Annotated in this window: 112 protein-coding genes (2 of these 112 running past the window's edge); 42 read left to right on the forward strand and 70 right to left on the reverse strand. The window is 72.2% G+C overall.

Going from position 1 to position 110,794, the window contains the following annotated elements:
• From AB0I16_RS00280 to AB0I16_RS00310, 7 genes are all read left to right on the forward strand, one after another.
• Positions 1-525 carry the 3' portion of a DeoR/GlpR family DNA-binding transcription regulator gene (locus tag AB0I16_RS00280; protein ID WP_363247025.1) on the forward strand. It extends 246 nt beyond the left edge of the window, so only the last 525 of its 771 coding nucleotides appear in the window; its start codon lies beyond the left edge, outside the window; the stop codon is at positions 523-525.
• A gap of 110 nt (positions 526-635) precedes the next feature.
• On the forward strand, positions 636-2,000 hold the full coding sequence (locus AB0I16_RS00285; RefSeq protein WP_363247026.1) for a sugar ABC transporter substrate-binding protein: 1,365 nt from the start codon (positions 636-638) through the stop codon (positions 1,998-2,000).
• A complete protein-coding gene (locus tag AB0I16_RS00290) occupies positions 1,997-2,947 on the forward strand; it encodes a sugar ABC transporter permease (protein WP_363247027.1) in 951 nt (316 codons plus the stop codon). Before AB0I16_RS00285 ends, AB0I16_RS00290 begins: the two co-directional genes overlap by 4 nt.
• Positions 2,947-3,810: a carbohydrate ABC transporter permease gene (locus AB0I16_RS00295; RefSeq protein ID WP_363247028.1), complete on the forward strand. Its 864-nt coding sequence runs from the start codon at positions 2,947-2,949 to the stop codon at positions 3,808-3,810. Before AB0I16_RS00290 ends, AB0I16_RS00295 begins: the two co-directional genes overlap by 1 nt.
• A complete protein-coding gene (locus AB0I16_RS00300) occupies positions 3,807-4,796 on the forward strand; it encodes a zinc-dependent alcohol dehydrogenase family protein (protein WP_363247029.1) in 990 nt (329 codons plus the stop codon). Before AB0I16_RS00295 ends, AB0I16_RS00300 begins: the two co-directional genes overlap by 4 nt.
• A gap of 42 nt (positions 4,797-4,838) precedes the next feature.
• The gene (locus AB0I16_RS00305; RefSeq protein ID WP_363247030.1) at positions 4,839-5,060 is read left to right on the forward strand and encodes a hypothetical protein; all 222 of its coding nucleotides are present in this window, start codon (positions 4,839-4,841) and stop codon (positions 5,058-5,060) included.
• A gap of 106 nt (positions 5,061-5,166) precedes the next feature.
• Positions 5,167-6,345: a TerD family protein gene (locus AB0I16_RS00310; protein WP_363247298.1), complete on the forward strand. Its 1,179-nt coding sequence runs from the start codon at positions 5,167-5,169 to the stop codon at positions 6,343-6,345.
• A gap of 79 nt (positions 6,346-6,424) precedes the next feature.
• Here the strand turns inward: AB0I16_RS00310 and AB0I16_RS00315 are convergent, their stop codons facing one another.
• Together AB0I16_RS00315 and AB0I16_RS00320 are read right to left on the reverse strand one after the other, a co-directional pair.
• The gene (locus AB0I16_RS00315) at positions 6,425-6,652 is read right to left on the reverse strand and encodes a CarD family transcriptional regulator (protein WP_062771760.1); all 228 of its coding nucleotides are present in this window, start codon (positions 6,650-6,652) and stop codon (positions 6,425-6,427) included.
• Between the two features lie 230 nt (positions 6,653-6,882).
• Positions 6,883-8,352, reverse strand: a complete 1,470-nt coding sequence (locus AB0I16_RS00320; RefSeq protein ID WP_363247031.1) for an alkaline phosphatase PhoX — start codon at positions 8,350-8,352, stop codon at positions 6,883-6,885.
• 226 nt (positions 8,353-8,578) lie between these two features.
• On the opposite strand from AB0I16_RS00320, the gene AB0I16_RS00325 reads away from it, so the two are divergent.
• The 3 genes from AB0I16_RS00325 to AB0I16_RS00335 all read left to right on the forward strand — a co-directional run bounded on the left by AB0I16_RS00325 (position 8,579) and on the right by AB0I16_RS00335 (position 10,526).
• A complete protein-coding gene (locus tag AB0I16_RS00325; RefSeq protein WP_363247032.1) occupies positions 8,579-8,818 on the forward strand; it encodes a hypothetical protein in 240 nt (79 codons plus the stop codon).
• 67 nt (positions 8,819-8,885) lie between these two features.
• On the forward strand, positions 8,886-10,052 hold the full coding sequence (locus AB0I16_RS00330) for a hypothetical protein (RefSeq protein ID WP_363247033.1): 1,167 nt from the start codon (positions 8,886-8,888) through the stop codon (positions 10,050-10,052).
• A 27-nt stretch (positions 10,053-10,079) separates the two neighbouring features.
• On the forward strand, positions 10,080-10,526 hold the full coding sequence (locus AB0I16_RS00335; RefSeq protein ID WP_363247034.1) for a hypothetical protein: 447 nt from the start codon (positions 10,080-10,082) through the stop codon (positions 10,524-10,526).
• Between the two features lie 63 nt (positions 10,527-10,589).
• On the opposite strand, the gene AB0I16_RS00340 is transcribed toward AB0I16_RS00335, so the two are convergent.
• Positions 10,590-12,041 carry a hypothetical protein gene (locus AB0I16_RS00340; protein WP_363247035.1) on the reverse strand — a complete coding sequence of 484 codons (1,452 nt, stop codon included), beginning with the start codon at positions 12,039-12,041 and terminating at the stop codon, positions 10,590-10,592.
• Positions 12,042-12,261: 220 nt separating this feature from the next.
• On the opposite strand from AB0I16_RS00340, the gene AB0I16_RS00345 reads away from it, so the two are divergent.
• On the forward strand, positions 12,262-14,112 hold the full coding sequence (locus AB0I16_RS00345) for an endonuclease/exonuclease/phosphatase family protein (protein WP_363247036.1): 1,851 nt from the start codon (positions 12,262-12,264) through the stop codon (positions 14,110-14,112).
• 22 nt (positions 14,113-14,134) lie between these two features.
• Here AB0I16_RS00345 and AB0I16_RS00350 read toward each other — a convergent pair whose 3' ends face one another.
• From AB0I16_RS00350 to AB0I16_RS00385, 8 genes are all read right to left on the reverse strand, one after another.
• Positions 14,135-14,893: an SRPBCC domain-containing protein gene (locus tag AB0I16_RS00350; RefSeq protein WP_363247037.1), complete on the reverse strand. Its 759-nt coding sequence runs from the start codon at positions 14,891-14,893 to the stop codon at positions 14,135-14,137.
• A 98-nt stretch (positions 14,894-14,991) separates the two neighbouring features.
• The gene (locus AB0I16_RS00355; protein ID WP_363247038.1) at positions 14,992-15,729 is read right to left on the reverse strand and encodes an antibiotic biosynthesis monooxygenase; all 738 of its coding nucleotides are present in this window, start codon (positions 15,727-15,729) and stop codon (positions 14,992-14,994) included.
• Between the two features lie 97 nt (positions 15,730-15,826).
• Positions 15,827-16,627 (reverse strand): SGNH/GDSL hydrolase family protein, encoded by an 801-nt coding sequence (locus tag AB0I16_RS00360; RefSeq protein WP_363247039.1) that lies wholly within the window; start codon positions 16,625-16,627, stop codon positions 15,827-15,829.
• A 131-nt stretch (positions 16,628-16,758) separates the two neighbouring features.
• Entirely contained in the window at positions 16,759-17,025 is a 267-nt protein-coding gene (locus tag AB0I16_RS00365) for a DUF4235 domain-containing protein (protein ID WP_363247040.1), read from the reverse strand.
• Complete coding sequence (locus AB0I16_RS00370; RefSeq protein ID WP_363247041.1) at positions 17,022-17,645, reverse strand: DUF3618 domain-containing protein; 624 nt, start codon at positions 17,643-17,645, stop codon at positions 17,022-17,024. Before AB0I16_RS00370 ends, AB0I16_RS00365 begins: the two co-directional genes overlap by 4 nt.
• Positions 17,642-18,064 carry a phage holin family protein gene (locus AB0I16_RS00375; protein ID WP_363247042.1) on the reverse strand — a complete coding sequence of 141 codons (423 nt, stop codon included), beginning with the start codon at positions 18,062-18,064 and terminating at the stop codon, positions 17,642-17,644. Before AB0I16_RS00375 ends, AB0I16_RS00370 begins: the two co-directional genes overlap by 4 nt.
• 56 nt (positions 18,065-18,120) lie before the next feature.
• Positions 18,121-18,804 (reverse strand): hypothetical protein, encoded by a 684-nt coding sequence (locus AB0I16_RS00380; protein ID WP_363247043.1) that lies wholly within the window; start codon positions 18,802-18,804, stop codon positions 18,121-18,123.
• On the reverse strand, positions 18,801-18,971 hold the full coding sequence (locus AB0I16_RS00385; protein ID WP_363247044.1) for a hypothetical protein: 171 nt from the start codon (positions 18,969-18,971) through the stop codon (positions 18,801-18,803). Before AB0I16_RS00385 ends, AB0I16_RS00380 begins: the two co-directional genes overlap by 4 nt.
• Before the next feature lie 183 nt (positions 18,972-19,154).
• Between AB0I16_RS00385 and dapA the strand changes: the two genes are divergently transcribed.
• On the forward strand, positions 19,155-20,096 hold the full coding sequence (gene dapA / locus AB0I16_RS00390; protein WP_363247045.1) for a 4-hydroxy-tetrahydrodipicolinate synthase: 942 nt from the start codon (positions 19,155-19,157) through the stop codon (positions 20,094-20,096).
• Here the strand turns inward: dapA and AB0I16_RS00395 are convergent.
• The 13 genes from AB0I16_RS00395 to AB0I16_RS00455 form a co-directional block, all read right to left on the reverse strand.
• On the reverse strand, positions 20,036-21,265 hold the full coding sequence (locus AB0I16_RS00395; RefSeq protein ID WP_363247046.1) for a WD40 repeat domain-containing protein: 1,230 nt from the start codon (positions 21,263-21,265) through the stop codon (positions 20,036-20,038). The two genes, dapA and AB0I16_RS00395, sit on opposite strands and share 61 nt — an antisense overlap.
• Positions 21,266-21,267: 2 nt before the next feature.
• The gene (locus AB0I16_RS00400) at positions 21,268-21,822 is read right to left on the reverse strand and encodes a SigE family RNA polymerase sigma factor (protein ID WP_363247047.1); all 555 of its coding nucleotides are present in this window, start codon (positions 21,820-21,822) and stop codon (positions 21,268-21,270) included.
• Between the two features lie 192 nt (positions 21,823-22,014).
• Positions 22,015-23,004 (reverse strand): 2,3,4,5-tetrahydropyridine-2,6-dicarboxylate N-succinyltransferase, encoded by a 990-nt coding sequence (gene dapD / locus AB0I16_RS00405; protein WP_363247048.1) that lies wholly within the window; start codon positions 23,002-23,004, stop codon positions 22,015-22,017.
• A gap of 442 nt (positions 23,005-23,446) precedes the next feature.
• Positions 23,447-23,992 carry a TetR family transcriptional regulator gene (locus AB0I16_RS00410; RefSeq protein ID WP_363247049.1) on the reverse strand — a complete coding sequence of 182 codons (546 nt, stop codon included), beginning with the start codon at positions 23,990-23,992 and terminating at the stop codon, positions 23,447-23,449.
• Positions 23,992-24,333, reverse strand: coding sequence for a multidrug efflux SMR transporter (locus AB0I16_RS00415; RefSeq protein WP_363247050.1), 342 nt, complete (start codon positions 24,331-24,333; stop codon positions 23,992-23,994). Before AB0I16_RS00415 ends, AB0I16_RS00410 begins: the two co-directional genes overlap by 1 nt.
• Before the next feature lie 114 nt (positions 24,334-24,447).
• A complete protein-coding gene (locus tag AB0I16_RS00420; RefSeq protein WP_363247051.1) occupies positions 24,448-24,795 on the reverse strand; it encodes a metal-sulfur cluster assembly factor in 348 nt (115 codons plus the stop codon).
• Entirely contained in the window at positions 24,792-25,265 is a 474-nt protein-coding gene (gene sufU, locus AB0I16_RS00425) for a Fe-S cluster assembly sulfur transfer protein SufU (protein ID WP_363247052.1), read from the reverse strand. Before sufU ends, AB0I16_RS00420 begins: the two co-directional genes overlap by 4 nt.
• Positions 25,266-25,280: 15 nt before the next feature.
• Positions 25,281-26,549: a cysteine desulfurase gene (locus AB0I16_RS00430; RefSeq protein ID WP_363247053.1), complete on the reverse strand. Its 1,269-nt coding sequence runs from the start codon at positions 26,547-26,549 to the stop codon at positions 25,281-25,283.
• Entirely contained in the window at positions 26,546-27,310 is a 765-nt protein-coding gene (sufC, locus tag AB0I16_RS00435; protein WP_055566802.1) for a Fe-S cluster assembly ATPase SufC, read from the reverse strand. Before sufC ends, AB0I16_RS00430 begins: the two co-directional genes overlap by 4 nt.
• A gap of 7 nt (positions 27,311-27,317) precedes the next feature.
• A complete protein-coding gene (locus AB0I16_RS00440) occupies positions 27,318-27,635 on the reverse strand; it encodes a bifunctional 3-phenylpropionate/cinnamic acid dioxygenase ferredoxin subunit (RefSeq protein WP_363247054.1) in 318 nt (105 codons plus the stop codon).
• Positions 27,632-28,852 (reverse strand): Fe-S cluster assembly protein SufD, encoded by a 1,221-nt coding sequence (sufD, locus tag AB0I16_RS00445; RefSeq protein WP_363247055.1) that lies wholly within the window; start codon positions 28,850-28,852, stop codon positions 27,632-27,634. Before sufD ends, AB0I16_RS00440 begins: the two co-directional genes overlap by 4 nt.
• Before the next feature lie 61 nt (positions 28,853-28,913).
• Positions 28,914-30,335 carry a Fe-S cluster assembly protein SufB gene (gene sufB / locus AB0I16_RS00450; protein WP_363247056.1) on the reverse strand — a complete coding sequence of 474 codons (1,422 nt, stop codon included), beginning with the start codon at positions 30,333-30,335 and terminating at the stop codon, positions 28,914-28,916.
• Complete coding sequence (locus tag AB0I16_RS00455) at positions 30,332-31,081, reverse strand: metalloregulator ArsR/SmtB family transcription factor (protein WP_363247057.1); 750 nt, start codon at positions 31,079-31,081, stop codon at positions 30,332-30,334. Before AB0I16_RS00455 ends, sufB begins: the two co-directional genes overlap by 4 nt.
• A gap of 239 nt (positions 31,082-31,320) precedes the next feature.
• On the opposite strand from AB0I16_RS00455, the gene AB0I16_RS00460 reads away from it, so the two are divergent.
• From AB0I16_RS00460 to AB0I16_RS00470, 3 genes are all read left to right on the forward strand, one after another.
• Entirely contained in the window at positions 31,321-32,244 is a 924-nt protein-coding gene (locus AB0I16_RS00460; protein WP_363247058.1) for an ABC transporter ATP-binding protein, read from the forward strand.
• Positions 32,241-33,011 (forward strand): ABC transporter permease, encoded by a 771-nt coding sequence (locus AB0I16_RS00465; RefSeq protein ID WP_363247059.1) that lies wholly within the window; start codon positions 32,241-32,243, stop codon positions 33,009-33,011. The genes AB0I16_RS00460 and AB0I16_RS00465 overlap by 4 nt, the downstream gene beginning before the upstream one ends.
• Before the next feature lie 87 nt (positions 33,012-33,098).
• The gene (locus AB0I16_RS00470) at positions 33,099-34,121 is read left to right on the forward strand and encodes a COX15/CtaA family protein (protein ID WP_363247060.1); all 1,023 of its coding nucleotides are present in this window, start codon (positions 33,099-33,101) and stop codon (positions 34,119-34,121) included.
• On the opposite strand, the gene AB0I16_RS00475 is transcribed toward AB0I16_RS00470, so the two are convergent.
• The 3 genes from AB0I16_RS00475 to AB0I16_RS00485 all read right to left on the reverse strand — a co-directional run bounded on the left by AB0I16_RS00475 (position 34,101) and on the right by AB0I16_RS00485 (position 36,779).
• Positions 34,101-35,216 (reverse strand): amidohydrolase family protein, encoded by a 1,116-nt coding sequence (locus AB0I16_RS00475; RefSeq protein WP_363247061.1) that lies wholly within the window; start codon positions 35,214-35,216, stop codon positions 34,101-34,103. The two genes, AB0I16_RS00470 and AB0I16_RS00475, sit on opposite strands and share 21 nt — an antisense overlap.
• 155 nt (positions 35,217-35,371) lie before the next feature.
• The gene (locus tag AB0I16_RS00480; RefSeq protein WP_363247062.1) at positions 35,372-35,719 is read right to left on the reverse strand and encodes a hypothetical protein; all 348 of its coding nucleotides are present in this window, start codon (positions 35,717-35,719) and stop codon (positions 35,372-35,374) included.
• Positions 35,720-35,825: 106 nt separating this feature from the next.
• A complete protein-coding gene (locus AB0I16_RS00485) occupies positions 35,826-36,779 on the reverse strand; it encodes a heme o synthase (protein WP_363247299.1) in 954 nt (317 codons plus the stop codon).
• 417 nt (positions 36,780-37,196) lie between these two features.
• Here AB0I16_RS00485 and tkt point away from each other — a divergent pair, with 417 nt between their 5' ends.
• The 5 genes from tkt to pgl are packed head-to-tail and all read left to right on the forward strand — an operon-like array spanning position 37,197 to position 43,775.
• Positions 37,197-39,284, forward strand: coding sequence for a transketolase (gene tkt / locus AB0I16_RS00490; RefSeq protein ID WP_363247063.1), 2,088 nt, complete (start codon positions 37,197-37,199; stop codon positions 39,282-39,284).
• Positions 39,285-39,319: 35 nt separating this feature from the next.
• A complete protein-coding gene (gene tal, locus AB0I16_RS00495) occupies positions 39,320-40,438 on the forward strand; it encodes a transaldolase (protein ID WP_062776852.1) in 1,119 nt (372 codons plus the stop codon).
• Between the two features lie 6 nt (positions 40,439-40,444).
• Complete coding sequence (gene zwf, locus AB0I16_RS00500) at positions 40,445-41,968, forward strand: glucose-6-phosphate dehydrogenase (RefSeq protein ID WP_363247064.1); 1,524 nt, start codon at positions 40,445-40,447, stop codon at positions 41,966-41,968.
• Entirely contained in the window at positions 41,965-43,017 is a 1,053-nt protein-coding gene (gene opcA, locus AB0I16_RS00505) for a glucose-6-phosphate dehydrogenase assembly protein OpcA (protein WP_363247065.1), read from the forward strand. Before zwf ends, opcA begins: the two co-directional genes overlap by 4 nt.
• A complete protein-coding gene (pgl, locus tag AB0I16_RS00510) occupies positions 43,014-43,775 on the forward strand; it encodes a 6-phosphogluconolactonase (RefSeq protein WP_363247066.1) in 762 nt (253 codons plus the stop codon). The genes opcA and pgl overlap by 4 nt, the downstream gene beginning before the upstream one ends.
• A gap of 48 nt (positions 43,776-43,823) precedes the next feature.
• Here pgl and AB0I16_RS00515 read toward each other — a convergent pair whose 3' ends face one another.
• The 14 genes from AB0I16_RS00515 to AB0I16_RS00580 all read right to left on the reverse strand — a co-directional run bounded on the left by AB0I16_RS00515 (position 43,824) and on the right by AB0I16_RS00580 (position 60,328).
• Positions 43,824-44,108, reverse strand: a complete 285-nt coding sequence (locus tag AB0I16_RS00515) for a DUF2087 domain-containing protein (RefSeq protein WP_363247300.1) — start codon at positions 44,106-44,108, stop codon at positions 43,824-43,826.
• A 293-nt stretch (positions 44,109-44,401) separates the two neighbouring features.
• On the reverse strand, positions 44,402-46,054 hold the full coding sequence (gene pgi / locus AB0I16_RS00520) for a glucose-6-phosphate isomerase (RefSeq protein ID WP_363247067.1): 1,653 nt from the start codon (positions 46,052-46,054) through the stop codon (positions 44,402-44,404).
• Between the two features lie 168 nt (positions 46,055-46,222).
• Positions 46,223-46,558 (reverse strand): RNA polymerase-binding protein RbpA, encoded by a 336-nt coding sequence (locus AB0I16_RS00525; RefSeq protein WP_003957010.1) that lies wholly within the window; start codon positions 46,556-46,558, stop codon positions 46,223-46,225.
• Positions 46,559-46,717: 159 nt separating this feature from the next.
• Positions 46,718-46,948, reverse strand: a complete 231-nt coding sequence (secG, locus tag AB0I16_RS00530) for a preprotein translocase subunit SecG (RefSeq protein ID WP_030784160.1) — start codon at positions 46,946-46,948, stop codon at positions 46,718-46,720.
• 141 nt (positions 46,949-47,089) lie between these two features.
• Positions 47,090-47,866: a triose-phosphate isomerase gene (gene tpiA / locus AB0I16_RS00535; RefSeq protein ID WP_363247068.1), complete on the reverse strand. Its 777-nt coding sequence runs from the start codon at positions 47,864-47,866 to the stop codon at positions 47,090-47,092.
• A 6-nt stretch (positions 47,867-47,872) separates the two neighbouring features.
• Positions 47,873-49,084, reverse strand: coding sequence for a phosphoglycerate kinase (locus AB0I16_RS00540; RefSeq protein WP_363247069.1), 1,212 nt, complete (start codon positions 49,082-49,084; stop codon positions 47,873-47,875).
• Positions 49,085-49,193: 109 nt separating this feature from the next.
• Positions 49,194-50,204: a type I glyceraldehyde-3-phosphate dehydrogenase gene (gap, locus tag AB0I16_RS00545; RefSeq protein WP_062776840.1), complete on the reverse strand. Its 1,011-nt coding sequence runs from the start codon at positions 50,202-50,204 to the stop codon at positions 49,194-49,196.
• A gap of 189 nt (positions 50,205-50,393) precedes the next feature.
• A complete protein-coding gene (locus AB0I16_RS00550) occupies positions 50,394-53,354 on the reverse strand; it encodes a M14 family zinc carboxypeptidase (protein WP_363247070.1) in 2,961 nt (986 codons plus the stop codon).
• 183 nt (positions 53,355-53,537) lie between these two features.
• Positions 53,538-54,527: a DNA-binding protein WhiA gene (whiA, locus tag AB0I16_RS00555; protein ID WP_062776836.1), complete on the reverse strand. Its 990-nt coding sequence runs from the start codon at positions 54,525-54,527 to the stop codon at positions 53,538-53,540.
• Positions 54,518-55,540, reverse strand: coding sequence for a uridine diphosphate-N-acetylglucosamine-binding protein YvcK (yvcK, locus tag AB0I16_RS00560; protein WP_363247071.1), 1,023 nt, complete (start codon positions 55,538-55,540; stop codon positions 54,518-54,520). Before yvcK ends, whiA begins: the two co-directional genes overlap by 10 nt.
• Entirely contained in the window at positions 55,537-56,472 is a 936-nt protein-coding gene (gene rapZ, locus AB0I16_RS00565; RefSeq protein WP_363247072.1) for an RNase adapter RapZ, read from the reverse strand. Before rapZ ends, yvcK begins: the two co-directional genes overlap by 4 nt.
• Positions 56,469-58,712 (reverse strand): excinuclease ABC subunit UvrC, encoded by a 2,244-nt coding sequence (gene uvrC, locus AB0I16_RS00570; protein WP_363247073.1) that lies wholly within the window; start codon positions 58,710-58,712, stop codon positions 56,469-56,471. The genes rapZ and uvrC overlap by 4 nt, the downstream gene beginning before the upstream one ends.
• Before the next feature lie 72 nt (positions 58,713-58,784).
• Positions 58,785-59,642 carry a hypothetical protein gene (locus tag AB0I16_RS00575; protein ID WP_363247301.1) on the reverse strand — a complete coding sequence of 286 codons (858 nt, stop codon included), beginning with the start codon at positions 59,640-59,642 and terminating at the stop codon, positions 58,785-58,787.
• A 5-nt stretch (positions 59,643-59,647) separates the two neighbouring features.
• Positions 59,648-60,328, reverse strand: a complete 681-nt coding sequence (locus AB0I16_RS00580; RefSeq protein ID WP_363247074.1) for a papain-like cysteine protease family protein — start codon at positions 60,326-60,328, stop codon at positions 59,648-59,650.
• 319 nt (positions 60,329-60,647) lie between these two features.
• On the opposite strand from AB0I16_RS00580, the gene AB0I16_RS00585 reads away from it, so the two are divergent.
• Positions 60,648-61,541, forward strand: coding sequence for a hypothetical protein (locus AB0I16_RS00585; RefSeq protein ID WP_363247302.1), 894 nt, complete (start codon positions 60,648-60,650; stop codon positions 61,539-61,541).
• Between the two features lie 80 nt (positions 61,542-61,621).
• Here AB0I16_RS00585 and AB0I16_RS00590 read toward each other — a convergent pair whose 3' ends face one another.
• A complete protein-coding gene (locus AB0I16_RS00590) occupies positions 61,622-62,044 on the reverse strand; it encodes a Rieske (2Fe-2S) protein (protein WP_363247075.1) in 423 nt (140 codons plus the stop codon).
• 201 nt (positions 62,045-62,245) lie between these two features.
• Here AB0I16_RS00590 and AB0I16_RS00595 point away from each other — a divergent pair, with 201 nt between their 5' ends.
• Positions 62,246-63,172, forward strand: a complete 927-nt coding sequence (locus AB0I16_RS00595; RefSeq protein ID WP_363247076.1) for a carbohydrate kinase — start codon at positions 62,246-62,248, stop codon at positions 63,170-63,172.
• A gap of 24 nt (positions 63,173-63,196) precedes the next feature.
• On the opposite strand, the gene AB0I16_RS00600 is transcribed toward AB0I16_RS00595, so the two are convergent.
• Positions 63,197-63,964 (reverse strand): crotonase/enoyl-CoA hydratase family protein, encoded by a 768-nt coding sequence (locus AB0I16_RS00600; protein WP_363247077.1) that lies wholly within the window; start codon positions 63,962-63,964, stop codon positions 63,197-63,199.
• Positions 63,965-64,221: 257 nt separating this feature from the next.
• The gene (gene uvrA / locus AB0I16_RS00605) at positions 64,222-67,284 is read right to left on the reverse strand and encodes an excinuclease ABC subunit UvrA (RefSeq protein ID WP_363247078.1); all 3,063 of its coding nucleotides are present in this window, start codon (positions 67,282-67,284) and stop codon (positions 64,222-64,224) included.
• A gap of 227 nt (positions 67,285-67,511) precedes the next feature.
• Here uvrA and AB0I16_RS00610 point away from each other — a divergent pair, with 227 nt between their 5' ends.
• Both AB0I16_RS00610 and AB0I16_RS00615 read left to right on the forward strand, forming a co-directional pair.
• Complete coding sequence (locus tag AB0I16_RS00610; protein ID WP_363247079.1) at positions 67,512-68,195, forward strand: maleylpyruvate isomerase family mycothiol-dependent enzyme; 684 nt, start codon at positions 67,512-67,514, stop codon at positions 68,193-68,195.
• A 10-nt stretch (positions 68,196-68,205) separates the two neighbouring features.
• Complete coding sequence (locus AB0I16_RS00615) at positions 68,206-68,862, forward strand: MBL fold metallo-hydrolase (RefSeq protein WP_363247080.1); 657 nt, start codon at positions 68,206-68,208, stop codon at positions 68,860-68,862.
• 34 nt (positions 68,863-68,896) lie between these two features.
• Here the strand turns inward: AB0I16_RS00615 and aroQ are convergent, their stop codons facing one another.
• Positions 68,897-69,370, reverse strand: coding sequence for a type II 3-dehydroquinate dehydratase (gene aroQ / locus AB0I16_RS00620; protein ID WP_363247081.1), 474 nt, complete (start codon positions 69,368-69,370; stop codon positions 68,897-68,899).
• A 76-nt stretch (positions 69,371-69,446) separates the two neighbouring features.
• Here aroQ and AB0I16_RS00625 point away from each other — a divergent pair, with 76 nt between their 5' ends.
• Complete coding sequence (locus AB0I16_RS00625; RefSeq protein WP_363247082.1) at positions 69,447-70,505, forward strand: S66 peptidase family protein; 1,059 nt, start codon at positions 69,447-69,449, stop codon at positions 70,503-70,505.
• Between the two features lie 11 nt (positions 70,506-70,516).
• On the opposite strand, the gene AB0I16_RS00630 is transcribed toward AB0I16_RS00625, so the two are convergent.
• The 6 genes from AB0I16_RS00630 to AB0I16_RS00655 form a co-directional block, all read right to left on the reverse strand.
• Positions 70,517-71,617, reverse strand: coding sequence for an ionic transporter y4hA (locus AB0I16_RS00630; protein WP_363247083.1), 1,101 nt, complete (start codon positions 71,615-71,617; stop codon positions 70,517-70,519).
• A gap of 45 nt (positions 71,618-71,662) precedes the next feature.
• Positions 71,663-72,670 (reverse strand): TerC/Alx family metal homeostasis membrane protein, encoded by a 1,008-nt coding sequence (locus tag AB0I16_RS00635; protein ID WP_363247084.1) that lies wholly within the window; start codon positions 72,668-72,670, stop codon positions 71,663-71,665.
• Positions 72,671-72,966: 296 nt separating this feature from the next.
• Complete coding sequence (locus AB0I16_RS00640) at positions 72,967-74,928, reverse strand: TerD family protein (protein ID WP_363247085.1); 1,962 nt, start codon at positions 74,926-74,928, stop codon at positions 72,967-72,969.
• Positions 74,929-75,065: 137 nt separating this feature from the next.
• Positions 75,066-75,644, reverse strand: coding sequence for a TerD family protein (locus AB0I16_RS00645; protein WP_076686818.1), 579 nt, complete (start codon positions 75,642-75,644; stop codon positions 75,066-75,068).
• 164 nt (positions 75,645-75,808) lie between these two features.
• Positions 75,809-77,962 carry an excinuclease ABC subunit UvrB gene (gene uvrB / locus AB0I16_RS00650; RefSeq protein ID WP_363247086.1) on the reverse strand — a complete coding sequence of 718 codons (2,154 nt, stop codon included), beginning with the start codon at positions 77,960-77,962 and terminating at the stop codon, positions 75,809-75,811.
• Positions 77,963-78,058: 96 nt separating this feature from the next.
• Positions 78,059-78,928, reverse strand: a complete 870-nt coding sequence (locus tag AB0I16_RS00655; protein WP_363247087.1) for an MHYT domain-containing protein — start codon at positions 78,926-78,928, stop codon at positions 78,059-78,061.
• Positions 78,929-79,202: 274 nt separating this feature from the next.
• Between AB0I16_RS00655 and AB0I16_RS00660 the strand changes: the two genes are divergently transcribed.
• From AB0I16_RS00660 to AB0I16_RS00670, 3 genes are all read left to right on the forward strand, one after another.
• Positions 79,203-80,096 carry a glycerophosphodiester phosphodiesterase family protein gene (locus AB0I16_RS00660; RefSeq protein ID WP_363247089.1) on the forward strand — a complete coding sequence of 298 codons (894 nt, stop codon included), beginning with the start codon at positions 79,203-79,205 and terminating at the stop codon, positions 80,094-80,096.
• Between the two features lie 74 nt (positions 80,097-80,170).
• Positions 80,171-80,725 carry a methylated-DNA--[protein]-cysteine S-methyltransferase gene (locus AB0I16_RS00665; protein ID WP_363247090.1) on the forward strand — a complete coding sequence of 185 codons (555 nt, stop codon included), beginning with the start codon at positions 80,171-80,173 and terminating at the stop codon, positions 80,723-80,725.
• An 88-nt stretch (positions 80,726-80,813) separates the two neighbouring features.
• Positions 80,814-82,085, forward strand: coding sequence for an MFS transporter (locus AB0I16_RS00670; RefSeq protein ID WP_363247091.1), 1,272 nt, complete (start codon positions 80,814-80,816; stop codon positions 82,083-82,085).
• A gap of 3 nt (positions 82,086-82,088) precedes the next feature.
• Here the strand turns inward: AB0I16_RS00670 and AB0I16_RS00675 are convergent, their stop codons facing one another.
• A complete protein-coding gene (locus tag AB0I16_RS00675) occupies positions 82,089-82,454 on the reverse strand; it encodes a cupin domain-containing protein (protein ID WP_363247093.1) in 366 nt (121 codons plus the stop codon).
• A gap of 187 nt (positions 82,455-82,641) precedes the next feature.
• On the opposite strand from AB0I16_RS00675, the gene AB0I16_RS00680 reads away from it, so the two are divergent.
• Positions 82,642-83,787: a magnesium and cobalt transport protein CorA gene (locus tag AB0I16_RS00680; RefSeq protein ID WP_363247094.1), complete on the forward strand. Its 1,146-nt coding sequence runs from the start codon at positions 82,642-82,644 to the stop codon at positions 83,785-83,787.
• Between the two features lie 34 nt (positions 83,788-83,821).
• Here AB0I16_RS00680 and AB0I16_RS00685 read toward each other — a convergent pair whose 3' ends face one another.
• Positions 83,822-84,454: a uridine kinase gene (locus AB0I16_RS00685; protein WP_363247095.1), complete on the reverse strand. Its 633-nt coding sequence runs from the start codon at positions 84,452-84,454 to the stop codon at positions 83,822-83,824.
• 72 nt (positions 84,455-84,526) lie between these two features.
• On the opposite strand from AB0I16_RS00685, the gene AB0I16_RS00690 reads away from it, so the two are divergent.
• Positions 84,527-85,228, forward strand: a complete 702-nt coding sequence (locus tag AB0I16_RS00690) for a DUF2293 domain-containing protein (RefSeq protein ID WP_363247096.1) — start codon at positions 84,527-84,529, stop codon at positions 85,226-85,228.
• A gap of 286 nt (positions 85,229-85,514) precedes the next feature.
• Positions 85,515-85,994, forward strand: coding sequence for an anthrone oxygenase family protein (locus tag AB0I16_RS00695; RefSeq protein ID WP_363247097.1), 480 nt, complete (start codon positions 85,515-85,517; stop codon positions 85,992-85,994).
• Positions 85,995-86,039: 45 nt separating this feature from the next.
• Here AB0I16_RS00695 and AB0I16_RS00700 read toward each other — a convergent pair whose 3' ends face one another.
• The 3 genes from AB0I16_RS00700 to AB0I16_RS00710 form a co-directional block, all read right to left on the reverse strand.
• Positions 86,040-86,837 (reverse strand): SAM-dependent methyltransferase, encoded by a 798-nt coding sequence (locus AB0I16_RS00700; protein ID WP_363247098.1) that lies wholly within the window; start codon positions 86,835-86,837, stop codon positions 86,040-86,042.
• A gap of 35 nt (positions 86,838-86,872) precedes the next feature.
• Positions 86,873-87,088 (reverse strand): DUF397 domain-containing protein, encoded by a 216-nt coding sequence (locus tag AB0I16_RS00705; RefSeq protein WP_363247303.1) that lies wholly within the window; start codon positions 87,086-87,088, stop codon positions 86,873-86,875.
• A 108-nt stretch (positions 87,089-87,196) separates the two neighbouring features.
• Complete coding sequence (locus tag AB0I16_RS00710) at positions 87,197-88,057, reverse strand: helix-turn-helix transcriptional regulator (protein ID WP_363247099.1); 861 nt, start codon at positions 88,055-88,057, stop codon at positions 87,197-87,199.
• 158 nt (positions 88,058-88,215) lie between these two features.
• On the opposite strand from AB0I16_RS00710, the gene AB0I16_RS00715 reads away from it, so the two are divergent.
• Both AB0I16_RS00715 and AB0I16_RS00720 read left to right on the forward strand, forming a co-directional pair.
• On the forward strand, positions 88,216-88,713 hold the full coding sequence (locus AB0I16_RS00715; RefSeq protein WP_363247100.1) for an ATP-binding protein: 498 nt from the start codon (positions 88,216-88,218) through the stop codon (positions 88,711-88,713).
• Positions 88,714-88,798: 85 nt separating this feature from the next.
• The gene (locus AB0I16_RS00720) at positions 88,799-89,248 is read left to right on the forward strand and encodes a hypothetical protein (protein ID WP_363247101.1); all 450 of its coding nucleotides are present in this window, start codon (positions 88,799-88,801) and stop codon (positions 89,246-89,248) included.
• A gap of 71 nt (positions 89,249-89,319) precedes the next feature.
• Here AB0I16_RS00720 and AB0I16_RS00725 read toward each other — a convergent pair whose 3' ends face one another.
• From AB0I16_RS00725 to AB0I16_RS00735, 3 genes are all read right to left on the reverse strand, one after another.
• The gene (locus AB0I16_RS00725) at positions 89,320-89,502 is read right to left on the reverse strand and encodes a hypothetical protein (protein WP_363247102.1); all 183 of its coding nucleotides are present in this window, start codon (positions 89,500-89,502) and stop codon (positions 89,320-89,322) included.
• A 197-nt stretch (positions 89,503-89,699) separates the two neighbouring features.
• Complete coding sequence (locus AB0I16_RS00730; protein ID WP_363247103.1) at positions 89,700-90,383, reverse strand: DUF899 domain-containing protein; 684 nt, start codon at positions 90,381-90,383, stop codon at positions 89,700-89,702.
• 158 nt (positions 90,384-90,541) lie between these two features.
• Entirely contained in the window at positions 90,542-91,972 is a 1,431-nt protein-coding gene (locus tag AB0I16_RS00735) for an amidohydrolase (protein ID WP_363247104.1), read from the reverse strand.
• Positions 91,973-92,087: 115 nt separating this feature from the next.
• Between AB0I16_RS00735 and AB0I16_RS00740 the strand changes: the two genes are divergently transcribed.
• Positions 92,088-93,089: an endonuclease/exonuclease/phosphatase family protein gene (locus AB0I16_RS00740; protein ID WP_363247105.1), complete on the forward strand. Its 1,002-nt coding sequence runs from the start codon at positions 92,088-92,090 to the stop codon at positions 93,087-93,089.
• A gap of 28 nt (positions 93,090-93,117) precedes the next feature.
• Here AB0I16_RS00740 and AB0I16_RS00745 read toward each other — a convergent pair whose 3' ends face one another.
• Positions 93,118-94,191 (reverse strand): phosphatidylinositol-specific phospholipase C domain-containing protein, encoded by a 1,074-nt coding sequence (locus AB0I16_RS00745; RefSeq protein ID WP_363247106.1) that lies wholly within the window; start codon positions 94,189-94,191, stop codon positions 93,118-93,120.
• 229 nt (positions 94,192-94,420) lie between these two features.
• Here AB0I16_RS00745 and AB0I16_RS00750 point away from each other — a divergent pair, with 229 nt between their 5' ends.
• The 3 genes from AB0I16_RS00750 to AB0I16_RS00760 all read left to right on the forward strand — a co-directional run bounded on the left by AB0I16_RS00750 (position 94,421) and on the right by AB0I16_RS00760 (position 96,648).
• Positions 94,421-95,101, forward strand: a complete 681-nt coding sequence (locus AB0I16_RS00750; protein ID WP_363247107.1) for a 2'-5' RNA ligase family protein — start codon at positions 94,421-94,423, stop codon at positions 95,099-95,101.
• Between the two features lie 146 nt (positions 95,102-95,247).
• A complete protein-coding gene (locus AB0I16_RS00755; protein ID WP_363247108.1) occupies positions 95,248-95,724 on the forward strand; it encodes a DUF3574 domain-containing protein in 477 nt (158 codons plus the stop codon).
• Between the two features lie 267 nt (positions 95,725-95,991).
• A complete protein-coding gene (locus AB0I16_RS00760) occupies positions 95,992-96,648 on the forward strand; it encodes a DUF4291 domain-containing protein (protein WP_363247109.1) in 657 nt (218 codons plus the stop codon).
• 37 nt (positions 96,649-96,685) lie between these two features.
• Here AB0I16_RS00760 and AB0I16_RS00765 read toward each other — a convergent pair whose 3' ends face one another.
• Entirely contained in the window at positions 96,686-98,089 is a 1,404-nt protein-coding gene (locus AB0I16_RS00765; RefSeq protein ID WP_363247110.1) for an SWIM zinc finger family protein, read from the reverse strand.
• A gap of 32 nt (positions 98,090-98,121) precedes the next feature.
• Positions 98,122-101,040, reverse strand: a complete 2,919-nt coding sequence (locus tag AB0I16_RS00770) for a DEAD/DEAH box helicase (RefSeq protein WP_363247304.1) — start codon at positions 101,038-101,040, stop codon at positions 98,122-98,124.
• Positions 101,041-101,291: 251 nt separating this feature from the next.
• Here AB0I16_RS00770 and AB0I16_RS00775 point away from each other — a divergent pair, with 251 nt between their 5' ends.
• Complete coding sequence (locus AB0I16_RS00775) at positions 101,292-101,729, forward strand: RidA family protein (RefSeq protein ID WP_363247111.1); 438 nt, start codon at positions 101,292-101,294, stop codon at positions 101,727-101,729.
• On the forward strand, positions 101,726-102,199 hold the full coding sequence (locus AB0I16_RS00780) for a GNAT family N-acetyltransferase (protein WP_363247112.1): 474 nt from the start codon (positions 101,726-101,728) through the stop codon (positions 102,197-102,199). The genes AB0I16_RS00775 and AB0I16_RS00780 overlap by 4 nt, the downstream gene beginning before the upstream one ends.
• Here the strand turns inward: AB0I16_RS00780 and AB0I16_RS00785 are convergent.
• The 3 genes from AB0I16_RS00785 to AB0I16_RS00795 all read right to left on the reverse strand — a co-directional run bounded on the left by AB0I16_RS00785 (position 102,181) and on the right by AB0I16_RS00795 (position 105,471).
• Complete coding sequence (locus AB0I16_RS00785; protein ID WP_363247113.1) at positions 102,181-103,245, reverse strand: glycoside hydrolase family 6 protein; 1,065 nt, start codon at positions 103,243-103,245, stop codon at positions 102,181-102,183. The two genes, AB0I16_RS00780 and AB0I16_RS00785, sit on opposite strands and share 19 nt — an antisense overlap.
• A gap of 210 nt (positions 103,246-103,455) precedes the next feature.
• Positions 103,456-104,589: an MFS transporter gene (locus tag AB0I16_RS00790; protein WP_363247305.1), complete on the reverse strand. Its 1,134-nt coding sequence runs from the start codon at positions 104,587-104,589 to the stop codon at positions 103,456-103,458.
• A 135-nt stretch (positions 104,590-104,724) separates the two neighbouring features.
• A complete protein-coding gene (locus AB0I16_RS00795) occupies positions 104,725-105,471 on the reverse strand; it encodes a uracil-DNA glycosylase (RefSeq protein WP_363247114.1) in 747 nt (248 codons plus the stop codon).
• 125 nt (positions 105,472-105,596) lie between these two features.
• On the opposite strand from AB0I16_RS00795, the gene AB0I16_RS00800 reads away from it, so the two are divergent.
• The gene (locus tag AB0I16_RS00800) at positions 105,597-106,031 is read left to right on the forward strand and encodes an RNA-binding S4 domain-containing protein (RefSeq protein ID WP_363247115.1); all 435 of its coding nucleotides are present in this window, start codon (positions 105,597-105,599) and stop codon (positions 106,029-106,031) included.
• A gap of 113 nt (positions 106,032-106,144) precedes the next feature.
• On the opposite strand, the gene AB0I16_RS00805 is transcribed toward AB0I16_RS00800, so the two are convergent.
• Together AB0I16_RS00805 and AB0I16_RS00810 are read right to left on the reverse strand one after the other, a co-directional pair.
• Complete coding sequence (locus AB0I16_RS00805) at positions 106,145-106,588, reverse strand: DoxX family protein (protein ID WP_363247116.1); 444 nt, start codon at positions 106,586-106,588, stop codon at positions 106,145-106,147.
• A gap of 140 nt (positions 106,589-106,728) precedes the next feature.
• On the reverse strand, positions 106,729-107,715 hold the full coding sequence (locus AB0I16_RS00810; protein WP_363247117.1) for an acyltransferase domain-containing protein: 987 nt from the start codon (positions 107,713-107,715) through the stop codon (positions 106,729-106,731).
• 42 nt (positions 107,716-107,757) lie between these two features.
• Here AB0I16_RS00810 and AB0I16_RS00815 point away from each other — a divergent pair, with 42 nt between their 5' ends.
• Positions 107,758-108,060, forward strand: a complete 303-nt coding sequence (locus AB0I16_RS00815) for a DUF6343 family protein (protein WP_363247118.1) — start codon at positions 107,758-107,760, stop codon at positions 108,058-108,060.
• A 58-nt stretch (positions 108,061-108,118) separates the two neighbouring features.
• Here AB0I16_RS00815 and AB0I16_RS00820 read toward each other — a convergent pair whose 3' ends face one another.
• From AB0I16_RS00820 to AB0I16_RS00830, 3 genes are all read right to left on the reverse strand, one after another.
• The gene (locus AB0I16_RS00820) at positions 108,119-108,487 is read right to left on the reverse strand and encodes a tetratricopeptide repeat protein (protein ID WP_363247119.1); all 369 of its coding nucleotides are present in this window, start codon (positions 108,485-108,487) and stop codon (positions 108,119-108,121) included.
• A 76-nt stretch (positions 108,488-108,563) separates the two neighbouring features.
• Positions 108,564-109,163, reverse strand: a complete 600-nt coding sequence (coaE, locus tag AB0I16_RS00825; RefSeq protein ID WP_363247120.1) for a dephospho-CoA kinase — start codon at positions 109,161-109,163, stop codon at positions 108,564-108,566.
• Between the two features lie 49 nt (positions 109,164-109,212).
• Positions 109,213-110,151 carry a PAC2 family protein gene (locus tag AB0I16_RS00830; RefSeq protein ID WP_363247121.1) on the reverse strand — a complete coding sequence of 313 codons (939 nt, stop codon included), beginning with the start codon at positions 110,149-110,151 and terminating at the stop codon, positions 109,213-109,215.
• A 250-nt stretch (positions 110,152-110,401) separates the two neighbouring features.
• Here AB0I16_RS00830 and AB0I16_RS00835 point away from each other — a divergent pair, with 250 nt between their 5' ends.
• Positions 110,402-110,794, forward strand: the beginning of a protein-coding gene (locus AB0I16_RS00835; RefSeq protein WP_363247122.1) for a right-handed parallel beta-helix repeat-containing protein. 579 nt of this gene lie beyond the right edge of the window; 393 of the gene's 972 nt are visible here — the first part of the coding sequence; the start codon lies at positions 110,402-110,404; the stop codon falls past the right edge of the window.

Raw genomic sequence — 110,794 nt, forward strand, 5'->3', positions numbered from 1 at the left:
GCCGCCGCCGCGGCCGAGCTGCTCGGGGACGCCGAGACCGTCTTCGTGGACGAGGGCTTCACCCCCCAGCTCATCGCCGAGGCCCTGCCCCAGGTGGCGGGCGGGCGCCCGCTGACCGTGGTCACCGCCTCCCTGGCCACGGCGGGCGTCCTCGCCGAGGCCGAGAACATCACCGTGCTGCTGCTCGGCGGCCGGGTCAGGCCGGGCACCCTCGCCACCGTCGACCACTGGACGACGCGCATGCTGGCCGGCTTCGTCATCGACCTGGCCTACATCGGCGCCAACGGCATCTCCCGCGAGCACGGCCTGACGACGCCCGACCCCGCCGTGAGCGAGGTGAAGGCGCAGGCCATGAGGGCGTCCAGGCGCACCGTCTTCCCGGGCGTGCACACCAAGTTCGGGGCGACGAGCTTCTGCCGGTTCGCCGGCATCGGCGAACTGGAGACGATCGTCACCAGCACCCGCCTGCCCGCCTCCGAAGCCCACCGCTACTCCCTCCTCGGACCGCAGGTCCTGCGCGTCTGACGGCCGCTCACCCCCTCCCCCGCTCCACCCCGTACGGCCGCCCCGGGTCCCCGCACGCCCCGACGCGCCCCGATCACCCCGATATGACCCCTCTACGTCCAGGAGCACTCATGCGAACCCGGAGCCGACGGAGGCCGCGCGCGCTCGCCGCTGCCGCCGCAGGGACGCTGCTCGCCCCACTGCTCACCGGCTGCTGGGCCGGCGCCGGCGGGACCGGTTCAGGCGACTCCCTCAACGTCCTGATGGTGAACAACCCGCAGATGGTGGAGTTGCGCAAGCTCACCGCCGCCCACTTCACGAAGGAGACGGGCATCAAGGTGAACTTCACCGTCCTGCCCGAGAACGACGTCCGCGACAAGATCAGCCAGGACTTCGCCAACCAGGCGGGCCAGTACGACATCGCCACCCTCAGCAACTACGAGATACCCATCTACGCCAAGAACGGCTGGCTCCACGAGGTCGGTTCCTACGCGCGCAAGGACACCGCGTACGACGAGAAGGACATCCTGCCGCCGATGCGCCAGTCCCTCACCGGAGAGGACGGCAAGCTCTACGGGCAGCCCTTCTACGGCGAGTCGTCCTTCCTGATGTACCGCAAGGACGTCTTCGAGAAGGCCGGCCTGACGATGCCGGAGCACCCCACCTGGCAGCAGGTCGCCGGCCTCGCCGCGAAGGTGGACGGCGCGGAGAAGGGGATGAAGGGCATCTGCCTGCGCGGCCTGCCCGGCTGGGGCGAGGTGATGGCGCCCCTGACCACCGTCGTGAACACCTTCGGCGGCACCTGGTTCGACAAGGACTGGAACGCCCGCCTCGACTCCCCCGAGTTCGAGAAGGCGACCCGGTTCTACGTGGACCTCGTGCGCGAGCACGGCGAGTCCGGCGCCGCCCAGTCCGGGTACGCCGAGTGCCTGAACAACCTCACCCAGGGCAAGACCGCCATGTGGTACGACGCGACGGCCGCCGCCGGCTCGCTCGAATCCGCCAAGTCCCCGGTCAAGGGCAAGATCGGCTACGTCTCCGCCCCGGTGGCGAGGACGGAGAACTCCGGCTGGCTCTACACCTGGGCCTGGGGCATGCAGAAGGCCTCCCGCAACCCCGACAAGGCGTGGGAGTTCATCTCCTGGGCCTCGGGCAAGGAGTACGAGCGGCTCGTCGGCGAGAAGATCGGCTGGTCGAACGTCCCCGCGGGCAAGCGCGCCTCGACCTACGCCAACCCCGCCTACCGCAAGGAGGCCGCCGCCTTCCAGGACGTCACCCGCGCCGCCATCGAGGGAGCGAGGCCCCGTGACCCCGGCGTACAGCCGCGGCCCGCGCCCGGCATCCAGTTCGTCGGCATCCCCGAGTTCACCGACCTCGGCACCAAGGTCTCCCAGGAGATCAGCGCCGCCATCGCGGGACGCCAGTCCGTCGCCTCGGCCCTGGACAAGGCACAGGACCTCGCCGAGAAGATCTCCGAGGAGTACGAGGGACGATGACCGCCACCGCGAGCACCACCACCGTGCGGCACACGCGCGTGCCCGCCGCGAAGACACCCCCGTCGGGCCGGCTGCGCGCCTGGGCCACCAGGGCGCCCCTGCTCCCCGCCCTCATCTTCATGATCGCCGTGACCCAGCTGCCCTTCGTGGCGACCCTGGTGATCTCCTTCTTCGACTGGAACGCCCTCTACCCCGACGCCCGCAGCTTCGCCGGGTTCGAGAACTACACCGAGGTCCTCACCGACCCCGACCTGCGCAAGTCGGTGCTGACCACGATCCTGCTCACCGCGTCCGTCGTCCTCGCGAGCCTGGTCATCGGCCTCGGCCTCGCCCTGCTCCTGGACCGGAGCTTCCCGGGGCGCGGGCTCGTCCGTACGCTGCTCATCGCGCCGTTCCTGCTGGTGCCCGTGGCCGCCGCGCTGCTGTGGAAGCACGTGCTCTACAACCCCGAGTACGGCCTCTTCAACGGCCTGCTGCACTGGGTGGGCGGGGACTCGGCAGCACAGCCCGACTGGATCTCCGACACCCCGCTGCTCGCCATCGAGGCCTCCCTGGTGTGGCAGTGGACGCCCTTCATGATGCTGATCATCCTCGCCGGGCTGCAGAGCCGTGACAGCGAGCTGATCGAGGCGGCCCGCATGGACGGCGCGGGCGACTGGCAGGTCTTCCGCCATCTGACGCTGCCGCACCTGCGCCGCTACCTGGAACTGGGCGCGCTCCTCGGCTCGATCTACATCGTGCAGAACTTCGACGCCGTCTTCACCATCACCTCGGGCGGTCTCGGCACCGCCAATCTGCCCTACACCGTCTACCAGAGCTTCTACCAGGCGCACGAGAACGGCCTGGCCTCCGCCGCCGGTGTGCTCGTCGTCATCGGCTCGCTGATCATCGCGACCTTCGCCCTGCGGGTCGTCTCGTCCCTGTTCCGTGAGGAGGCGTCCCGCTGATGGCCGCATCCACCGACACGGCGAAAGCCGTGAAGACCCGTCCACGCGCGCGTGGGTCCCTGGTCGGCCTCGCCGCCTGGCTCGCCGGCATCCTGTTCTTCCTGCCCATCGCCTGGATGGCGCTGACCTCCTTCCACTCGGAGGAGGACGCCGCCACCAACCCGCCCTCGCTCGCCGCCTCGCTCACCCTGGACGGCTACCGCGAATTCTTCGGGTCGGGCGGCGGCGCGAGCCCCTGGCCCTCGCTCATCAACTCCACGGTGGCCTCGCTCGCCTCGACGCTGCTCGTGCTCGTGCTCGCCCTGCCCGCCGCGTACGCCCTGTCGATCAGGCCCGTGAAGAAGTGGACGGACGTCCTGTTCTTCTTCCTCTCCACCAAGATGCTGCCGGTCGTGGCGGGGCTCCTGCCGATCTACCTGTTCGCCAAGAACACCGCCCTCCTCGACAACATCTGGCTGCTCGTCATCCTCTACACCTCGATGAACCTGCCGATCGCGGTGTGGATGATGCAGTCCTTCCTCGCCGAGGTGCCGAAGGCCGTCATCGAGGCCGCGCAGATCGACGGGGCGCGGCTGCCCACCATCCTCGCGCGCGTGGTGGCGCCCATCGCACTGCCCGGCATCGCCGCGACCTCACTGATCTGCTTCATCTTCAGCTGGAACGAACTGCTGTTCGCACGGGTGCTGACGGGCGTCGTCGCCCAGACCGCGCCCGTCTTCCTCACCGGCTTCATCACCAGCCAGGGCCTGTTCCTGGCGAAGGTGTGCGCCGCGTCGCTCGTCATCTCCCTGCCGGTGCTCGCCGCGGGGTTCGCCGCCCAGGACAAGCTGGTCCAGGGCCTTTCGTTGGGAGCCGTGAAATGAAGGCCGCGATCGTCGAGTCGGTGGGCAAGGTCGTCGTCGGCGAGGTGCCCGACCCGACGCCCGGCCCCCGCGAGGTCGTCGTGGAGGTCGCCGCGTGCGGCCTCTGCGGCACCGACCTGCACATCCGCCAGGGCGAGTTCGCCCCGACCCTGCCCGTGGTGCCCGGCCACGAGTTCGCGGGCACCGTCGTCGCCCTCGGCGGCGAGGTGCGCGCGCTCGCCGTCGGCGACCGCGTCGCGGTGGACCCCTCGCTGCACTGCCACGAGTGCCGCTTCTGCCGCGTGGGGCGCGGCAACATGTGCGAACGCTGGGCCGCGATCGGGGTCACCACGGCGGGCGGCGCCGCCCAGTACGCCAAGGCGCCCGCCGCCAACTGCGTGCGCCTGCCCGACCACGTGCGCACCCAGGACGCCGCCCTCATCGAGCCGCTGTCGTGCGCGGTGCGCGGCTACGACGTGCTGCGCTCGCGGCTCGCCTCGCACGTGCTGATCTACGGCTCGGGCACGATGGGCCTGATGATGCTGGAACTGGCCAAGCGGACCGGCGCGGCCCGCGTCGACGTGGTCGACCTCAACCCCGAGCGCCTCGCGACGGCGCGGCGGCTCGGCGTCTCGGCGTCGGCGGCCGGGGCCGACGAGCTCGACCGGCCCGAGGGCTGGGACGTGGTGATCGACGCGACGGGCAACGCGGCCGCCATCCAGGACGGCCTGGGCCGGGTCGCGAAGGCGGGCACGTTCCTCCAGTTCGGTGTCGCGGACTACGCCACGCGCGTGGAGATCGACCCGTACCGCATCTACAACCAGGAGATCACCATCACCGGGTCGATGGCGGTCCTGCACAGCTACGAGCGGGCGGCCGAGCTGTTCGCGGCGGGCGTCCTCGACCCGGAGGTGTTCATCAGCGACCGGGTGCCGCTCGACGACTACCCCCGGGCGCTGGACCAGTTCGCCTCCGGGGTCGGGCGGAAGATCGTCGTCGTGCCGTAAACCGGTACCGGCGCGGCATGGCCGGGTCATACGCTTCCGGCCATGCCGCGACCCCATGGATTCAGCTACGCCCTGCGCCCCGACGGGAGCGTCACGATCACCCACGGCGAGCGCGCCGCGGGGACGCTGCGCGGCGCCCGCGCCGAACGGTTCCTCGCCGAGGTCGAGGGCGAGGACCCGCAGCTCGTGATGGCCCGCTGGACGGGCGACTACAAGCGCGGCAACGAAGGGACCGCGCGGAACCACCCGCGCAACCGCCGCTGAGCCCCCGCGGCGCCGCCGAACGGGCGGAATCCGGCGGTGCCGAAAAACCCGGCGCGGGTAAGGGAACGGTAAAGCGGGGTCATTCGTTACCCCTGGCATGACAGCTATGACCCCCGGCTCGAACATCCCTCTGACCGCCGCCCGCGTGGCGGTGGACGTCGCCGCCCCGGTGCGGCTCGACGTATCGGGCCTGCTGCTCACCGCCGACGGCAAGGTGCGCTCCGACGACGACTTCATCTTCTTCAACCAGCCCTCGGGCCCCGGCGTGACCTACCAGTCGGGCGGCGGCTCCACACCCGACAAGATCACCGTGGACACGGCGGCCGTGCCGCCCGGCATCGAGAAGATCGTCGTGACCGCGAGCCCGGACGCGGCGGGCCAGACCTTCCAGGGCATCGAGCCCACCGCCACCATCCGCGACGCGGACAACGGCTCCGTGCTCGCCACGTTCACCCCGCCGCAGCTCGGCGCGGAGACGGCCCTGGTGATCGTGGAGGTCTACCTCCGCAACGGCGCGTGGAAGGCCCGCGCCGTCGGCCAGGGGTACTCCAACGGCCTCGCGGGCATCGCGACGGACTTCGGCGTCTCGGTCGAGGAGCCCGCGCCCGCCGCCGCGCCGGCGCCCACCCCCGCTCCGGCGCCCGCCGCGGCCCCGATGGCCCCGCCCCCGCCGGCCGCCGCGCCGGCCGCGCCCGCGCCGGGCGCCGGGAAGATCAACCTCGACAAGGGGCGGGTCAGCCTCCAGAAGAACCAGACGGTGTCCCTGGTCAAGGGCGGCAGGCCGCTGCTCTCGCAGGTCAAGATGGGCCTGGGCTGGGAGCCCGCGTTCCGCGGCAAGGACATCGACCTCGACGCCTCCGTCATCGCGTACGGCCCGCAGCGCAACCACGTCGACAGCTGCTACTTCGGCAAGCTGTCGATCGTGAACGGCGCGATCAAGCACTCCGGCGACAACCTCACGGGCGAGGGCGGCGGTGACGACGAGGTGATCGTCGTGGACCTCGGCCGTCTCCCGCAGGACGTCACGGGCCTGGTCTTCACGGTGAACTCGTTCTCGGGCCAGAAGTTCACCGAGGTCGCCAAGGCGTACTGCCGCCTGATCGACGCGGCCTCCGGCGAGGAGCTGGTCCGCTTCGACCTGACCAACGCCGAGGCGCAGACCGGCGTCATGATGGCGAAGCTGATCAAGCAGTTCAGCGGCGAGTGGGAGATGACCGCGATGGGGCAGTTCGTGAAGTCGCGCACGGTCCGCGGCATGGTGAAGCCCGCGGCGCAGGCGCTCTGAGCGAGCGGGCGAAAGGGGCGGCGGGCCGCGATGCGCGGCCCGCCGCCCCTATCGGCGTGTCAGGAGTGATGTCGGCCGATCAGAGCTTGGCCAGCTTGGGATAGGGGCTCAGGAACCGTCCCTGGCGGCCTGCGAAGTCGATGACGACCGCTTCCTCCCCCTCGACACCGACGATCCTCCCGAGGCCGTACTGGTCGTGGGAGACGCGGTCTCCCACGGCGAACTGCTCTACGGGTGGGGCGGGCGGGGCGGGCACGTTGAAGGGACTGTTCGGCAGGTGGCGGCGCGAGCCGGCGGGCCTCGTCATGTTCGCAGTATGCGCCCACGGACACCCGCCGCACCATGCTGCGACCTCACACCGCCCTCACATCGGTATGGAACAGACACACAAACCGCAGCCGGAACGCCACGCCCAGCCGTATCGAATTTCACCCCAAAGGGGGACCGGCGTGGACGTTCCGACCGAGGGTGTCGACGTGCCGCGACCGCCGCGTCACGCAGGGTCAACCGGCGTCGGACCGTCGGGTTTCCGCCGCTTCAGCGCCGCTGCCGCTTCCACGGACCCGTGATGGCCAGCAGGATGCCGGGGGTCTGGATGCAGGCGTAGAGCGTCCTGCCGTCGGGCGAGAACGTGACGCCCGTGAACTCGCTGTACGACGGGTCGTCCTCGGTCCCCGCGTTGAGTTCGTTGCGCGCGATCGGGTACGTGCGCCCGTGCTCCGTCGCGCCGAAGAGGTGCTGGACGCCGTCGCCGTCCTCGGCGATGACCAGGCCACCGTACGGCGAGACGGTGATGTTGTCGGGGCCGTCGAAGGCACCGTCCTCGTCCGGGTCGGGGTTCACGCCGAGCAGCACCTTCAGGGTGAGGGTGCGGCGCCCGGGGTGGTAGAACCACACCTGTCCGTCGTGCTGGACGGGGCTCTCGCCGCGGGCGAAGGAGGCGACGATGTAGACACCGCCGTCGCCCCACCACATGCCTTCGAGCTTGCGGGCGCGCGTGACGTCACCGTCGTCGAACTGCTCGCGCACGGGCACGGTCCGCGCGTCGCGGTCCGGCACCTCCACCCAGTCCACGCCGTACACCGTGCCGGTCCTCGTGGCGCGCGAGAGGTCGTCGACGAAACGGCCGCCGGAGTCGTAGCACTTGGGTGCCTTCAGGACACCCGCGTCGTCGGCGAGGCCGCGCAGCCTGCCCCTGCCGTGCTCGAAGCCGTGCGGCGGCGTCCAGCGGTAGAACAGGCCGTTCGGACCGGAGGCGTCCTCGGTGAGGTAGGCGTGGCCGCGCTTCGGGTCGATGACGACGGCCTCGTGGGCGTAGCGGCCGAAGGCCTTGATCGGCTTGGGGTGGCGTCCGGCGCGCACGTCCTGCGGGTCGACCTCGAAGACGTAGCCGTGGTCCTTGGTCATGCCGTTCTGGCCGGCCTTGTCCTCGGTCTCCTCGCAGGTCAGCCAGGTGCCCCAGGGCGTGGAGCCGCCCGCGCAGTTCGTGGCGGTGCCCGCGATGCCCACCCACTCGGCCACGCGGCCGTCTCGCCGGACCTCGACGACCGTGCAGCCGCCGGCCGCCGCCGGGTCGTAGACGAGCCCCTCGGCGAGCGGGACGGGGTGCTTCCACTTGGTACGGGGGCCGCCGAGCTCGTGGTTGTTGACGAGGTAGGTGGTGCCGCGCGGGCCGCGGAAGGCGGCCGTGCCGTCGTGGTGGGACGGCGTGAACTCACCGCTCTCCAGCTTGGTGCGCCCGCTGTACGTGAGCACGCGGTACGAGAACCCGGCGGGCAGGGCGAGCAGCCCCTCGGGGTCGGGGACGAGCGGGCCGTAGCCGGGGCCGCGGTGCCCATGGCCGCGGGCGCCGTCCGCCCCGTCCTCGCCCGCGGCGCCGGCCTCCTCGGTCTCGGAGGCGGCGAGCGCGCCGGGCGCGGTGGCCAGCGCGCCCACGCTGCCGGCCAGGGCGACCCCCGCTCCGGTGATCGCGGAGCGTCTGGCGAAATCCCTGCGGGTGAGCGACATGGTTACTCCTCGGGGCAGGCGCGAAGCGCGAGGGGCCTGGCTGCTTTCGGCGAAACGGTCGCGCCCGCTCCTGAACGGCGGTTGAACGGCACACGACGGCCGAACACATCCTTCCGTGAACCTGGGCGGGGCCAACAATCGACGCGGCAGACCTTGACCCGCGCAGTCCCTGGCAATAGACAGCACGTACGTGCAACCGCAGCACCCACGCGGGGAGGCGGGCCGAGTGGACGCACATCAGGCGCGCAGCCTCCATGAGGGCCGGCTCATGCGGCTGGCCAATGTCACCGGCGTCGGCACAGGACGGGACGAGCACTCGGGCCAGGACGTGATCGTCGTCTTTGTCACCCACCGGGTGCCCTGTGAGCGGCTCCGCGACGAAGACGTGGTTCCGGACGTGCTGGAAGGCGTCCCCGTACGCGTGCTCGCCATCGGCGAAGTCGACGCGCAGAGCGGCGGGACGTAGCGGGAGCGGCGCCGCGGCGCGCCCCCGGGACCCTCACCCTGCATCCATGGTGAAGAGGTGGTCTGGCGTGGAGAGCCAGCCCGAACTGATGCGAGGACCCACCGGCGGTCAGCTGAGCGACAGCTCCCGTCAGCAGGCGGTCTCCGACTTCCTGCGGCCCCAGCAGCCGCTCGCCAACGTCGTCGGCTTCGGCCACGGTGTGAAGTGGACGGGCGGCAGGCCCACCGGCGAACCAGCCGTCCTGGTCTTCGTGACCCAGAAGGTCCCGGACTCCATGCTGCCCGAGCGGGACGTCGTGCCGGGCGTGATGGACGACGGCACCCCGACCGACGTCGTCGCGGTCGGCCACATCGCGGCTCAGCGGCGGCAGAGCAGGCCGGGCGGCCGCAGGGCCGAGGACCGCGCCCCGGTGGCGTACGGTCCCGACGGCAGCGTCAGCGAGCAGCTCGCGGCGCTCGGGCAGCCGCAGCTGGAGGACCTCGCGGGGCTCGGCGCGTTCGAACCGCAGCTCCTCAAGCGCCGGATGCGCCCCTGCCCGTCCGGCTTCTCGGTCGGCAACGTCCGGGTGACCGCGGGCACCCTCGGCAGCGTGGTCTACGACTTCCTGCCCGGCGCGTCCGTCGATCCGCCGGCCTCCGGACTCGGCGTCCCGGCGAAGTTCTACATCCTCTCCAACAACCACGTGCTGGCCGACTCCAACCGGGCACAGCTCGGCAGCGCGATCGTGCAGCCCGGCGTCTTCGACGGCGGCCAGGACCCGGCGGACCGCATCGCCACCCTGGAGCGGTTCATCACCATCCAGTTCGCCCCGCAGATCCCGCTGGAGCGGCACAACAACGTCGTCGACGCGGCGCTCGGCGCGGTCGACTTCCAGGACGCGACGCGCGAGCAGTACTTCAGCGGTGCGCCGCGCGCCTGGCGGCGCAAGGCGAACGTGGCCGTCGGCGACCTGGTGAAGAAGACCGGGCGTACGACGAACATCAGCTTCGGCCGGATCATGGCGGTCGACGCGACCATCGACGTCAACTACGGCACGGCGGGCACGGCCCGCTTCAAGGACCAGATCCTGACGACGAACATCTCCGCGGGCGGCGACTCCGGTTCGCTGGTCGCCTCGCAGGACGACGTCGCGGTGGGCCTGCTCTTCGCCGGTTCGTCGACCGTGACCGTGGCCAACCACATCGAGAACGTCCGCGCGCTGCTGCGCGTGGAGATCGCCGAGCTGCTGGCCTGACGGTCAGGAACGGAAGGAGGGTTTCCCATGACCACCCAGGCACGCGGGGAGAAGGGCCTGCGGACGGAGCACCGCTTCCACAATCCGCAGGGCGCCGAGGTCAAGACGCGCGACGAGGCGTTCGCCGCGCAGCAGGCCGACGTGTCGGCCCAGGACCTGTCGACGGGGTGCAAGCTGACGCTCCACAGCGGCCAGGTCACGTTCGCCATCGAGGTGACGTACAACCCGAACACCTATCCGCACGTGGTGAACGGCGGTCAGATCACCGCCGGCATCTGCGGCGCACCGTGGGACATCACGGGCGGCACGATCGGTGAGACGCTCCGCCTGGACGCGAAGCGGGCGGGGCAGGGCAGCTGCGCCTCGACGATCACCATCGTGGGCGAGTACCAGAATCCTCCGGCCTACCGGGGGACCTACGGGTTCAACGGGGCCACGTCGTCCTTCAAGCACACCACGCGCTACGAGTGCTGACGCCTCCGCCGCGGTGAGCGGACGCCGGGCGGGCCCCGTGTGCGGGGCCCGCCCGGTCCGCCGTCACTGCCCCTGCTGCGACCTGGCCTTGAAGGCCGCCTTGCGGGCCTCCTTGGCGACCTTCTTGTCCGGGTGCAGGCGGCCCATCGCCTCCAGGACGTCCGCCGTGGCGGGGTGCTCGACGCGCCACGCCGCGGCGAAGAAGCCGCTGTGCTGCTGCGCGAGACCCTCGACCAGGCCCTGGAGCTCGTCGGAGTTGCCCTCGGCGGCGAGCTGCGCGGCCAGGGTGTCGATGGTGAGCCAGAAGATCAGCGCCTCCGACGGCGCGGGCACGTCCGCGGCCCCGCGCTCGGTCAGCCACACCCGGGCGAGCCCGCCGAGTTCGGCGTCGTCGAGCACCTCGCGCAGCGCGGGCTCGGCCTCGCCGCCGACCAGGGAGAGTGCCTGCTGGCAGCGGAGCCGCCGCAGCGGCGCGTTCTCGTCGCCGCCGCGGGCCGCGGCGAGCAGCTCCCGGGCCGCGGCGAGCGGTTCGTGCCGGGTGAGCCACTGCTCGATCTCCGCCTGCGCGGCGGCCTGGGGGAAGCCCGCGGTGCCTTCGAGGAGCGCGTCGGCGCCCTTGTCCGCGAGGTCGCCGACGGCGGGCGCGTCGACGCCGGCCTCCAGCATGCGGGCCCTGACGCCGTACAGGCCGAGCGGGGTGAGCCTGACCATGCCGTAGCGGGTGACGTCCTCGTCGGCGAAGGGCGCGGGCTCCTCGGTGTCGTCGATCTCGGCCATCAGGGCCTCGTCGACCGGCTGGTACTCGACGAGGCCGAGCGGCTCGAAGAGCCGGAACTGGTCGTCGAGCTTCATCATGGCGTCCGACACCTGCTCCAGGACGTCGTCCGTGGGCTCGCCCATGTCGTCGGGGACGATCATCGAGGCGGCGAGGGCGGGCAGCGGCACCGGGCCGTCCCCGGCCGCGGAGTCGCCCACGGTGAGGAGGTAGAGGTTGCCGAGGACCCCGTCGAGGAAGTCGGCCTCGGCCTGCGGGTCCCAGCCGAGCTCGGCGAAGTCGACCTCGCCCTTCTCCTCCAGGACGTCGAGGAGGTTGTCCATGTCGGGCACGGTGGCGTCGGCGTACACGGTGTCCAGGGCGCCGAGCCAGACGGCGAGGACGTCCTGCGGGCTGCCGCCGGAGAGCACCGCGAGGTCCTCGCCCTGGGTGACGGTGCCCTCCGCGCCCTCCTCGTCGGCGTCCGTGACGTCGATCAGGCCGGTGTCGACGGCGACGCGCCAGGCCTCGCTGGCGTACGCGGCGGCGTCCGGGTCGTCCGCCGCGAGGCCGAGCTCGGCTGCGGCGGCGGGGAGCTGGGCGTCGACGAGCTCGCCGCCCGCGCCGACCCGGGTGCCGGGCCCCGCCCAGCGGGCCAGCCGCACGGCGCGGGAGAGCAGCGGGGAGGCGAGCGCGGCCCGCGCGAGCTCCGCTTCGGAGTGCAGCAGCACCGGCGGCAGGGTGGCGGGGCTTACGGACATCGGCTGGTTCTCCTCCGGAGGTACGGGCTCTGCAGTGCGCAAGCCTAGACGGATTTGGCACCATGCCGCCCGGTTCATGTACCCGTCAGGAAACGTACAGCGCGGGAACACCCGTACAACCTTGACAACTCCCCTGGTCAGGCAAGAGATTGACGCGCGTAGAGCGCCCGTGCGGGCCTGTGCCGCAGCTTCGTTCCCCACCCTCACCCGGAGTCCCGAGATGTCTCACATACCGACGCCCCGCCTTCCGAGATCCGCCGCCGTCAGCGCCGTGGCCGCCACCGCCCTGGCGGCGGGTCTGCTCGTCGCCGGCTCCCCCGCGGCCTCCGCCGACGAGGTCCGCATCCACGACATCCAGGGCACCACCCGCACCTCGCCCCTGCTGGGGCAGCAGGTCGCCGACGTGGCCGGCATCGTCACCGGGGTGCGCGGCTACGGCTCCAGGGGCTTCTGGCTCCAGTCCCCCGACGGCACGGCGGACGGCGACGCGGCCACCAGCGAGGGCGTCTTCGTCTTCACCGGTTCGGCGCCCACGGTGAAGGCCGGCGACGCCGTACGGGTCTCCGGGACGGTCGGGGAGTACGTGCCCGGCGGCACCGGCTCGGGCAACCAGTCCCTGACGCAGCTCACCAGGCCGACGGTGACCGTGGAGTCCTCGGGCAACGCCCTGCCCGAGCCGGTCGCGGTCACCGCGAAGTCCGTGCCCGACCGCTACGCGCCCGCCGGTGACCCGGCGCGGGACGGCAGCATCGACGCGCTGCCGCTGCGGCCCCACGCGTACGCCCTCGACCGGTACGAGTCCCTGGAGGGCATGAACGTACGGATCGGCAGTTCGCGCGTGGTCGGCGCGACCGACCCGTACAACGAGCTGTGGGTGACGGTGAAGCCGCACGAGAACGCCAACCGGCGCGGTGGCACCGTCTACGGCTCCTACGCCGCGCAGAACGGCGGCCGGCTCCAGGTCCAGCAGCTCGCCCCGGTCTCGGAGCAGCCCTTCCCGAAGGCGGACGTGGGGGACGTCCTGCGCGGCACGACCGAGGGTCCGCTGGACTTCAACCAGTACGGCGGCTACACCCTGGTCGCCCGTGAGCTGGGCGACGTCCGGGGCAAGGGCCTTGAGCGGGAGCGGACGCGCAAGCAGGGCAAGGGCGAGCTGGCCGTCGCCACGTACAACGTCGAGAACCTCGACCCGGGTGACCCGCAGGCGAAGTTCGACGCGCTCGCGGGGGCCGTCGTCGAGAACCTCGCGTCGCCCGACATCGTCGCCCTGGAGGAGATCCAGGACGACAACGGCGCCAAGAACGACGGCACGGTGTCGGCGGAGACGACCCTGCGGAAGTTCACGGACGCGATCGTCGCCGCGGGCGGGCCGCGCTACGCCTGGCGCTCCATCGACCCGGAGAACAACAAGGACGGCGGTGAGCCCGGCGGCAACATCCGCCAGGTCTTCCTCTACAACCCCGGGCGGGTCTCGTTCACCGAGCGGCCGGGCGGCGACGCGACGACGCCCACCGAGGCCGTGCGGATCAAGGGCCGGGCCGCGCTGACCCGCTCCCCCGGCCGTGTCGACCCGGGGAACGCGGCGTGGACGAACAGCCGCAAGCCGCTGGCCGGCGAGTTCGTCTTCCGCGGCCGGACGGTCTTCGTGATCGCCAACCACTTCGCGTCCAAGGGCGGCGACGAGGGCCTCACCTCGCACCGCCAGCCGCCGCGCCGCTCGTCGGAGGAGCAGCGGCTGCGCCAGGCGCAGGCCGTGAACGGCTTCGTGAAGGACATCCGCGAGGCGCAGCGCAACGCGGACGTCGTCGTGCTCGGCGACATCAACGACTTCGAGTTCTCGGGCACCACCGAGGCCCTCACCGACGGGGGCGCGCTGCGCGCGGCCGTCACGTCGCTGCCGAGGAGCGAGCGCTACTCCTACGTCTACCAGGGCAACTCGCAGGTCCTCGACCAGATCCTGACCAGCCCCGGGGTCGGGCACCGCTTCTCCTACGACAGCGTGCACATCAACGCGGAGTTCGCCGAGCAGAACAGCGACCACGACCCGCAGGTGCTGCGCTTCCGCCCGTAGGGCCGCTCCTGGCGGGGCGGGCTCAGCCGTAGAGGTGGTGCAGCCAGTCCTGCCAGGCCAGTTCGGTGCGCTTGGCGTCGGCGTGCGCCCCGAAGTCGTGGACGCTCAGCGCGACGGGCGCGCCGAAGTGGTTGCGGCCGTAGAAGCGGTGCAGGGTGTCGTCCGTCCGCAGCCCGACGAAGTACCGGCTGCGGAAGTCGATCACGCAGTTCAGCTCCTCGCCCGGCCCCTCGGCGCGGACCCGGGCGCCTTCGGAGGCGTCGTCGGGGATGCCGAGCGCCCGGGTGAGGCGGACGAAGGCGTCGGCGGCCCGTGACCTGGGCGGGCCGTTGAGGCCGGAGTAGACGGCGGGGCGGTCCGCGAAGTGCGCCAGGTACTGGGCCAGGGTGTGCAGGTGGAAGTCGGTGTGCTGGGTGGCGGCCTCGTACTGGCTCTCCCAGTCCCCGGTGAAGACGCCGCTGTGCACGTGGCGCAGCCAGGAGCGGCGGCCGCCGTCGCGGGGCTCGACGGTGTGGTCGAGCTGGTCCATGCTCTGGCCGGGCACCGCGTCCGGGTCCTCGACGCGGGCGACCAGGCGGTGGGGCGGGTCCCAGCGGACGACGGTCCCGCCGTGCGGGGCGCTGCCGCCCTCGCGGGGTTCGTAGAGCAGGGGCCTGAACCAGCCGCCGGTACCGGTGGTGAGCGCGGCCCAGACCTGGGCGGGAGAGCCCTCGACCTCGAACTCGCGGGCGATCTCGAACTCCTTGCCCGTGCCGGCCCTGCCGATTCCGCTGCCGCTCATGCCGACTCCCTGGGATGGAGCCTCCACCGTCCCGCCGCCGCCGGGGCCTGTCCAGGCGGGCATGGCGTTCGGCGGCGGGGCGACCGGGGAAACTACGCTCAGCGCGGTAGGAAGCCGTAGGCGAACCGGTACCGCGCGACCGCGTCGTCCTGGACGACGCCGGGGAACTCCCGCACCCTCTGCCACTCGGGCGTCGGCGATCCGATCCCCGCGCCCGCCGCGGCGAGCGCGTCGACGTGGGCGTCCTCGCTCTCCCACTCGGCGTAGTTGACGACCCGCGATCCGTCGGTACTGACGTGGAAGTGGGCGGAGAGCAGTCCCGTCTTCCCGGCCGGGTCGCCGTCCAGGGCGGTGAGCACGCCGTCCACCCAGGCGCGTGCGCGGCCGGTGTCGGGGGCGTCGAAGTCGACCCGCACGATCACGACCGCGCCGGGCTCGCGCCGCTCCCCGGAGCCACCGGTCCAGCTGCGGTACAGCCGTGTCCTGGTGAGTCCCAGGCGCTCGATGCCCGGCACGGCCGCGTCGATGTCGCCGTTCCGCGCGTCCCTGCCGTTCCCGGCCCGCGCGAAGAACTCCTGGTAGGACTCCTCGTCACGCCACTGCGAGAAGTGCAGGACCGTGGAGCCGTCCGAGCCCGCGTACACGTTGTACGACAGGAGTCCCGGGTGCGGCCACGGGCGGCTCTCCCAGGCCCGCGCGACGGCGATCAGCGTGTCCCGCTGCCGCTCGGGCGAGCCGGTGGCCCAGGTGCTGACGAAGGTGAGGCCCACGTCGGCGCGGGCCGGGTCGGGGTGGGTGCCGGTGCTGAGGGTCTCGGGTTCGCTGGTGGCAGACATGGCGGCCGTCCGTCCGTAGGTCGGGTGGGCACGGGTGCCGGTCCTCGCGGACCGGTGCCGTGTACGCACCACGTTCCGACCTCAAGTGCGCTTCAGGTCAAGCCCTCTCGTGATCCGGCGCGCGGACCTCCGCGAGGGCGGGGCGCTTGGGCTCCCTGCCGTCCCCGGACGAGCGGCCGCGCAGGCGCCGCCACAGCCACGGGCCCATGAACCCCGCGAGCCAGCGCGCCTCGCCCGTCACCGCGCCGAGTACGGAGGCCGGGGGCAGCGGCGGCAGCGTGCCGCACCAGCCCTCGTGCCCCGGCAGGCCGAGCGCGTCCGCCATCCCCGCGGCGATGCGGGCGTGGCCCAGCGGGCTCGCGTGCAGGCGGTCGCCGCTCCAGAGCCGGGGGTCGGTGGTGACGCGGTGCGGGAACGTGTCGAGCACGACGACACCGTGCCGGTCGGCGGCCGCCCTGATCCGCGCGTTCAGTTCGAGGACGCGGGGCAGCGCCCGGCGCGCGAGGGGCACGATCCGCCCGATGTCGGGGAAGGTGACGGTGGCGACGCGCGCGCCCGCCCCGGTCAGCTCGGTGAACATCTCCTCGATGTCGGCGGCGATCCGCGCGGCGTCGAAGCCGGGGCGCACCAGGTCGTTCATGCCCGCCATGACGGTGACCAGGTCCGGTTTGAGCGCGAGGGCGGGCCCGAGCTGCTCCGCCTTGATGCGCGCCGTCAGCCGGCCGCGCACGGCGAGGTTGGCGTAGCCGAGGTCGGGCCGTCCCTCGGCCAGGATCTCGGCGAGCCGGTCGGCCCAGCCCCGGTACCCCCGGGTCTCGTCACCGTCCCCGACGCCCTCGGTCTGGCTGTCGCCGATCGCCACGTAGCGCGCGTAGGAATGCGGGGCCGCAAGACTCATGGCCCGAGCTTCCTCCGGGCCACCCGGCCCCGTCAACGCGGCCCCGCGCACAGTGCGGACGGCCGCGCCCCCGCCCGGGGGCACGGCCGTCCGACGGCTTCGGCGGGGCTCCCGGCCCCGGCCGCTCGCGCTCAGCCGGGCCAGCGGCCCGTGACGCGCCGCACGCCGATCGCGCCGCCGCGGTCCACCGCCGCCTTGACCACGGCGAAGATCGCGCCCTGGAGGGCCGCCGCGGCCAGGATCTCGCCCCAGGCACGGTCCTCGTCGTGGGCGTCGGGGGCGTCGTCCTGGCCGGCCACCGCCTTCCAGGTGCGGTTGAACAGGGCGCTCGCGAGCAGGCCGCCGAGCATGCCGAAGCCCATGCCGAGCGGCTTGTAGAGAATGCTGGTCCTGCTCATCGGCGGCCCGCCTTCCCGCGGCGGCGCAGCGCCAGCCAGAGGATCAGCACCCCCGCGCCCGCCGCGGCGAACTTCCCGGGGTGGCGGCTTCCGGTACGGGCGACGGTGTCCGCGGCGTTCCTGACCGGCTCGGGTGCCTTCTCCTGGACCCGGCGCGCGGTCTCGGCGACCTTCTGCTCGGCCTGCGCCACGGCGGGGATCTCCTCGGCCCGCGCCTTGACCCCGAGCACGGCCTCCTTCGCCCGCGCGGCGCCCTCGGCGGCCTTCTCCTTGGCCAGAGCGGCGCTCTCGACGGCCTTCTCCTTGGCCAGGGCGGCGCTCTCCGCGGCCTTGCCCTTCGCCAGGGCGGCGCCCTCGGCGGCCTGACCCGTCTCGTCCGACGCCTTGTCCTTCACGCGCGCCGCCTGCTCAGTGACCTTCTCCCGCACCTGTGCCGCCGTTCCTCGTACTTGTCCCTTGACCACTTCCGCCCGGTGCCGGGCGCGGGCCTTCACATCCGTCTTCGCGACCAGTTCCTCGACGGTCTCGCCGAGCTGTCCGCGGGTCTCCTCTATCTGCCGGCGCAGCTCGTCCGGTCCCTTCGCACCCGTCTCTGCCGGGTCCTCGGGCGTCTTCGTCATCGGTGCGCCCTCTCCTTGATCTCCTCGACGTCCGCCTTGACGCTGTCCATCGCCTCCTGGGGCGTGGGCGGGACCGCGCGGGCCAACTGGCCGCGCCCCAGCGCCGCGAGCACCCCGGCCACGGCGAAGAGGACGCCGGTGACGATCAGGGCCGAGGCCCAGACGGGCAGCGCGAGCGAGAGCGCCGCGATGCCCGTGGCCGCGAGCGCCATGAGCCCGATGTACGAGACCGCGCCCGCGGCCCCCAGGAGCCCGCCGCCGCGCCCCGCGCGCTTGCCCTTCTCCACCATCTCCCGCCCGGCGAGCCGCATCTCCTGGCGCACGAGGTCCGAAAGCTGTGTGGTGGCCCGCTCGATGAGTTCGCCCACCGAGTGCTGTGCCTGCTCGTGCGCCGGCCGCTCGTCCATGGTCCCGGTCACGGTGCCGCCTCCCTTCTGATCCGGCTGGGAGGCCCGGGTACCCGCGCCGCGCCGGGCTATCCGCGCTGCTCCCCGGTGAACCGGGCCAGCTCCGACTGGAACCAGTCCAGGCGCGCCTGCAACAGTGCGGCCTCGGCCACCAGTTCGGGCACCCCGAGGCCCTGCGCCGCCCCGAGCCCCGGCGGCGGGCCTGCGCCGCTGGTGGCGGGCGCGGCGACCATGCGCAGCCCCTCCCCCGCGAGACGCTCGAACTCCGCGGCGGACACCGCCCGCCGCCCGGCCCCGCACCGCCCGCAGACGGCCTCGGCCACCCACCAACCGGGCCTGCCCCGGCCCGCGTCGGCGAGCAGCGAGGCCGCGGCTCCGCAGCCGCACGGCGGCACCGTGGCGCGGCGCACCCGCTGCCTCGCGTACCGGAAGCCCTGTTCGAAGCGGATGTAGGCGCCGAGCACGCTCACTTCGAGCACCACGGCGCCGCGGTGCTCCGCGGTGCACAGCAGCGCCTCCGCGGTGGAGCGGTCGTGCACGCAGTGGAAGCCGCAGTCGCAGCGGCGGTGCGGGGCGCTGTGGCGTCTGCCGTAGACGCAGCGCGCCTCGTCGAGCACGCCGTACGGCAGGCCGGCGCCGAGGGAGACACCGGTGAACCCGGCCCGGGTGCCGTCGTGGGACAGCACCGGGCGGGCGATCTTGTATCCGGTCGGCGGCTCCTTCGGGCGTTCCTCGGGGAGCCGCAGCCTCATCGTGCCGCCGCGACCCCGGCGGGCCGGGGCTCCGGGGCCGCCGCGCCGGGCCCGGGTGCCGCGGCCCCGTCCTCCCGTACCGGCTCACTCTCCTCGGGCAGGTGTTCGGCCGACGGCCGGGGGTGCTCTTCGGCGATTCCGGTGGACAGTGCCTTGCCGAGCCTCATGACGCCTCCTAGGGACCGACTGTCCGGCCATGGTGGCGCACACGGGGGCGAGTTGGCACCCGTGCCCGCGGTGTCCAGTCCCGAACCAGCCCCTCCGCCGGGCCGCACCGTGTAGCACTGCTGTCGGTCACCTCGTAGAAGAATTAAGTAGATCTTCACCATGCACGGCCCGAGACTGACCGCATGAACCCGGTGACCGCCCGTGCCCCCGCCCCCTTCGGCCGCGTCCTCTGCGCGATGATCACGCCCTTCACCCAGGACGGCGCCCTCGACCTGGACGGCGCCCGGCGGCTGGCAGCGCACCTGGTGGCCGAGGGCTGCGAGGGCCTCGTCCTGTCCGGCACGACCGGCGAGGCGCCGACCACGACCCCCGCCGAGAAGTCCGCCCTGATCCGCGCGGTGGCCGAGGCGGTCGGCGACCGCGCCCGGATCGTGGCGGGCGTCGGCAGCAACGACACACGGCAGACCGTGGAGCAGGCCGAGGCGGCCGAGAAGGCGGGCGCGCACGGCCTGCTGGTGGTCACGCCGTACTACAGCAAGCCCCCGCAGGACGCCGTGGCGGCGCACTTCCGCACGGTCGCGGACGCCTGCGGGCTGCCGGTCCTGCTCTACGACATCCCCGGCCGCACCGGCACCCGCGTCGAGCCCGAGACGGTCATCGCCCTCGCGGACCACCCCCGCATCGTCGGCGTGAAGGACTGCGCGTACGACCTCCTCGGCAGCCAGAAGGTCATCGCCCGCACGGGCCTGGCGTACTACGCGGGCTGCGACGAGTACAGCCTGGCGCTGTACGCGGTGGGCGGGGCGGGGTGCGTCAGCACGGTGGCCAACGCCGTCCCCGCACAGGTCCGTGCGGTCCTCGACGCGTACGACGCGGGCGACACGGCCGCCGCGCGCCGAGGCCAGCTCGCGGTCACCCCGCTCATCGAGCTGATGATGGCCGCGGGCCTGCCCGGCACGGTCACCGCGAAGGCCCTGCTCGCCGGACTCGGCCTGCCGGCGGGCCCGGTGCGGCCCCCGCTGCTGCCCGCGTCCCGCGCGGTGGCCGAGGGGCTGCTCGGCGCCTACCGGTCGGCGAAGACCGGGTGCCAGCGCCCCGTCGACTTCAGGGAGTCCGTGCGGTAGCCGCTGAGCGGGACGGTCTTCTTGCTCCCGATGGTGACGAGGACGAGGCGCTGCCGGTACTCGCTGCCGCCGGACGCGATGTCCCAGGCGATGAGCCGCCTGTCGTCGGCCCAGGCGAGGAGCATCTGGCCGGGCACCTTCCGGACGGTCCTGCCGGTGGCGGGGTCGAGGACCGCGGTGGCCGTGGTCTTGGCCCCCCCGGCGAAGCCGCCGTCGAGGAGCTTCCCGCTCGGCGAGAGCCCCGCCTCGTTCATCCAGTGCCGGTGCTTCTCCTTCGCGGGAGTGCTCGCCCTGCGCCCGGTCAGGTCGTAGTACCGCATGGGGTGCTTCCCCGAGGTGAGGCCCGAGTAGACCAGCGAGCCGTCCTCGCTGAAGCCGAAGTCCTGCCGGGTGTTGATGCTCGGCAGGCCCATCTCGACGGACTCCGTCTCCACCGCGTTCCAGTCGGAGTCGCCCGACGCCACGTCGATCACGTAGAAGCCGGTCCTGCTGGGGGCGGCGGGGCCGGGCTCCGTGGTCTTGCCGTCGGACATCGGATGCTCCATGTCGAACCGGTCAGGGCTCTCCTCGTACGTCGTCACGACCAGCTTCCCGCCGTCCGGCGAGAACTCGACGCCGCCGGCGCCGCGCGGCGTCCCGATCCACCGCTCGACCTCGCCGGTGACCATGTCGAGCAGCCCGATCCGCCGGGCGGGCAGCTTCCGTTCGAGGACGGCCGCGGTGCGCATGCCCGGCGCGACGGCCAGCACGGACCACCGGGCGTCCTTCTTGTAGGTGCCGGTCCTCTGGTCGAGCAGCCGGTAGGTACGGGTGCCGATCTCGACGCCCTTGCCCCGCGGGACGCGTTCCTGCGTGTAGTAGGCGGCGAGCGCCGTCCCGCCCGCCGCGATCAGATCGCGCGGCGGCGTCTGGCCGGGGTGCGCGACGACGTCGCCGTCCCGCAGCTCACTGGCGGTGCGCGTCTCCTGCCGTCCGGAGTCCCCGTCGAGGCCGGGCACCGCCACCGCCAGGACGGTGGCCGCCGCGACGGCGAGCGAGGCGCCCGCGATCGTACGGTTCCTGCGGCGGCGCCGCGCGGCGAGCACCCGGTCGGCGAAGTCCCCCGGCACGGGCCCGCCCTGCTCGGCCTGCTCCCGCAGCGACTCGCGCACCAGCTCTTCCACGTTCATGGTCATGCCTCCATGGGCGAGAGGTCGGTGGACTGCGGACGGGCGCCGGTGTCGGGGCCGTCCAGCCGCGCCAGTTCGGGGGCGAGGCTCCTGAGCCGGGCGAGGGAGCGATGCGTGGTGCTGCGCACGGTGCCGACGGTGCATCCGAGGAGCCGGGCGACCTCCGCCTCCGGCAGGTCCTCGAAGTAGCGCAGGACCAGCACGGTCCGCTGGCGCGCGGTGAGCTTGGCGAGCGCCCCGCGCAGCACGATCCGCAGCTCGGCGGCGGACGCCGCGTCATCGGCCCGCGCGCCCTCCGGCGGCTCGGCGACGGCCAGTTCGCGCCGGGGCCACTTCAGCCGCCACCGGCTCACCTGCTGGCGGTACAGGATTCGCCGTACGTACGCCTCCGGCTCGTCGATCCGCTGCCACCGCCCCGCCGCCCTGACGAGCGCTCCCTGCAGCAGGTCCTCCGCCGCGTGCCGGTCGCCGCCGCTGAGCAGCACGGCGGTCTTCAGCAGAGCCGACGATCTGCTCTCCACGAACTTCCGGAAGCTGTCCTGCGCTTCGGCATCCATCGTCACCTTCGCTCCCTGGTGGGCCTGTTGCCCTCCCGCACAGAGCAGGACGGGTCCGGACGCTCCCCGCTATGCCTGCCCGGGCGAGATTCTCCGCCGGACGAGCGAAGGAGCGGCCACCCCTGGGGGCGGCCGCTCCGGTCCGGCGGGTCGGCGCGCGCCGCGGGGCATCCCCGGGGCGGGCCGTGTACGTCAGTTGTGGCTGTGCAGAATCTCGTTCAGGCCGCCCCAGACCGCGTTGTTCGGGCGGGCCTCGACCGTGCCCGTGACCGAGTTGCGGCGGAAGAGGATGTTCGAGGCGCCGGAGAGTTCGCGGGCCTTGACGATCTGGCCGTCGGGCATCGTCACGCGGGTGCCCGCCGTGACGTACAGGCCGGCCTCGACGACGCACTCGTCGCCCAGCGCGATGCCGACGCCCGCCTCCGCGCCGATCAGGCAGCGCTCGCCGATGACGATGCGGACGTTGCCGCCGCCGGAGAGGGTGCCCATGGTGGAGGCGCCGCCGCCGATGTCGGAGCCGTCGCCGATGACGACGCCCGCGGAGATGCGGCCCTCGACCATCGAGGTGCCGAGGGTGCCCGCGTTGAAGTTCACGAAGCCCTCGTGCATGACCGTGGTGCCCTCGGCGAGGTGCGCGCCGAGGCGGACGCGGTCGGCGTCGGCGATGCGGACGCCCTTCGGCGCGACGTAGTCCGTCATGCGGGGGAACTTGTCGACCGAGGTCACGGCGAGGTGCAGGCCCTCGGCGCGGGCGTTGAGCCGCACCTTCTCGACGTCGTCCACGGCGACCGGGCCGAGCGAGGTCCAGGCGACGTTGGCGAGGAAGCCGAACTGCCCGTCGAGGTTCACGCCGTGCGGCTTGACGAGGCGGTGGCTGAGCAGGTGCAGGCGCAGGTAGACGTCGTGGGCGTCCAGCGGCTTGTCGTCCAGGGACGCGATGACCGTACGGACGGCGACGACCTCCACGCCGCGGCGGGCGTCGGGGCCCATGGCCTTGGCGGCGCCCTCGCCGAGCAGTTCGACGGCGCGCTCGGCGGTCAGCCGCTCGCTGCCCGCGGGGCCGGCCTCGGCGACGAGTTCGGGCGCGGGGTACCAGGTGTCGAGGACGGTGCCGTCGGCGGTGACGGTGGCAAGGCCTGCGGCGACGGCGCCGGTGGTGCGAGTAGCAGTCGTATCGGTCATGGGTGAAACCTAACCGGAGCGGGGGCGCGGGGGCTAACCGGTCTCAGGGGCCGAGCGGGGGCTGGCCCCTGGGCCTGACGGTTGCCGTGCCGCTGCCCTCGCGCCGGCGGGGCCGCCGGGCGTGGGCCGCGGGCCGGTCGCGGGTCCTCGCGCCGTTCCCCGTGCGCCCTGCGGGGCCAACTAGCGGTGCCCAATCCGGGCCGTCCGTGGTTCCCCGCGCCGTTCCCCGCGCCCCTCACGGGGCCACCCGCCGGCGCCCAAGCCGCGGGCCGTTCGTGGATGCTCGCGCCGTTCCCCGCGCCCCCCACGGGGCCACCCGTCAGCGCCCAAACCGCAGGCCGTCCGTGGATGCTCGCGCCGTTCCCCGCGCCCCTCACGGGGCCACCCGCCGACACCCAAGCCGCCGGTCGTTCGTGGTTGCTCGCGCCGTTCCCCGCGCCCCTTACGGGGCCCCCGCCGCCAGGCGGTTCAGCATTTGTCGTGTGAAGGTCTCGTCGTACGGCGTGTCCGTCAGGAGTACCTGGAGGCAGATGCCGTCCATCAGCGCGACGAGTGCCCTCGCCGTGACCGGGTCGGTGCGTGCGGCCAGGAGGCCGGTGAGGCCCTGGCACCACTCCGCCGCCACCGGCCGCAGCGCGGGCCTGCGCAGTGCGGCGAGGTAGAGCTCGTACTCCAGCTCGACCCCCGTGCGCTCCCCCGCCAGCCATGCGCCGAGCATCGCGGCGAGCTCCCCCGCCAGCTCGGCCCGCGGGTCCTCGAACGCGCCGCTCGCGGCCACCGCCTTCGCGAAGCCCTCGTTCGCCTGCCGGAGCGCGGCGACGAGGAGTTCGTCGAGCGTCTTGAAGTGGTACGTCGTCGAGCCCAGCGGCACGTCGGCCTCGGCGGCGGCCGAGCGGTGGCTGAGTCCGGCGATGCCCTTCTCGCCGACCACCCGGATCGCGGCGTCGATGATCCGCTGCCGTCGCTCGGGGTCGTAGCGGCGGGGCATCAGTGGGCCCCGCCGAGGTTCAGCACGACGACACCCAGGATCACGAGCACGATGCCCGCGATCTTGAGAGGGCCGGCCGACTCCCCGAGGAACAGCATGCCGATCGCGGCGACCGCCGCCGTCCCGACGCCCGCCCAGATCGCGTACGCGGTCCCCACGGACACCGTCTTCAGCGTCTGCGCGAGCAGCGTGAACGCGAGCAGGTACCCCGCGACCGTGAACAGTGACGGCCACAGTCTGCTGAACCCCTCGCTGTACTTCATGGCCGTGGTGCCGGCCACCTCCGCCGCGATCGCCGCGGCCAGCAGTGCGTATCCCATGCGTACGAGTGTACATATCATTGCGTACGGGCGTACACAATGGCGGTACAGGACAGGACTACCGGTACGGCTCCCGGCCGCGGAGAACAGCGAAGCCCCCCGGACACCGTCCGGGGGGCTTCGAAGCCAGAGGGATCAGACGTTGAACCCGAGCGCGCGAAGCTGCTCGCGGCCGTCGTCCGTGATCTTGTCCGGACCCCACGGCGGCATCCAGACCCAGTTGATCCTGAGTTCGTTGACGATGCCTTCCGTGGCGGACTTCGCCTGGTCCTCGATGACGTCCGTCAGCGGACAGGCCGCCGACGTCAGCGTCATGTCGATCGTCGCGATGTTCGCGTCGTCGATGTGCACGCCGTAGATCAGGCCGAGGTTCACGACGTCGATGCCCAGCTCGGGGTCGACGACGTCGTACAGCGCCTCGCGGACCTCTTCCTCCGAAGCGGGCTTCGTCGTCAGGGTCTCCTGCGTACCGTTCTCGCTCATGCCGTCTTCCTTTCAGCGGCCCCGTCGGTCTCGCCAAGGGCCTGGGCGGTCGCGTCCTTCCAGGCCATCCAGCTCAGCAGGGCGCACTTCACCCGGGCCGGGTACTTCGAGACCCCGGCGAACGCGACGGCGTCCTCCAGGACCTCCTCCATCGCGTCGTCCGGCTCCAGCTTGCCCTTGGACTGCATCAGCTCCAGGAACACGCCCTGGATCTTCTGCGCCTCGCCGAGCTCCTTGCCGACCAGGAGGTCGTTCAGGACGGACGCGCTGGCCTGGCTGATGGAGCAGCCCTGCCCTTCGTACGACACGTCGGCGATCGTCGATCCGTCGTACTTCACGCGCAGGGTGATCTCGTCACCGCAGGTCGGATTGACATGGTGCACCTCGGCGTCGCCATCGCGCAGACCACGCCCGTGCGGGTTCTTGTAGTGGTCCAGGATGACTTCCTGGTACATCGAATCAAGCTTCACGTCCCAGCCAGCCCCTCAGCCGAAGAAGTTCCGTACGTGCTCCAGGCCGTCGACGAGCGCGTCGATCTCGCCGGGCGTGGAGTACAGATAGAACGACGCTCGCGTGGTCGCAGGAATTCCGTACCGCAGGCAGACGGGGCGTGCGCAGTGGTGTCCCACGCGGACCGCGATGCCTTCCTCGTCGAGCACCTGGCCCACGTCGTGCGGGTGGATGTCGCCGAGCGTGAAGGAGATCGCGGCGCCGCGCTCCTCGGCCGTGGTCGGGCCGATGATGCGGAGGTCGGGGACCTCCAGGAGGCGCTTGACCGCGTACTCGGTGATCGCGTGCTCGTGCGCGGCGATCTTGTCCATGCCGATGGCCGAGAGGTAGTCCACGGCCGCGCCCAGGCCCACGGCCTGGGAGACCGGCGGCGTGCCGGCCTCGAACTTGTGCGGCGCGGGCGCGTACGTCGAGGAGTTCATCGACACGGTCTCGATCATCTCGCCGCCGCCGAGGAACGGGGGCAGGTCCTCCAGGAGCTCCTGGCGGCCCCACAGCACGCCGATGCCCGTCGGGCCGCACATCTTGTGGCCGGTGAAGGCCACGAAGTCGGCCTGGAGCGCCTGCACGTCCAGCGGCATGTGCGGGGCGGCCTGCGAGGCGTCGATGAGGACGAGCGCGCCGACCTCCTGGGCGCGGCGCACGATGGCCTCGACCGGGTTCTGGGTGCCCAGGATGTTGGAGACGAGCACGAAGGAGACGATCTTCGTCTTCTCCGTGATGACCTCCTCGATGTTCGAGAGGTCGAGGCGGCCGTCGTCGGTGAGGCCGAACCACTTCAGCTTCGCGCCGGTGCGCTGCGAGAGCAGCTGCCACGGGACGATGTTGGAGTGGTGCTCCATCTCCGTGATGACGATCTCGGTCTCGTGGTCCACGCGGTAGGGCTCGTCGGCCCAGCCGAGCATGTTCGCCACGAGGTTGAGCGACTCCGAGGCGTTCTTGGTGAAGATCACCTCGTCGCGGCTCGGCGCGTTGATGAACGCCGCGACCTTGTCGCGGGCGCCCTCGTACAGCGCCGTGGCCTCCTCGGCGAGGACGTGCACGCCGCGGTGGACGTTGGCGTTGTGCTGCTCGTAGTACTCGTTGAGCACGTCGAGCACCTGGCGCGGCGTCTGCGAGGTCGCCGCGTTGTCCAGGTACACGAGCTTCTTGCCGTCGTGGATCGTGCGATCCAGGATCGGGAAGTCCTTGCGGATCGCCTCGGTGTCGAGGAGGCCGGAAAGCCCCTGGTGGGCCACTGTCACGCGGATGCGCCACCCTTCGTGTAGGCCTCGTAGCCCTCGGCCTCCAGCTTGTCGGCGAGCTCGGCGCCGCCGGACTCGGCGATGCGGCCGTTCGCGAAGACGTGCACGAAGTCGGGCTTGATGTAGCGCAGGATGCGCGTGTAGTGCGTGATCAGCAGGGTGCCGACCTCGCCGGTCTCGCGAACGCGGTTGACGCCGTCCGAGACCTGGCGCAGGGCGTCGACGTCCAGGCCGGAGTCCGTCTCGTCGAGGATCGCGATCTTCGGCTTGAGGAGCTCCATCTGGAGGATCTCGTGGCGCTTCTTCTCACCGCCGGAGAAGCCCTCGTTCACGTTGCGCTCGGCGAAGGCCGGGTCCATCTGGAGCTGCTCCATCGCGGACTTGACCTCCTTCACCCAGGTGCGCAGCTTCGGGGCCTCGCCGCGGATCGCCGTCGCCGACGTACGCAGGAAGTTGGAGACCGAGACGCCGGGGACCTCGACCGGGTACTGCATGGCGAGGAACATGCCGGCGCGGGCGCGCTCGTCGACGGACATCTCCAGGACGTCCTCGCCGTCGAGGGTCACGCTGCCCTGGGTGATCGTGTACTTGGGGTGACCCGCGACGGAGTAGGCGAGAGTCGACTTGCCGGAGCCGTTCGGGCCCATGATGGCGTGGGTCTCGCCCTGCTTCACGGTCAGGTCGACGCCCTTGAGGATCTCCTTCGTGGCGTTGTCGGCCTCGACGGTGACGTGCAGGTCCTTGATTTCAAGCGTTGCCATGGGTGCCTCAGGACTCCTGGGAGAGGGAGACGAGCACGTCGTCCCCTTCGATCTTTACGGGGTATACGGGGACAGGGCGCGTCGCGGGAAGGCCGGACGGCTTGCCGGTGCGGAGGTCGAACGCGGAGCCGTGCAGCCAGCACTCGATCTGGCAGTCCTCCACCTCGCCCTCGGAGAGGGAGACGTTCGCGTGCGAGCAGATGTCGTGGATCGCGAACACCTCGCCCTCGGTGTGGACGACCGAGACCGGCGTGCCGTCGAGTTCCACCCGCTTGGGGGTGTCCTCGGTCAGCTCGCTCAGGCCGCAGGCGCGTACGAAGGTCATGCGACCGTCGCCTCCAGCTCCTCTTCGATCTTCGCGATGAGGCGCTCCTCGACGTCCGGCAGGCCGATCTGCTGGACCAGCTCGGCGAAGAAGCCGCGGACGACCAGGCGGCGGGCCTCGTCCTCCGGGATGCCGCGCGACTGCAGGTAGAAGAGCTGCTCGTCGTCGAAGCGGCCGGTCGCCGAGGCGTGGCCGGCGCCGACGATCTCGCCGGTCTCGATCTCCAGGTTCGGCACCGAGTCGACCCGGGCGCCGTCGGTCAGCACCAGGTTGCGGTTCATCTCGTACGTGTCCGTGCCCTCGGCGGCGGCCTCGATGAGGACGTCGCCGATCCACACGGCGTGCGCCTCGTCGCCCTGGAGCGCGCCCTTGTAGACGACGTTGGACTTGCAGTGCGGGGTGTTGTGGTCGACCAGGAGGCGGTGCTCCTGGTGCTGGCCCGCGTCGGTGACGTACAGGCCGAACAGCTCGGCCTCGCCGCCGGTGCCCGCGTAGTTCACGCGCGGGTGGAGGCGGACCAGGTCGCCGCCGAAGGTGACGACCACGGACTTGAAGGAGGCGTCGCGGCCGACCAGCGCGTTGTGCTGGGCGACGTGCACCGCCGTGTCGTCCCAGTCCTGGACGGAGACGACGGTGAGCTTGGCGCCGTCGCCGACGACGAAGTCGACGTTGGCGGCGAGCACGGCGTCACCGGTGTGGTCGATGACGACCAGGGCCTCGGCGAAGGCTCCCAGCTCGATCACCTGGTGCGCGAAGGCGGTGCCGCCCTCGCCGTGCACGGTGATGCGGATGGGCTCGGTGAGCACCGTCTCCTTGGGGACGGTCACGACCGAGGCCTTCTCGAAGGACGAGTAGGCCTGGGCGGCGACGCGGTCGACGGGCTTGCCCGCCTTGCCGACGCGCGCGTCGTCGCGGCCGACGGTCTCCTGGGTGACGCCCTCGGGGGCGCTCACCTCGACGCGGATGCCGCCGCTCGCCGCCGCGGTGCCGTCGTGCAGACCGCGCAGCCGCTCCAGCGGCGTGAACCGCCACTCCTCCTCGCGGCCGTGGGGGACCGGGAAGTCCGCCACGTCGTAGGACGGGGGCGCGCTCATGCGGGTGGCGACGGTGGACTCGGCGGCCACCGCGATGGACCCGGCGGTCGTCGACCCCAACGGTGGGGGTCCCCCCTGCCCGAGCGAAGTCGAGGACTTGGGGGAGTTCTGAGCCTCAGCCATGGCTGTCGTCGTGCTCTCTCTCTGCGTAAGAAGTCAGTCGCTGCGGGGACGGTGTCCGGTCTTAACCGACCGAACCCTCCATCTGCAGCTCGATCAGCCGGTTCAGCTCCAGGGCGTACTCCATGGGGAGCTCCTTGGCGATCGGCTCGACGAAGCCGCGCACGATCATCGCCATGGCCTCGAACTCCGTCATGCCGCGGCTCATCAGGTAGAAGAGCTGGTCGTCGGAGACCTTGGAGACGGTGGCCTCGTGTCCCATGGAGACGTCGTCCTCACGGACGTCGACGTAGGGGTAGGTGTCCGAGCGGGAGACCGTGTCGACGAGCAGCGCGTCGCAGAGCACGTTCGACTTCGATCCGGCGGCGCCCTCGCCGATCTCGACGAGACCGCGGTAGGACGTGCGGCCGCCACCGCGCGCCACGGACTTCGAGACGATGTTCGAGGACGTGTTCGGCGCCATGTGGACCATCTTGGAGCCGGCGTCCTGGTGCTGGCCCTCGCCCGCGAAGGCGATGGACAGGGTCTCGCCCTTGGCGTGCTCACCCATGAGGTAGACGGCGGGGTACTTCATCGTCACCTTGGAGCCGATGTTGCCGTCGATCCACTCCATGGTCGCGCCCTCGTACGCCACGGCGCGCTTGGTGACCAGGTTGTAGACGTTGTTCGACCAGTTCTGGATCGTCGTGTAGCGGCAGCGGCCGCCCTTCTTGACGATGATCTCGACGACGGCGGAGTGCAGCGAGTCCGACTTGTAGATCGGCGCGGTGCAGCCCTCGACGTAGTGGACGTAGGCGTCCTCGTCCACGATGATCAGCGTCCGCTCGAACTGGCCCATGTTCTCCGTGTTGATGCGGAAGTAGGCCTGGAGCGGGATCTCGACGTGCACGCCCTTGGGGACGTAGATGAACGAGCCGCCGGACCACACGGCGGAGTTCAGCGACGCGAACTTGTTGTCACCGACCGGGATGACCGTGCCGAAGTACTCCTTGAACAGCTCCGGGTGCTCCTTGAGCGCGGTGTCGGTGTCCAGGAAGATGACGCCCTGCTCCTCCAGGTCCTCGCGGATCTGGTGGTAGACGACCTCCGACTCGTACTGCGCGGCGACACCGGCGACGAGGCGCTGCTTCTCCGCCTCGGGGATGCCGAGCTTGTCGTACGTGTTCTTGATGTCCTCGGGCAGGTCCTCCCAGGACTCCGCCTGGCGCTCCGTGGAGCGCACGAAGTACTTGATGTTGTCGAAGTCGATGCCGGAGAGGTCCGAGCCCCAGTTCGGCATGGGCTTCTTGTCGAAGAGGCGCAGGCCCTTGAGGCGGAGCTTGGTCATCCACTCCGGCTCGTTCTTCTTCGCGGAGATGTCGCGGACGACGTCCTCGTTGATGCCGCGCTTGGCAGAGGCACCGGCGACGTCGGAGTCGGCCCAGCCGTATTCGTAGTTGCCCAGGCCCTCGAGTTCGGGGTGGGCAGTCTCCGTGGGGAGCGTCATGCGGGGTTCCTCCCGGCCGTGCGTGCTGATGCTGAATGGGTGATCTGTGCTGTCTGCGCTGCCTGAGGGTCGCTGCCGCCGCCGCGCGGGACGAACGTCGTGCAGACACCGTCGCCGTGGGCGATGGTGGCGAGGCGCTGCACGTGCGTGCCGAGGAGTTCGGAGAACATCTCCGTCTCCGCCTCGCACAGCTGCGGGAACTGCTCGGCGACATGGGCGACCGGGCAGTGGTGCTGGCAGAGCTGCTCGCCGACCGGCGCGCTACGCGCCGTAGCAGCGTACCCGTCGGCGGTCAATGCCTTCGCCAGAGCCTCGGTGCGCCGCTCGGCGGGGGCGGCCTCGACGGTCTTCCTGTACGTCTCGGCCTGGGCTGCGATGCGCGCCTTGGCGAACGCGACGACCGCTTCCTCGCCGTGGTGCTCGGTGATCCACCGCAGCGCGTCCGCGGCCAGTTTGTCGTACGACTGGTCGAAGGCGTCGCGGCCGCAGTCGGTCAGGGCGAAGACCTTGGCGGGCCTGCCGCGGGTCCGCGCGCCGTAGACACGCTGCTCGCGGGGTTCCACGACGTTCTCGTGGACGAGGGCGTCGAGGTGCCTGCGGACGGCCGCCTGGGTGAGGCCGAGGCGCTTGGCGAGGTCGGCGACGGTGGAGGGGCCGTGGTCCAGGATGGACCGCGCGACGCGGTTGCGCGTGGAGCGCTCCCCGGTCGCGAGTTCCTCCTGCGGAGCCTCGCCAACGTTTTTCACAACGCCATTGTTGCGTAATTCCTCAGAGCCTGACAACCCGCGCCGCGATCACCGACCGGTGCGCTGCGTCACTTAGGTTCACCTAAGCTGACCTGCGGAAACGATCACTGATCGATCAAGCGTGCGGGGCGCGCGAAGCGCCCCCGACAGCCCCCCGCACCCCCGTGGCACCCCCTCCGACCGGCCCTTCGTCGCCCCGCCCGCCCACCGGCGCCGCCGCGTCCCTAGACTGGACCACCATGCGAAACGAGCCCGTCGTCCAGATCCAGGGTCTGGTCAAGCGGTACGGAACGAAGACCGCGGTCGACGGTCTCGACCTGACGGCCGGGGCGGGCATCACCGCCGTCCTCGGCCCCAACGGCGCCGGCAAGACCACCACCATCGAGACCTGCGAGGGCTACCGGAGGCCGGACGCCGGCACCGTCCGCGTCCTGGGCCTCGACCCGGTCCGCGAGGCGGGCGCGCTGCGGCCCCGCATCGGCGTGATGCTCCAGTCCGGCGGCGTCTACTCCGGCGCCCGCGCCGACGAGATGCTGCGCCACGTCGCCAGACTCCATGCCGATCCGCTCGACGTCACCGACCTCATCGAGCGCCTCGGCCTCGGGAGCTGCGGGCGCACCGCCTACCGGCGGCTCTCCGGCGGCCAGCAGCAGCGCCTCGCGCTCGCCATGGCCGTGGTCGGCAGGCCCGACCTGGTCTTCCTCGACGAGCCGACCGCGGGCCTCGACCCGCAGGCCCGCCGCGCCACCTGGGACCTCGTACGCGATCTGCGCCGCGACGGCGTGGGCGTCATCCTCACCACGCACCACATGGACGAGGCCGAGGAACTGGCCGACGACGTCGCGATCATCGACGCGGGCAAGGTCATCGCCCAGGGCAGCCCCGACGAGCTGTGCCGCGGCGGCGCCGAGAACACCCTGCGCTTCACCGGCCGCCCAGGACTCGACGTCGCCTCGCTGCTCAAGGCGCTGCCACCGGACTCGGCGGCGGCGGAGCCGACCCCCGGCGCCTACCGCGTCAGCGGCACGGTCGACCCGCAGCTCCTGGCCACCGTCACGTCGTGGTGCGCCCAGCACGGGGTCATGCCGGACCGCATCTCGGTCGAGCGCCACACCCTGGAAGACGTCTTCTTGGAACTCACGGGCAAGGAGCTGCGCGGATGAGCGCCGCCGGTATGTACACACCGAAGCCGGGCGCCGCCCCGCTCCCCCGCATGATCGCCGCCCAGGCCGCGCTGGAGACGAGGATGCTGCTCCGCAACGGCGAGCAGCTGCTCCTCACGGTCGTCATCCCCACGCTCCTGCTCGTGCTCTTCAGCGCGGTCGACATCGTCGACACGGGCGAGGGCGAGGCCGTGGACTTCCTCGCGCCCGGCGTCCTCGCGCTCGCCGTGATGTCCACCGCGTTCACGGGGCAGGCCATCGCGACGGGGTTCGAGCGCCGCTACGGCGTCCTCAAGCGGCTCGGCGCCTCGCCGCTGCCCCGCTGGGGCCTGATGGCGGCGAAGACCCTGTCGGTCCTGGTCACCGAGGTCCTGCAGATCGTGCTGCTCACGGTCATCGCGCTCGCCCTCGGCTGGTCGCCGCACGGCAACCCCGTCTCCGTGCTCCTGCTCCTGGTGCTCGGCACCGCGGCCTTCTCCGGGCTCGGCCTGCTGATGGCGGGCACCCTCAAGGCCGAGGCGACGCTGGCCGCGGCGAACCTCGTGTTCCTGCTGCTGCTGGTCGGCGGCGGCGTCATCGTGCCGCTGGACAAGTTCCCCGACGCGGCGCAGACGCTGCTCGGGCTGCTGCCCATCGCGGCGCTCTCGGACGGGCTGCGTGACGTCCTGCGGCACGGCGCGGGCCTGCCCTGGGCCGACCTCGGCATCCTCGCGGCGTGGGCGGTGCTCGGGCTCGGCGCCGCGGCGAAGTACTTCCGCTGGGAGTAGGCGCCCTTCGCCGGTACGGCGTAAGCCGCGTCACAGATGCGCCGCTCGCGCCACCCTCGTGAAGCCGTGCACAAGCGGGCCCCTACGATGGGACGCGTGCCCAACGTGACCCGAGCCGACGTCGCTCAAGCCGTGCGGAACCCGCTCGCCTACATCGCCGAGCGCTGGACGCCCACCCAGCGGACCGTCCAGCGGGCGGCCCTCATCTCGCTCGCCATGACGGTCGTGATCGTGGTGACGGGCGGCGCCGTCCGCCTGACCGGGTCGGGGCTCGGCTGCCCGACCTGGCCCAAGTGCACGGAGGACTCCCTGACGGCCACCCACGAGATGGGTTTCCACGGGGTCATCGAGTTCGGCAACCGCCTGCTGACGTACGTGCTGTGCGCGGCCGTCGGCTGGGCGATCATCGCGGCCCGCTCCCAGAAGCCGATGCGGCGCAGCCTCACCCGGCTCGGCTGGATCCAGTTCTGGCTCGTGATGGGCAACGCGGTGCTCGGCGGCATCGTCGTCCTCGTCGGCCTGAACCCCTACACCGTCGCCGCGCACTTCCTGCTCTCCACCGCCCTGATCGCGGTCGCCGTCACGATGTGGCAGCGCAGCCGCGAGGGCGACGGCGAGCCGCGCCCGCTGGTCGGCAAGGCCGTGGCACAGCTCGTCTGGTTCCTCGTCGCGGCCTCGGTGCTGCTGATCGCGGTGGGCACGGTCGTGACCGGCGCGGGACCGCACGCCGGTGACTCCAGCGACGTGCCCCGGATGAACCTGGCGCCGATCGGCCTGGACTGGGAGGGCGTCACCAAGCTGCACGCGGTCCTCGCCTGGATCGTGGTGACGCTGGCGTTCGCCCTCTGGTTCGTCCTCAAGGCGGTCGACGCGCCGCCCGGCCCGCTGGCCCGCACCCGCGACCTGTTCCTGATCCTCCTCGCGCAGGGCGCCATCGGCTACGTCCAGTACTTCACGGACCTGCCCGAGGTCCTGGTCGGCCTGCACATGTTCGGTTCCTGCCTGGTGTGGATCGCCGTGATGCGCGTGCTCCTCGCCCTGCGGGAGCGGCCGGCCGCCACGTCCGGCGTCCCCGTCCGGGCGGACGACTCACAGCTCTCGGCGGTCTGACGGCTGCCGGGCCTCCGGCAGCCCGTAGACGCGGCGGGCGTTGCCCGCCGCGAGCAGTCCCGCCACCCGCCGGGCGTCGGCGAGCGACCAGGCGCCCTCCTCGACCCAGGCCCCGAGGACCCGCTCCAGCGCCTCCCTGAACAGGTGCGCCCCCACCACGTGCAGCTCGGGCAGGCCGTGCGCGCCGCTGGAGAACAGCAGCTTGCCGAAGGGCGCGAGCTCCAGGATCTCCGCCAGTACGGCCGCCGCCCGCGCCCCCGTGCGGACCAGCGCGGGGCCGAGGTCCGCGTGGACGTGCGGGAAGACCGCGGCCAGGTGCGCGGCGCTGCGGTGGTACGGATAGCCGTGCAGCAGGACGAGGTCGGTGCCGAGCCCCTCGGTGGCCCGCGCGAAGTCCCCGAAGTGCGCCTGCGGGTCCCCCGCCCCCGTGTGCAGCTGGAGCGGCAGCCCCGAGGCCACCGCGACCCAGAGCAGATGCCGCAGCAGCACGGGGTCGGCGAGGTGCCCGCCCACCCGGCGGTCCCCGAGCCACCGCCGCGCCGCGCCCCGCACCTCGCCGAGGCCCGGCGGACGCGCCGCCAGGGCGAGCGGGTGGCGCACCCCCGCGACCGAGGCGAACGCGACGGCGCCCGCGGCCGCCGTGTGCACGGACTCGGCGAGGTTGGCGAGGAAGGCGTCGGGGGTGCCCGAGGTGTCCGCGACCTGCTCGGCGAGGAGTTCGAGGCGGACGATCTCGCGGGCCTCCGCGTCACCGGCGGCGGCCAGCTCGCCGGGCCCCGTCAGATCGCCGGGCAGTCCGGTGTCCACGAGGTACGTGGTGATGCCGCTGCCGCGCAGCAGGCGCCGCCCCGACTCGATGACGCCGAGGTCGCGGCGCCTGGCGAGATAGCGGGCCGGCGGGCAGTGCGGGTCGAGGCCGAGCAGCGGCGGGCACAGGCGGCGCACCGCGAAGCCCGTCTGGGTGTCGAAGAACGTGGTGCCGGGCGCGGGCGGTCCGCCGCCCCGGCCGAGCTGGGTCTCGAAGGTGCCGAGCCCCAGCTCCGTACGGAAGACGCCATGGCAGTACTGGTCCACCAGGGACGGCGTTTCGATCATTGCGGACCCCCGCGGACTCCCGCTCGACGGACCTGGCTCCTACCGGTCCTAACGGGTGACGCGGCGTCTGGTGCCGCCCGCATCCGGCCATGGCGTGCCGAACAGAGGAGCGAGACACTCTCCCGGGGGCCGCTTCGGCCGTCCGGGGCACGGCCTCACTTGTTCTTCGGGCCGCCCACCTGGATGCCGGCCATGCGCGACCACTCGTAGGGGCCGGTCTCCACCTTCGCGGCGAATTCCCCGTCGAAGTCCTCGTGGACGGTGATCCCTGCCTTCTCCACGGCGCTCTGCGCCACGGCGTACGTCGGTGCCACCAGGTCGCCCCAGCCGCCGTCCTCGCCGACGAGGACGATGCGGGTGCCCTCGTGCCCGATGTAGGCGAGCTGCCCCTCGGCCCCGCCGTGCGCCTGTGCGAAGGCGCCGATCTCCTTGGCGAGCTTGGCCGCCCGGCGCTCGGCCCTCGCCGCCTTCTTGCTGTCCTCAACCTGCTCGGTCTCTGCCATGAGCAGGATGCTACCGACGGGTAGATCAACGCGCGACGGGCGGGGCGCGTGGTGTACGACACCACGCGCCCCGCCCGTCGGGAAGAGCGAGGAGGGAGCCGGGGGCTCAGCGCAGGAAGGGGTCCACGGCGACCGCCACGAAGAGCAGCGACACATAGGTGATGGACCAGTGGAAGAGCCGCATCTCCTTGAGCTTGCCGCCCGTGGCCTCCGCCTTGGCGCGGTTCTGCAGGCCGTGCGCCTCCCACAGCCACCAGCCGCCGGTCACCAGCGCCACCGCGGTGTAGAACCAGCCGGTGTAGCCGAGGGGCTGGAGCAGCAGGGAGACGGCGACCATGACCCAGCTGTAGAGGACGATCTGCCGGGCGACCACCTTGTTCGAGGCGATGACCGGGAGCATCGGCACGCCGACGCGGGCGTAGTCGTCCTTCACCTTCATGGACAGCGGCCAGTAGTGCGGCGGCGTCCAGAAGAACATGACCATGAAGAGGACGATCGGCGCCCACGACATGGAGTTGGTGACCGAGGACCAGCCGATGAGGACCGGCAGACAGCCGGCGATGCCGCCCCAGACGATGTTCTGCGAGGTGCGCCGCTTGAGGATCATCGTGTAGACGACCACGTAGAAGAGCAGCGCGCCGAGCGAGAGCCAGGCGGAGAGCCAGTTCACGGCGAGGCCGAAGAGCAGCGTGGAGACGACCGCGAGAGTGATGCCGAAGACGAGGCACTCGCGCGGGCTCACCATGCCGGTGACCAGTGGCCGCTGCGACGTCCGGTCCATCAGGGCGTCGATGTCGCGGTCGATGTACATGTTCAGCGCGTTGGCGCCGCCCGCCGAGAGGTACCCGCCCACGCAGGTCACGAGGACCAGCCACAGGTCGGGCACGCCCTGCTCGGCGAGGAACATCACCGGAACGGTGGTGATGAGCAGCAGTTCGATGATCCGCGGCTTGGTCAGCGCCACGAACGCCTTGACACGGGCCCCGAACGGCCGATGGCTCGGGCTAAGTTCCGTCCCGGAAACCCCCGCTGGACGGGATTCAACGGCCGTCACGCACACCCCTGACAGAGACATCCCAGCGAGCCGACCAGCACTTCCGACATGAAGATCCGGTAAAGACTCGCGCGTACCACGCCACTGTAGACGTTGCCCATACCTCGCTCTTCGCGGGGGTGGGGTCGTGTTGACCGCCGGGCCGTGGGTACGGGATGTCCGCCGGGGCGCCCTCTGAGCGGTATCGGCCGTTCTTTGAGCGGACACATGAGCGATACGGAGAGCCCTTTGAGCGGTCACATGAGCGCTTGTGTATTCACATGGGGAATCGACGCTTATTCCTTTCAGGAGGCGGATACCCGGTTGTCCCGGCAGTCTGGAATGAGTCGAAAAAATGCACGCCTTAGCAGCGGTAGGCTCGACTACGGCCGGTGAGATCGACATCGCCGGCATTCGACATGTGGAGAGGAGCCCTGACTCAGGGTGAGCACCAAGCCGACCACCACAGACCTCGAGTGGACCGAACTGGACCAGCGAGCCGTTGACACCGCTCGCGTCCTGGCCATGGATTCCGTACAGAAGGTCGGCAACGGCCATCCCGGTACGGCCATGAGCCTCGCGCCCGCCGCGTACACCCTTTTCCAGAAGGTGATGCGGCACGACCCGGCGGATGCCGACTGGACCGGCCGCGACCGGTTCGTCCTCTCCGCGGGCCACTCGTCCCTGACCCTCTACACCCAGCTCTACCTGGCCGGCTTCGGCCTGGAGCTGGACGACCTCAAGGCGTTCCGCACCTGGGGCTCGAAGACGCCGGGCCACCCGGAGTACGGGCACACGACGGGTGTGGAGACGACGACGGGCCCGCTGGGCCAGGGCGTCGCCAACGCCGTGGGCATGGCGATGGCCGCCCGCTACGAGCGCGGTCTCTTCGACCCGGAGGCGGCCCCCGGCTCCTCCCCGTTCGACCACTTCGTCTACGCCATCGCCGGCGACGGCTGCCTCCAGGAGGGCATCTCCGCGGAGGCGTCCTCGATGGCCGGGCACCAGAAGCTCGGCAACCTGATCCTGCTGTGGGACGACAACCACATCTCGATCGAGGGCGACACGGAGACCGCGGTCTCCGAGGACACCGTCAAGCGCTACGAGGCCTACGGCTGGCACGTCCAGCGCGTGGAGCCCAAGGAGAACGGCGACCTCGACCCGGCCGCCCTGTACGCCGCGATCCAGGCCGCCAAGGCCGAGACCGAGCGGCCCTCCTTCATCGCGATGCGCTCGATCATCGCCTGGCCCGCCCCGAACGCGCAGAACACCGAGGCCGCCCACGGCTCGGCGCTCGGCGACGAGGAGGTGGCCGCCACCAAGCGCGTCCTGGGCTTCGACCCGGAGCGGACCTTCGAGGTCTCCGACGAGGTCATCGCGCACACGCGCAAGGCCCTCGACCGCGGCGCCGAGGCCAAGAAGGAGTGGGAGAAGTCCTTCGCCGACTGGCGCTCCGCCAACGCCGGGCGCGCCGCCGAGTTCGACCGCATCGCCAAGGGCGAGCTGCCCGAGGGCTGGCAGGAGAAGCTGCCGGAGTTCGAGACCGGCAAGGCGGTCGCCACCCGCGCCGCGTCCGGCAAGATCCTCCAGGCGCTCGGCGGGGTCATCCCCGAGCTGTGGGGCGGCTCCGCCGACCTCGCGGGCTCGAACAACACGACGATCGACAAGACGTCGTCGTTCCTCCCGTCCGGCAACCCGCTGCCCGGCGCCGACCCGTACGGCCGTACGGTGCACTTCGGCATCCGCGAGCACTCGATGGCCGCGGAGATGAACGGCATCGCGCTGCACGGCAACACCCGCATCTACGGCGGCACCTTCCTGGTGTTCTCCGACTACATGCGCAACGCCGTCCGCCTGTCCGCGCTGATGCACCTGCCGGTGACGTACGTGTGGACGCACGACTCCATCGGTCTCGGCGAGGACGGCCCGACGCACCAGCCGGTCGAGCACCTGGCCTCGCTGCGCGCCATCCCGGGCCTGAACGTGGTCCGTCCGGCCGACGCCAACGAGACCGTCATCGCCTGGCGCGAGATCCTGCGGCGCTACACCAAGGAGTTCGGCGTGGGCGCCCCGCACGGCCTCGCGCTGACCCGCCAGGGCGTGCCGACGTACGAGCGCAACGAGGACGCCGCCAAGGGCGGCTACGTCCTGTTCGAGGCCGAGGGCGGCACGCCGGAGGTCATCCTCATCGGCACCGGCTCCGAGGTGCAGCTCGCCGTCGAGGCGCGTGAGCAGCTCCAGGCCGCGGGCGTCCCGACGCGGGTCGTCTCGATGCCGTCGGTCGAGTGGTTCGACGAGCAGGACCAGGAGTACCGCGACAGCGTGCTGCCGCCCTCGGTGAAGGCGCGCGTGGCGGTCGAGGCCGGCATCGGCCTGACCTGGCACCGCTTCGTCGGCGACGCGGGCCGCATCGTCTCCCTGGAGCACTTCGGTGCGTCGGCGGACGCGAAGGTGCTGTTCCGCGAGTTCGGCTTCACCGCCGACAAGGTGGCCGAGGCGGCCCGGGAATCGATCGCCGCCGCTCAGCGCTGACGCCCATATACGACCAAGTAGGAGATGTAATTTCCATGACAGACGCACTCAAGCGCCTCTCCGAAGAAGGCGTCGCGATCTGGCTGGACGACCTGTCGCGCAAGCGGATCACGTCCGGCAACCTCGCCGAGCTGATCGACCAGCAGCACGTCGTGGGCGTCACCACCAACCCCTCGATCTTCCAGAAGGCCATCTCGCAGGGCGACGGTTACGACCAGCAGCTCTCCGACCTCGCGGCCCGTGAGGTCACCGTCGAGGAGGCCATCCGGATGATCACGACGGCGGACGTCCGTGACGCCGCCGACATCCTGCGCCCCGTGTTCGACGCGACGGGCGGCCAGGACGGCCGCGTGTCGATCGAGGTCGACCCGCGCCTGGCGCACAACACCAAGGCCACGACCGCCGAGGCCAAGCAGCTCGCCTGGCTGGTGGACCGGCCGAACGCGCTCATCAAGATCCCGGCCACCGAGGCGGGCATCCCGGCGATCACCGAGGTCATCGGCCTCGGCATCAGCGTCAACGTCACGCTGATCTTCTCGCTGGAGCGCTACCGCAAGGTCATGGACGCGTACCTGGCGGGCCTGGAGAAGGCCAAGGAGCGCGGCCTGGACCTCTCCAAGATCCACTCGGTGGCGTCCTTCTTCGTGTCCCGCGTGGACACCGAGATCGACAAGCGCCTCGACGGCATCGGCACGGACGAGGCCAAGGCCCTCAAGGGCAAGGCCGCGCTCGCCAACGCCCGTCTGGCCTACGAGGCGTACGAGGAGGTCTTCTCCTCCGACCGCTGGGCCGCGCTCGACAAGGCGCAGGCCAACAAGCAGCGTCCGCTGTGGGCCTCGACCGGCGTGAAGGACCCGGCGTACAAGGACACCCTGTACGTCGACGAGCTGGTCGCGCCCAACACGGTGAACACCATGCCGGAGGCGACCCTGGAAGCCACCGGCGACCACGGGAACATCACCGGCAACACCATCGCGGGCACCTACGACCAGGCGCGCGCCGAGATCGCCGCGGTGGAGAAGCTCGGCATCTCGTACGACGAGGTCGTGCAGTTGCTCGAAGACGAGGGCGTCGAGAAGTTCGAGGCCTCCTGGACCGACCTGCTCAAGTCGACCGAGGCCGAGCTGAAGCGCCTCGCTCCTTCGAAGGGCTGACCCACTTTGTCAAGCAGCAATCCGCTGCGTGACGCCGCAGACCGACGGCTCCCGCGTATCGCGGGGCCGTCGGGCCTGGTCATTTTTGGCGTCACGGGCGATTTGTCCCGTAAAAAGTTGATGCCCGCTGTCTACGACCTCGCCAACCGTGGTCTGCTGCCGCCGGGCTTCTCGCTCATCGGCTTCGCCCGCCGCGACTGGGAGGACGAGGACTTCGCCCAGGTCGTCCACGACGCGGTCAAGCAGCACTCGCGTACGCCGTTCCGCGAGGAGGTCTGGCAGCAGCTCATCCAGGGGATGCGCTTCGTCCAGGGCAACTTCGACGACGACGAGGCGTTCGAGCAGCTCAAGGCCACCATCCAGGAGCTGGACAAGGCGCAGGGCACGGGCGGCAACTTCGCCTTCTACCTCTCGGTGCCCCCGAAGTTCTTCCCGCAGGTCGTCCAGCAGCTCAAGAAGCACGACCTCGCCGACGCGCCGCAGGGCGCCTGGCGCCGCGCGGTCATCGAGAAGCCGTTCGGCCACGACCTGGCCTCCGCCCGTGAGCTGAACGCGATCGTGCACGAGGTGTTCGCCCCGGACCAGGTGTTCCGGATCGACCACTACCTCGGCAAGGAGACCGTCCAGAACATCCTGGCGCTCCGCTTCGCCAACCAGATGTTCGAGCCGATCTGGAACCGGTCGTACGTGGACCACATCCAGATCACGATGGCCGAGGACATCGGCATCGGTGGCCGCGCCGGCTACTACGACGGCATCGGCGCCGCCCGCGACGTCATCCAGAACCACCTGCTCCAGCTCATGGCGCTGACCGCGATGGAGGAGCCCGCCTCCTTCGACGCGGACGCCCTGGTCGCCGAGAAGGCGAAGGTCCTCGGCGCCGTCCGGCTGCCCAAGGACCTCGGCAGGGACACGGTCCGCGGCCAGTACGCGGCCGGGTGGCAGGGCGGCGAGAAGGCCGTCGGCTACCTCCAGGAAGAGGGCATCGACCCCAAGTCGAAGACCGACACCTACGCGGCCGTCAAGCTGGAGGTGGACAACCGCCGCTGGGCGGGCGTCCCCTTCTACCTGCGCACGGGCAAGCGCCTCGGCCGACGCGTCACCGAGATCGCGGTCGTCTTCCAGCGCGCCCCCCACTCCCCCTTCGACCACACGGCGACCGAGGAGCTCGGGCACAACGCGATCGTCATCCGCGTCCAGCCCGACGAGGGCATCACGGTCCGCTTCGGCTCCAAGGTGCCCGGCACCTCCATGGAGATCCGGGACGTGTCGATGGACTTCGCGTACGGCGAGTCCTTCACCGAGTCGAGCCCCGAGGCGTACGAGCGCCTGATCCTGGACGTCCTGCTCGGCGACGCCAACCTCTTCCCGCGCACGGAGGAGGTCGAGCTGTCCTGGAACATCCTCGACCCGATCGAGGAGTACTGGGACAAGCACGGCAAGCCCGCGCAGTACCCGGCAGGCACCTGGGGCCCGACCGAGGCGGACGAAATGCTCGCACGAGACGGACGGAGCTGGCGTCGGCCATGAAGATCGACCTTACGGACACCACGTCCAGCAAGATCAACAAGGCGCTCGTGCAGGGCCGCCGCGCGATCGGCACACCGGCCGTCGGCATGGTCCTCACCCTCGTCATCGTCACCGACGAGGAGAACGCCTACGACTCCCTGAAGGCCGCCAACGACGCGTCGCGCGAGCACCCCTCGCGGACCCTCGTGGTCATCAAGCGCGCCGCGCGCTCGCCCCGGGACCGCACCACCTCGCGCCTGGACGCCGAGGTCCGCGTCGGCGTCGAGGCGGGCACCGGCGAGACGGTGGTCCTGCGGCTCTACGGCGAGGTCATCGACCACGCCCAGTCGGTCGTGCTGCCGCTGCTCCTTCCCGACGCCCCCGTGGTCGTCTGGTGGCCGGTGAACGCCCCGCTCGACCCCGCCAAGGACCCGCTCGGCGCCCTGGCGCAGCGGCGCGTCACGGACACCTACGCCGCCGAGGACCCCATCGCGGAGCTGACCGCGCGCGCCGCGGCCTACCACCCCGGCGACACGGACCTGTCCTGGACCCGCATCACGCCGTGGCGCTCGATGCTGGCCGCCGCCCTGGACCAGATCGCCTGCAAGGTGCAGTCGGTGCAGGTCGACGGCGAGGAGTTCAACCCGAGCTGCGAGCTGCTCGCCATGTGGCTCGCGGACCGTCTCGACGTCCCCGTGAAGCGCGCGCTCTCGCCGGGCCCCGGCCTGACCGGGGTGCGGATGGAGACCGACTGCGGTCCGATCGTGCTCGACCGGGCCGACGGCTCGCTCGCCACGCTCCACATCGAGGGCCAGCCCAACCGCGCGGTGGCGCTCAAGCGCCGGGAGACGGCCGAGCTGATCGCCGAGGAGCTGCGCCGCCTCGACCCGGACGACACCTACGCCTCCGCGCTGAGGTACGGCGTGGAGCGCCTCGGCGAGCCGGCGGCGCCCGTGACGGAGACGGCGCCGGACAAGGGCGCCGCGCCGGAGCAGGACGCCGACCAGGCGGCCGGGGAGAAGAAGGCCCCGGCGAAGAAGGCCGCCGCCAAGAAGGCGGCGGCCAAGTGAGCGCTCCGCGGCTCGTCGTCCACCGCGACAAGGAGCTGATGGCCGCCGCCACCGCGGCCCGTCTCCTCACGAGGATCGTCGACGCGCAGTCCGCCAGGGGCCACGCGTCGGTGGTCCTCACCGGTGGCCGCAACGGCAACGGCCTGCTCGCGGCCCTCGGTTCGTCCCCCGCGCGGGACGCCGTCGACTGGTCGCGGCTCGACCTGTGGTGGGGCGACGAGCGGTTCCTGCCCGACGGCGACCCGGAGCGCAACCACACCCAGGCGCGCGAGGCCCTGCTCGACGCGGTGCCACTCGACCCGGCCCGGGTGCACCCGATGCCGGCGTCCGACGGCCCCTACGAGGCGGATGCCGCGGCCGAGGTCTACGCCGCGGAGCTCGCCGCGGCGGCGGGCCCCGACGACCACGGTTCGGTGCCGACCTTCGACGTCCTGATGCTCGGCGTCGGCCCCGACACCCACGTCGCCTCGCTCTTCCCCGGGCTCCCCGCGGTGCGTGAGACGGAGCGCATGGTCGTCGGCGTGCACGACGCGCCGAAGCCCCCGCCGACCCGCATCTCGCTCACGCTCCCGGCGATCCGGGCCGCGCGCGAGGTGTGGCTGCTCGCGGCGGGCGAGGACAAGGCGGAGGCCGCGGCCACCGCCCTGTCCGGGGCGGACGAGGTGCGGGCCCCCGCGGCCGGCGCCCGCGGCCGTTCGGCCACGCTGTGGCTGCTCGACGAGGCGGCGGCCTCGAAGCTCCCGGACGGGCTGCGCTAGCCGTCCCCTGCATACGAGAAGGGCCCCGCACCGGTCGGTGCGGGGCCCTTACGCGTGGGCGAGAGCGGCTCGGCGGTAGCTGCTGCCGTCCTGTTCGCGGAGGAGGAGACCGGCGATGACGCAGTACCTCCGCAGTGCGGCGGTGTCGTCGTGCACCGTACGGAAGGCGTCGTTGACCTCGCCCTCGCTGTAGACGCGGTCGGAGTCGAAGAGGGTGTCCGTGAGGTGGACGAGGAGTTCGTGGCGTACGACGGGGCGCACGGGGATGGCGGTCAGGCGGCCGTGCGAGAAGAAGCCGGTCAGGCGGCGCGGCACGGTGGGGTGGGCGTCCACGGGGCCGGGCACGCGCCGGAAGACGGCGGGGTCGGCCCGCAGCGACCCGTCCGGCAGGCGCTCCACGAGCCCGGTGGCGAGGAGCCTGCCCAGGTGCTTGCGGGCCGCGGGGGAATCCGCCTCGCGCGGCGGAAGGTCGTCCAGGACGATGCGCGCGTACAGCCTCAGTCTCTCGGGGTCGGCGAGTGCGGCGTGCAGCTGGTCCATGCGGGGTCCCTCCCGGCGGGTGACAGAGCTGAAGCAGTGTCACCCGCCGGGCCGGACGCCCGCATCCCATTAACAGCCGATCCGGCTCAACGGCCCCGCAGGTCGCGGTACTTGGCGACCAGGGCCGTGGTCGAGCCGTCCAGGTCCGGCACCTCGGCGCCCTCGGTCAGCGCGGGCTCGACGCGCTTGGCGAGGACCTTGCCGAGCTCGACGCCCCACTGGTCGAAGGAGTCGATGTTCCACACGGCGCCCTGGACGAAGACCTTGTGCTCGTAGAGCGCGATGAGCTGGCCGAGGACCGAGGGGGTCAGCTCCTTGGCGAGGATCGTCGTGGTCGGGTGGTTGCCCTTGAACGTCTTGTGCGGGACCAGCTCCTCGGCCACGCCCTCGGCGCGCACCTCGTCGGGGGTCTTGCCGAACGCCAGCGCCTGGGTCTGCGCGAAGAAGTTGGCCATCAGCAGGTCGTGCTGGGCGGCGAGGCCGGGGGCCAGCTCGGCGACCGGCTGCGCGAAGCCGATGAAGTCCGCGGGGATCAGCTTCGTGCCCTGGTGGATGAGCTGGTAGTAGGCGTGCTGGCCGTTGGTCCCCGGGGTGCCCCAGACGACCGGGCCCGTCTGCCAGTCGACCTCCTTGCCGTCGCGCCCGACGTACTTGCCGTTGGACTCCATGTCCAGCTGCTGGAGGTAGGCGGTGAACTTGGAGAGGTAGTGCGAGTACGGCAGGACCGCGTGCGACTGCGCGTCGTGGAAGTTGCCGTACCAGACGCCGAGGAGGCCGAGCAGGAGCGGCACGTTGGACTCGGGGGGCGCCGCGCGGAAGTGCTTGTCGACGAGGTGGAAGCCGTCGAGCATCTCGCGGAAGCGGTCGGGGCCGATGGCGATCATCAGCGAGAGGCCGATCGCCGAGTCGAAGGAGTAGCGCCCGCCGACCCAGTCCCAGAACTCGAACATGTTGTCCGTGTCGATGCCGAAGTCCGCGACCTTCCCGGCATTGGTCGACAGGGCGACGAAGTGCTTGGCGACGGCGTCCGGCGAGGCCTTCAGCTCGCCGAGCAGCCACTCGCGCGCGGAGGTGGCGTTGGTGATCGTCTCGATGGTCGTGAACGTCTTCGAGGCGATGATGAACAGCGTCTCGGCGGCGTCCAGGTCCCGCACGGCCTCGTGCAGGTCCGCGCCGTCCACGTTCGACACGAAGCGGACGGTGAGGTCGCGGTCGGTGAAGGAGCGCAGCGCCTCGTACGCCATGGCGGGGCCGAGGTCGGAGCCGCCGATGCCGACGTTGACGATGTTCTTGATGCGCTTGCCGGTGTGGCCGGTCCACTCCCCCGAGCGGATCTTCTCCGAGAAGGCGCTCATCTTGTCGAGGACGGCGTGCACCTCGGGCACCACGTTCTCGCCGTCGACGCGGACGACCGTGTCGCTCGGGGCCCGCAGCGCGGTGTGCAGGACGGCGCGGTCCTCGGTGGTGTTGATCTTCTCGCCGCGGAACATGGCGTCCCGAAGCCCGAAGACGTCCGTGGCGGCGGCCAGCTCGCGCAGCAGGCGCAGCGTCTCGTCGGTGACGAGGTGCTTGGAGTAGTCGATGTGCAGGTCGCCGACCTGGAGCGTGTACGACGTGCCGCGCGCCGGATCGGCGGCGAACAGCTCACGCAGCTGCACCTCCCCGAGCTGCTCGCGGTGGGCGGCGAGCGCCGTCCACTCGGGCGTCTGATTGAGCCTGGCGCGGCTTTCTGCGTTCATCTCGGACTTCAGCCTTCTCTCGTACCTGCGTACGTACCTTGCCCCGCTGCGTTTCCCAACCTAATCGATCAGCGGGCGGTTTGAGATATCTGAAGCCGTCTGTCCGCACACGTACCGAAACAGGAAACCGGCCGGACACCTTTCCGGTGCCCGGCCGGCCGCCAAGTCTCAGATCTCGCCCCGCAGTTTGGCGAGCGCCTCCGCGAGGATCGCCTCGCCGTCCGCGTCGCTGCGCCGCTCACGCACATACGCCAGATGCGTCTTGTACGGCTCGGTGCGCGGCGGGTCCGGCGGGTTGTCCCGGTCCTGGCCCGCCGGGAAGCCGCAGCGGGGGCAGTCCCAGGTGTCGGGGACCTGCGCGTCGCTGGCGAAGCTGGGCTGTGTCTCGTGTCCGTTGGAGCACCAGAAGGAGATGCGCAGTCGCGGCGCGGACTCACCGCGCTCGGCCTCGCCCATCGGCCCCGCCCCGACCCGACTTCCTCGGATCGCGTTGCCACTTGCCACGGTCGTAACTCCCTGCGTGATGGTGCTGCTGCGGGCGCCTCAGTTTACGTAAGGCCCAACGCGCGTCCAGTGTGCGGAGTTACACCCCCACCCCCGACGCAAGCCCCATGATAAGCCGCGTGGGCGGGCGTGCACCGGACAAGCGAGCAGTGCCTGGCGTCAGTTGTTCGCCTTCATCAGCAGACCCAGCGCGACAATGCACGCGAACCACAGCAGACCGACCACGACCGTGATGCGGTCGAGGTTGCGCTCGGCGACGGAGGAGCCGCCGACGGACGACTGCATGCCGCCGCCGAACATGTCGGAGAGACCGCCGCCCTTGCCCTTGTGCATCAGCACGAGCAGCATCATCAGAGCGCTGAAGACGATCAGGGCGATCGAGAACCCCATAACCACGGCTGGACCAACTTCCTCGGTCTGAATCGACTCTGTGTCCCTGAATCGACTCTCTGTCGACGACGGGGGCCGGCGCCTCGTATGCGAAGCCGCCCGGCCCCCGCAAGGGTACGACGTATTGCCGCTACGGCATACTCACTGCTCGCCGAAGCGGACGATCTTGACGAACTCCTCCGGGTCCAGCGCCGCTCCGCCCACCAGGGCACCGTCGACGTCGGGCTGCGCCATGATGTCGGCGACGTTCTTCGCCTTGACGGAGCCGCCGTACTGGATGCGCACCTTGTCGGCGAGCTCCTGCGAGTACAGCTCGGCGAGTCGGCCGCGGATCGCGCCGCAGACCTCCTGCGCGTCCTCGGGGGTGGCGACCTCGCCGGTGCCGATCGCCCAGACGGGCTCGTAGGCGATGACGATGGTCTCGGCCTGCTCGGCGGGGACGTCCTTCAGGCCGCCGTCGAGCTGGTTCAGCGTGTACTGGACCTGCTGCCCGGCCTTGCGGATGTCCAGGCCCTCGCCGACGCAGAGGATCGGGGTGAGGCCGTGCTTGAACGCGGCCTTGACCTTGGCGTTGCAGACCTCGTCGGTCTCGTTGTGGTACTGGCGGCGCTCGGAGTGGCCCACGGCGACGTAGGTGCACTTCAGCTTGGCCAGCATCGGGCCCGAGATCTCGCCGGTGTAGGCGCCGGAGTCCTGCGCCGAGATGTCCTGGGCGCCGTACTTGATCTTGAGCTTGTCGCCGTCGACCAGCGTCTGCACGGAGCGCAGGTCGGTGAAGGGCGGCAGGACGGCGACCTCGCAGGCCTCGTAGTCCTTGTCCGCCAGGGCGAAGGCGAGCTTCTGCACGTGGGCGATGGCCTCAAGGTGGTTGAGGTTCATCTTCCAGTTGCCCGCCATCAGCGGGGTGCGCGTAGTCATCAGGTGTCAGTTCTCCAGTGCCGCGAGGCCGGGGAGCGTCTTGCCCTCCAGGTATTCGAGGGAGGCGCCACCACCGGTGGAAATGTGGCCGAATGCGTTCTCGTCGAAGCCCAGCGTCCGCACGGCCGCGGCGCTGTCGCCGCCGCCGACGACCGTGAAGGCCGGGGAGTCGAGGAGCGCCTGGGCGACCGCCTTGGTGCCCTCGGCGTAGTCGGGGTGCTCGAAGACGCCCATCGGGCCGTTCCAGAAGACGGTGGCCGCGTCGGAGAGCTTCGAGGCGTAGAGCTTACGGGTCTCGGGGCCGATGTCGAGACCCTCCTGGTCGGCCGGGATGGCGTCCGCGGCGACCGTCGTGGGGTTGGCCGGCGCCTTGGTCTTCAGGTCGGGGAAGTCCGGCGAGACCAGGACGTCGACGGGGAGGACGAACTCGACGCCCTTGTCCTCGGCGCGCTTGAGGTACTCCTTCACCGCCGGGATCTGGTCCTCCTGGAGGAGGGAGATGCCGACCTCGTGGCCCTGGGCCTTGAGGAAGGTGTACGCCATGCCGCCGCCGATGAGGATGCGGTCGGCACGCTCCAGGAGGTGGTCGATCACGCCGAGCTTGTCGGAGACCTTGGCGCCGCCGAGCGCCACGGCGTAGGGCCGCTTGACGTCGTCGGTGAGCTTCTTCAGGACGCCGACCTCGGTGGCAATGAGGTACCCGGCGTAGTGCGGCAGGCGGGCCGGCAGGTCGAAGACGGAGGCGTGCTTGCGGTGCACGGCGCCGAAGCCGTCGCCCACGTAGACGTCGGCGAGGGCGGCGAGCCGGTCGGCGAACTCGCCGCGCTCGGCGTCGTCCTTGGCGGTCTCGCCCGCGTTGAAGCGGAGGTTCTCGATGACGGCGACCTGGCCGGGCTGGAGCCCGTCCACCGCGTCGTGCGCGGCCGGGCCGACGGTGTCCTGCGCGAAGGCGACCGGCGCGCCGAGGAGTTCGCCGAGCCGCTCGGCGGCGGGCAGCAGCGAGAAGGCGGGGTCCGGGGCGCCCTTGGGGCGGCCGAGGTGCGAGGCCACGACGACCTTGGCGCCCGCGTCGGCGAGGGCCTTGACCGTCGGCAGGACGGCGCGGATGCGGCCGTCGTCGGTGATGGTGCCGTCGGCGAGCGGCACGTTGAGGTCGGCGCGGACGAAGACCCGCTTGCCTTCGACCCCTTCGGCGAGAAGTGCGTCGATCGTCTTCACTACTGTGGACTCCTTGGGAGGGCTGACGGCTGACGTGCAACAGGGCCCGTCCTGCGCATCATCGCGCGGGACGAACCCTGTGCTCACATCGAGGTGCCTGCTCTGGCTGTCAGAGCTGACCGCCGACGAAGACCGTGAGGTCGACCAGGCGGTTGGAGTAGCCCCATTCGTTGTCGTACCAGCCGAGGATCTTCACCGACGTACCCTCCTGGACCATGGTCATCAGGGAGTCGAAGGTGCAGGATGCCGGGTCGCTGACGATGTCCGAGGACACGATCGGGTCCTCGGTGTAGTACAGGATGCCCTTGAGGTCGCCGTCCTCGGCGGCCTTCTTGAACGCGGCGTTGACCTCGTCCTTGGTGACCTCGCGGGAGACCTCGACGACCAGGTCGGTGGCGGAACCGGTCGGGACCGGGACGCGCATCGAGACGCCGTCGAGCTTGCCCTTGAGCTGCGGCAGGACCAGGGCGGTGGCCTTCGCGGCACCCGTCGTGGTGGGGATGATGTTCTCGGCGGCGGCACGCGCGCGACGCAGGTCCTTGTGCGGGAAGTCAAGGATGCGCTGGTCGTTGGTGTACGCGTGAATGGTCGTCATCAGGCCCTTGACGACGCCGAAGTTCTCGTCGAGAACCTTCGCCATCGGCGCCACGCAGTTGGTGGTGCAGGACGCGTTGGAGATGACGTGGTGGTTCGCCGGGTCGTACTTGTCCTGGTTGACGCCCATCACGATGGTGATGTCCTCGTCCTTGGCCGGAGCCGAGATGAGGACCTTCTTGGCGCCGCCGGCGATGTGCTTCTCGGCGTCCGCCTTCTTCGTGAAGATGCCCGTGGACTCGATCACGATGTCGACGCCCAGCTCGCCCCACGGGATGTCGGCGGGGTTGCGCTCGGACAGCACCTTGATGGTGTGGCCGTCGACGGTGATGGTGTCCTCGGTGTGCGACACCTCGGCCTTGAGGCGGCCCAGGATGGTGTCGTACTTGAGCAGGTGCGCGGTGGTCGCGGTGTCACCCAGGTCGTTGACAGCCACGACTTCGATGTCCGCACCCTGCTGGAGCAGCGCGCGGAAGTAGTTGCGACCGATGCGGCCAAAGCCGTTGATGCCTACGCGGATCGTCACGAAACCGATCTCCTCGTTGGTACGCCGGTTTTAGACGCCGGCGAGTTGTATGGGATGTCCCCGACCGCCTCCGACCCTACCTCTCGGAAGCCTCTGAGGTGACATCGAGAGGGGCTGTAAGCGGCACAGAAGCCCGTACCCCTGAGTAGGGGTACGGGCCACTGGGTCCTTGGTCCCGATTACGGAGCGTCAGCCGCGCAGATGTGCCAGGGCAGCGCCCATAAGAGCGGCCCTGTCGGCCTTTCCGGGTACGTGCTCGAACCCGAAGCCGAGCAGCACGCTGTCACGCGCTGTGACGGCCGCGTGGGGCCGGTAGAGCTCCCCGGTGCGCGCCCAGTCGCCTGTGATATTGGGGCTCCCGGCCGGGGCGGGCGCGACGGTCCAGGAGCCGAGCGAGGACTCGAACCCCTCCGTCTCGGTGGCGGTGCCGCCGACGACCAGTCGGGCGTTGTCCGCGAAGAGGCCGCGGCCACCGGACGAGGGGTCGGTGACGGCGCTCAGGGAGACCTCGACCTTCTTGCCCGCGTAGGCGCTCAGGTCGAAGGCGACGGGCTTGAATCCGTTGGAGGAGCCCGTGAAGCTGTTCCACTGCCCGCTGGTCCCGGAGGCCGTGCACGCGTCGGCGCCCTGGGTCAGGTAGTGGCGCAGGAACGGGTGGAGGCTGAGCAGGAACCCGGCATCGCACTCGGCGGGCACGGCCGCCGAGGAGTTGCCGTTCTTGTCGGGCAGCGTGGTCCAGTCGTCGCCGCCCGCGGTGCGCGCTTCGAGCACCCCGTGGTCGTACCCGCTCTCCAGGTTCCAGTTGAGGGCGAACCGCAGCTCGGGCGCGTCGGCGGCCGTGACGCCGGTCAGGTCGAGGGTGCGGGTGAGCCGCTTGTAGTCCTGGTCGGCGTGGGTCGCGGAGGCCATGCCCTGGCCCTCGAAGGGCGCGTACGGGTTGGTCAGCCCGGGGTAGGAGCCGGCCGCGGCGCTCCTGAACTGCGGGAACTCCTTGACCGGCAGGTTGTCGGAGGTGACGGTGAAGCGGCCTGCCTTGTCGAGCGGGTTGCCCTCGGCCGCCGCGAGCGGGGTCTTCGCCCCGGCGAGCGCGCCCGCGCCGTCGAAGCCGCTCACACCGGGCGCGGAGAGCCGCTCGTACGCCCCGAGGTAGTACTGCGCGAAGTCGTCGGTGAGCGCTTCGCCCAGGTCGACGTTGCCGCCGGTGCGCTCACCGGACTCGATGAGCTTGCCGCCCTCGTTGAGGTAGGAGCGCAGGGCGAGCTGGGTGGGCGCGCCGGGGACGGGGTCGCCGGTGTAGTGGACGACGGCGGAGAAGTGCGACAGGACGCCGAGCGGGTGCGGGACCCCCTGCTTCGCGACGTCCCAGACGGCGGCCGAGCGGCCGGCCGCCCTCACCGCGTCGACGTACTTCTGCGTCTGTGTGGCCGTCGCGCCCTCCTCGGCGACGACGAGCGTGTTCGCCTTCGGGCGTTCGGCGACGGTGTACGTGTAGTGCTCGCTCTGGGTGCGGCCCTTCTTGGTGCGGCCGGTGAACCAGACCTCCACCTTGTCGCCGACGCGCGCGTCCTCGATCTCGGCGCGGTACTCGTCGAAGTGGAGGTTGTCCTCGCCGCCGTACGTCTCGCCGCCCTTCCAGGCCCGGAGGTCCTCGTCGTGCGTCCGGCCGCCGTTGATCCGGTAGTTCAGCTCCTTGTCGCGCACCGACTTGCGGGCGGTGACGGCGACCTCCTGGTCGCCTCCGCGCGCGTACGACGTGGTGAAGGAGTCGGCGGTGAAGTCCGGGGCCTCGATGCCGGTGACGGAGACCGGCCGGTCGGGATGGAGCGCCGTCTCGGCGACGGCGAGCGCGAACGGGACGTTCTTGGCGAACTCCTGCTGGATCAGCTTCTCGTCGTCCGGGAAGGTGAAGATCGAGGCGCAGTCCTCGGGCTTCCACGCGTCACCGGGGTCCACGTTCGACGCGGTCTGGCAGGTGGACATCTCCGGGGTGAACATCGACATGCCGTTGATGTTGCCCGCGTGGCCGTTGGCCTCGCCGTTGGTGGTGTACAGCTCGGAGGAGACCTGCGGGTGGTAGCCGGGGACCGCGGGCTTCTCCGGGGTGCCGTTCAGCGCCCGGTAGAGCACGTCGTCCGGGGTCGGCGTGGCGACCTGCCAGCCCACTCCGTAGAGGAGCAGTTCGGCCGCGGAGTGGTAGTTGATGCCGTACGTGAAGCCGATGCGCTTCTGGAAGCGGTCGAGCGCCTTGGTCTCGGGCTCGGACATCGGGCCCGCGCCGCGGTAGGTCTCGGAGGAGGGCTCCGGGGACGAGCCCTCGTTGTCGTAGCCCCACTTGTAGGCGAAGTTCCTGTTGAGGTCGACGCCGTCGCCGGGGGCGGTCCTGCCGTCGCCGTTGATGTCCCGCAGGTTCTTGCGCCACTGGCGGTTCCCGGCGGCGGCGTGGGTGTAGTCGTAGCCGTCGGGGTTGGCGGAGAGCACGAACCACAGCTCGGTGGAGTTCACGAGCTTGGTGATGCGCTTGTCCTTGCCGTAGTTGTCCAGGTAGTGGTGCAGCAGGCGGCGGGTCATCTCGGGGGTGATCCACTCGCGCGCGTGCTGGTTGGACATGTAGAGCGTGGACGGCTTGGAGCCGTCCTCGGACTTCCTGGCGTTCTTGGTGAGCTTCAGGGCGAGGATGTCCTTGCCCTGGAGGGTCTTGCCGATGGAGACGACCTTGGTGATGCCGGGGTGGGCCTGCCCGGTCCTGACGATCTCCTCCTTGAGGCCGCCCTTGCCGCTGTAGGGGCGGTAGACGCCGTCCCCCGCGGCCCTGACCCGCTTCTCGGCCGCCGCGGAGACCTGGTGCTCCCTGAGTTCGACGCCTCGGCGCTCGACGGCCTCGGCCTGGGCCTCGGTCAGGTACAGCTCGACGCGTCCCGTGCCCTTGTCGGGTGCCTGTCCGGCGAGTTCGTGGGCGTCCTGGCCCGCCTCGACGAGGATCGGGATCTGCTTCTTGGTGACGTCTGCCCGGTAGACCTTGACGGCCGCCGGGTCGTCGGCGTCCGCGGTCGCGGCGGGTCCGCTCGCCTGGGCCTGCGGTGCGGCGGCGAGACCGCCTATGAGCAGTGCGCTCGCGGCGAGGATCGATCTCGCGCTCGCTCTTCGTCTCATGAGCCCCCCTTGCGGTTGTCCGGCACCGGTGTGCCGGATGCCAGGCTCGTGACAGTGCATGATCAAGTCAATACAGCGGGTGAAGGCGAGTGGCACGGGAAACGGAAGCCGCCGGTGCACTCATGGGGCACCGGCGGCTTCCGTGTCCTGCGGGGCACAGGGGGCGGGAGCCGGCCGGGCGGCTCAGACCGCCATGTTGTCGGCGAGGTCGTCGGCCAGGTTGGACTCCGTGCCCGGGATGCCCAGGTCCTGGGCCCGCTTGTCGGCCATCGCGAGCAGCCGGCGGATACGGCCCGCCACGGCGTCCTTGGTCAGCGGCGGGTCGGCGAGCGCGCCGAGCTCCTCCAGGGAGGCCTGCTTGTGCTCCATGCGCAGCCGGCCCGCGGCGGCCAGGTGCTCGGGCACCTCGTCGGCGAGGATCTCCAGGGCGCGCTGCACCCGGGCGCCCGCGGCGACGGCCGCGCGGGCCGAGCGGCGCAGGTTCGCGTCGTCGAAGTTGGCCAGGCGGTTGGCGGTGGCGCGCACCTCGCGCCGCATCCGCCGCTCCTCCCAGGCGAGGACCGACTCGTGCGCCCCGAGGCGGGTGAGCAGCGCGCCGATCGCGTCCCCGTCCCGCACGACGACCCGGTCCACGCCCCGCACCTCGCGCGCCTTGCCGGCGATCTGGAGTCTGCGCGCCGCGCCGACCAGGGCGAGGGCGGCCTCCGGACCCGGGCACGTCACCTCCAGGGAGGAGGAGCGTCCGGGCTCGGTGAGCGAGCCGTGCGCGAGGAACGCCCCGCGCCAGGCCGCCTCGGCGTCGCAGGTGGCCCCCGAGACCACCTGTGGCGGCAGCCCCCGGATCGGCCGGCCGCGGCCGTCCACGAGACCCGTCTGGCGGGCGAGCTGATCGCCGCCCGCGACCACCCGGACGACGTAACGCGAACCGCGCCGCAGACCGCCGGGGGCCATCACGATCAGTTCCGAGCTGTGTCCGAAGATCTCCAGGATGTCCCGCTTCAGGCGTCGTGCCGCCATCGCGGTGTCCAGCTCCGCCTCGATCACGATGCGGCCGCTCACCAGGTGCAGGCCGCCCGCGAACCGCAGGATCGCCGAGACCTCCGCCTTCCTGCAGCAGGTCCGGGTGACGGGGAGCCGGGAGATCTCGTCCTTCACCGCTGCCGTCATCGCCATGGGCCGATCCTTCCATGCATCCGAAAAATACGGTCGTACGCGGCTGCCAGGAGCTCCGGATCGTGCCTCGGAGTTCCGTCGGGCCGGGCCACCGGCGCCAGCTCGACCGTGGCGCCGAACCGCTTCGCGGCATCGGTGAGTGACTCACGGTCGGGCACGGCGGCCTCGTCGGCCAGCACCACGTCCAGGGCGAGTTTAGGGGCGTGTCGGGCCAAAACCTCCAAATGACGCTGCGGAGAGAACCCATCGGTTTCTCCCGGTTGCGGCGCGAGGTTGAGCGAGAGGACCCTGCGGGCCTTCGTCTCGGTGAGCGCGTCGAGCAGTTCGGGCACCAGGAGGTGCGGGATCACCGAGGAGAACCAGGAGCCGGGGCCGAGCACCACCCAGTCCGCGTCGAGGACGGCGGCGACCGCCTCGGGGACGGCCGGCGGGTCGTGCGGGACCACGTGCACGGACTGGACCTCGCCCGGGGTCAGCGCCACCGTGGCCTGGCCGCGGACGGTGTCCACGTCCTCGGGGCACGCCGGATCGTGGCCCTTGACCAGGGCCTGGAGCTCCAGCGGCACGGCCGACATGGGCAGGACGCGGCCCTGCGCGCCGAGCAGCCGGCCGACCAGGTCCAGGGCCTGGACGTGGTCGCCGAGCTGCTCCCACAGGGCGACGATCAGGAGGTTTCCGACCGCGTGTTCGTGCAGGTCGCCCTTGGACTGGAAGCGGTGCTGGATGACACGGGCCCAGGTCTGGCCCCAGTCGTCGTCGCCGCACAGCGCGGCGAGCGCCTTGCGCAGGTCACCGGGGGGCAGCACGCCCAGCTCGTCGCGGAGGCGGCCGCTGGAGCCGCCGTCGTCGGCGACCGTGACGACGGCGGTGAGGTCCCCGGCGCCGGTGATGCGGCGCAGCGCGGCGAGCGAGGCGGACAGGCCCATGCCCCCGCCGAGCGCGACCACCTTCGGCTGGGTGCCCCGCTTGCGGCCCAGACGGCTCAGGCGGACGGTCCGGCGGGTCGGCTTCACTCGCGCCCCATGTCCCGGTGGACGATGACGGTCTCCACGCCCTCGGACGCCAGGCGCGCCGCGAGCTTCTCCGACATGGCGACGGAGCGGTGCTTGCCGCCCGTGCAGCCGACCGCGATCGTCACGTACCGCTTGCCCTCGCGGCGGTAGCCCGCGGCGATGAGCTGGAGCATTTCCGCGTACCTGTCGAGGAACTCCTTGGCACCCGGCTGGTTGAAGACGTACGCAGCGACCTCTTCGTTCAGCCCGGTGTACTGCCGCAGCTCCGGGACCCAGTGGGGGTTGGGCAGGAAGCGCATGTCCACGACCAGGTCGGCGTCGACCGGCAGGCCGTACTTGAAGCCGAAGGACATCACGGTGGCCCGCAGCTCGGGCTCCTCCTCGCCCGCGAACGAGGCGTCCATCTTGGCGCGCAGCTCGTGCACGTTCAGGCTGGAGGTGTCGATGACCAGGTCGGCGTCGCCGCGCAGCTCGCGCAGCAGGTCGCGCTCGGCCGCGATGCCGTCGACGATGCGGCCGTCGCCCTGGAGGGGGTGCGGGCGGCGGACCGACTCGAAGCGGCGGACCAGGGCGTCGTCGGAGGACTCCAGGAAGACGATGCGCCGCGTGACGTTCTTGGACTCCAGCTCGGCCAGGGATTCGCGCAGGTTGTCGAAGAAGCGCCTGCCGCGGACGTCGACGACCACCGCGATGCGGGCCACGTTGCCCTGGGAGCGGGCGCCGAGCTCCACCATCGTGGGGATCAGCGCGGGCGGCAGGTTGTCGACGACGAACCAGCCGAGGTCCTCCAGGCACTTGGCCGCCGTGCTGCGCCCCGCGCCCGACATGCCGGAGATGATCACCAGCTCGGGGATCGCCGCTTCGGGCACTCCTGGCGTCTCGATGGGCGTTGCCGCGCTCACTTGCTCTCCACCTTCGTCGTGCTCGCTCATGTCGTGTGCCCCCGTCGATCCTCCGGGGAGCCCGTGGTCACGGGGGCCCCGCTGTCTTCGCTGTCTTCGCTGTGTTCGCTGTGTTCGCTGTGTTCGCTGTGTTCGCTGTGTTCAACGCTGGCCTGCCCGCCGGGCATGCCCTCGGCGGGGAGAACCTGATTCTCGGCCACCGGGGCGGCTTCCGCCGGCAGCTCCGTGGTCTCCGCGGGCTCCTCGTCCTCCAGGATCTCGCCGGTCGTCATGTTGACCGCGGGGGCCGGGGGCGCCGCCTGGGCGAGGGCCACCGCGATGGCCTCGGCGGTCTTGCGGCCCACGCCCGGGACCTCGCAGATCTGGTCGATCGTCGCCGCGCGGAGCCGCTTCACGGAGCCGAAGTGCTTGATCACCGTCCGCTTGCGGGCGTCGCCCAGGCCCCGCACCTCGTCCAGCGGTCCCGCCTTGAAGCGCTTGGCCCGCTTGGACCGCTGGTAGGTGATGGCGAAGCGGTGCGCCTCGTCGCGTACGCGCTGCAGGAGATAGAGCCCCTCGCTGGTGCGCGGCAGGATCACCGGGTCGTCCTCGTCCGGGACCCAGACCTCCTCCAGGCGCTTGGCGAGGCCGCAGACCGCGATGTCGTCGATGCCCAGCTCGTCGAGGGCCCGCTGGGCCGCGGCGACCTGCGGCCGGCCGCCGTCGACCACGACGAGCTGCGGCGGATACGCGAACCGCTTGGGCCGCCCGTCCTCCTCGGTCAGGCCCGGCACGGGGCCGTTCCCGCCGGCCGCTGCGTCCTCGGGGGTTCCGGCTGTTCCAGCGGTCCCGGCGGCATCCGCGTCCTCGGGGGACCACTCCCCCGTGCGCTCCTTGTCCGAGAGGTAGCGCTTGAAGCGGCGGGTGATCACCTCGTGCATGGAGCGGACGTCGTCCTGCCCCTCGAAGCCCTTGATCTGGAAGCGGCGGTACTCGCTCTTCCTGGCCAGGCCGTCCTCGAAGACCACCATCGACGCCACGACGTCGTCGCCCTGGAGGTGCGAGATGTCGTAGCACTCGATGCGCAGCGGGGCGCTGTCCAGCTCCAGGGCGGCGGCGATCTCCTCCAGGGCGCGGGAGCGGGTGGTGAGGTCGGAGGCGCGCTTGGTCTTGTGCAGGACGAGGGACTGCTGCGCGTTCCTCGCGACGGTCTCCATCAGGGCCTTCTTGTCGCCGCGCTGCGGGATGCGCAGCGAGACGTTGGCCCCGCGGCGCTCCGTGAGCCACTCCTGCACCGGCTCCACGGGGTCGGGCAGGGCGGGGACGAGCACCTCCTTGGGCACGCTGTCCCCGCTCTCCTCGCCGTAGAGCTGCTGGAGGGCGTGCTCGACGAGGTCGCCGCTGGTGACCGCCTCCACCTTGTCGGTGACCCAGCCGCGCTGGCCGCGCACCCGGCCGCCGCGGACGTGGAAGATCTGGACGGCCGCCTCAAGCTCGTCCTCGGCGAGGGCGATGAGGTCGGCGTCGGTGGCGTCGGCGAGGACGACGGCGCTCTTCTCCATCGCCTTCTTGAGCGCCTCTATGTCGTCGCGCAGCCGCGCCGCCTTCTCGTACTCCATGTCCTCCGCGGCGTCCGCCATCTGCCGTTCGAGGCGGCGGATGTACGTGCCGGTGCGGCCCGCCATGAAGTCGCAGAAGTCCTCGGCCAGCTCCCTGTGGGCCTCGGGGGTGACGCGCTCCACGCAGGGCGCCGAGCACTTGCCGATGTACCCGAGGAGGCAGGGGCGGCCGGTGCGGGCGGCGTTCTTGAACACCCCCGCGGAGCAGGTGCGGACCGGGAAGGCGCGCAGGAGCAGGTCCACGGTGTCGCGGATCGCCCAGGCGTGGCTGTACGGGCCGAAGTACCGCACGCCCTTCTTCTTGTGGCCGCGCATCACCTGCACGCGCGGGAACTGTTCGTTCAGCGTCACCGCGAGGTAGGGGTAGCTCTTGTCGTCGCGGTACTTGACGTTGAACCGGGGGTCGAACTCCTTGATCCAGGAGTACTCCAGCTGGAGCGCCTCGACCTCGTTGTTGACCACGGTCCACTCGACGGAGGCCGCCGTCGTGACCATGGAGCGCGTACGCGGATGGAGGCCCGCGAGGTCCTGGAAGTAGTTCGCCAGGCGCTGGCGCAGGCTCTTGGCCTTCCCGACATAGATCACCCTGCGGTGCTCGTCGCGGAATTTGTAGACCCCCGGGGCGTCGGGGATCTGTCCCGGCTGGGGGCGGTAGCTGGAAGGGTCGGCCATGACGGACAGCCTACTTGCGGGCACCGACAGTCCGGCCGCCCCGGGCCGCGGGCCGGGGCGGCCGGAGGCCCGTCAGCCGCGCTGCCGTCCCCGGCGCCGCAGGACCGCCGCGGCCGAGACGCCGAGCACGAGCAGCACCCCTGCCCCGGCCGCCGAGGAGGCCGCCGTCATGGGCTCCCCGGAGGGTGCGGAGGCCCGCTCGCTGCCGTCCGGCCGGCCGGCCTTCTCCTCGTGGCCGCCCGCCTTCTCCTCATAGCCGCCGGCCTTGCCCGACTTCGCGTACGCCGAGCCGGGCAGCTTGTCGCCGTACGCCTCGTGGACGCGTTCACGGTAGGCGGCGAGCGAGGTGCCCTCGGCGCCCACGGCACGTCTCGCGTCCTTGTCGAGCGGCAGCACGCGCGCGTGGCCCCGTACGTCGCCCTGGACGTACCAGGCGTTGATCTGCGGCTCGTGGAAGACGGTGCCTCCGGGGAGCTTCCGGGCGCCCACGCGCGCGTAGTGCGTCTCGTCGTCGCCCGTGGCGATGTTCACCACCTGCCACGAACGGCCGCGCTCGACGGTCCAGAGGGAGGCCTCCTGGCCGTCGGAGGAGACCGCCTTGCTGGCGAGGAACTCCAGGCGGGCGACCGGGGCCCCCTTCTCCCCGGCGACGAACGCCGGGGAGAGGTAGTGGACGGGCACGGCCTTGCCCTCGATCCTGGGGTCGGCCGCCGCCCTGGAGACCGCCCCTTCGCGGGCGAAGAACCGGGAGAGCGTGTCGAGGGTGCCGGGCGCCTCGGCGGCCCGGTGCGCGGCGGCGCGGGAGGCCGCGGAGGGAGCGGCGGGGCCGGGGTCGGCGGAGGCCGCGGGGGCGGCGAGGCCGAGCAGCAGCGTGGCGGCCGAACCGGCGAGCGCGGCCCTGGTCAGGTGGCGCGGGAGGTGGCGGGTCATCGCGGTCACGCCCCGATCTGGTAGAGCGAGTGGGTCCAGGAGAAGGTGTTGTTGTCGACATACCAGGCGTGCGACGCCCAGTTGTAGCGGTCGCTGGAGGGCCAGGGGTCGCCCCAGTAGACCCAGCTGTTGGCGTCGTCGTAGCCGTAGACGACGTGCATGTGGCCGCCGCCGTTGGACCACTGGATGCGGGTCTCGATCGGGCGCCCCGCGTCGACCTCGCTCCGCACGGTCGCGTAGCGGAGCCAGCCGGTGACGTACGAGCCGGGGTTGATGCCCGCCCAGCGCAGGCCGGTCTGCACGTTGCCGAGGGTGGCCTGGTTGTTGGGGCACTCGGTGTTCTGGCTCCGGCCGAAGGCGGCGTTGCAGAACTGGTTCTGGCTGTGGTCGCGGCCCATGTAGGCCGCGATGGTGTTGCCGCCCGCGGCCCAGCACCAGTTGCTCTTCTGCTGTGCCTGCATGGTGATGTTCAGGCGCCTTGCGGCCAGGGCGGACGAGCCGGCGGCCGCGGTGTCGCGTGCCTGGCCCGCGGCGGGGGCGACGGAGCCGGCGGGGGTGACGGTGGTCGGGGCGGGGGCCGCCGTGGCGGTGGCCGTGGGGGCGGTGAACAGGGCCGCCGCGGCGAGGGCGAGGGCGATCCTGCCCCTGCGTCTGCCGCTGCTGCTCCTGCTATGGGGTGGGCGCATCGCGTTCCTCCCGGGTGGGGATGTGAGGTGTGGAGGAGCGCGTCCGGACGCTGCGATTGAGCATCGAGTGTTGTCCGGTGCAGGTCAACACGCTTCAATGCGGAATCACCTGGGCCGTGAACGGCGGGCGAACGGGTGTGAACGCGGACCGCACACCGGCCTGCTGGCCCGCTCCGACCGGCGCGAACGCCCGGGCGGCAGGTGTGAACGTTCACAGAAGGAGCCCGGTGTGCGGCAGGGAACACGGCTCGCGGAGAGCGCGTCCGCGACGGACACGGCACGGACGCCGGACGGCGACCCGGCGGACCTCGCGGCCGCCTTGCGCACCGGCCCCTTCCACACCGCGCTGCGTGCCGCGATCGCCGCGCGCAGACTGCCGTTGCAGCGCGTACGGCACCATCTGGCGCAGCAGGGCGTCACCGTCGGGGTGACCAGCCTGAGCTACTGGCAGCAGGGCGCCCGCCGTCCGCGGCGCGCCGAGTCGCTGCGCGCCGTACGCGCCCTGGAGGAGATCCTCCAGCTCCCCGACGAGTCACTGATCAGACTGCTGGCGCGGCCGTCCGGGCACGGCGGCGGGGAACGGCCCGCCGCCCGTTCGTACCGCTCCCTGGTGGAGGCGTCCGACGTGCTGCGCACGCTCCTCGCCGAGCTGGGCTGCCCGTCGGACGGCGGGCTGCACACCATCGGCCACCACGAGCGGGTGCGGATCGGCGCGCACCGCGAGATGACGGGGCGGGAGTCGCAGCACATCGTGCGCGCCCACAGGGACGGCGTCGACCGCTATGTGGCCATCTACCACGGCGACCCGGGCTGCGCCCCCGACCAGGTCCGCGTGCACGCCCTGGAGAACTGCCGCACGGGCCGGGTGCGCTGGCACGAGGACACCGGTGTCCTCGTCGCGGAGCTGCTGTTCGACGCGCGGCTGCGGACGGGCGACACGCATCTGTTCGGCTACGGGTTCGAGGACGGCACGGCGGGCCCGGCCGCCGAGTACTTCCGGGGCTTCCCCTTCGCGGACGGCCAGTACGCGCTGCAGATCCGCTTCGACGACCGGGCCCTGCCCGTACGCTGCCACCGCTTCACCCAGCACTCGGCCGCCGCCCCGCGCGGCGGCCGGCAGGAACTGACGCTGAGCGGCAGCCACCGGTCGGTCCACCTGGTGGAACCACGGGTGCGGGCGGGGCTCCTGGGGATCGCCTGGGACTGGGAGTGACCGGGGCCGGGGCCGGGGCCGGCAGGGGCCGGAAGGGGCCGGGGCGTCCGGCGGTGTGCGGGCGGGGCCGATGGCGGAGGCTATGCCTCCGGGCCCGCGACGAGCCTGCCGTTCTCCACCTTCACCGACAGCTCGGGCAGCGGGGTGACGGCGGGCTCGTGCAGCACCTTGCCGTTGGTGGCGTCGAACTGGCTGCCGTGGCACTGGCAGATCAGCTTGTGCCCCTCCAGCTTGTCGATGGGACACCGCGCGTGCGTGCAGATCGAGCTGTACGCCTTGTACTCGTCGTCGGAGATCCGGCTGACGACCACGTTCTTGTCCGTGTACAGCTTCGACGCGCCCACCTTCACGTCGTCGGACGCGCCCAGGTCCACCGGCGCGGTCGGCGCCGAGCGGTTCGATCCGCCGTCACCGGACGAGCAGGCGGTGAGCCCGAGCCCGACGGCCGGGGCGAGTGCGGCGGCCCGCAGCACGGTGCGACGGGCGGGGGGCGTGCCGGACATGGCGTCTCCACAGGTCAGGGGCATCGGTGACGGATCAGACCATACCGGTGGCGGACGCCGCGACCGGGTCGGACGCGGGCGTGCCCGAGTCCTGCCCGCTTGCCGTCGCCGCGCCGCGCACCGCCTAGCCTGTGCGCAACGCCGGGCCCGCGTGCCGCGCGGCCCGAGCCGAACCAAGGCAGCGCCCGGAAGGAACCGCCCGTGATCGTCGTCGCCGGAGAGGCCCTGATCGACCTCGTACCGCGGGAGGCGAGCCGCGCCCCCGACGGCCGCGCCGCCCTGCCCGACCTCGCGCCGCGCCTCGGCGGCGGCCCGTACAACACCGCGGTGGCGCTCGGCCGCCTCGGCTCCCCGGTCGCGTTCTGCTCCCGCGTCTCGCGGGACGCCTTCGGCGAGGCGCTGCTCGACGGGCTGCGGGCGGCCGGGGTCGGCCTCTCGCAGGTGCAGCGCGGCCCCGAGCCGACGACGCTCGCCGTCGCCTCGATCGGCGAGGACGGCTCGGCCGGGTACTCCTTCTACGTGGAGGGCACGGCCGACCGGCTGTTCACCGCCCCCGAGCGGCTCCCCGACGGCGTACGGGCCATGTCGTTCGGCACCTGCTCGCTGGTCCTCGAACCGGGCGCGAGCGCGTACGAGGAGCTGCTGCGGCGCGCGGCGGCGAGCGGGGTGTTCACGGCGCTCGACCCCAACGTACGCGCCGCGCTCATCCCCGACGCCGACGCCTACCGCGCGCGGTTCACGAGCTGGCTGCCCTCGGTCACCCTGCTCAAGCTGTCGCAGGAGGACGCCGCATGGCTGGGCGGCACCCCGCGGGAGTGGCTGTCCCACGGGCCCGCGGCCGTGGTGGTCACGCGCGGCGGCGACGGCCTCTCCCTGTACACACGGGACGGCTCCGAGCTGCGCGTGCCCGGCGAGCGGGTCGACGTGGTGGACACGATCGGCGCGGGCGACACGGTCAACGCGGCGCTCCTGCACGGCCTCGCGGAACGGGGCGCGCTCTCGGCGGACGCCCTGCGCGGCCTGGACGCCGGGGGCTGGGAGGCCGTCCTGCGCCTCGCGGCCCGCGCGGCGGCGATCACCTGCTCACGGGCGGGCGCGGAGCCGCCGTACGCGACGGAACTCGGCTGATCCCTCAGAGCCGTGCCCCGCGGCTCAGCCCGGTTCCGTGAACGCCCCGTGCCGGCCCGCCCCCGCGGCGAACCGGGCCGCGCCCTCCGCCGCCCCGGCCAGGGAGCGCAGGCCGTGGCGGAACTCCCCGGCCATGGCGTCGCGTTCGCTCAGGCCGCCCTGCTCCAGGGCCGAGAGCCGGTCGTGGCGCAGACAGGTCCGCGGGAACGCGGCGATCTCGGCGGCGAGCCGCTCCGCCGCCGCGCGCGCGGTGCCGGGCGGGACGGTGCGGTTGACCAGGCCCATGCCGAGCGCTTCCGCCGCGCCGACGGGGCGGCCGGTGAGGATCAGGTCCATGGCGCGGCTCTCGCCGATGAGGCGGGGCAGCCGTACGGTCCCGCCGTCGACGAGCGGGACGCCCCAGCGGCGGCAGAACACACCCAGTACGGCGTCCTCCTCGGCGACGCGCAGGTCGCACCAGAGGGCGAGTTCGAGGCCGCCCGCCACCGCGTGTCCCGAGACCGCGGCGATCACCGGCTTGGACAGCCGCATCCGCGTGGGCCCCATGGGGCCGTCGCCGTCCTCCGTCACGTCGTTGCCGTCGGGGGTGCCGATGGCCTTGAGGTCCGCGCCCGCGCAGAAGGTGCCGCCCTCGCCCCACAGCACGGCGACGGCGGCCCCGGGGTCGGCGTCGAAGTCGCGGAAGGCGTCGGCGAGGGCCCGGGCGGTGGGGCCGTCGACGGCGTTCCGCACGGCGGGCCGGGAGAGCACCACGGTGGTGACGGGGCCTTCGCGTTCGATGCGTACCGGCATGGGCCCAGCGGACCACGGCCGGGGGCGACGGACAAGGGGAACTGGAGAACGCGGGGCACCCACGAGAAATGCGTCCCGCCCCCGACGGTGCGCCGTGGGGGCGGGACGCTTCGGACAAGCGCTGGACGCGGCGCTTCGGCGCGCGCGAGGCAGACCTGACGGCCTGAACCACGCGGCCTGCGACTCGCTCGCCAGGGGCGAACCCAACGGCGGACCGGGCCCGAACGGCTTCGGGCCGGGTCCGCCCGAGCCACCGGCTAGGCCTTGCGGGCCCGCGTCGTCTTCTTCGGGGCGGCGGCCTTCTTGCCGGTCGCCGCCGCCTTCTTCTTCGGAGCCGCCGCCTTCTTGGCGGCGCCCGTCCTGGCCGTGGCCGTCTTCTTGGCCGTGGCCGTCGCGGCGGCCGCCACCTTCTTCGCGGTGGTCTTCCTCGCCTTCGCGGCGGGCTTGCGGCCCTGCGACGGCACCGCGTCGCTGATGCGGTCGGCCGAGAGGATCTCGCGCAGGAACTTGCCGGTGTGGCTGGCCGGTACCCCCGCGACCTCCTCCGGCGTGCCCTCGGCGACGACCAGGCCGCCGCCGCTGCCGCCCTCGGGACCCATGTCGACGACCCAGTCCGCGGTCTTGATGACGTCGAGGTTGTGCTCGATGACGATGACCGTGTTGCCCTTGTCGACCAGGCCGGAGAGGACCTTGATCAGCTTGCTGATGTCCTCGAAGTGCAGACCGGTCGTCGGCTCGTCGAGGACGTAGACCGTACGGCCCGTCGAGCGCTTCTGCAGCTCGGAGGCGAGCTTCACGCGCTGGGCCTCGCCTCCGGAGAGGGTGGGCGCCGACTGGCCGAGGCGGACGTACCCGAGGCCGACCTCGTGGAGCGTCCTCAGGTGCCGGGCGATGGCGGGCACGGCCTCGAAGAAGTCGAGCGCCTCCTCGATCGGCATGTCGAGGACCTCGGCGATGGACTTGCCCTTGTAGTGCACGTCCAGCGTCTCGCGGTTGTAGCGCGCGCCGTGGCAGACCTCGCACGGGACGTAGACGTCCGGCAGGAAGTTCATCTCGATCTTGATGGTGCCGTCGCCGGAGCAGTTCTCGCAGCGCCCGCCCTTGACGTTGAAGGAGAAGCGGCCGGGGAGGTAGCCCCGGACCTTCGCCTCCGTCGTCTCCGCGAAGAGCCTGCGGACGTGGTCGAAGACCCCGGTGTACGTCGCCGGGTTCGACCGCGGGGTGCGGCCGATGGGCGACTGGTCGACGTGCACGACCTTGTCGACGAGGTCGTCGCCCGCCACGCGCGTGTGGCGGCCGGGGACGGACCTCGCGCCGTTCAGCTCGCGGGCCAGGTGGGTGTACAGGATGTCGTTGACCAGCGTCGACTTGCCGGAGCCCGAGACGCCCGTGACGGCCGTGAGGACGCCGAGCGGGAAGGAGACGTCGATGTCCTGGAGGTTGTTCTCCCGGGCGCCGTGCACCGTGAGCTGCCGGCCGGGGTCGGCCGGACGGCGCAGGTCGGGCACCGGGATGGCCTTCTTGCCGGACAGGTACTGCCCGGTGACCGACTTGTCGTTGGCGAGCAGTTCCTTCATGGAGCCGCTGTGCACGACCTTGCCGCCGTGCTCGCCCGCGCCGGGGCCGATGTCGACGACCCAGTCGGCCACCTTGATCGTGTCCTCGTCGTGCTCGACGACGATGAGCGTGTTGCCCATGTCGCGCAGGCGCACGAGGGTCTCGATGAGCCGGTGGTTGTCGCGCTGGTGGAGGCCGATGGACGGCTCGTCGAGGACGTAGAGCACGCCGACGAGGCCGGAGCCGATCTGGGTGGCCAGGCGGATGCGCTGGGCCTCGCCTCCGGAGAGGGTGCCCGCGGCGCGGTTCAGCGAGAGGTAGTCGAGGCCGACGTCGACCAGGAAGCGCAGCCGTTCGTTGACCTCCTTCAGGACGCGCTCGGCGATCTTCTTGTCGCGGGCGCCCAGCTTCAGCTCGGCGAGGAAGTCCGCGCAGTCGCTGATGGACATCGCGGAGACCTCGGCGATGGACTTCCCCATGACCGAGACGGCGAGGACGATCGGCTTGAGTCGTGTGCCCTCACAGGTGGGGCAGGGCACCTCGCGCATGTAGCCCTCGAAGCGCTCGCGGCTGGAGTCGCTCTCGGCCTCGCTGTGGCGGCGCTTGACGAAGGGGACGGCCCCTTCGAAGGCGGTGGTGTAGACCCGCTCGCGGCCGTACCTGTTGCGGTAGCGCACCTCGATCTGGGTCTTGTGGCCGTAGAGCAGGGCCTTCTTCGCGCGCTGCGGGAGTCCGGCCCAGGGCATGTCGGTGGCGAAGCCGAGGGCGTCGGAGAGGGCGTTCACCAGGCGGGCGAAGTAGTCCTTGGTGTGGCCGTGCGACCAGGGGTGGATGGCGCCCTCGTCGAGCGACTTGTCCTCGTCGGGGACGATCAGCTCGGGGTCGACCTCCATGCGCGTGCCGATGCCCGTGCAGTCGGGGCAGGCGCCGAAGGGCGAGTTGAAGGAGAAGGAGCGGGGCTCCAGCTCCTCGAAGGACAGGTCGTCGTACGGGCAGTAGAGGTGCTCCGAGTACATCCGCTCGCGCTCGGGGTCGTCCTCGGGGAGGTCGACGAAGTCGAGCACGACCATGCCCGAGGAGAGGCCGAGGGCGGTCTCCACGGAGTCGGTCAGGCGGCGCTTGGCGGAGTCCTTCACCGTGAGGCGGTCGATGACGACCTCGATGGTGTGCTTCTCCTGCTTCTTCAGGACGGGCGGCTCGGAGAGCTGGATCGTCTGTCCGTCGACCCGCGCGCGGGAGTACCCCTTGGTCTGGAGGTCGGCGAAGAGGTCGACGAACTCGCCCTTGCGCTCGCGCACCAGCGGCGAGAGGACCTGGAAGCGGCTGCCCTCGGGCAGCTCCAGGACCTTGTCGACGATGGCCTGCGGCGACTGCCGGGAGATCGGCCGGCCGCACTCGGGACAGTGCGGCTTGCCGATGCGCGCGAAGAGCAGGCGCAGGTAGTCGTAGACCTCGGTGATGGTGCCGACCGTCGAGCGCGGGTTGCGCGAGGTCGACTTCTGGTCGATGGAGACCGCCGGGGACAGACCCTCGATGAAGTCGACGTCGGGCTTGTCCATCTGGCCGAGGAACTGCCGGGCGTACGAGGAGAGGGACTCGACGTACCGCCGCTGGCCCTCGGCGAAGATCGTGTCGAACGCGAGGGAGGACTTGCCCGACCCCGAGAGTCCGGTGAACACGATGAGGGAGTCACGCGGGAGGTCGAGCGAGACGTTCTTGAGATTGTGCTCGCGCGCGCCACGGACGATGAGACGGTCGGCCACGCCGGTCCGCACCTTTCTTGAGAGAAGTGACAGGGGCTGAACCCCGTCTTTCACAGAGTAGGGCGAGCCACTGACAACGCCGGGCTGCTTCCCTGGTTCCACGTACACAACAAACCGGGACCCTGAAGAATGCCCGATGCCACCCTCGACCATATAGCACGTACATTCGATTAGCGCTGTATCCAGGAGCCTTCACCCGGACGTGTGACCCAGCTATCGTCGGGCGCATGATTGATCATGTGCGCGACCTGGCGTCTGTACGTGACGCGACCGACCGGCTGCTCAGCGCAGCGTCCAAACTGAACGACGATGCGATCGCCGAGCCGTCACGGCTCCCCGGCTGGACCCGCGGCCACGTCCTCGCCCACCTGGCACGGAACGCGGACGCCCTGGTCAACGTCCTCGCCGGCCGGCCCATGTACGAGAGCGCACGCCAGCGCGACGACGACATCGAGCGCGACGCCCCGCGGCCGCTCACCGAGCAGCTCGACGACGTCCGCGAGTCCATGGCCCGCTTCGAGGCACAGGCCGCGCTCCCCGCGGACTGGTCCCGCACCATCACGATGCGCAACGGAGTCACCGACTCCGCCTCCCGGGTCCCGTTCCGCCGCTGGGTGGAGGTGGAGCTGCACCACGTGGACCTCGGCATCGGCTACGAGCTCGAAGACCTGCCGGCGGAGTTCGTGCGGCGCGAGAGCGCCTTCCTCGCCGCGCGCTTCTCGGGGAACCCCGACGTGCCGCCCACCCGTGTCACGGACGGCACGCACGCGTGGAGCACGGGCAGGGCCGGAGAACCCGAAGTCACCGTCTCGGGGGCCGCGCCCGACGTGGTCGGCTGGCTCGCGGGCCGCCGCGACGGCTCCGGGCTGACGGCCGAAGGGGGCCTCCTGCCCTCCCTTCCGCCGCTATAGGGTGACGCACATGACGTACAGCGGAGCGGTGAAGGTCGGCGGACCCGCGGATGTGCACGAGCTGCCGGACCTCATGATCTCGAAGGTCGCGGTCGGGCCGATGGACAACAACGCCTATCTGCTGCGGTGCCGGGCCACCGGCGAGCAGCTCCTGATCGACGCGGCGAACGACGCCGAGACGTTGCTGACCCTCATCGGTGACGACGGCATCGCGTCCGTCGTCACCACGCACCAGCACGGCGACCACTGGCAGGCGCTGGCCGCCGTCGTCGCGGCGACCGGCGCGCGGACGTACGCGGGCCGCGCGGACGCCGCGGGCATCCCGGTGCCCACGGACGTCCCCGTCGACGACGGCGACACCATCCGCGTGGGCCGGGTCGAGCTCACCGCCCGCCACCTGGTGGGCCACACGCCGGGCTCGATCGCGCTGGTCTACGACGACCCGCACGGCCACGCGCACGTCTTCACCGGCGACTGCCTCTTCCCCGGCGGCGTCGGCAACACCCGCAACGACCCCGCGGCCTTCGCGAGTCTCCTCGGCGACGTCGAGACGAAGATCTTCGGGACGCTGTCCGACGAGACCTGGGTCTATCCCGGCCACGGCAGCGACACGACGCTGGGCGCCGAGCGGCCGCACCTCGGCGAATGGCGCGCCCGCGGCTGGTGAGCCGGGGCGGCGCCGGTCGGCGCGGAGGCGGGCCTCACGCCTTCGCGGAGACCAGCGCCGCCACCCGCTGCACCGCGAACACGTACCCCTGGACACCGCAGCCCGCGATGACCCCGTCGGCGCGCTTCGACACGTAGCTGTGGTGCCGGAAGGCCTCGCGCTGGTGGATGTTGGAGATGTGCACCTCCACCACGGGCAGGCCGTCGCAGGTGTTGAGCGCGTCCAGGATCGCCACCGAGGTGTGGGAGTAGGCCGCGGGGTTGATGACGATCCCCGCGTGGTGCTCGCGCGCCTCGTGGACCCAGTCGACCAGCTCGCCCTCGTGGTTGCTCTGCCGCAGGTCCACGCTGCCGCCGTGCGCCGCGGCCGCCTCGGCGCACAGGGCCTCGACGTCCGCGAGGGTGTCGGTGCCGTAGATCTCGGGCTGCCTGCGCCCGAGGAGGTTCAGGTTCGGACCGTTGAGGACCATGATCGGCGCGGTGGCGAGGCTGCGGGTACTGAGGGTCATGCAGGAGGTCTATCACGCCTCCCTCGCGCCTGAACTCGGGTGTCCCTGACACCGGTCGGGCCCTACGCTGCTCGCCATGATCTCCGAATCCGTCGAACCCGTGTACCCGCCCAAGCCCTCCCCGGGTGATCGCGTCGCCGTGATCTCTCCGTCCAGCGGTCTCCCCGGTCTCTTCCCGCTCCCCCACGAACTGGGCCTGCGGCGCCTCAAGGAGGACTTCGGCCTCGACCCCGTCGAGTACCCCGCGACGCGGAAGATGGGCTCAACGCCCCGGGAGCGGGCCGACGACATCCACGCGGCGTTCGCCGATCCGGCCGTCAAGGCCGTCATCGCCAGCATCGGCGGCGACGACCAGATCACCGTACTGCCGTACCTGGACCGGGAGTTGATCCGCGCCAACCCGAAGCCGTTCTTCGGGTACAGCGACAACACCAGCCTGCTCGCCTTCCTCTGGCAGTGCGGCGTGGTCGGGTACCACGGCTCGTCCGTCATGTGCGAGCTCGGCCGCCCCGGCGCGATGGCGCCCCTGACCGCCGACTCCCTGCGCGCCGCGCTCTTCACCTCCGGGCCCTACGAGCTGCGCCCCGCCGACCGCTTCCGCGATGTCGACCTGCCCTGGGACGACCCCGAGTCCTTCGCCGGGGAGCCGCCCACCGAACCGGCCGGGGGCTGGTACTGGCACCGTCCCGAGCGCGTCGTCGAGGGCCGCTCCTGGGGCGGTGAGCTGGAGATCCTGTCCTGGCACCTGATGGCGGACCGGGAGATCGCCGCGGCCCCGTCGGCGTACGACGGCTGCGTGCTGTTCCTGGAGACCAGCGAAGAGCTCATGGGCGCCGAACACGTCTTCCGTATTCTGCGCACCATGGGCGAGCGCGGGCTGCTGCGCCGCTTCCCCGCGCTGCTCATGGGGCGCCCCAAGACCTGGTCCTTCGCCCGCCCGCTGGACGCGGAGGCGAAGGCGGCACACGCGCGTGCGCAGCGCGAGGCGGTCCTGCGGGCGCTTAAGGCGTACGCGCCGGAGACCATGGCGGTCTTCGACGTGGACCTCGGGCACACCGACCCGCAGGTGGTGATCCCTTACGGGGGCACCGTACGGGTCGACGGTCCCGCGCGGCGCGTCACGGTCACCTACTGACGCGCGCGACCCTACGGGGTGATCGCCAGCTCCAGGTACGCGGCGAACAGCACCAGGTGGACGCCGCCCTGCAGCGGTGTGGCCCGTCCCGGGACGACGGTGAGCGTGCCGACGATCACGGTGAGGACGAGCAGGATCATGTGGGTCGCGCTCAGGCCGAGCACCAGGGGCCCGGAGAGCCACACGGAGGCGACGGCGACGGCGGGGATGGTCAGCCCGATGCTGGCCATCGCCGAGCCGAGGGCGAGGTTCAGGCTGGTCTGCACGCGGTCCCCGCGGGTGGCGCGCACGGCCGCGATGGTCTCGGGGAGCAGGACGAGCAGGGCGATGATCACGCCGACCACGGCGTGCGGCATGCCGGCGCTCTCCACCCCTGACTCGATCGTCGGCGAGACGCCCTTGGCGAGGCCCACCACGCCGATCAGGGCCAGCGCGAGCAGCCCGAGGCTTGTGAGGGCCGCCCGGGTGGACGGACCCTCGGCGTGGCTGTCGGTGTCGATGACCTCGCCCCGCTTGGTGAGCGGCAGGAAGTAGTCGCGGTGGCGCACGGTCTGGGTCGAGACGAACAGTCCGTACAGGACGAGCGCGGCGATCGCGGCGAAGGTGAGCTGGCTGGTCGAGAACTCCGGGCCGCGCTTGGTGGTGGTGAACGCCGGCAGGACCAGGCAGAGCGTGGCCAGGGTGGCGACGGTCGCGAGGGCGGCGCCGGTCCCCTCGGGGTTGAAGACGGCGACGCGGTGGCGGAGCGCGCCGACCAGGAGGCAGAGCCCGACGATGCCGTTGCAGGTGATCATCACCGCGGCGAAGACGGTGTCGCGGGCCAGGGTGGAGCTCTTGTCGCCGCCGTCGGCCATGAGGGTGACGATCAGCGCCACCTCGATGACGGTCACCGCGATGGCGAGGACCAGTGAACCGAAGGGTTCACCGACGCGGTGGGCGATCACCTCGGCGTGGTGGACGGCGGAGAGCACCGCTCCCGCGAGGACCAGCGTCACCACGGCGACGACGATGCCGGGCAGGTCGCGGCCCCAGGTGAGGACGAGGAGCACGACGGCGAGGAGCGGGACCACCGTCGTCCACTGCATGCCGAGCGCCCGGAGCCGAGTGACCATGACTCGATGCTGCCCCGGGCGCTTGGGTGCCGCTACTTGGTGGCGCTACTTGCTCCCGGCCGTCGTGGACTCGGCCGGCTCCTCCGCCGCCTGCTCCTCGGCGGCCTTGGCCGCCTGCTTCTTGGAGGCGATGAGGCTGGTGATCGTGGTGACCACCAGGACACCGCAGATCACCGAGAGCGAGAGCGGGATGGAGATCTCGGGGACGTGCACCCCGGACTCGTGCAGGGCGTGCAGCACGAGCTTCACGCCGATGAAGCCGAGGATCACCGAGAGGCCGTAGCTCAGGTGGACCAGCTTCTTGAGTAGTCCGCCGATGAGGAAGTAGAGCTGCCGCAGACCCATGAGGGCGAAGGCGTTGGCCGTGAAGACGATGTACGGGTCCTGGGTGAGGCCGAAGATCGCGGGGATGGAGTCCATCGCGAAGAGCACGTCGGTGGTGCCGATGGCGAGCATGACGACCATGAGGGGCGTCATGATCTTCTTGCCGTTCTTCTTGATGAACAGCTTCGTGCCCTCGTACCGGTCCGAGACGCCGAACTTCTTCTCGACCGACTTCAGGAGGCGGTTCTCCTCCCAGTCCTCTTCCTCCTCGTCGGCACGGGCCTCCTGGATGAGCTTCCAGGCGGTGTAGATCAGGAACGCGCCGAAGATGTAGAAGACCCAGGAGAAGTTGGCGATGACCGCGGCGCCGGCGGCGATGAATATCGCGCGCAGGACCAGGGCTATCAGCACACCGAACAGCAGCACCCGCTGCTGGAGGTGGGTCGGCACCGAGAACTTCGCCATGATCAGGATGAAGACGAAGAGGTTGTCCACGGACAGGGACTTCTCGGTGATGAAGCCCGCGAAGAACTCACCGGACGCCTGGCTCTCGCCCGCGATCAGCAGGCCGAGGCCGAAGAGCGCCGCGAGGACGATCCAGACGACCGTCCAGATTCCGGCTTCCTTGATCGACACGTCATGGGGCTTGCGCCCGATGAAGAAGTCGACCGCGATCAGGGCGCACAGACCAAGAATGGTCAGCACCCATATGTTCATTGAAACGTCCACTGCGCCTCCGGCGTCGTACGGCTACTGATCAGCGTCGTCGCTGCCGGAGGTCTCCTCCACCCGGACGGTCCGTGCCGTGGGTCGGGCCGACGCCCCGGGACCGATGGCGGTCCGTATTGACGGGTACGTCGCAGCCGGGAGTACTCCCCTCCGCGGCCTCCAGAGTACGGGAAAAACCAAGGGTTGGTAAAGGAGATGGCAAACAAAAACCAAAAAGCCAGCTCAGGAGGCACCTAAAGTCGCTTTAACGTCATCGCCCCAACGTCACGGGTGGCGGTGGCACCCGACGGTGCGGCTCAGCGGCCGCCGTTGCGCCGCGCCGCCGCGACCCCGTCGAGGACCTGCCGCAGCACGTCGCTGCCCGGCGGGAAGGACGGCGGGTCGTACGTCCAGGTGTGACCGACCCACGGGTCGGCGAGGTGGTCGTCCGGGACCGGGGTGAGGCGCAGCAGCGCGCGCCACAGCGGGTCGAGCAGCGGGCCGTACTCCGCTGCGTCCTCGCGGTCGGCGACCATCATGAGGTGCACGCCGACGGCCGGGCCCTCGTCGGCGAGGTAGCGCAGCCGGGTCACCGCTCGGTCGTCGAAGCCGTGCGGGAAGTCGTTGACGATCAGGAGCTGCTCGGCGACGTCGAGGTCCGGGGGCAGCGCGTCGGCCGCTCCGCCACGCACCGCCATCTGGACCAGGTCCACGCGCTGGGTGAGCCGGGCGAGCACCTCGGACACCCCGGCGGCCCCGGAGGCCGGGGGCCGGGTCAGCACGTCCGCCGAGACCAGCGGGGCGAACGCGGCGGCCGCCGAGCCCGCCGCGTCGATGACGTGCACGGAGAACTCGCCCGCGGGGTAGGCCGCGAGCAGCCGCGCGGTGTGCGCCACCGCGGTGTCCACGGCGAGCCTGCGCAGCTCGGCCGCGTCGGTGAAGGTGTTGGTCAGGGCCTTGCCGCTGTCGATCCACAGGCCGCGCTCCAGGGGCAGCCTGACCAGCATCGGGATGCGCAGGTCGATGCGCTCGGGGAGGTGCAGGTCGCCGAGGCGGAGCGCCATCGGGATCTCCATGGGCGCGCGGTAGGCCTGCCAGACTGGGCTGCTCCAGGCCGCGAACGCCGGGGGCAGGGCCGGTTCGACGACGTCGGCCTCGGCGGCGAGCTGGGCGAGGTCGCGGTCGAGGGCGGCCCTGGCCTGCCCGATCAGGTCGGCGTGCTTGGCCCGCGCCGTGTCGCGGGCGGCGTCACCGGTACCGCCGATGCGGCTGCGCGGGTCGGAGAGCACCTTGTCGAGCTCCTGCTCCATGCGGGAGTCGGCGAAGTCGACGGCGCTGCGGTACGCCGCCGTGGTGCGGGCCAGGTCTTCGAACATGCCCCACACCTGGTTGTAGAGCCGCTCCTCCATCGACCACCCGGTGGCGTCCCCCGCGACGGGCCGCGGTGCCTGGCCGGGCTGGGCCGCGGGCGCGACGGGTGGCGGCGGCGGAGGCGCCGAGGTCCGGCGTCCCGGGTGGGTGTAGTCGACGGGGCCGCCGGGCTCCCGTGGGGCGGGGACGGGCTGCCCCTCGGGGCCCGCGTCCCGGGCGGCGTCCGCAGGACCGGCCGGAGCGGGCCGCGCGGCGCCCCCGGGACCGGTCGGAGCGGATTGCGCGGACTCGCCGTGCGGGGCCGTGCGCACCCTGGTGCCGTCGGCCGGGCGCGGCGGCGGGGCCACGGAACGGGCGAGGCCCCTGGCCACCGCGTCCTCGATGACGCCCGCCAGCTCGCGGGCCTCGGGCAGGCCCTGGTCGGTGAGCATGTCGGCGAGCCCGCCCGCGTACCCCTGGCCGACGGCCCTGACCTTCCAGGCGTCCTGGCGGCGGTAGAGCTCCAGGGCGACGACGGCGGACTCGGTGTCCAGGCCAGTGATGGTGAAGCCGGCGACCTCCGTGCCGTCGAGTCCGGTGACCGCGATGAAGGGGGCGGGGAGGGCGCGGAAGCTGCCGGGGCCCCCGACGCCCACGGGCAGCGCGAGCAGCACGCTGACCCGGTGGACGGTGTCCGGCAGGGCGTCGAGGTCCACGGCGAGGCGGTGGTCGGCCGCCGCCTGCTGGGACACCTCAAGGCCCGGCAGGGTGGGTGAGCCCGGATGGGCCACCCACTCCACGCCGCGGACCCTGCCCCGGTCGTCGCCGAGCGTGGCCCCCGCCACGACCGGCTCGCCCGCCGAGACGCGGATCTCCAGACGGGTCCAGGGCAGCGGGTGGTTCTGCCCCCGCACCAGCTCGGCCGCCATCGCTTCGTTCCCCCTAGGAGGACCCCGTCGAGCCCTCGTGACTCCTGCGTACTGACGTGCTGACGTGCTGACGTGCTGACGTAGACGTGCTGACGCGCTGGCTGCTGACGTACTCGCGCGCCGGCGTGCCGACGTGCCTACAGGTGCGGCAGGATCGACGGCATCAGGTCCTGGAAGGTGCGGCCGTTGGCCGGGTTGCCGATGGCCGTCATCTGCCAGCCCGCGCCCGCCCGGTGGACCTTCGCCATGATCTGGGCGGTGTACTGGCCGCCGCCGTCGAGGGTGTAGCGCGCCAGCTCCTGGCCGTTGGTCTCGTCGACCAGGCGGCAGAACGCGTTCTGCACCTCCTGGAAGGTCTGGCCGGTGAAGGAGTTCACCGTGAAGACGATCTGGTCGATGTGGACGGGGACTCGCTGGAGGTCGACGAGGATCGCCTCGTCGTCGCCGCCCTGGCCCACCCCGCCGACGAGGTTGTCCCCGGTGTGCCGCACCGAGCCGTCGTCGCTGACCAGGTGGCGGAAGAAGACGACGTCCACCGGCTGCTTGTCGGCGAAGAGGACCGCCGAGGCGTCCAGGTCGACCTCGCGCGTACGGGAGCCGAACAGGCCCCGGCGCGGAGCCGCCTGCCACCCGAGTCCCATGCGCACCGCGGTCAGGGCGCCCCCGTCGTCCTTCTGCAGGCTGATGGCCTGACCCTTGGTCATGTTGACCGTCACGCGCTGTCCCCTCTCGAACTGCCTGGGCAACCGCCTTCTGCGGTTGCCCAGCACCCTATGCAGCGCCACCTGCGGATCAGCAGGGCGGGCCGTACTTTGTGGCGGTCCTGCAACAGACCGGTCAGTACGCCGGAAACGCCTCTCCCGGCTCCCCCGAGGGGCCCTCAGGCCTGGCCCGCCTCCCTCATCTGACGCAGCTCCTTCTTCATCTCCGACACCTCGTCGCGCAGCCGTGCGGCGATCTCGAACTGGAGGTCGGCGGCGGCTGCGCGCATACGGGCCGTCATCTCCTCGATCTGCTCGGCGAGTTCGGCGGCGGGGCGGTCGGTCGGGACGGTCTGGCCCTTCTTGGCCCTGCCCTTGCCGGGTGCGGCGGCCTTGCCCGCCGCGGCCGCGTCGCCGCCGAGCGCGGGCACCGGGGCCTTGGCGCCCTTGCCGGCCTTCGGCTTGCGGTACTCCGAGCCGAGGAGCTGCTCGGTGTCGACCTCCTCGCGGGCGATCTGCGACACGATGTCGTTGATCTTCTTGCGGAGGGGCTGCGGATCGATGCCCTTCTCCTTGTTGTACGCGATCTGCTTCTCCCGGCGGCGGTTGGTCTCGTCGATGGCCTTCTCCATCGCCGGGGTGATCTTGTCGGCGTACATATGGACCTGGCCCGAGACGTTGCGCGCCGCGCGGCCGATGGTCTGGATCAGGGAGGTCCCCGAGCGCAGGAAGCCCTCCTTGTCGGCGTCGAGGATCGCCACCAGGGAGACCTCGGGCAGGTCCAGGCCCTCGCGCAGGAGGTTGATGCCGACCAGGACGTCGTACTCACCGGCCCGCAGCTCGCGCAGGAGCTCCACGCGGCGCAGCGTGTCGACGTCGCTGTGCAGGTAGCGGACCTGGATGCCGAGCTCCAGGAAGTAGTCCGTGAGGTCCTCGGCCATCTTCTTGGTCAGCGTGGTGACCAGGACGCGCTCGTCCTTCTCGGTGCGCGTGCGGATCTCGTGCACGAGGTCGTCGATCTGGCCCTCGGTGGGCTTGACGACGACCTCGGGGTCGACGAGGCCGGTGGGGCGGATGATCTGCTCGACGAAGCCGTCGCCGCGCGAGAGCTCGTACTTCCCTGGGGTGGCCGAGAGGTAGACCGTCTGGCCGATGCGGCCGAGGAACTCCTCCCACTTCAGCGGCCGGTTGTCCAGCGCGGACGGCAGCCGGAAGCCGTGGTCGACGAGGGTGCGCTTGCGGGAGGCGTCGCCCTCGTACATCGCGCCGATCTGCGGGACCGTGACGTGCGACTCGTCGAGGACGAGGAGGAAGTCCTCGGGGAAGTAGTCGAGGAGCGTGTTGGGGGCCGTGCCGGGCGCGCGGTCGTCGAAGTGCATCGAGTAGTTCTCGACGCCGGAGCAGGAGCCGATCTGGCGGAGCATCTCCAGGTCGTACGTGGTGCGCATGCGCAGGCGCTGGGCCTCCAGCATCTTGCCCTGCTTCTCCAGCTCGGCGAGGCGCTCGGTGAGCTCCTTCTCGATGCCGGTGACGGCCTTCTCCAGGCGCTCGGGACCCGCCACGTAGTGCGAGGCGGGGAAGACGTAGAGGTGGTCGTCGTCGCTGATGACCTCGCCGGTGAGCGGGTGCAGGGTGGAGAGCGCCTCGATCTCGTCGCCGAACATCTCGATGCGGACGGCCAGCTCCTCGTAGACCGGGAAGATCTCGATGGTGTCGCCGCGGACGCGGAAGGTGCCGCGGGTGAAGGCCAGGTCGTTGCGCGTGTACTGGATGTCGACGAAGCGGCGCAGGAGCTGGTCCCTGTCGATCTCGTCGCCGACCTTCAGCGGCACCATGCGGTCCACGTACTCCTGCGGGGTGCCGAGGCCGTAGATGCAGGAGACGGAGGCGACGACGACCACGTCACGGCGGGTCAGCAGGGAGTTCGTCGCGGAGTGGCGCAGCCGCTCGACCTCCTCGTTGATCGAGGAGTCCTTCTCGATGTAGGTGTCCGACTGCGGGACGTACGCCTCGGGCTGGTAGTAGTCGTAGTACGAGACGAAGTACTCCACCGCGTTGTTCGGCAGGAGCTCGCGGAACTCGTTCGCCAGCTGGGCGGCCAGTGTCTTGTTCGGCGCCATCACGAGGGTGGGGCGCTGGAGCTTCTCAATCATCCACGCGGTGGTGGCCGACTTGCCGGTGCCGGTCGCGCCGAGGAGGACCACGTCCTTCTCACCCGCGCGGATACGCCGCTCAAGGTCGGCGATGGCCGTCGGCTGGTCGCCACTGGGCTGGTACGGACTGACGACCTCGAAAGGTGCCACCGTGCGTTCGATCTTGGATACGGGCCGCATGGAATCCACCGTACGACCCCGCACTGACAACCGGGCCGGATCGCCGGGCCGGCGACGGTCCGCGACGGCTCGCTCACCGGTCCCCGGCGGCGTCCCTCACCGGTTCTGCGGGGAGCGGTAGCCGGGCCGGCGGCGGGGTTCGCGGCGGGAATCCGGCACGTGCCGGTCCCCCGAGCGCGGGACCGGGTACGGCCCGCGGGCCCCTTTCCCGCCGAGGGTCCTGGTCTCCGGCTGGCCGCCCATGACCATCAGCGGGTCGAACATCACGATCACGCCCGCGAGGAGCAGGAAGGCGAGCGGCCCGATCATCATCGGCGCGAGGATCTCCGCGGAGGAGGCACCGGCCGGCACGGTGTCCGGGCCGTGCAGGTGGACGCTGAGGGCCGCCATGCCCGTGTAGTGCATCCCGGTGACGGCGAGACCCATGACGAGGCTGGCGCCCAGGCTCCACAGGAAGCCCTTGACCTGCGCAGCCGCCCAGAGTGCCGCCGTGGCGGCGACCATGGCGATCACGACGGACGCGGCGACGGTGAGGGTGTTGTAGTCGAGCGTCCCGCGCAGACGCATACCGGCCATTCCCAGGTAGTGCATCGAGGCGACCCCGAGGCCCGTGATCGTCCCGCCGGTGAACAGCGCGGTCCCGGTCGCGCCCCGGTAGCCGACGATGAAGATGCCGATGCCGACCATGACGATGGCGACGGCCAGGCTCGCGAAGGTCAGCGCCTTGTCGTAGCGGATGGGCGCCTCCTCGACGGTGAAACCCATCATCGCCACGAAGTGCATGGTCCAGATGCCGGAGCCGATGGCGGCCGATCCGAGCGCGAGCCAGCCGGGGCGCCAGGAGCGCGCGACGAGGAGCGATCTGGTCGTACAGCGCAGCCCGAGCGCTCCTCCGAGGCAGGCCATGACGTAGGCCACCACCGGGGTGACGACTCCGTAGCTGAACCCGTCGACCGTGCCCTGCATGCGAGGTAGCCCTTCCGCCTGTTGCGTCCAAATGACCCGTCACGTCCCGTACGCCCCGGCCCGCGGCCATCTGAAAGGCCGTCGGCTGAGGCAGAGAGTAAGGCTCCCGCCGGAACGCACGAACGATTTTCCGGCAAAGAATCGCGTCACTCGCGCGCGGGGTCCCTCGCTCCGGATACCTCCGTTCAGCCTGTGGCCATCCTGCACCTGTCTCCCGTTGGCCCTTGACTGTCACTCTCGACCGGTCCGCGATCTCACGACGCGAGGAGTACTTGTGTACACACGCGCTGCCGCCACCACTGTCGCCGCTCTCCTGGGCGCCGGTGCGCTGGTCCTCCCCACCACCGCCGCCGCCGACACCCCGGTGGCGCCGAGTGCCGCCAAGCCCGGCACCCCGCTGGTGGTCGCCCACCGGGGAGCGTCCGCCTACGCGCCCGAGAACACCTTCGCCGCGATAGACAAGGCCCGGGACATGGGGTTCTCCTGGGTCGAGAACGACGTCCAGCGGACCAAGGACGGCGAGCTCGTGATCATGCACGACGACACCTTGAAGCGGACGACCAACGTCGAGCAGGTGTTCCCCGGGCGGGCCCCCTGGAAGGTCGCGGACTTCACGGCGGCGGAGATCGCCAGGCTGGACGCGGGGAGCTGGTTCAGCCCGAAGTACGCGGGTCAGCGCGTGCCGACCCTGAAGCAGTACATGAAGCGGGTCTCGCGCAACAAGCAGAGCCTCGTCTTCGAGTTCAAGAAGCCCGAGCTCTACCCGGGCATCGAGAAGCAGGGCCTGCGCATCCTGCGCGACACGGGCTGGCTCGACCGGCAGCACGTCAAGAAGAAGCTGGTCATCCAGAGCTTCAGCGCCGACAGCGTGAAGACCGTGCACAAGCTGCGGCCCGACGTGAAGACGGGCTTCCTCGGCACGCCCGCCGTCGCCGACCTGCCCCGGTACGCCAAGTTCTCCGACCAGATCAACGCCACCCACACCTCCATCTCGGCGGCCTACGTCAAGGCGATACACGCGCTCAAGGGGCCGCACAAGAAGCGCCTGGAGATCTACACGTGGACGGTCAACGACGCCCCGAACGCGGTGCGCGCGGCGCGCTTCGGCGTGGACGGCATCATCACGAACACGCCCGACGTCGTCCGCAAGGCGGTGCGCAAGGGCTGACGCCCGCTCGTCGCCGGTGACCGGAGACGCCCCGGCGGCCGGGCGTTGTCAGTGCCCGGCCGTACGGTGGTCGCATGGACGCCAATGTGCAGGGACGGGGCCCGCTCGTATGGGCCGTCGTCGGCAGCGACATCGGGCCGCTGCTGCTGGCCGCGACCGCCGAGGGGCTGGTCACCGTGGCCTTCCACGCCACCGACGCGGTGCGTGACAGGACCCTGGACCGGCTCGGTTCCCGACTGGGCACCGAGCCGGTCCACGCGCCGGAATCACCCCTGCTCGCCGAGGCGATACGGCAGCTCTCGGCGTACTTCTCCGGTGCGCGGCAGGACTTCGAGCTGCCGCTCGACTGGTCGCTGAGCTCCGGCTTCAACCGCCAGGTGCTGCGCGAGCTCGCCTCCGGTGTGCCGTACGGCTCGGTGGTGGGCTATGGCGACCTCGCCGACCGGGTGGGCAGCCCCGGGGCGGCCCAGGCCGTGGGCATCGCGATGGGGTCCAATCCGCTGCCGGTCGTGGTGCCGTGCCACCGCGTGGTGGAGAGCGACGGCGGCATAGGCGGCTTCGGCGGCGGCCTGGAGACCAAGCGGCAGCTCCTCGCGCTGGAGGGAGTGCTCCCGCAGCCGCTGTTCTGAGGGGCGGAGAGCGTCGCCCGGCGGCGCCGCGGCCGTGGGCCCGCTCATGGCTGTTTCCGGGGCACGAGTCTCCTGGCACACTGCGCCAGTGACTACGCCCGTCGACGCTCCCCGCACTGACATACCCACGCCACAGGCGCTGCCCGCGCTGCGCCGCCGTACCACGGCCGTGCTGATCGCCAGCCAGATACTGGGCGGACTCGGGGTACCGATCGGCATCGCGCTGGCCCCGGTGCTCGCCACCGAGGTGAGCGGGTCGGAGGCGTTCTCGGGCCTCGCCCCCACCGCTTCGGTGGCCGGCACGGCCCTGCTCTCGCTGCCGCTCGCCGCGCTGATGACGGCACGCGGGCGGCGTCCCGGCCTGGTCCTCGCCTACGTCATCGGCGCGGTCGGAGCCGGGCTCGTGGTGCTCGCCTCGGTGGCCGGCAGCTTCCCGCTGCTGCTGGTCGGCATGGCGGCCTTCGGCGCGGGGTCGTCGGCGAATCTGCAGGCCCGCTTCGCCGCCGCCGACCTCGTCGAGCCGGACCGGCGCGGCCGTGCCATCTCGCACGTCATCTGGGCCACCACCATCGGCTCGGTGCTCGGTCCCAACATCGCGGCGCCGACGAGCAGGCTGTTCGAGGGCACCGCCGTGCCCGAACAGGCGGGGCCCTTCCTCTTCGCCGCGGGGATCTTCGCGGTCGCCGCACTGGTGGTGGCGGTGCTGCTGCGGCCCGACCCGCTGCTGACCGCCCGCGCCCTGGCCCCGCGGGAGGACGAGGACCCGCGGAGCAGGTCGCTGCGGGCCGGTGTGGCCGCGGTGGCCGCGTCGCCCATGGCCCGCCTCGCGCTGGTGACGGTCGCCGCCTCGCACACCGTGATGGTCTCGATCATGGTGATGACCCCGGTGGACCTGGGCCACCACGGCGCGAGCCTGCAACTGGTCGGCCTGGTCATCAGCGGTCACATCGCGGGCATGTACGCGTTCTCGCCGGTGCTCGGCTGGCTCGCCGACCGGTTCGGCCGCCTCTCCGTCATCGGCCTCGCGGTGGGCCTCCTCGGCTGCGCCGCGCTGCTCGCCGGCACGGCGGGGCCGAGCCACGGCCAGACGGCCGCCGGGCTCTTCGTGCTCGGCCTCGGCTGGTCCGCGGGCCTGGTCTCCGGCTCCGCGCTGCTCACCGACTCGGTGCCGCAGGCGGCGAGGGCCGCCGTGCAGGGCCTGTCGGACCTGACGATGAACACGGCGGCGGGCATCGGCGGGGCGGTGGCGGGCCTGATCGTCGCGCAGGCCGGCTACGGCTGGCTCAACCTCATCGGCGGCCTCGTCCTGCTGCCGCTCGCCGCGCTCGCCGTCCGCAGGGCGGTTCGAAACACGCCCTAGGGATCAAGGCAGCGTGATGTGGTACGCCTTGCGCAGCGTCTCGTGCACGGTCCAGGTCGTACGGTCGCCCTCGCGCAGCACGGCGGCGTCGCCGGGGCCGATCTCCAGCGTGGCGCCGCCCTCGACCACGACGGTGGCGCGGCCACTGACGACCACGAACAGCTCATCTGCCTCGGTGTCGGTGACGACGCCGGGCGTGATCTGCCAGATGCCGCGCGCCTGCTTGCCGTCGGCGGACTCCCACAGCACCTTGCCGGTCACCACCGGATCGCCGGAGACGATCTGGGCGGGATCGAGCGGTTCGGCCGTCAACTCGGCGTCCGGGACGTGCACGGCGAAAGAGGGAACGCCTTGATCATTCTTGGTCATGGCCGGTCACCCTAGCCGGGGCTCGCGCCGGGCAACCAGCGGGGTCCGCACGCGGTTTGGCGACCACCGCGCCCCGTCAGGGAGAGGGCCCATACGGAGCGGAATAGTCCGTTCCCACAGGGCTCAGCGGGAGAACCGAGTCGGCTGGCAGACTGGCACATCTCGTCGTCAGCGCTAGGAGCCCCACATGTCGATGGCCGGCAACCTGCGGAAAGTCGGAGGCCTGGGCAAGGTCGGCAGCCTGCGGAAGGTCCGCGGTCTGCGGAGAGTGGCACGCCTCGGCCGCCGTCACACACGCGTCGATCTGAGCCATCCCGCCCGGTCCCCGCTGGGTTCGTCGGTGGTCAACTGCGTGACGTACAGAGAAGGGGTGCGCCAGTCCCCCGCACGCGATCTCATCGAGTCGGTGGAGCGCATCCGCAAGTTCGACGACGGCTTCGTCTGGCTGGGTCTGCACGAACCCACCGAGGAGGAGTTCGCGGACATCGCCGACCTCTTCGACCTCCACCCGCTCGCCGTGGAGGACGCCGTCCACGCGCACCAGCGCCCGAAGGTGGAGCGGTACGACCACACGCTCTTCGCCGTCTTCAAGACCGTCTGCTATGTGGAGCACACCGAGCTGACCGCCACCAGCGAGGTGGTCGACACCGGCGAGATCATGCTCTTCGTGGGCCGCGACTTCGTCATCACGGTCAGGCACGGCAGCCACGGCTCGCTCGGCCCGCTCCGCGAGGCCCTTGAAGCGGCTCCCGAGCAGCTCGCCCAGGGGCCCGCGGCCGTCCTGCACGCGGTCGCGGACCAGGTCGTGGACGACTATCTCGCGGTCACGAGCGCCGCCCAGTCGGACATCGACCAGGTGGAGTCGGACGTGTTCGCGCCTAACGGGGCACGGGTCGACCCCGGCCGGATATACCAGCTCAAGCGCGAGCTGCTGGAACTGAAGCGCGCCGTGGTGCCCCTCGGCCGCCCCCTCCAGGTACTCGCCACCCAGCCCATGCGGATCATCGCCCCGGAGATACAGGCGTACTTCCGGGACGTGGACGACCATCTGAAGCGGGCCACCGAACAGATCTCCGCCTTCGACGAGTTGCTGAATTCGATCCTCCAGGCCCATCTGGCCCAGGTGACCGTCGCGCAGAACGAGGACATGCGGAAGATCACCGCCTGGGCGGCGGTCGTCGCGGTGCCCACGATGGTCTGCGGGATGTACGGGATGAACTTCGACCACATGCCGGAGCTGCACTGGCAGTTCGGGTATCCGCTGGTGATGGGCCTGATAGCGGCGGTGTGCACCGCGCTCTACCGCGGCTTCCGGCGCAACGGCTGGCTGTAGCGGGGAGCGGCGGCAGTCGGGGGCGCGTTCCGCCTCAGCCGTTCCATGCCGGGTGCCGCGGGTCGTCCGCCCGTACCACCACGTCCGCCGTGGCCGCGGGGTCCGTCTCCGTGTCGTACCGCTCGAAGGCCGGCAGCGTCCAGCGTTCCGCCTCCGGGGTGCGCCGCCGCAGGGCGCCCGGCGAGAGGCGTACGTGCACCGTCAGATCGAAGGGGAACCAGTGACCGAGCAGCAGGGGGCCGTGCAGCAGGAGCACACCGCCCAGCGGCAGCCGGACATACGGGCTGCGCGTCGCGCGGTCGGTCGCCGGGTCCCACAGGTCGGGCAGCACCCGGCCCGTCCCGCCCGGTTCGAGCGGCCCGAAGACCTCGCGCCACAGCGCGCCCGTGTCGAACCAGCCGCTGTGGTAGGAGTCGGCGTCCTCGTGGCCGTACTCGAAGCGCAGCGACGCCGGCCGCAGGAAGCCCTCCGTGCCGACGACGAGGGCGGTCCTGCCGCGCAGCCGCAGCGCCTCGCTCACCCGCCGCGCCAGTTCGCCCGTCCCGGCCGCGGGGGCCCCGTCCACGGCGACGCGCGGCCACGGGCCGCCGTCGGCGGGCTCCAGGTCGAGCAGGCGGTCGGCGAGGGTGTCGGCGAGCCGCTCCCAGGTGATCGGTTCGAGGCGCACGGGCCCATGATGCCGTCCGGCGCACGGGGGCGGCCGCGGGGGCGGGTGCGTGGTCCGGGGAATGAGAGGGGTATGGCGAGCCCTCCTGCCGGCCTCGTGGCCTTCCAGCCCCTCACCCGACGGTACTGCGCGGAGTGCCGCTCGGGGCCGCTGGCCCTGCTCACCCTCGAAGGCGGCGAGCCGCGCTGCCTGGACTGCGCCGACCTCGGGCACCTGGTCTACCTGCCGCGCGGCGACACGGCGCTCACGCGGCGGGCCCGCGAGGACAGCGGCCTCTCCGCGGTGGTCGTCCGCTTCCACCGCCGCCGGGCCCGTTATGAACGGCAGGGCGTCCTCGTCGAAGAGGCCGCGCTCGTCCGGGCCGAGGAGCGCTGCCTCGCGGACGCGGAGGCGCGGGCCCGGCGCCGGGCGAGGGACGCGGTGCGGCGGGCCGCGGAGGACGTGCGGTTCACCGCGGCCTTCGCGGAGGAGATACGGCGGCTCTTCCCCGGCTGTCCTGCGGACCGGGCCCACACGATCGCCGCCCACGCCTCGCTGCGGGGCAGCGGCAGGGTGGGGCGCAGCGCGGCGGGCCGAGCGCTGTCGCAGGCGGCGGTGACGGCGGCGGTCATCGCGGCGGTCCGGCACACGGCCACGCCGTACGACCGGCTGCTGATGAGCGGGGTCCCGCGCGGCGAGGCCCGCCGCCGCATCGCTCCCCCGGTGGAGACGACGCTACGGAGCTGGCGGGCCGCCCCTGACAGACCCCCGAACCGACGCCCACGCCACCCCTGACCGGGGCCCACGCACCACCGCCCGCCAAGCCGTGCGCCGACCGCCCACCCCAAGCCGTGCCCCCCACCCCCCGATCCGGGCCGCACACTCACCTCACCTCCCTACCGGGGCCCGCGCACCCCGCCCGCCAAGCCACGCGCCCACCGCCCGCCCCAAGCCGTGCGCCCAGGGGACGCGTAGGGCTGACGCGGCTCGGCGCAATTGACTTGTCGTGATGCGGTCCGCCGTGGAGGATCATCGCGGCCCGCCCCCCTACGTAACGGCCCTCATGACTCAGGGAGTTGCCATGATCGACGGACCGTACTTCGTCCTCGCCGTGCTCGGGGCGCTGGCCTGCGGTCTCGCCGCCGGGGCCTTCGCCGCGTTCTCGACCTTCGTGATGAAGGGGCTGGCCGCGCTGCCCCCGGCCCAGGGCATCGCCGCGATGAACGCGATCAACGTGACCGCGGTCAACCCCTGGTTCATGGCCGTGTTCCTCGGGGCCGCGGGCCTCTGCCTGGTGCTCGCCGTCGTGACGTTCGTGCTCTGGCCCGACGAGGGCACCGCCGGGCTGCTCATAGGCTGCGCGCTGTACCTCGTCGGCTGTTTCGGGGTGACCGTCGCGGCGAACGTCCCGCGCAACGACGCCCTCGCCAAGGTCGACCCGCGGAGCGAGGAGGGCGCCGCCTACTGGCGTACGTACGTCCGTGAGTGGACCGCGTGGAACCACGTCCGTACCGCGGCCTCGCTGGCCGCGACGGCGTCCATCATCCTGGCGCTGACCTGAGCCCCGCCCCGACCCGCTCCCGTACCGGAGCCGAGGGCCCACGGCTCACGGCTTGCGGCCCACCGCCCCGTATCCCGGGACCGGCCCGTCCGCCGGGTCGGTCACCCGCTCGCCGAACTCCGGCTTCCACTGGTCGATGATCGCGACCCCGGGGTCCACCAGCTCGTACCCCTCGAAGAAGCGCGCCACCTCCGCGCGCGAGCGCAGGGCGAGCGTCATGCCGCGCGCCTTGTACAGGTCACCGGCCTGCTCGGCGGTGGCCGGGGTGAAGTCGCCCGTGCCGTGCGACAGCATGAGGTGGCTGCCCGACGGCAGGACGCCCATCATGCGGTCCACGAGTTCGTAGGCACCGTCCTCGTCCGAGATGAAGTGCAGCAGCGCGACGAGCGACAGGGCGACGGGCTTGTCGAAGTCCAGGACCCGGGACGCCTCCTCGATGATCCTCTCCGGCTCGCGGAAGTCCGCCTGGAGGTACTCCGTGACACCCTGCGGCGTCGAGCGCAGCAGGGCCTCGGCGTGGGCGAGGACGATGGGGTCGTTGTCGCAGTAGACGACCCGTGCCTCGGGGGCGATGCCCTGGGCGATCTGGTGGAGGTTCGGTTCGGTCGGTATGCCCGTGCCGATGTCGAGGAACTGCCGCACCCCTTCGCCCGCGAGCCAGCGCGTGGCGCGCTGCATGAACGCGCGGTTGTTGCGCGCCATGGTCAGCACGCGCCCGTCCATGGCGACGAGCTGGCGGCCCATCTCCTCGTCCACCGGGTAGTTGTCCTTGCCGCCGAGGAACCAGTCGTACATCCGTGCGGGGTGCGGCTTGCTGGTGTCGATGTACGACTGGTCGGTCATGGCAGCTCCACGATGTCGTGAGTCATGAGGCGCGGTCAGGAGAGCAGGAAGTCGGCGTCCCCCGCCTTGGCCCCTTGGATGAACGCGTCGATCTCGCCGTGCGTGTAGATGAGCGCGGGGCCGTCGGGGTCGGCGGACTGGCGCACGGCGACCCTGCCGTCGGCCAGCTTCATGGCCTCCAGGCAGTTGCCGCCGTTGCCGCCGCTCCACGGCTTGTGCCAGCCGTCGTTGCCGAGGTCGCGTGCGGGCATGCCGTTGTAGATGCGGGACTCGCCGCGGTTCTCGGTGCGCGAGTCGTCGCGGGCACCGGGTGAACGCGGACCGGCGGGGCGCGTTCCGGCTCGATGTCGGTCCATGTGTCACAGCTCCTTGCGGACGTCCCGCAGGAAGTCCTTCGTGCGTTGTGCCGTGGCGGCCTGCGCCGCCATGCGGTCCATGACCTCCAGGTGGGTGGCCACCTCGCTGCGCGCGTCCAGGTAGACGGCGCCGGTCAGGTACTCGCTGTAGACCATGTCGGGCAGCTCCGCCATGGCGAAGCGGAAGATCACGAATGGTCCGTACGTTCCTGGGTGCGGGCCCGCCGAGAAGGGCGCGACCTGCAGGGTCACATGGGGCAGTTCGGTGGCTTCGAGCAGCCGGTCGAGCTGGCGGCGCATCACATCGGGCTCGCCCACGGGCCTGCGCAGCGCGGTCTCGTCCATCACCACCCAGAGCCGGGGCGCGTCCTCGCGGGCCAGCAGCGACTGGCGCTCCATGCGCAGCGCCACGTACCGCTCGATGTCCGCGGGCCGTGTCTGCCCTATGGCCCCGGACCGCATCACGCCGCGGGCGTACTCCTCGGTCTGGAGCAGGCCGGGCACGAAGTGCGGTTCGTAGGACCTGATGAGGCTGGCCGCGCCCTCCAGGCTGACGTACATGCTGAACCAGCCCGGCAGGATGTCGTGGAACCGCTGCCACCAGCCGGGCTTGTTGGCCTCCTCGGCGAGCGTCACGAAGGCCTCGGCCTCTTCGTCGGGGACGCCGTAGGCCTTGAGGAGGAGCTGGAGGTACGGGATCTTCAGCGCGACCTCCGCCGTCTCCATGCGGCGGACGGTGGCGGGGGCGACGCGCAGGATCTTCGCGGCCTCCTCGCGCTTCAGGCCCGCGCCCTCACGCAGGTCTTGCAGGCGACGACCGAGAACGACCTGTCCGACGGTCGGCGCGGACCGCGGTTCGCTCACGTCTCCTACCTCCACCTGACTCCGCGCTGTGCCGACGCACACCGCACCGCGAGCTGTTGGGAGCAGTGTGCCATGCGCGCTCTCGGGGGAACACGCCACTGTGCACTTTTCAGAGTGGGTCTTGCCAAGGTGTTCTGGGCGGGGCGATAGTGGATGGCGTGACTCCGCCCGCGCCGTTAGTGACCGAAGCCGCCGAAGGCCGTCTTGGTGTTCCCGCCGAGGCCCGGCCCGAGGATGCCGCCGAAGTCTGCGTCAGTTTCGTGCTCGCCCCTCATCCGGGCTCCGTCGCTCAGGCCAGACGGCTGATGCGCGCGCAGTTCGGTGTCTGGGCCGTGCGGGACGAGGACGCCTGCGACGCGGCGGCACTCATCCTCTCCGAACTGGTCACCAATGCCGTGGTGCACACCGCGAGCCGGCGGATCATCTGCGAGCTGTGCGCGGAGTCGGAGAAGCTGCGAATAACCGTGCGTGACGAAGGGTGCGGTTCAGGCATCCCGCGCCCTGCGCATCGGGGGATGGACGAGGAGCACGGGAGGGGATTGCTTCTCGTCGATGCGGTGAGCAGCGCGTGGGGCGTCCACGACGCGGGGCCCGGAAGCGGGCGGACGGTGTGGGCGGAGTTGCGACGGGTGGCGGACGCGACGGCGTGGGCTTAGGCCGGTCGCGAGGCGCCGACGAAGACCGACGTCGGCGGTGAGCAGGGAGAACGGGTGAGTCGAGCGTGGCAGTGACGCAGGCGGGATGCGTGTGAGCGCGGGTACGGTGCGGCCGTTGAACCTGGGCACGCTGGTCGGGCTTACCCGGCAGAGACAGCGCGTCGGAGCCCCGGTGCCCGCGCACCTCCGGCTCGACCTGCCGGAGGGCATGACGCAGCCGCTCGGCTGCGACGCCGTGGCGGTGCCCGCGCGGTTCGGGCCGCGGCTGATGGACCGGCTGCCGCGCGTGGGGTGCGTGTACGAGGACGGGCCGCGCTGGTGGTGGATCGTGCCCGCGGACTCCGACGTCGCCATGGAGTGGCCCGCGCCGGTCGCCTATTCGGCGGGAGCGGTGGTCAGGGACGCGGGCTGCCGCCGTCCCGTGCTGATCAACCGCCCGGAGGGCGACGTCCCCTATACCCCGCCGATCCCGCTGTATCTGGCCCTGTGCGGCGAGACGGGGACGACTCCCGGGTGGTCACGGGCCTGGCTGTAGGAGGCCCCGGAGGCCACCGGGCCGGCCGGCCCGAGACCCTTCCGGTCCGAGGCCCCCCGGCCCGGCCGGCATCACGCCGCCATGGCGGCCTCCGACTCGCCGACGACCACCAGGAAGGCGTCCGACGCGAGGTCCATCACGACCTCCGCGGGCTGCCCCTCGTCCCTGCGGGCCCGCGCGAACTCCTCCGCGGGCCACGATCCGCGCGGTCCGCCTGCCGGAAAACGCCCCAGCACCGTACGTCCGTTCACCATGTTCCTGTCCCCCGTGCCGTTCCGTGCGCGGGCCGAAGGTCTCGGCGCCGCGTCTCTCGTACCGGGATAAACGCGCGGGACACCCCGCAGGGCTCGCGATGTGACCGAACCGCAACGGAGTCGCGCCATATCCCAGGGTTCTCCCGGGGTCCACGGCGACCGGTAGGAGGCCCCGCACCGGGCACCGGAGGGCGGGCTCAGTCCTCGTACTCGTCGTGGTACCGCACCCGCGCGCTGCCCGCCGGTGCCCCGAACGCCGACGCCCGGCCGCTCGGCCGCTCCCACTCCTCCTGGCGGCCGAGCGCCGTGAGGTCGAGGAGGCTGCTGGTGGAGCCGATGCCGTCGAGCCCGCGGGCGAACGTGGCGTACGTGTGGAAGACGCGGTCGCCGTCCCGCAGGAAGCAGTTGATCGCGGGCACGTCGTGCGGTTCCTCGTCGGAGGAGGCCCGGAAGTCGTGGTTGAAGTCGCCGCCGTCGGTCGAGAACCACGGCACCGTCCAGCCCATGCGGGCCTTGAAGGCGAGCAGCCGGGTGAACGGCGCGCGGGAGACGGCGACGAAGGTGGTGGAACGGGCCCGCAGGTGCGAGAGGTGCCCGATCTGGTCGAGGAAGGCGGAGCAGCTCCGGCAGCCCGCCTCCCACTCCGGCGCGAACATGAAGTGGTAGACGATGAGCTGGTCACGGCCGTCGAACAGGTCCAGCAGCGTGGCCTTCCCGTCGGAGCCCTCGAAGTAGTACTCCTTGTCGACCTCCACCATCGGCAGCCCGCGCCGCTCGGCGTTGAGCGCGTCCCGCGCGCGCGTGGCCGCCTTCTCCTTGGCCAGTAGGTCCTCGCGCGCGACGAGCCACTCCTCACGCGTGACGATGTCCGGAAGTCCCATGGTGTGTCTCCTCCACCCTTCGGGCGCGTACCTCAGCGAAGGGTGGACCGGCCGCGTCCGCGGAACTCATCGCTCGCGCCGGAAGAAGTTCCGGGAACCCTCGGAAACGCTTCCAGCTGTAGGCCGGTGCCGCCCGGGCAGCGCCCCGCCCCGCCCGCTCACCCCTCGTACTCCTGGACACGCTTCCCGTGGCTCCGGTCGACGAGTGCGGGCAGCAGGGTGCTCAACTCCTCCACGACGTCCGGCACATCGACGGTGAGCAGCCGCCGGTCGCGCATCAGCACGCGGCCGTCCACGATCGTGTCGCGCACGTCGGAGGAGCGCACGCTGTGCACGAGGGTGGCGGCGAGATCGTGGACGGGCCGGGTGTGCGGACCGGACAGATCTACGAGGATGACGTCGGCCCGCAGCCCCTCGGCGAGGCTCCCCGCCTCCCGCCCGAGGCCGACAGCGCACGCGCTCTGCAGCGTCGCGTGGTCCAGGGCCTGGCGGGCGGTGAGCCAGGTGGGGTCCCGCTCCGTGTGCTTCTGGACGAGGACGGTGAGCGCCATGGACTCCCACACGTCGAGGGTGTTGTTCGACGCGGCGCCGTCCGTGGCGAGGCCGACCGGGACCCCGGCCCCGCGCAGGGCCCGTACTGGTGTCGTGTCCCAGCCGAACTTCAGGTAGCCGCGGGGCGCGGACGCCACGGCGACGCGTCCGCGGGCGCGGCGCAGCACGGGCAGGTCGCGGGCGGTGTCGAGGCCGGTGGCGTGGGCGATGAGGAGGTCCACGCCCTCGTCGAGGAGCCCGGCGCGCTCCAGGGTCTCGATGGGGGTGCGGCCGTGCCGCGCCAGGCTGTTGTCGGTCTGCTCGCGGTTCTCGGCGGCGTGGATGTGGACGGGCAGACCGTGCTGCCGGGCGAGCCGGGCGGTCGCCGCGAGGTCGGCGTCGTCGACGGTGTAGGGGGCGTGCGGGGCGAGGCAGGTGGTGACGCGCCCGTCGGCCGTCCCGCGCCGCCGCAGCGCGAAGTCGAGGGAAGCGGCCCGGCCCTCGGGCCCCTGCGAGGTGAAGAATGCCTGGCCGAGGAGGGCGCGCAGACCGCTCTCCGCGGTCACGTCGGCCACCGTGTCCATGGCGAAGTAGTGGTCGGCGAAGGTGGTGACACCGCCGCGGATCATCTCGGCGCAGGCGAGCCGGGCCCCCAGCTCGATCACGCGCTCGGTCAGATTGCTCTCGACCGGCCAGATCCAGTCGTTGAACCACGCGTGGGCCGGCAGGTCCTCGGCGAGACCGCGCAGGGCCACCATCGGCGTGTGCGTGTGGCAGTTGATGAGCCCGGGGAGGGCGACGCAGCCGCGCCCGTCGATGTGTTCGACGGCGGCGGGGCGGGCTCCGGCCCCGGCCCAGGCCTCCTCCGACGCGGCTTGCCCGGACGACACGGAGGCGATGCGTCCGTCGCGTACGACGATGACGGCGTCGTCGACGAAGACGACGTCCCCCCGCGGGCCGTGGGTCAGGGCCGTGCAGCCGGTGATGAGGAGGTCGGCGGGGCGCGTGCGGCCTGGCGTGGCCGGTCCGGGCGGGCCCGGCGCGGGAGGCGGCGTCATCCCTTCACGGTAGTGCGAGTGCGCATCCGGCGGCCCTGTCGCGGACCCGCTTTCACGGGCACGCTGGCATCACCCGCCTTGTGCCGGGGGCCGAGCGGACGCGAGGGAGTCGGCCATGCTCATCGGTACGTGGAACCTGGAGAACCTCTACCGGCCCGGCGGCCCGTTCGGGCCCCGCGACAAGGCGGCGTACGAGGCGAAGCTGGCCTCGCTCGCGGCGACGGTGGGCGCGCTGCGGCCGAGCGTCCTCGGTGTGCAGGAGGTCGGCGACGCGGACGCCCTCGAAGACCTGGCGGGCCTGCTTGAGGGCACCTGGCACATCACCCTGTCCGAACATCCGGACGACCGGGGCATCCGCGTCGGCTTCCTGAGCAGCCTGCCGCTCTCCGTCGTCACCGACACGGTCCGCTTCCCCGCGCCGCTGCGTCCCGTGCAGGTCGACGACTCGGGGCGGACGACGTCGCGGGCGGGGCGCGGGGTGTTCGCGGTGACGGTGTCGACGCGGGCCTTCTTCTTCGACGTGGTGGTCTGCCATCTGAAGTCGAAGCTGCTGTCCTATCCCGGTGGCTCCGGTGGCTCCGGTGACTCCGGTGACGCGGAGCGCTCGGGGAGCCGCTTCCGGCCTCGTGACGAGGGGGAGCGCGCGCGGTACGCCGCCTACGCGCTCGGCCGCCGCGCGGCCGAGGCGGCCCTGGTGCGCGCGGTGACGGACGAACTGCTGCACGGCGACGGCAGGGAGCACGACGTCGCCGTACTCGGTGACCTCAACGCCGAGGAGGGCGCCGCGACGACGCAGATCCTCCTCGGCCCGCCCGGTTCGGAGATCGGCACGCCGGGACACGGCCGCCCCGACGGTGGCGACGCGGCCCGGATGTGGAACGTGGCCCCGCTGATCCCGCCCGAGCAGCGCTTCTCCCGCATCCACGCGGGTCGCCGCGAGCTCATCGACCACGTCCTGCTGAGCCGGGGCATGCTCGACCACGTCCGGTCGGCCGGGACGGGCGCGCCCGGGGCGGGGGCGGGCGCGCTGCCGTCGGTGGCGGACGGGGACCCGGCGGTCCGCAGGGACGCGGCGGGTTCGGACCACGCGCCGGTGTGGGTGCGCGTCCAGCCCTGAGCGGTGCCGGGGCCCGCCGCGCTCCGCCTCAGCCGCGCGGCAGGACGGTCGAGAGGACGCCCGGCAGCGGATACCAGTCGGCCGACACGATGCTGGCGTGCCGCCGCGCGAGCAGCGCGACCCGTTCGGCGGCCTGGGCCTCGGTCGGCCGGGTGCCGTCGATGGCGGGGGCGACGCGGTGCGCGTCGGTCATGACGACCAGATAGCGGCGGTCGGCGTACCACTTGGTGTCGATCGCGCCGCCCGCGTACGTCGACGCGTCCCCGTCGAACAGCACGAACCACGGCCGGATCGACGCGTCCGTGTACCTGCCGCGCGGGTCGCCCGCCTCGGCGCCGAGCACGGCGGGGAAGGCGGCGGCGTCACCGAGGCGGCCGGCCGCGGCGAGGTCGCGCAGATGGGTGGCGTACTCGCGGTCGGTCCACAGGGTGTCCACGGGGTTGCCCTGCTCGACGGTGCCGGGTATCAGCTCGACGATGAACTTCCCCGCCAGGCCGGCACGGTCGGGCCAGCCCTCGGCGCGCACGGCGTCGTCCAGTGTGGCGTGTCCCGCGGCCAGCCGGCCCGGCCGGTAGACGGCGTCCCCGAGCGCGCTCGTGAGCAGGGCGTCGAGGTCGGCCGGGCCGCGCCCGCGCGTGCCGAGGAAGCCGTCCTTCAGCTCCATCTTGAGGACGACGGGCCGGTGGCCGGGGTGGGCGTCGTGCCAGCTGCGGATGTCCCGCAGGCAGCCGGCGAGGCTCTGGTTGCGGGACTTGGTGCGCAGCTCGGCCGCGCTCCGCGCGTTCTCGCAGTTGTTGTCGTTGCCCAGCGGATTGCTGTGGGAGACGCGCCAGCCGCTGCCGAACGCGTTGGTCCACACGTCCAGCTCCAGCATGGCGGCGCCGGAGTCGAGGGCGTCGGCGAAGTAGGGGTACTTCGCCTTCTCGTACGCGTTGTGGACGCCGACGCCGGTCGTGGCGGAGTAGGCGGCCGCGGCGGAACGGGCGGACGCGCCCCGGGGTGCGGGGGCGTCGCCGTCGGCGGCCGAAGCCCCGCTTCCGCTCCACGCTCCCCACGCCAGCACGGCTCCCGCCACCAGCCCCACGGCTCCCCTGCGCACCATCCCGTACACCGTCCTCTCACGTACCGCTGCGGCCAACTCAGCGGAAACGTAGGGGAGTCGGGTGACGCAGGGAAGACGGCGTGGTGGACGTGGCATAGCCGACCGCGGGGTGCGGCCGTGCCGGACGAGGCGGGCGTGACACGATGGCCCCGCGGGGACGAAACATTTCGGCCAGGCCTTTCGGGCAACGCTTTTCGGGCCGGGCATTTCAGGCGAGGCATGAGGGGCCGTGGGGACGACGGATACGGTGCCGACGGCTGCCCCTGGGGCGAGCCGTGACCGGTCGAGCGGTGACCGTGCCGGCGGGGAGCGGGCCGGCGGGCGGCGGGCGAGTGACGGGCGGACGCGTGGCGAACCGTCGGACGCCGGATGGCCGGACCTTCCCGGCGACACGGTCCTCACGATCCGCGTCCCGGAGGCGGATCACCTGGTCAGGGCCGGGTTCCCGGCGCACGTCACGGTGCTCTACCCGTTCCTCGGGGAGTCGCGGTTCGACGGTGCGGGGGCGGGTTCCGTACACGCGGAACTGGTGGACCTCTTCGCGGCGCACGCTCCCTTCACGCTCACGTTCACCCGGTTCCGCCGCTATCCGGGGGTCCTCTACCTCCCGCCGGCCCCCGAGGCCCCGCTCCGCGCGCTCACCGAGGCCCTCACCGCCCGCTGGCCCGAGGCCGTCCCCTACCGAGGGATCTTCGACCCGCCCCTGGCCCCCCATCTGACCCTCGCGAATCACGAGGGCCCGGACACCTACGAGGCCGCCTACGACGCCCTGGAGCGCGCACTCGCCCCGCACCTCCCACTGGTCAGCCACGTGACCTCGGTCGACCTCCTCGTGACGGACGGTCCGGGCAAGGGGTGGCGGGAGTTCAGGACGTACCGGCTGGGCGGAGCGGGGGGAAATCCGGCCTGATGCCGGACACGGGCCCGGCGAGGCGCCGCGCGTCCACTACGGTGTGCCGGCGTCAGGGACGCACGGCTTCCCCCCAGGGACGCCCGGCCGCCCGGCCGCCCGGTCGGGAGCCGACGTCCGTACCCCGCTCCCGAAGGGACCGCCCCGTGGCTCTCACTCTTCCGCGCACCTCGGGCAACCGCCTCGCCGTGGCCGTCGCCGTGACGGCCGTGCTGGCCGTCGGCGCGCCCGCCGCGTACGCCTCGCTGGACGGCGGCGACGGACCCGCCACGACCGCTGCCGCGCAGCGCGGCAAGCCGTACGCCGAGACCCGGCTCTTCTTCGGCACCGAGCGGCCGGACGGCGGGCCCGCGGTGACCGACAAGCAGTTCATGGCCTTCGTCGACAAGGAGGTCACGCCGGGCTTCCCCGACGGGCTGACCGTCCAGGACGGGCGCGGGCAGTGGCGCGACGCCGGAGGCAGGATCGAGCGGGAGCGCTCGTACGAACTGATCCTCCTGTATCCGGTCGCCGAGGTGCGCGAGCGGGACGTGCTGATCGAGGAGATCCGCAGCGACTACGAGAAGGCGTTCGCGCAGGAGTCGGTCGCACGGCTCGACGAGCGGACGCGGGTCGACTTCTGAGACCGCGCGGGACTGTGCACCGAGCCGGCCGTGGAGGGCTCCCGAGGCCGTGGGCGGCTCCCGGGACCATGGCGGACCGGATCGTGTCGGCTGCCCGGTGCCGCTCACGGCGGCGGCGTGTACGTGCGCCGGGCGCGTGAGCGCCGCCGCCACCGCTTCCCGGGCCCCGGCCGCCGCGCCGTGCACCACCCGCTCGGCGTCCGCGACCCCACGCGCCCCGCAGACAATTCGGTGGCGAACCGGCCACGTCACCAGCACGCTTGCCCCATGAAAGCCCAGCACGCCGACCTCACCGCCACGTCCGCCGTCCCGACCGCCACGTCCGCCGAACCGCCCGTGCCGATCCGTCAGATCCGCGCCCTGTACACGGATGCGACGATCACGGTCTACCAGGCGTACGACCCCGCACTCGGTGTTCCCGCGGCCCGCGACGGCCGCTTCCCGGCCGCCTGGAAGCGCGACCGCATGACGTGGATCAAGCCGTCCTTCCTGTGGATGATGTACCGCTGCGGCTGGGCCACGAAGGAGGGGCAGCAGACCGTGCTGGCCGTCGAGATCACCCGCGAGGGCTTCGACTGGGCGCTGCGCAACGCCTGCCTCTCGCACTACGCGCGCGGCACGCACCCCGACGAAGCCGCCTGGAGGCGTGCCCTGCGCCGCTCCCCCGCCCGGGTCCAGTGGGACCCCGAGCGGGACCTCCACCTCAACGCCCTGCCCCACCGCTCGCTCCAGCTCGGCCTGGCGGGCGACGCCTCCCGCCGCTACGCGGACGAGTGGACGGTCTCGATCACGGACGTCACCGGGCCGGCGCGCGACGTCCACGCCCTCGTACGCGCCGGAGACCTCGCGGGGGCCGAGAAGCTGCTCCCCGCCGAGCGGCCGTATCCGGCGGGCGATGCCGGACTGGCCCACCTGCGGGCCTGAGCGGCGCGGCCCCGCGGCACGGACCGCTGCGGCACCGTCAGCCGCCGAGAACCGCCGTCAGCGCGCCCACCACGTCCTCGTCCGCCTCTCCCTCCGGCCACCAGTCGTCGGCGTGGGGCTCGCTGCGGTACGGGTACCAGCGGCCGTCGCGGCCGAAGCGGAGCTGGAGGGAGCCCTCGGCGTTCGTGAGGTGGTTGCGGTGGATCGTCATGCGCGGGAGGTCCGCCGCCGCGAGGGCGCCGCGGGCCCGGTCGAAGGGTCCCGCCGGGGGGTCCCAGGGGGATTCAAGGACGGCGAGGCCCTCCTCGCCGCCCTGGCGCCAGGCCGCCGCCGCCCGGGAGAGGCCGGCGGGGGTGCGGCCCACCGAGCGGGCCAGCTCGGCGAACTGGCGGCTGAACGTCCTGCGGCCCGTGAGACCCGGGTGCGAGGCCGCGAGGCGGACCGCGTCGTGCCAGGGGGACGCTGCCGTGAACGGGTCCGCGCCCGAGGTGAGGTACGCGTGCGCCCGGGCCGCCGCGTCCGTGATCAGGAACTCCAGGGAGGCCGGGTCCGGGGCGCCCGGCATGGCCGGCAGGACCGGCGGCTCACCCGGGTGCGCCGGAGTGGCCCGCGGGGGAGGCAGGGGCCTGCGGACGTCCTTGGCGAGGACGTCCCTGGCCGGGACCCCCGGGAGCGCCGGCGCCGACCCGGCGGGGGCGGGAAGCGCGGGTCCGTCGGGCGTGGGCTCGGACGGCCGGGCGGCGGCGGGCGCCGCCGCGTCCGCGGGCGAGGAGGCGGTGGGCGTGGTGGTGGGCGTGGTGGTGGGGGCGGGTGCTGGAGGGCCGTCCGGGGCGGCCTGTTCCGCCGCTGCGGCCCGTGCGTTGCGGTGGGCCAGTTCGTCCAGGAGGTCGGGCTCCTCGCCGCCGCGCATGAGCAGCAGAACGAAGGGGTCGGCGTCCAGGAGGCGGGCCGTCTGGTAGGCCAGGGCCGCCGCGTGTTTGCAGGGGTGGCCGCGGTCGGGGCAGGTGCACGACGGGGACAGCTCACGGGCGCCCGGCAGGAGGGGGACGTCCGCGCGGTCCGCCGCGTCCGCCAGGGCGGGCGGCATGTCCTTGTCCAGGAGGGCCGCGATGTGCGCGGGGTCGGCCGTCACCGCGTCCAGGAAGCGGTCCCAGTGGTCGGGCAGCATCGTGCGCAGGCGGATCTCCGCGCGGTAGGGGCGGGGTCGGCTGCCGTGGACGTAGGCCACGATGCGGCCCGGGGCGACGGTGATGGTGTCGACCGCGCCGGCACGCGCGTACGTCCGGCCGCGCGCCAGGCGGGCCTGGTCGAGGGCGCCGGTCTCAAGGGCGTCGATCCAGGCGTTGCCCCACCAGGTCGCGGCGAACGGTGCCTCGGGGTCGGGGTGCGGCGGCAGCGCGGGGAAGACGCGCCCGCTGCCCATGCGGCTCGTCTCGCTCATCCCGCTGGCCCGGCCCAGGCCGCCCCGGCGCCTCACGCCGTCCTCCGCAGCGCGACGAGGTCCGCGAGCTCCGCGTCGGACAGTTCCGTGAGGGCGGCTTCGCCGCCGTCACCGAGCACCGCGTCCGCCAGCGCCTGCTTCGCGGCGAGCAGTTCCGCGATGCGGTCCTCCACCGTGCCCTCGGTGATGAGGCGGTGCACCTGGACCGGCTGGGTCTGGCCGATGCGGTAGGCGCGGTCGGTGGCCTGCTCCTCGACCGCCGGGTTCCACCAGCGGTCGTAGTGGATGACGTGGCCCGCCCGCGTGAGGTTCAGGCCCGTGCCCGCCGCCTTCAGGGACAGCAGGAAGACCGGGACCTCGCCCGACTGGAAGCGGTCCACCATCTCCTCGCGCCGGGCGACCGGCGTGCCGCCGTGGAGGAGCTGCGTGCCCACGCCCCTGGCGGAGAGGTGGGAGTCGAGGAGCCGCGCCATCTCCACGTACTGCGTGAAGACCAGGACGGCGCCCGCGCTCTCCGACTCCGTGAGGATCGTGTCCAGGAGTTCGTCGAGCAGCTCCAGCTTGCCCGAGCGCGGGCGGCCCGAACGGGTGGTGAGCGCGCCGTCCTTCAGATACTGCGCCGGGTGGTTGCAGATCTGCTTCAGCGCCATCAGCAGCTTCATCACGAGGCCGCGCCGCGCGATGCCCTTCGACGCCTCGATGCGGGCCAGTGTCTCGCGGACCACCGCCTCGTAGAGCGAGGTCTGCTCGCGGGTGAGCGTGACCGGGTGGTCCGTCTCCGTCTTCGGGGGCAGCTCGGGGGCGATGCCCGGGTCGGACTTCCTGCGGCGGAGGAGGAAGGGCCGGACCAGGCGGGCGAGGCGGACCATCGCCTCGTCGTTCTCGGCGTTCTCCCCGCCCTCCACCAGGCGCGCGTGCCGGGCGCGGAACGCCTTGAGGGGCCCGAGCAGCCCGGGGGTCGTCCAGTCCAGGAGGGCCCAGAGCTCGGAGAGGTTGTTCTCCACGGGGGTGCCGGTGAGGGCGACGCGGGCCGGGGAGGGGATGGTGCGCAGTGCCTTCGCCGTGGCCGCGTGCGGATTCTTGATGTGCTGCGCCTCGTCGGCGACCACGAGGCCCCAGGTCTCGCCGGCGAGGGCGGCGGCGCTCGTCCGCATCGTGGCGTACGTGGTGAGGACGAAGCCGCCGGTCAGGTCGGCGAGGGTGCGGCCCTGGCCGTGGAAGCGGCGCACCGGGACGCCCGGCGCGAACCGCTCGATCTCCCGCTGCCAGTTGCCGAGCAGCGAGGCGGGGCAGACCACGAGGGTCGGCGCGGGGTGCGCGCGGTGGAGGTGCAGGGCGATCAGCGTGATCGTCTTGCCGAGGCCCATGTCGTCGGCGAGGCAGCCGCCGAGGCCGAGGGAGGTCATGCGGTCGAGCCAGGCGAGGCCCCGCAGTTGGTAGTCACGGAGCGTCGCGTGCAGGCCGGGCGGCTGCGCGACCGTGGCGAGGTCGCCCGTCACCCGCTCGCGCAGTCCGGCCAGCGCGCCGACGGGCACGGCGGGCACCTGCTCGCCTTCGACCTCGGCCGTGCCGGTGAGCGCCACGGACAGGACGTCCACCGGGTCGAGAAGGCCGAGGTCCCGCTTGCGCGCCTTGCGGACCAGCTCGGGGTCGACCACCACCCACTGGTCGCGGAGGCGGACGACCGGGCGGTGCGCCTCGGCGAGGAGGTCCAGCTCCGCCTCGGTCAGGGGGTCGCCGCCCTGGTCGCCGAGCGCGATCTGCCAGCGGAACTCCAGGAGCTCCTCGGTCTTGAAGAAGTCGAAGTTGTCCGCGGCGGTGCCGGGCGCGGGGCGGACGACGGCCGTGGCGGTGAGGCCGCGCGTCAGCTCGCGCGGCCAGTGCACGGTCACGCCCGCCGCGCCGAGCCGGCCGGCCGCCGCGCCCAGGAGGTCGTACAGCTCCTCCTCGCTCAGCGGCAGCACGTCGGGCACGGGCCGCTCCAGCAGACGGGCCAGGGGCGGCCACACGCGGGCCGCGCGCCGGACTGCGAGCAGGGTGTCCACTGTGGCGCGGGGGCCGAAGTGGTCCGCTCCCGCCCAGAGCCGCGGCACGTCGGTGACGAGCGAGGGGTCGGCGAGGCTGTGCACCTGCACGACGGCCGCGGCGGGGCTGGCCACGGCCGCGCGGGAGACGCCTTCGCCGGCCGCCGGGTCGGACCTGCTCCCCCGGCCCGCCCCTTCCGTGTCCGCCCCGTCGAACACCTCGTGGGCCCGCAGATCGAGCCGCAGCGACACCCGCACCCCGGCGTCGACCCCGGCAGCGACCTCGGCGGCCCAGCCCCGCGCCCCCGGCAGCCGCTGCGGCTCGTGCGCGGCGAAGGGGGCGCCCACGGCGTGCGCGGCGGCGGGCGACCGCGGCAGGGCGTCGACCACCGCGTCCACGAAGGCCCTGACCAGGGCGAACGGCTCCGGAAGCAGCAGTGGTCCGGCCCCCGGCAGCGGCACCGCGTGCGCCTCGGCGGGCAGGGCGGCGGCGATGGCTCTGAGCTGGGCGACGTCGGTCTCGTCCAGCGGTCCCGCCCGCCACGCGTCGAAGTCGCCCGCGGTGACGCCGGGCAGCAGCCTGCCGCGTGCGGCCAGGTGCAGGGCGTGCCGGGCGGCGGCGCCCCAGCAGGCCGCCGCGGGATGCGGGCGCGCGGCGCGCAGCAGCGGCGGCACGGCCTCGGCCACGGGCAGGAACAGCGCGGGGACGGTACGCGCGCGGGCCCCCTTGCCGTGCTTGCGCGCGACGGCGATCTCCCCCCGGCCGCCGGCCCACGTCTCCCCCGGCCCGGAACCGCCCGCGGGCCCGCCGCTCCCCGGCAGCTCCCCGCCGTCCGGCCGCCAGAACGCGATCCGCCCCTCCCTCGGCACCTCCGCCGGAAGGAAGACGGCCGCGCAGGAGCGCACGACCGAGGCGTGGCCGGCCATCGCCGCCTCCGCTGTCACCGCCACCACCTCGCTCCGTCCCCCGCACGCGCCCGGCGGGGCCCTCCCTCACGAGAGCCCCAGCTCAGAGCGCCCGTTCTCCGCGTCCGATCCCACCATTCGCCACCCTAGGCCAGACCACTGACAACGGGCTCCGGCGCCCGGAGCACAGGGCAGCACCGGCCGGACGGGGCAGCGCCGGCCCCGCGGAAATCGGGATGCGGCGGCGGTCCCCGGCACCGCATCATCACCGCATGGCTCTTCCGGAACGCACCGTCGTCCCCACCCTCTTCCCGCCCCCCGGCTACGCGCACGCCGCGGTGGTCGAGGCAGGCACCCGCCTGGCCTTCATGGCGGGCTCCGTCCCGCTCGACCCGGAGGGGAAGCTCGTCGGTGAGGGAGACGTCACCCGCCAGACCGAGCAGGTCGTCGCCAACCTCGACGAGGCCCTCCGCGCGGTGGGCAGCGACCTGTCGCACGTGGTGGCCAGCACGGTGTACGTGGTCGGCGACGAGGTCACCGCGCTCACGGAGGCCTGGGCGGTCGTCCGCGAATCCGCCCTGCACGCGGGCCCCCACACCTCGACGCTGCTCGGCACCGCCTGCCTCGGCTATCCGGGCCAGCTCGTCGAGATAACGGCCACGGCCGTCGTCCCCGACGGCACCGGTACGGGCGCCGGGGGCGGCTCGTGACCGCTCCGATCGAGCTGCGCCGGGCCACCGGGCCCGACGGTGCCGCCGTCGCCGACGTCTATCTGCGCTCCTACGACGCCGCTCTGCCGACCGTGCGCCGGGCCCACACCGACGACGAGGTGCGGGACTTCTTCACGTACGCCGTGGTGCCGCGCGGCGGGACCTGGCTCGCGGAAGCCGCGGGCGAGCCCGTCGGCATGATGGTGCTGGAGGGCGACGAGCTCAGCCAGCTCTACGTCGCCCCCGACTGGCGCGGGCGCGGCGTCGGCGACCGGTTCGTGGCCCTGGCCAAGGAGCGCAGCCCGCGGGGCCTCTCCCTGTGGACGTTCCAGGTCAACGCCCCCGCGCACCGCTTCTACGCACGCCACGGCTTCACCGAGGCGGAGCGTACGGACGGCTCGGGCAACGAGGAGCGCGAGCCGGACGTCCGCTTCGTCTGGCGGCCCGGTGCTCAGGTGCCGTCGGGCTGAGGCTTGGCCCGCCGTGCCAGGCCGAGGGCGTACTCGGGCCACCACTGCCCGGCCTTCGGCCCGCCCCGGCAGGTCCCGTCGGACTCGCCGGGCCGCTTGACCCACAGGTAGGCGTCGAGCGAGGCGTCGCCGGTCCTGGTGGTGGGCGGGGTGCCGAGCGCGCGGCCCGGCGGGTTGCACCAGGCGTCCGCGCCCACGTAGGGGCCGTTGCCGTTGCGGCTGCTGTCGACGACGAAGCGCGCGCCGCCGCCGAGCGCCCGGACGAGCCGGTGGCCGTACTCGGTGCTCGCCGCGTCCGTGTAGTGGTTGGCGACGTTCAGCGCGAAGCCGTCGGCCTCGGCGATGCCCGCGGCGCGCAGCGGGGCGACCAGGCGCCGCTCGTCGGGAATCCAGCCCGCGTTGCCCGCGTCCAGGTACACCTTGGTGTTCGGCGCGCGCTTCAGGGTCCGCACCGCGTGGGCGAGCAGTGCGTACCGTTCGCCGGCGGCGGCTCCCTCGCAGCCGGCCACCATGTGCGCGACGGCGTCCGGCTCGACGATGACGTAGGCGCCCGTGGTGCCGAGCCCGGCGGCGAACGCGTCGATGTACCCGCGGTACTGGGCGGCGTCGCGGGCGCCGCCCGCCGAGTACGACCCGCAGTCGCGGTGCGGGATGAAGTAGGCGACGAGGACGGCGGTGCGGCCCTGCTCCGAGGCCGCCTGCACCTGGGCCCGCACGGCGGCGCCCGGCGCGGCCTCGTTCAGCCAGACGGCCTGCGGGCGCGCGGCGACGCGCTCGATCATGCGGGCGTCGTCCGGCCTGCCCTGCCGTCGCCACTCGGCGGCCTGCCGGGCGGCGGCGCTGTCGGGCTCGACCCAGAAGGCCCCGGCGCCCCCTCGTACCGCCCCTCCCGCGCTGTCCGGTACCGCACGCCCGTCGTGGGTGTGCGCGTGCCCGGCCGCCGCCACGGCGAGCAGGAGGGCGACGGCCGCCGACGCACGGGCGAGGAGGCGGGGCCTGCCGCGGCCGAGCGGGAGACGCGGGCGGCTTGGGGGCTGTTCCGGCACCGGGAGCTCCACTCGCTCGGCGCCGGTCCTGCCCGGCGCGTTCCCCGGAGTCTGCGGTCGCCGCGCCCCCGCAGCGGCGCCTCACCCGCCGGGACGGCGGCAGTTCACCCCGGAGAATCACTCCTACGGCAGCGGCGCTCGCCCGGCACTCAGCGCCCCCAAGTGCGCGCCCCCGCCCGGGTTTTGCCCCCCGCTCCCGGCGAGGAGCCGTCAGGCGTTCCGCATGCGCCCGTAGGCGTACACGCAGCCCGCGAGGGCCAGGTCGGAGAGGAGCATGAAGCCGATCGAGTACGAGTCCTTGGCGCTGTAGATCGCGCCCATGACCAGGGGCGGCAGGAAGCCCCCCAGCCCGCCGACGGCGCCCACGATGCCGGTGACGGAGCCGACCTTCGGCTGCGGGGTGACCTGGGAGACGAGCGCGAAGACACTGCCGCTCGCGGTGCCGAGGCCGGCCGCCATGAGCAGCAGGCAGACCGTGCCCACCGGATACAGCCTCGGATCGAAGGCCTGTACGACGGCGAAGAGCGCGACCAGCGCGAGGGCGCCCGTGGTGACCGTGGCCGGGTGGAGGCGGTCCGACAGCCAGCCGCCGACGGGCCGGAAGACGACGGTGACCAGCGCGAACCCGGCGGCCTTGGTGCCCGCGTCGGTCGGCGAGAGGTCGTACCAGGTCTTCAGGTAGGTGGGCAGGTACACGCCGAAGGCGACGATGCCGCCGAAGCCGATCGCGTAGAGCGCGGAGAGCTCCCAGGTGACCCGCAGCCGTCCCGCCCGGCCGAGGCGGGTGCCGAGGGAGTCGGTGGGCACGGGCCTGTCGGGGCGGTCGGTGATGAGCAGCGCGGCGAGCGCGGCGTAGACGGCGAGCGCGATGGCGACGACGACGTACGGCAGGTTGTCGCCGTGATTGGCGATGCGGGGCGTGAAGTAGCCGGAGAGCGCCACGCCGCCCATGCCCATGCCGAAGACGCCGAGCGCGAAGCCCCTGCGGGCCGGCGGGAACCAGGAGTTGACCAGGGGGATGCCGATGGCGAACGTGGTGCCGCCCAGGCCGAGCAGGAAGCCGACCGCGAGCATCGCGCCGAAGCTGTTCCTGGCCGGGATGATCAGCAGCACCGGGATGATCGTGAGCGCCGAGACGAGGGGGAACATCAGCCGGGCGCCGTAGCGGTCGGTCAGGGCGCCGACCGGTACGCGCCCGAGGGAGCCGACGATCACCGGTACGGCGACCAGGAGCGACTGCTCGAAGGAGCTCAGGCCGAGCCGGTCCTTGAAGTCGCTGCCGAGCGGCGCCACCAGGTCCCAGGCCCAGAAGGTGAGGGTGAAGCCGATGGTGGCGACGGCCAGGTTCCGGTAGGCGGCACCGGAGGGCTTCGGCGCGCCGGCACCCGCGCCACCGGCCCCGGTGCCCGCCCGGTCGGCATCGGACGCCCCGGAGGGACGGGAAGGCTTGGCTGCACGCGTCTCATCCACGACCTCACGCTAGGAAGCACCGCCCGGCGCGGCCTCCTCTGCTGGGCCGTTCGGGTGCAGGCCCGCTTCGAAGGCCGCCGAGCGCAGCACCTCCCGCAGCATCCCGGGCGTGAGGCGCCCGGTGAACGTGTTGCGCTGGCTGACGTGGAAGCAGCCGAACACGTCGAGCGGCTCCTGCCCCTGCCCGCCCGCGAGCCGTACGTGCGCCCCGTGCCCGAAGGCGGGGCGCGGCCTCGGCACCTGCCAGCCCGCCGCCGCGAAGGCGGGCAGCGCCGCCTGCCAGCCGAAGCCGCCGAGCACGACGACCGCCCTGAGGGTGGGCGCGAGCAGCCTCAGCTCGCTCACCAGCCAGGAGCGGCAGGTGTCACGCTCCTCCGTGGTGGGCTTGTTGGCGGGCGGCGCGCAGTGCACGGGCGAGGTGATGCGGGTGCCGTACAGCGTCAGGCCGTCGTCGGCGCTCTCGGCGGTGGGCCGCGAGGCGAGGCCGACGTCGTACAGCGCCGGGTAGAGGAACTCTCCCGAGCGGTCGCCCGTGAACATCCGTCCGGTGCGGTTCGCGCCGTGCGCGGCGGGCGCGAGGCCGATGATCAGGAGCGAGGCGTCGTGCGGGCCGAAGCCGGGCACCGGGCGTCCCCAGTACGTCCAGTCCTCGAAGGCCGCCCGCTTGGTGCGCGCGACCTCCTCGCGCCACTCGACGAGGCGGGGGCAGGCGCGGCACCCGACGATCCGCTGGTCAAGTTCGCTCAGGCCGTCCATGTCCTCCACCGTACGTACGCGGGCGTCGTCATCACTGACCACACGTACCCGCGAACGTCCACGTCAGCGCGGTCGCCACGGCCGATCCGTGCTGCCGGGGCCGGACGCGGTCTAAGGTTCGGTGCATGGCTTCGGAGACTTCGGGCGGCGGCCGGGAACGCGCACCGGGCGGTACGCGGACCGACGAGGGCACCGTGCGCGTGGACAGCTGGATCTGGTCGGTCCGCCTCACCAGGACGCGCTCGTCGGGAGCGGCCGCCTGCAAGGGCGGCCACGTACGCGTCAACGGAGAGCGGGTCAAGCCCGCGTACGGCGTGCGCGTGGGCGACGAGGTACGCCTGCGGCAGGCGGGCAACCGGGAGCGGATCGTCGTCGTGAAGCGCCTGATCCGCAAGCGCGTCGGCGCCCCGGTCGCCGTGGAGTGCTACGTCGACAACTCACCGCCGCCCCCGCCCCGCGAGGCCGTCGCCCCCGCGGGCATCCGCGACCGCGGCGCCGGCCGCCCCACGAAGCGCGACCGCCGCGAGCTGGAACGGCTGCGGGGCGTCGAGGAGGGCTAGCGTCGGCGGCCGGGTCCTGCGACGCACGGAAGTCCCGGCGGCACGCCCGGTGTGACGGCGTGTCGCCGGGACTTCTCCGCAGCGGCCCGACGGGGCCACCGGGGCCACCGGGGTCAGTGGCGCAGGGTGCGTATCCGGGCCAGCAGCTTCGTCGTCTCGCCTCGGCGGGACCAGGCGATCCAGGCCAGCGGGAGGATCAGGACCGGCGGCGTGGCCGCGTTCTCCCCGCCGAGCGCCGTCACCGACACGACGAACGCGCCGACCATCAGCCCGACGAACGCCGTCGCCGCGACGGACGACAGCAGCGGCAGCAGCAGCGCGATCCCGCCGAGCACCTCCAGCGCCCCGATCGTGTACATCCCGGGCGCGCCCCAGCCCAGCTCGTCGAAGGCCTCGACGGCGGTCGGGTGCGCGATCACCTTCGGGGCTCCGCTCGCGGCGGCGAAGAAGACGCCGAGCAGCGTCTGGACGGTGCGCAGCGCGATGCGGGCGCCGCGGCTGCGGGGGGCGGTGGACGCGGGGGTGACGGCCGTGGCGGTTGCGGTCGTGGCGGTCATGGTGGTCTCCCTGGTGAGCGGCGGGGCGGCGGGTCCGCGCCCTCCCGGGCTTCCGGCCTGCCGTGCTGTTCTGCTGTCACCTGGATAGACGGTCCCGCACCGCCGAACTCATCGCTCCCGCGCCGCCTTTGGACGTTCCGCTACAGCGGGAACCAGCCGTGCCCCGTGTACCAGTGGCCGCCCGCCCGCAGATGATCGCCGACGGCGCGCTCGACCGCGGTCCGCCCGGGCAGTGCGGCCACGGGCAGCTCCCTGTCGCCGAAGACGAACGCGACCGGGTCACCGTCCTCCGGCTCCCTCCCGTACCCCTCCGCCAGGTGGAAGCGCTCCTGGAAGCGGACGATGTTCGTGTCCGCCGGCAGATGCTCCTTCAGCTGCGGATCGAGCAGCCAGGAGTGGCAGACGGCCGTCTCGTACCGCTCCTCGGGGTAGTGGCGGGCGAAGAACCGCCGCGCCAGGGCGAGCGACCGGTCGCAGGCTTCGGGGGACAGCGGCCCGCGGAAGGCCGCGATGTGCAGGTTGAGGCAGGGGTCGCCGGGGCCCGCCCAGTGCCCGGCGGCGGCCGCCGCGCCGCCCATGCGCTCGCCGAGGACCGCACGCTGGAACTGCAGTCTGCCGATCTGGTAGAGCTCTCCGCGGAAGTGCAGGCCGAGCCAGCCCGGCACGAGCAGGCCGGGTCCGCCGCGGGCCCCGCGGTGCACCGCGATGTGCCGCCCCAGGTCGGCGAGCGTATGGCGGGAGATGTCGGCGGGGATGCCGCGCTCGCGGTGGTGGGCCCGCACGTGCGGCAGCGCCGCCACGTACACGAACACGAAGAAGCAGCGGCCGAGCTCGCCCCACGCCTCGGGCAGCACCGGCTGCCGGCCGCCCCCGCCGACCGTGCCCATGTCACGTACGAGGGCGTCGACGCAGCGGTCGAGCAGCAGGCGCACCTCCGGCTCGGCCAGGAGCCGGGCCCGCAGGGCCACGAGGGTGTTGATGTCCTCGTGCGGCACACCGAGGTCGAGCAGCACCTCCGGCAGTCCGTCGGCGTCCGGGAGCTCCGCCTCCGCCCGGGGCGGCCCGGCGCTCTCCAGCTCTTCCAGCCAGGCGCGGAGACTCGTATCGGACCTGAGCGCTTCCAGCACGTTCCCACCCTCTTTATCCTGGAATGGAGGAGACGACCCCTGATGACGCATACGCACCGCACCCAGCACCCCGCCCCGCGTCCGCCCCGTACCGGCAGCGAACCGGTGACCGCGCGGAGTCCGCTCCGCATGCGCCTGTGGTTCAGCGTATGGGGGCTGCTCTGGGCGGCCTTCGGAACCGCGGCCTTCGCCCTGACCGGGCGCACCGGCTGGGCCGTGGCGTGCGGCGTGCTCGTGCTCGTCGTCGCGGCCGACCTGGCGTGGGTGGTACGCCGGCTGCGCCAGGGCCCGCACTTCCAGCCGGGCCGCGACATCCCGCCGTACGAGCCGTCGGACCCGCGCTAGCCGGCCCGGGGAGGCCCGGGCGCACCGACCGGCCCGGGGAAGCCCGGTGGCCGGGCGGTCAGCTCTCGTCGTCGAAGCGGGCCGCCGCCAGATACTCCGGCTGGGGGTCGAGCGCCGCCGCGAGCCGGAAGTGGCGTCGCGCGCGCTCGGGCCGCGCGCCGCGCTCGTAGGTGCGGGCGAGCGCGAAGTGCGCGAAGGCGTTGTCGGGCTCCCGCTCCAGGACGATGCTGAACTCCAGCTCGGCGGCGCGCAGTTGCGCGGAGGCGAAGAAGGCGCGCGCCCTGAGCAGCCTGGCCGCGGTGTTCTCGGGGTGGGCGGCGATGACCGTGTCCAGCAGCTTGACCGCGCCGCGCGGATCGCGCGCGGCGAGGAGCTGCTCCGCCGCGCGGAAGTCGATGACATGCGTTTCCGGGGTGATGTCGGGCACGCCGGACTCCTTCCCTCGCTCCCCCGCGCCAACGCCCGCCACAGCGGCATCTATTCCGCGGGCACCTCGCGCGACGTCATGGGCGCGCTCTGCGGACGAGATCCGCCCACACCGCGGCCACCCGCTCACCGAGGCCCGCGAGCGGCCCGTCGTTGTCGATCACGATGTCCGCGATCTCCAGGCGCTGGTCCCGCGTGGCCTGCGCGGCCATCCGGGCGCGGGCGTCCTCCTCGCTCATGCCGCGCAGCCGCACCAGGCGGTCGAGCTGTGTCTCCGGGCTCGCGTCGACGACGATCACCAGGTCATAGAGGGGCGCGAGGCCGTTCTCGGTGAGCAGCGGCACGTCATGGACGACCACCGCGTCCTCGGCCGCCGTGCGTTCCAGCTCGGCGGAGCGGGCGCCGACGAGGGGGTGCACGATCGAGTTGAGCACGGCGAGCCTCTCGGCGTCGGCGAAGACGACGGAGCCGAGGCGGGGCCGGTCGAGGGAGCCGTCGGGGGCGAGGATCTCCTCCCCGAAGGCCTCGACGACGGCCGCGAGACCGGGAGTCCCCGGCTCGACCACCTCGCGCGCGATCCTGTCGGCGTCGATCAGGACGGCTCCGGACGCGGCGAACAGCCGCGAGACTTCACTCTTGCCGGCGCCGATCCCACCGGTCAGGCCCACCTTCAGCATGATCGGAAGCTTAGGGCCTGGGTCCGAGAGCGGCGTCAGGGCCCCGGTGTCACCCCTCGCCCTCCCGCTCGGCGAGGAAGCGCTCGAACTCGCGGCCGATCTCGTCGGCGGAGGGGATGTCCGCCGGTTCGGCCAGCATGTTGCCGCGGTCCTGGGCCCCCGCGGCCGCGTCGTACTGGTGCTCAAGCCCCTGGACCAGCGCGACCAGTTCCTCGTCGCCCTCCTGGATCTGCCGGTCGATCTCGGTCTGGGTGCGGTGGGCCTCGGTGCGCAGCCCGTGCGCGGCACCGGGCAGCACCAGGCCGGTCGCGGCGGTGATCGCCTCAAGGACGGTGAGGGCCGCGTCCGGGTACGCGGAGCGGGCGATGTAGTGCGGGACGTGGGCGGCGAGGCCGAGCACGTCGTGTCCCGCCTCCAGGAGGCGGTACTCCACCAGGGAGGCCGCGCTCCCCGGCACCTGTGCCTCGTCGAAGGGGCTCCGGTGGCCCGGCACCAGGTCGGTGCGGTTGCCGTGCGGGGTGAGGCCGACGGGGCGGGTGTGCGGCACGCCCATGGGGATGCCGTGGAAGTTCACCGCGAGGCGGACGCCGAGCCGCTCCACGATCTCCTTGACGGCCGCCGCGAACCGCTCCCACTCGATGTCCGGCTCGGGGCCGGAGAGGAGCAGGAAGGGCGCCCCCGTGGCGTCCTGCAGCAACCGGACGTCGAGCGTCGGGACCTCGTAGTCGGTCCAGCGGTCGCGCCGGAAGGTGAGCAGCGGACGGCGGGCACGGTAGTCGACGAGCCGGTCGTGGTCGAACCGCGCCACCACCTGCCCGGGAAGGCTGTCCGTCAGCCGCTCGACGATCTGGTCGCCGGTTTCGCCCGCATCGATGTAGCCGTCGAAGTGGTAGAGCATGACAAGACCGGCCGACTCCTGCGCCAGCGCCATGTCGACGACGGCCAGGCCCTTCGGCTCCCACGCGTACAAACCCTGCGGATCAAGCACTGTGACCGCTCCTCCTCGTGTTCCTGAGGAAGAACAAGCCGAGCGGCCCGCTCATTCCCGCCCGCGGCGCGATTCCGTCCCCACGAACACGCTTACGGGGGCGGCCAGTTCACCCGCACGCGCCGCACACCCAACCCCGGCCCCCTACCTTGACGCGGACATGTCGCACCTCTACGTTCATGTGCACACCCGGCGTTCACGTGGAAGAACCGCACGGGAACGCCCTCTCCGGACGGGAAGGCCACCCCCCATGCGCACCCGACGAGCACTGCTCACCGCCCTGCTGACCGCGACGGCCGCCACCGCGGGCCCCGCCGCGAGCGCGACCGCCGCTCCCGGCGCGGCACCCGCGCGGACCATCGAGGTGTCCACCGCCGCCCAGCTCAAGGCGGCGCTCACCGACGCCTTCCCCGGCGACACGATCCATCTGGCCGACGGAGACTACGCCGGGAACTTCGCGACCTCGGTGGCGGCGGGCGCCGGCTCCCGCATCACGCTGACCGGCTCCCCGAGGGCGGTGCTCAAGGCGGGCGGCGGCTACGGCCTGCACCTGAACGGGGCCGCCTACTGGACGGTGAAGGGCATCACCGTGACCGGCGGCCAGAAGGGCATCATGATCGACTCGGCGCGCGGGGTCGTCGTG

Source organism: Streptomyces sp. NPDC050703, from assembly GCF_040654435.1.
Classification (GTDB): Bacteria; Actinomycetota; Actinomycetes; order Streptomycetales; family Streptomycetaceae; genus Streptomyces.

Bases quoted from the DNA above. Each gene is read 5' to 3' on its own strand.
- AB0I16_RS00640 (WP_363247085.1), bottom strand. From the start codon at position 74,928: ATGGCGGCCGAGCTGGTGCGGGGGCAGAACCACCCGCTGCCCTGGACC.
- AB0I16_RS00290 (WP_363247027.1), top strand. From the start codon at position 1,997: ATGACCGCCACCGCGAGCACCACCACCGTGCGGCACACGCGCGTGCCC.
- AB0I16_RS00335 (WP_363247034.1), top strand. From the start codon at position 10,080: ATGACCACCCAGGCACGCGGGGAGAAGGGCCTGCGGACGGAGCACCGC.
- AB0I16_RS00730 (WP_363247103.1), bottom strand. From the start codon at position 90,383: ATGGGACTTCCGGACATCGTCACGCGTGAGGAGTGGCTCGTCGCGCGC.
- AB0I16_RS00695 (WP_363247097.1), top strand. From the start codon at position 85,515: ATGATCGACGGACCGTACTTCGTCCTCGCCGTGCTCGGGGCGCTGGCC.
- pgi (WP_363247067.1), bottom strand. From the start codon at position 46,054: ATGAACGCAGAAAGCCGCGCCAGGCTCAATCAGACGCCCGAGTGGACG.
- AB0I16_RS00440 (WP_363247054.1), bottom strand. From the start codon at position 27,635: ATGACCTTCGTACGCGCCTGCGGCCTGAGCGAGCTGACCGAGGACACC.
- AB0I16_RS00345 (WP_363247036.1), top strand. From the start codon at position 12,262: ATGTCTCACATACCGACGCCCCGCCTTCCGAGATCCGCCGCCGTCAGC.
- AB0I16_RS00310 (WP_363247298.1), top strand. From the start codon at position 5,167: ATGACCCCCGGCTCGAACATCCCTCTGACCGCCGCCCGCGTGGCGGTG.
- coaE (WP_363247120.1), bottom strand. From the start codon at position 109,163: ATGCTGAAGGTGGGCCTGACCGGTGGGATCGGCGCCGGCAAGAGTGAA.
- AB0I16_RS00725 (WP_363247102.1), bottom strand. From the start codon at position 89,502: ATGGTGAACGGACGTACGGTGCTGGGGCGTTTTCCGGCAGGCGGACCG.
- AB0I16_RS00370 (WP_363247041.1), bottom strand. From the start codon at position 17,645: ATGACGAAGACGCCCGAGGACCCGGCAGAGACGGGTGCGAAGGGACCG.
- sufD (WP_363247055.1), bottom strand. From the start codon at position 28,852: ATGGCTGAGGCTCAGAACTCCCCCAAGTCCTCGACTTCGCTCGGGCAG.
- AB0I16_RS00420 (WP_363247051.1), bottom strand. From the start codon at position 24,795: ATGAGCGAGAACGGTACGCAGGAGACCCTGACGACGAAGCCCGCTTCG.
- AB0I16_RS00460 (WP_363247058.1), top strand. From the start codon at position 31,321: ATGCGAAACGAGCCCGTCGTCCAGATCCAGGGTCTGGTCAAGCGGTAC.
- dapA (WP_363247045.1), top strand. From the start codon at position 19,155: ATGAACCCGGTGACCGCCCGTGCCCCCGCCCCCTTCGGCCGCGTCCTC.
- AB0I16_RS00705 (WP_363247303.1), bottom strand. From the start codon at position 87,088: ATGCCCGCACGCGACCTCGGCAACGACGGCTGGCACAAGCCGTGGAGC.
- AB0I16_RS00590 (WP_363247075.1), bottom strand. From the start codon at position 62,044: ATGTCCGGCACGCCCCCCGCCCGTCGCACCGTGCTGCGGGCCGCCGCA.
- AB0I16_RS00350 (WP_363247037.1), bottom strand. From the start codon at position 14,893: ATGAGCGGCAGCGGAATCGGCAGGGCCGGCACGGGCAAGGAGTTCGAG.
- AB0I16_RS00690 (WP_363247096.1), top strand. From the start codon at position 84,527: ATGGCGAGCCCTCCTGCCGGCCTCGTGGCCTTCCAGCCCCTCACCCGA.
- AB0I16_RS00320 (WP_363247031.1), bottom strand. From the start codon at position 8,352: ATGTCGCTCACCCGCAGGGATTTCGCCAGACGCTCCGCGATCACCGGA.
- sufB (WP_363247056.1), bottom strand. From the start codon at position 30,335: ATGACGCTCCCCACGGAGACTGCCCACCCCGAACTCGAGGGCCTGGGC.
- AB0I16_RS00680 (WP_363247094.1), top strand. From the start codon at position 82,642: ATGTCGATGGCCGGCAACCTGCGGAAAGTCGGAGGCCTGGGCAAGGTC.
- opcA (WP_363247065.1), top strand. From the start codon at position 41,965: ATGAAGATCGACCTTACGGACACCACGTCCAGCAAGATCAACAAGGCG.
- AB0I16_RS00760 (WP_363247109.1), top strand. From the start codon at position 95,992: ATGAAAGCCCAGCACGCCGACCTCACCGCCACGTCCGCCGTCCCGACC.
- tal (WP_062776852.1), top strand. From the start codon at position 39,320: ATGACAGACGCACTCAAGCGCCTCTCCGAAGAAGGCGTCGCGATCTGG.
- AB0I16_RS00745 (WP_363247106.1), bottom strand. From the start codon at position 94,191: ATGGTGCGCAGGGGAGCCGTGGGGCTGGTGGCGGGAGCCGTGCTGGCG.
- AB0I16_RS00385 (WP_363247044.1), bottom strand. From the start codon at position 18,971: ATGAGGCTCGGCAAGGCACTGTCCACCGGAATCGCCGAAGAGCACCCC.
- AB0I16_RS00665 (WP_363247090.1), top strand. From the start codon at position 80,171: ATGGACGCCAATGTGCAGGGACGGGGCCCGCTCGTATGGGCCGTCGTC.
- AB0I16_RS00805 (WP_363247116.1), bottom strand. From the start codon at position 106,588: ATGACCGCCACGACCGCAACCGCCACGGCCGTCACCCCCGCGTCCACC.
- AB0I16_RS00550 (WP_363247070.1), bottom strand. From the start codon at position 53,354: ATGAGACGAAGAGCGAGCGCGAGATCGATCCTCGCCGCGAGCGCACTG.
- AB0I16_RS00815 (WP_363247118.1), top strand. From the start codon at position 107,758: ATGACGCATACGCACCGCACCCAGCACCCCGCCCCGCGTCCGCCCCGT.
- AB0I16_RS00285 (WP_363247026.1), top strand. From the start codon at position 636: ATGCGAACCCGGAGCCGACGGAGGCCGCGCGCGCTCGCCGCTGCCGCC.
- AB0I16_RS00610 (WP_363247079.1), top strand. From the start codon at position 67,512: ATGATTGATCATGTGCGCGACCTGGCGTCTGTACGTGACGCGACCGAC.
- dapD (WP_363247048.1), bottom strand. From the start codon at position 23,004: ATGACCGATACGACTGCTACTCGCACCACCGGCGCCGTCGCCGCAGGC.
- AB0I16_RS00580 (WP_363247074.1), bottom strand. From the start codon at position 60,328: ATGCGCCCACCCCATAGCAGGAGCAGCAGCGGCAGACGCAGGGGCAGG.
- AB0I16_RS00740 (WP_363247105.1), top strand. From the start codon at position 92,088: ATGCTCATCGGTACGTGGAACCTGGAGAACCTCTACCGGCCCGGCGGC.
- whiA (WP_062776836.1), bottom strand. From the start codon at position 54,527: ATGGCGATGACGGCAGCGGTGAAGGACGAGATCTCCCGGCTCCCCGTC.
- AB0I16_RS00305 (WP_363247030.1), top strand. From the start codon at position 4,839: ATGCCGCGACCCCATGGATTCAGCTACGCCCTGCGCCCCGACGGGAGC.
- AB0I16_RS00735 (WP_363247104.1), bottom strand. From the start codon at position 91,972: ATGACGCCGCCTCCCGCGCCGGGCCCGCCCGGACCGGCCACGCCAGGC.
- AB0I16_RS00410 (WP_363247049.1), bottom strand. From the start codon at position 23,992: ATGCCCCGCCGCTACGACCCCGAGCGACGGCAGCGGATCATCGACGCC.
- sufC (WP_055566802.1), bottom strand. From the start codon at position 27,310: ATGGCAACGCTTGAAATCAAGGACCTGCACGTCACCGTCGAGGCCGAC.
- AB0I16_RS00365 (WP_363247040.1), bottom strand. From the start codon at position 17,025: ATGAGCAGGACCAGCATTCTCTACAAGCCGCTCGGCATGGGCTTCGGC.
- AB0I16_RS00675 (WP_363247093.1), bottom strand. From the start codon at position 82,454: ATGACCAAGAATGATCAAGGCGTTCCCTCTTTCGCCGTGCACGTCCCG.
- uvrC (WP_363247073.1), bottom strand. From the start codon at position 58,712: ATGGCCGACCCTTCCAGCTACCGCCCCCAGCCGGGACAGATCCCCGAC.
- uvrB (WP_363247086.1), bottom strand. From the start codon at position 77,962: ATGCGGCCCGTATCCAAGATCGAACGCACGGTGGCACCTTTCGAGGTC.
- AB0I16_RS00720 (WP_363247101.1), top strand. From the start codon at position 88,799: ATGCGTGTGAGCGCGGGTACGGTGCGGCCGTTGAACCTGGGCACGCTG.
- AB0I16_RS00795 (WP_363247114.1), bottom strand. From the start codon at position 105,471: ATGGACGGCCTGAGCGAACTTGACCAGCGGATCGTCGGGTGCCGCGCC.
- aroQ (WP_363247081.1), bottom strand. From the start codon at position 69,370: ATGACCCTCAGTACCCGCAGCCTCGCCACCGCGCCGATCATGGTCCTC.
- AB0I16_RS00380 (WP_363247043.1), bottom strand. From the start codon at position 18,804: ATGAGGCTGCGGCTCCCCGAGGAACGCCCGAAGGAGCCGCCGACCGGA.
- rapZ (WP_363247072.1), bottom strand. From the start codon at position 56,472: ATGAGCGAGCACGACGAAGGTGGAGAGCAAGTGAGCGCGGCAACGCCC.
- AB0I16_RS00630 (WP_363247083.1), bottom strand. From the start codon at position 71,617: ATGGTCACTCGGCTCCGGGCGCTCGGCATGCAGTGGACGACGGTGGTC.
- AB0I16_RS00470 (WP_363247060.1), top strand. From the start codon at position 33,099: ATGGGACGCGTGCCCAACGTGACCCGAGCCGACGTCGCTCAAGCCGTG.
- AB0I16_RS00775 (WP_363247111.1), top strand. From the start codon at position 101,292: ATGGCTCTTCCGGAACGCACCGTCGTCCCCACCCTCTTCCCGCCCCCC.
- AB0I16_RS00480 (WP_363247062.1), bottom strand. From the start codon at position 35,719: ATGGCAGAGACCGAGCAGGTTGAGGACAGCAAGAAGGCGGCGAGGGCC.
- AB0I16_RS00800 (WP_363247115.1), top strand. From the start codon at position 105,597: ATGGCTTCGGAGACTTCGGGCGGCGGCCGGGAACGCGCACCGGGCGGT.
- AB0I16_RS00415 (WP_363247050.1), bottom strand. From the start codon at position 24,333: ATGATATGTACACTCGTACGCATGGGATACGCACTGCTGGCCGCGGCG.
- AB0I16_RS00395 (WP_363247046.1), bottom strand. From the start codon at position 21,265: ATGAACGTGGAAGAGCTGGTGCGCGAGTCGCTGCGGGAGCAGGCCGAG.
- AB0I16_RS00295 (WP_363247028.1), top strand. From the start codon at position 2,947: ATGGCCGCATCCACCGACACGGCGAAAGCCGTGAAGACCCGTCCACGC.
- AB0I16_RS00575 (WP_363247301.1), bottom strand. From the start codon at position 59,642: ATGACCCGCCACCTCCCGCGCCACCTGACCAGGGCCGCGCTCGCCGGT.
- AB0I16_RS00770 (WP_363247304.1), bottom strand. From the start codon at position 101,040: ATGGCCGGCCACGCCTCGGTCGTGCGCTCCTGCGCGGCCGTCTTCCTT.
- AB0I16_RS00300 (WP_363247029.1), top strand. From the start codon at position 3,807: ATGAAGGCCGCGATCGTCGAGTCGGTGGGCAAGGTCGTCGTCGGCGAG.
- AB0I16_RS00655 (WP_363247087.1), bottom strand. From the start codon at position 78,928: ATGCAGGGCACGGTCGACGGGTTCAGCTACGGAGTCGTCACCCCGGTG.
- AB0I16_RS00360 (WP_363247039.1), bottom strand. From the start codon at position 16,627: ATGAGTCTTGCGGCCCCGCATTCCTACGCGCGCTACGTGGCGATCGGC.
- AB0I16_RS00765 (WP_363247110.1), bottom strand. From the start codon at position 98,089: ATGAGCGAGACGAGCCGCATGGGCAGCGGGCGCGTCTTCCCCGCGCTG.
- AB0I16_RS00400 (WP_363247047.1), bottom strand. From the start codon at position 21,822: ATGGATGCCGAAGCGCAGGACAGCTTCCGGAAGTTCGTGGAGAGCAGA.
- secG (WP_030784160.1), bottom strand. From the start codon at position 46,948: ATGGGGTTCTCGATCGCCCTGATCGTCTTCAGCGCTCTGATGATGCTG.
- AB0I16_RS00615 (WP_363247080.1), top strand. From the start codon at position 68,206: ATGACGTACAGCGGAGCGGTGAAGGTCGGCGGACCCGCGGATGTGCAC.
- AB0I16_RS00340 (WP_363247035.1), bottom strand. From the start codon at position 12,041: ATGTCCGTAAGCCCCGCCACCCTGCCGCCGGTGCTGCTGCACTCCGAA.
- AB0I16_RS00475 (WP_363247061.1), bottom strand. From the start codon at position 35,216: ATGATCGAAACGCCGTCCCTGGTGGACCAGTACTGCCATGGCGTCTTC.
- AB0I16_RS00600 (WP_363247077.1), bottom strand. From the start codon at position 63,964: ATGCCGGTACGCATCGAACGCGAAGGCCCCGTCACCACCGTGGTGCTC.
- AB0I16_RS00355 (WP_363247038.1), bottom strand. From the start codon at position 15,729: ATGTCTGCCACCAGCGAACCCGAGACCCTCAGCACCGGCACCCACCCC.
- tpiA (WP_363247068.1), bottom strand. From the start codon at position 47,866: ATGACTACGCGCACCCCGCTGATGGCGGGCAACTGGAAGATGAACCTC.
- AB0I16_RS00465 (WP_363247059.1), top strand. From the start codon at position 32,241: ATGAGCGCCGCCGGTATGTACACACCGAAGCCGGGCGCCGCCCCGCTC.
- AB0I16_RS00315 (WP_062771760.1), bottom strand. From the start codon at position 6,652: ATGACGAGGCCCGCCGGCTCGCGCCGCCACCTGCCGAACAGTCCCTTC.
- AB0I16_RS00625 (WP_363247082.1), top strand. From the start codon at position 69,447: ATGATCTCCGAATCCGTCGAACCCGTGTACCCGCCCAAGCCCTCCCCG.
- AB0I16_RS00700 (WP_363247098.1), bottom strand. From the start codon at position 86,837: ATGACCGACCAGTCGTACATCGACACCAGCAAGCCGCACCCCGCACGG.